90 protein-coding genes and 1 tRNA gene are annotated in these 115,343 nt (G+C 46.6%); 56 read left to right on the forward strand and 35 right to left on the reverse strand.

The genetic code is table 11. From position 1 onward, the window contains the following. Positions 1 to 53: 53 nt before the first annotated feature. Positions 54 to 1,436, reverse strand: a complete 1,383-nt coding sequence (locus GGU45_RS14800; protein ID WP_435225974.1) for a fimbrillin family protein — start codon at positions 1,434 to 1,436, stop codon at positions 54 to 56. A gap of 467 nt (positions 1,437 to 1,903) precedes the next feature. Here GGU45_RS14800 and GGU45_RS14805 point away from each other — a divergent pair, with 467 nt between their 5' ends. The 28 genes from GGU45_RS14805 (at position 1,904) to GGU45_RS14940 (ending at position 46,349) form a co-directional block, all read left to right on the forward strand. Continuing rightward, a complete protein-coding gene (locus tag GGU45_RS14805; protein WP_435225976.1) occupies positions 1,904 to 5,089 on the forward strand; it encodes a SusC/RagA family TonB-linked outer membrane protein in 3,186 nt (1,061 codons plus the stop codon). 32 nt (positions 5,090 to 5,121) lie between these two features. Continuing rightward, the gene (locus GGU45_RS14810; RefSeq protein WP_435225978.1) at positions 5,122 to 7,224 is read left to right on the forward strand and encodes a RagB/SusD family nutrient uptake outer membrane protein; all 2,103 of its coding nucleotides are present in this window, start codon (positions 5,122 to 5,124) and stop codon (positions 7,222 to 7,224) included. Between the two features lie 363 nt (positions 7,225 to 7,587). Continuing rightward, positions 7,588 to 9,015 carry an alpha-L-fucosidase gene (locus GGU45_RS14815; RefSeq protein WP_435225979.1) on the forward strand — a complete coding sequence of 476 codons (1,428 nt, stop codon included), beginning with the start codon at positions 7,588 to 7,590 and terminating at the stop codon, positions 9,013 to 9,015. A 43-nt stretch (positions 9,016 to 9,058) separates the two neighbouring features. Further along, positions 9,059 to 9,409, forward strand: coding sequence for a hypothetical protein (locus GGU45_RS14820; protein WP_435225981.1), 351 nt, complete (start codon positions 9,059 to 9,061; stop codon positions 9,407 to 9,409). Between the two features lie 15 nt (positions 9,410 to 9,424). Continuing rightward, positions 9,425 to 10,933 carry a sulfatase family protein gene (locus GGU45_RS14825; RefSeq protein ID WP_435225983.1) on the forward strand — a complete coding sequence of 503 codons (1,509 nt, stop codon included), beginning with the start codon at positions 9,425 to 9,427 and terminating at the stop codon, positions 10,931 to 10,933. A 310-nt stretch (positions 10,934 to 11,243) separates the two neighbouring features. Further along, complete coding sequence (locus GGU45_RS14830) at positions 11,244 to 12,167, forward strand: ROK family protein (protein ID WP_435225984.1); 924 nt, start codon at positions 11,244 to 11,246, stop codon at positions 12,165 to 12,167. 59 nt (positions 12,168 to 12,226) lie between these two features. After that, on the forward strand, positions 12,227 to 14,533 hold the full coding sequence (gene hepB / locus GGU45_RS14835; RefSeq protein WP_435225986.1) for a heparin/heparin-sulfate lyase HepB: 2,307 nt from the start codon (positions 12,227 to 12,229) through the stop codon (positions 14,531 to 14,533). Positions 14,534 to 14,628: 95 nt separating this feature from the next. Continuing rightward, a complete protein-coding gene (locus GGU45_RS14840) occupies positions 14,629 to 15,897 on the forward strand; it encodes an MFS transporter (protein ID WP_435225988.1) in 1,269 nt (422 codons plus the stop codon). Positions 15,898 to 15,952: 55 nt separating this feature from the next. Next, on the forward strand, positions 15,953 to 18,406 hold the full coding sequence (locus tag GGU45_RS14845) for a DUF4962 domain-containing protein (protein ID WP_435225989.1): 2,454 nt from the start codon (positions 15,953 to 15,955) through the stop codon (positions 18,404 to 18,406). A gap of 169 nt (positions 18,407 to 18,575) precedes the next feature. Next, positions 18,576 to 19,943 (forward strand): sulfatase family protein, encoded by a 1,368-nt coding sequence (locus GGU45_RS14850; protein WP_435225991.1) that lies wholly within the window; start codon positions 18,576 to 18,578, stop codon positions 19,941 to 19,943. 176 nt (positions 19,944 to 20,119) lie between these two features. After that, positions 20,120 to 21,310 (forward strand): glycoside hydrolase family 88 protein, encoded by a 1,191-nt coding sequence (locus GGU45_RS14855; protein ID WP_435225993.1) that lies wholly within the window; start codon positions 20,120 to 20,122, stop codon positions 21,308 to 21,310. 199 nt (positions 21,311 to 21,509) lie between these two features. Further along, the gene (locus GGU45_RS14860; RefSeq protein WP_435225994.1) at positions 21,510 to 24,449 is read left to right on the forward strand and encodes a polysaccharide lyase family 8 super-sandwich domain-containing protein; all 2,940 of its coding nucleotides are present in this window, start codon (positions 21,510 to 21,512) and stop codon (positions 24,447 to 24,449) included. Between the two features lie 192 nt (positions 24,450 to 24,641). After that, positions 24,642 to 27,317, forward strand: coding sequence for a DUF4962 domain-containing protein (locus tag GGU45_RS14865; RefSeq protein WP_435225996.1), 2,676 nt, complete (start codon positions 24,642 to 24,644; stop codon positions 27,315 to 27,317). A gap of 68 nt (positions 27,318 to 27,385) precedes the next feature. After that, complete coding sequence (locus GGU45_RS14870) at positions 27,386 to 31,438, forward strand: two-component regulator propeller domain-containing protein (RefSeq protein ID WP_435225998.1); 4,053 nt, start codon at positions 27,386 to 27,388, stop codon at positions 31,436 to 31,438. Between the two features lie 571 nt (positions 31,439 to 32,009). Beyond that, a complete protein-coding gene (locus GGU45_RS14875; RefSeq protein ID WP_435225999.1) occupies positions 32,010 to 33,887 on the forward strand; it encodes an alpha-1,3-galactosidase-related protein in 1,878 nt (625 codons plus the stop codon). Between the two features lie 202 nt (positions 33,888 to 34,089). Continuing rightward, a complete protein-coding gene (locus GGU45_RS14880; RefSeq protein ID WP_435226001.1) occupies positions 34,090 to 35,325 on the forward strand; it encodes a hypothetical protein in 1,236 nt (411 codons plus the stop codon). Further along, positions 35,316 to 35,525 carry a heavy metal-binding domain-containing protein gene (locus GGU45_RS14885; RefSeq protein ID WP_435226002.1) on the forward strand — a complete coding sequence of 70 codons (210 nt, stop codon included), beginning with the start codon at positions 35,316 to 35,318 and terminating at the stop codon, positions 35,523 to 35,525. Before GGU45_RS14880 ends, GGU45_RS14885 begins: the two co-directional genes overlap by 10 nt. Beyond that, a complete protein-coding gene (locus GGU45_RS14890; RefSeq protein WP_435226004.1) occupies positions 35,513 to 35,863 on the forward strand; it encodes a hypothetical protein in 351 nt (116 codons plus the stop codon). The genes GGU45_RS14885 and GGU45_RS14890 overlap by 13 nt, the downstream gene beginning before the upstream one ends. A 345-nt stretch (positions 35,864 to 36,208) precedes the next feature. Beyond that, the gene (locus tag GGU45_RS14895) at positions 36,209 to 36,562 is read left to right on the forward strand and encodes a type II toxin-antitoxin system RelE/ParE family toxin (RefSeq protein WP_435226006.1); all 354 of its coding nucleotides are present in this window, start codon (positions 36,209 to 36,211) and stop codon (positions 36,560 to 36,562) included. Beyond that, positions 36,543 to 36,851: a helix-turn-helix domain-containing protein gene (locus GGU45_RS14900; RefSeq protein WP_435226008.1), complete on the forward strand. Its 309-nt coding sequence runs from the start codon at positions 36,543 to 36,545 to the stop codon at positions 36,849 to 36,851. Before GGU45_RS14895 ends, GGU45_RS14900 begins: the two co-directional genes overlap by 20 nt. A gap of 244 nt (positions 36,852 to 37,095) precedes the next feature. Next, positions 37,096 to 37,422, forward strand: a complete 327-nt coding sequence (locus GGU45_RS14905) for a hypothetical protein (protein ID WP_435226010.1) — start codon at positions 37,096 to 37,098, stop codon at positions 37,420 to 37,422. Further along, positions 37,419 to 37,922 (forward strand): hypothetical protein, encoded by a 504-nt coding sequence (locus tag GGU45_RS14910; RefSeq protein WP_435226011.1) that lies wholly within the window; start codon positions 37,419 to 37,421, stop codon positions 37,920 to 37,922. The genes GGU45_RS14905 and GGU45_RS14910 overlap by 4 nt, the downstream gene beginning before the upstream one ends. Positions 37,923 to 38,234: 312 nt before the next feature. Further along, the gene (locus tag GGU45_RS14915) at positions 38,235 to 39,038 is read left to right on the forward strand and encodes an SDR family NAD(P)-dependent oxidoreductase (protein ID WP_435226013.1); all 804 of its coding nucleotides are present in this window, start codon (positions 38,235 to 38,237) and stop codon (positions 39,036 to 39,038) included. A gap of 83 nt (positions 39,039 to 39,121) precedes the next feature. Continuing rightward, positions 39,122 to 39,976: an RNA polymerase sigma factor gene (locus GGU45_RS14920; protein WP_435226015.1), complete on the forward strand. Its 855-nt coding sequence runs from the start codon at positions 39,122 to 39,124 to the stop codon at positions 39,974 to 39,976. A gap of 4 nt (positions 39,977 to 39,980) precedes the next feature. Then, the gene (locus GGU45_RS14925; protein WP_435226017.1) at positions 39,981 to 40,193 is read left to right on the forward strand and encodes a DUF4304 domain-containing protein; all 213 of its coding nucleotides are present in this window, start codon (positions 39,981 to 39,983) and stop codon (positions 40,191 to 40,193) included. A 921-nt stretch (positions 40,194 to 41,114) separates the two neighbouring features. Then, on the forward strand, positions 41,115 to 41,678 hold the full coding sequence (locus tag GGU45_RS14930) for a TlpA family protein disulfide reductase (protein WP_435226019.1): 564 nt from the start codon (positions 41,115 to 41,117) through the stop codon (positions 41,676 to 41,678). A gap of 28 nt (positions 41,679 to 41,706) precedes the next feature. Then, complete coding sequence (locus tag GGU45_RS14935) at positions 41,707 to 44,928, forward strand: SusC/RagA family TonB-linked outer membrane protein (RefSeq protein WP_435226021.1); 3,222 nt, start codon at positions 41,707 to 41,709, stop codon at positions 44,926 to 44,928. Positions 44,929 to 44,948: 20 nt separating this feature from the next. Beyond that, complete coding sequence (locus GGU45_RS14940; RefSeq protein WP_435226023.1) at positions 44,949 to 46,349, forward strand: RagB/SusD family nutrient uptake outer membrane protein; 1,401 nt, start codon at positions 44,949 to 44,951, stop codon at positions 46,347 to 46,349. A 47-nt stretch (positions 46,350 to 46,396) separates the two neighbouring features. Here the strand turns inward: GGU45_RS14940 and GGU45_RS14945 are convergent, their stop codons facing one another. Beyond that, positions 46,397 to 46,822: a hypothetical protein gene (locus GGU45_RS14945; RefSeq protein ID WP_435226025.1), complete on the reverse strand. Its 426-nt coding sequence runs from the start codon at positions 46,820 to 46,822 to the stop codon at positions 46,397 to 46,399. Positions 46,823 to 47,625: 803 nt separating this feature from the next. Here GGU45_RS14945 and GGU45_RS14950 point away from each other — a divergent pair. Then, positions 47,626 to 47,904: a hypothetical protein gene (locus GGU45_RS14950; protein ID WP_435226026.1), complete on the forward strand. Its 279-nt coding sequence runs from the start codon at positions 47,626 to 47,628 to the stop codon at positions 47,902 to 47,904. 18 nt (positions 47,905 to 47,922) lie between these two features. On the opposite strand, the gene topA is transcribed toward GGU45_RS14950, so the two are convergent. Both topA and GGU45_RS14960 read right to left on the reverse strand, forming a co-directional pair. Continuing rightward, positions 47,923 to 50,502 (reverse strand): type I DNA topoisomerase, encoded by a 2,580-nt coding sequence (gene topA / locus GGU45_RS14955; protein WP_435226028.1) that lies wholly within the window; start codon positions 50,500 to 50,502, stop codon positions 47,923 to 47,925. Positions 50,503 to 50,607: 105 nt separating this feature from the next. Beyond that, entirely contained in the window at positions 50,608 to 51,450 is an 843-nt protein-coding gene (locus tag GGU45_RS14960) for an alpha/beta hydrolase (protein WP_435226029.1), read from the reverse strand. A gap of 28 nt (positions 51,451 to 51,478) precedes the next feature. Between GGU45_RS14960 and GGU45_RS14965 the strand changes: the two genes are divergently transcribed. From GGU45_RS14965 to GGU45_RS14985, 5 genes are all read left to right on the forward strand, one after another. Then, positions 51,479 to 52,240 (forward strand): Rossmann-like and DUF2520 domain-containing protein, encoded by a 762-nt coding sequence (locus tag GGU45_RS14965; RefSeq protein ID WP_435226031.1) that lies wholly within the window; start codon positions 51,479 to 51,481, stop codon positions 52,238 to 52,240. A 202-nt stretch (positions 52,241 to 52,442) separates the two neighbouring features. Then, positions 52,443 to 52,964, forward strand: a complete 522-nt coding sequence (locus GGU45_RS14970) for a KdsC family phosphatase (protein WP_435226033.1) — start codon at positions 52,443 to 52,445, stop codon at positions 52,962 to 52,964. Between the two features lie 16 nt (positions 52,965 to 52,980). Next, entirely contained in the window at positions 52,981 to 53,895 is a 915-nt protein-coding gene (locus GGU45_RS14975) for a geranylgeranylglycerol-phosphate geranylgeranyltransferase (protein WP_435226035.1), read from the forward strand. Positions 53,896 to 53,899: 4 nt separating this feature from the next. After that, entirely contained in the window at positions 53,900 to 54,490 is a 591-nt protein-coding gene (locus GGU45_RS14980) for a Maf family protein (RefSeq protein WP_435226037.1), read from the forward strand. Positions 54,491 to 54,520: 30 nt separating this feature from the next. Next, the gene (locus tag GGU45_RS14985; RefSeq protein WP_435226038.1) at positions 54,521 to 55,783 is read left to right on the forward strand and encodes a DUF2851 family protein; all 1,263 of its coding nucleotides are present in this window, start codon (positions 54,521 to 54,523) and stop codon (positions 55,781 to 55,783) included. 259 nt (positions 55,784 to 56,042) lie between these two features. On the opposite strand, the gene GGU45_RS14990 is transcribed toward GGU45_RS14985, so the two are convergent. Further along, complete coding sequence (locus GGU45_RS14990; protein WP_435226040.1) at positions 56,043 to 56,525, reverse strand: hypothetical protein; 483 nt, start codon at positions 56,523 to 56,525, stop codon at positions 56,043 to 56,045. 481 nt (positions 56,526 to 57,006) lie between these two features. Continuing rightward, positions 57,007 to 57,642 carry an NUDIX hydrolase gene (locus GGU45_RS14995; protein WP_435226041.1) on the reverse strand — a complete coding sequence of 212 codons (636 nt, stop codon included), beginning with the start codon at positions 57,640 to 57,642 and terminating at the stop codon, positions 57,007 to 57,009. 60 nt (positions 57,643 to 57,702) lie between these two features. Here GGU45_RS14995 and pyrE point away from each other — a divergent pair, with 60 nt between their 5' ends. Further along, positions 57,703 to 58,335 carry an orotate phosphoribosyltransferase gene (gene pyrE / locus GGU45_RS15000; RefSeq protein ID WP_435226043.1) on the forward strand — a complete coding sequence of 211 codons (633 nt, stop codon included), beginning with the start codon at positions 57,703 to 57,705 and terminating at the stop codon, positions 58,333 to 58,335. Here the strand turns inward: pyrE and GGU45_RS15005 are convergent. The 6 genes from GGU45_RS15005 to GGU45_RS15030 form a co-directional block, all read right to left on the reverse strand. Then, positions 58,332 to 58,796 (reverse strand): LEA/WHy family protein, encoded by a 465-nt coding sequence (locus GGU45_RS15005; RefSeq protein WP_435226045.1) that lies wholly within the window; start codon positions 58,794 to 58,796, stop codon positions 58,332 to 58,334. The two genes, pyrE and GGU45_RS15005, sit on opposite strands and share 4 nt — an antisense overlap. Positions 58,797 to 59,284: 488 nt before the next feature. Further along, positions 59,285 to 60,412, reverse strand: a complete 1,128-nt coding sequence (locus tag GGU45_RS15010) for a glycosyltransferase (protein ID WP_435226047.1) — start codon at positions 60,410 to 60,412, stop codon at positions 59,285 to 59,287. A 3-nt stretch (positions 60,413 to 60,415) separates the two neighbouring features. After that, the gene (locus tag GGU45_RS15015; protein WP_435226049.1) at positions 60,416 to 61,507 is read right to left on the reverse strand and encodes a glycosyltransferase; all 1,092 of its coding nucleotides are present in this window, start codon (positions 61,505 to 61,507) and stop codon (positions 60,416 to 60,418) included. A 188-nt stretch (positions 61,508 to 61,695) separates the two neighbouring features. After that, a complete protein-coding gene (locus GGU45_RS15020; RefSeq protein ID WP_435226050.1) occupies positions 61,696 to 64,350 on the reverse strand; it encodes a TonB-dependent receptor domain-containing protein in 2,655 nt (884 codons plus the stop codon). A gap of 82 nt (positions 64,351 to 64,432) precedes the next feature. Continuing rightward, on the reverse strand, positions 64,433 to 64,990 hold the full coding sequence (locus GGU45_RS15025; RefSeq protein WP_435226052.1) for a DUF445 domain-containing protein: 558 nt from the start codon (positions 64,988 to 64,990) through the stop codon (positions 64,433 to 64,435). A 65-nt stretch (positions 64,991 to 65,055) separates the two neighbouring features. Next, positions 65,056 to 65,129 (reverse strand) — tRNA-His (locus GGU45_RS15030). Between the two features lie 203 nt (positions 65,130 to 65,332). Here GGU45_RS15030 and GGU45_RS15035 point away from each other — a divergent pair. Next, the gene (locus GGU45_RS15035; RefSeq protein WP_435226054.1) at positions 65,333 to 67,474 is read left to right on the forward strand and encodes a carboxy terminal-processing peptidase; all 2,142 of its coding nucleotides are present in this window, start codon (positions 65,333 to 65,335) and stop codon (positions 67,472 to 67,474) included. An 875-nt stretch (positions 67,475 to 68,349) separates the two neighbouring features. On the opposite strand, the gene GGU45_RS15040 is transcribed toward GGU45_RS15035, so the two are convergent. From GGU45_RS15040 to GGU45_RS15055, 4 genes are read right to left on the reverse strand one after another with little or no spacing between them, the layout of a single operon-like run. Further along, positions 68,350 to 69,234, reverse strand: a complete 885-nt coding sequence (locus GGU45_RS15040) for a sugar phosphate isomerase/epimerase family protein (protein WP_435226055.1) — start codon at positions 69,232 to 69,234, stop codon at positions 68,350 to 68,352. Positions 69,235 to 69,255: 21 nt separating this feature from the next. Beyond that, positions 69,256 to 70,146: a hydroxypyruvate isomerase family protein gene (locus tag GGU45_RS15045; RefSeq protein WP_435226057.1), complete on the reverse strand. Its 891-nt coding sequence runs from the start codon at positions 70,144 to 70,146 to the stop codon at positions 69,256 to 69,258. A 5-nt stretch (positions 70,147 to 70,151) separates the two neighbouring features. After that, positions 70,152 to 71,384 (reverse strand): nucleoside permease, encoded by a 1,233-nt coding sequence (locus GGU45_RS15050; RefSeq protein WP_435226059.1) that lies wholly within the window; start codon positions 71,382 to 71,384, stop codon positions 70,152 to 70,154. A gap of 53 nt (positions 71,385 to 71,437) precedes the next feature. Continuing rightward, positions 71,438 to 72,688 carry an MFS transporter gene (locus tag GGU45_RS15055; RefSeq protein WP_435226061.1) on the reverse strand — a complete coding sequence of 417 codons (1,251 nt, stop codon included), beginning with the start codon at positions 72,686 to 72,688 and terminating at the stop codon, positions 71,438 to 71,440. 296 nt (positions 72,689 to 72,984) lie between these two features. On the opposite strand from GGU45_RS15055, the gene GGU45_RS15060 reads away from it, so the two are divergent. From GGU45_RS15060 to GGU45_RS15075, 4 genes are read left to right on the forward strand one after another with little or no spacing between them, the layout of a single operon-like run. Then, entirely contained in the window at positions 72,985 to 74,040 is a 1,056-nt protein-coding gene (locus GGU45_RS15060; protein WP_435226062.1) for a sugar phosphate isomerase/epimerase family protein, read from the forward strand. Positions 74,041 to 74,072: 32 nt separating this feature from the next. Further along, the gene (locus GGU45_RS15065) at positions 74,073 to 74,474 is read left to right on the forward strand and encodes a c-type cytochrome (protein ID WP_435226064.1); all 402 of its coding nucleotides are present in this window, start codon (positions 74,073 to 74,075) and stop codon (positions 74,472 to 74,474) included. A gap of 18 nt (positions 74,475 to 74,492) precedes the next feature. Next, complete coding sequence (locus tag GGU45_RS15070) at positions 74,493 to 75,227, forward strand: 3-keto-disaccharide hydrolase (RefSeq protein WP_435226066.1); 735 nt, start codon at positions 74,493 to 74,495, stop codon at positions 75,225 to 75,227. A gap of 19 nt (positions 75,228 to 75,246) precedes the next feature. Then, a complete protein-coding gene (locus tag GGU45_RS15075) occupies positions 75,247 to 77,583 on the forward strand; it encodes a beta-galactosidase (protein WP_435226068.1) in 2,337 nt (778 codons plus the stop codon). 238 nt (positions 77,584 to 77,821) lie between these two features. Here GGU45_RS15075 and GGU45_RS15080 read toward each other — a convergent pair whose 3' ends face one another. From GGU45_RS15080 to GGU45_RS15100, 5 genes are all read right to left on the reverse strand, one after another. After that, positions 77,822 to 78,334: a HEAT-like fold family protein gene (locus GGU45_RS15080; protein WP_435226070.1), complete on the reverse strand. Its 513-nt coding sequence runs from the start codon at positions 78,332 to 78,334 to the stop codon at positions 77,822 to 77,824. A gap of 63 nt (positions 78,335 to 78,397) precedes the next feature. Next, positions 78,398 to 79,135 (reverse strand): Bax inhibitor-1/YccA family protein, encoded by a 738-nt coding sequence (locus GGU45_RS15085; protein WP_435226072.1) that lies wholly within the window; start codon positions 79,133 to 79,135, stop codon positions 78,398 to 78,400. A gap of 551 nt (positions 79,136 to 79,686) precedes the next feature. Then, positions 79,687 to 81,093 carry a cation:proton antiporter gene (locus GGU45_RS15090; protein WP_435226074.1) on the reverse strand — a complete coding sequence of 469 codons (1,407 nt, stop codon included), beginning with the start codon at positions 81,091 to 81,093 and terminating at the stop codon, positions 79,687 to 79,689. 232 nt (positions 81,094 to 81,325) lie between these two features. Next, the gene (locus GGU45_RS15095) at positions 81,326 to 81,763 is read right to left on the reverse strand and encodes a heavy-metal-associated domain-containing protein (RefSeq protein WP_435226076.1); all 438 of its coding nucleotides are present in this window, start codon (positions 81,761 to 81,763) and stop codon (positions 81,326 to 81,328) included. An 84-nt stretch (positions 81,764 to 81,847) separates the two neighbouring features. After that, positions 81,848 to 84,262: a heavy metal translocating P-type ATPase gene (locus tag GGU45_RS15100; protein ID WP_435226078.1), complete on the reverse strand. Its 2,415-nt coding sequence runs from the start codon at positions 84,260 to 84,262 to the stop codon at positions 81,848 to 81,850. Positions 84,263 to 84,633: 371 nt separating this feature from the next. Here GGU45_RS15100 and GGU45_RS15105 point away from each other — a divergent pair, with 371 nt between their 5' ends. The 6 genes from GGU45_RS15105 (at position 84,634) to GGU45_RS15130 (ending at position 92,533) form a co-directional block, all read left to right on the forward strand. Next, on the forward strand, positions 84,634 to 85,302 hold the full coding sequence (locus GGU45_RS15105; protein WP_435226079.1) for a (4Fe-4S)-binding protein: 669 nt from the start codon (positions 84,634 to 84,636) through the stop codon (positions 85,300 to 85,302). A 200-nt stretch (positions 85,303 to 85,502) separates the two neighbouring features. Next, entirely contained in the window at positions 85,503 to 85,874 is a 372-nt protein-coding gene (locus GGU45_RS15110) for a hypothetical protein (RefSeq protein ID WP_435226080.1), read from the forward strand. 198 nt (positions 85,875 to 86,072) lie between these two features. After that, entirely contained in the window at positions 86,073 to 87,158 is a 1,086-nt protein-coding gene (locus tag GGU45_RS15115) for an efflux RND transporter periplasmic adaptor subunit (RefSeq protein ID WP_435226082.1), read from the forward strand. Positions 87,159 to 87,184: 26 nt separating this feature from the next. Then, entirely contained in the window at positions 87,185 to 90,352 is a 3,168-nt protein-coding gene (locus GGU45_RS15120) for an efflux RND transporter permease subunit (RefSeq protein ID WP_435226084.1), read from the forward strand. Continuing rightward, positions 90,339 to 91,775 carry a TolC family protein gene (locus tag GGU45_RS15125; RefSeq protein WP_435226086.1) on the forward strand — a complete coding sequence of 479 codons (1,437 nt, stop codon included), beginning with the start codon at positions 90,339 to 90,341 and terminating at the stop codon, positions 91,773 to 91,775. The genes GGU45_RS15120 and GGU45_RS15125 overlap by 14 nt, the downstream gene beginning before the upstream one ends. Before the next feature lie 59 nt (positions 91,776 to 91,834). After that, the gene (locus tag GGU45_RS15130) at positions 91,835 to 92,533 is read left to right on the forward strand and encodes an outer membrane beta-barrel protein (RefSeq protein ID WP_435226088.1); all 699 of its coding nucleotides are present in this window, start codon (positions 91,835 to 91,837) and stop codon (positions 92,531 to 92,533) included. Here GGU45_RS15130 and GGU45_RS15135 read toward each other — a convergent pair. Then, complete coding sequence (locus tag GGU45_RS15135) at positions 92,530 to 93,135, reverse strand: DNA-3-methyladenine glycosylase family protein (RefSeq protein WP_435226090.1); 606 nt, start codon at positions 93,133 to 93,135, stop codon at positions 92,530 to 92,532. The genes GGU45_RS15130 and GGU45_RS15135 overlap by 4 nt on opposite strands. 514 nt (positions 93,136 to 93,649) lie before the next feature. On the opposite strand from GGU45_RS15135, the gene GGU45_RS15140 reads away from it, so the two are divergent. The 4 genes from GGU45_RS15140 (at position 93,650) to GGU45_RS15155 (ending at position 97,205) form a co-directional block, all read left to right on the forward strand. Further along, on the forward strand, positions 93,650 to 94,039 hold the full coding sequence (locus tag GGU45_RS15140) for a hypothetical protein (RefSeq protein WP_435226092.1): 390 nt from the start codon (positions 93,650 to 93,652) through the stop codon (positions 94,037 to 94,039). Positions 94,040 to 94,356: 317 nt separating this feature from the next. Beyond that, positions 94,357 to 95,178, forward strand: a complete 822-nt coding sequence (locus GGU45_RS15145; protein ID WP_435226094.1) for an MbnP family protein — start codon at positions 94,357 to 94,359, stop codon at positions 95,176 to 95,178. Positions 95,179 to 95,182: 4 nt separating this feature from the next. Further along, positions 95,183 to 96,232 (forward strand): cytochrome-c peroxidase, encoded by a 1,050-nt coding sequence (locus tag GGU45_RS15150; RefSeq protein WP_435226096.1) that lies wholly within the window; start codon positions 95,183 to 95,185, stop codon positions 96,230 to 96,232. A gap of 40 nt (positions 96,233 to 96,272) precedes the next feature. Further along, a complete protein-coding gene (locus tag GGU45_RS15155) occupies positions 96,273 to 97,205 on the forward strand; it encodes a transporter (RefSeq protein WP_435226098.1) in 933 nt (310 codons plus the stop codon). Between the two features lie 95 nt (positions 97,206 to 97,300). On the opposite strand, the gene GGU45_RS15160 is transcribed toward GGU45_RS15155, so the two are convergent. Then, positions 97,301 to 98,458 (reverse strand): homogentisate 1,2-dioxygenase, encoded by a 1,158-nt coding sequence (locus GGU45_RS15160; protein WP_435226100.1) that lies wholly within the window; start codon positions 98,456 to 98,458, stop codon positions 97,301 to 97,303. 21 nt (positions 98,459 to 98,479) lie between these two features. Here GGU45_RS15160 and GGU45_RS15165 point away from each other — a divergent pair, with 21 nt between their 5' ends. The 3 genes from GGU45_RS15165 to GGU45_RS15175 all read left to right on the forward strand — a co-directional run bounded on the left by GGU45_RS15165 (position 98,480) and on the right by GGU45_RS15175 (position 101,359). Beyond that, the gene (locus GGU45_RS15165; RefSeq protein WP_435226102.1) at positions 98,480 to 98,731 is read left to right on the forward strand and encodes a hypothetical protein; all 252 of its coding nucleotides are present in this window, start codon (positions 98,480 to 98,482) and stop codon (positions 98,729 to 98,731) included. A gap of 176 nt (positions 98,732 to 98,907) precedes the next feature. Next, positions 98,908 to 100,047, forward strand: coding sequence for a 4-hydroxyphenylpyruvate dioxygenase (hppD, locus tag GGU45_RS15170; RefSeq protein WP_435226104.1), 1,140 nt, complete (start codon positions 98,908 to 98,910; stop codon positions 100,045 to 100,047). Between the two features lie 79 nt (positions 100,048 to 100,126). Continuing rightward, the gene (locus tag GGU45_RS15175; protein WP_435226106.1) at positions 100,127 to 101,359 is read left to right on the forward strand and encodes a pyridoxal phosphate-dependent aminotransferase; all 1,233 of its coding nucleotides are present in this window, start codon (positions 100,127 to 100,129) and stop codon (positions 101,357 to 101,359) included. Positions 101,360 to 101,420: 61 nt separating this feature from the next. Here the strand turns inward: GGU45_RS15175 and GGU45_RS15180 are convergent, their stop codons facing one another. The 10 genes from GGU45_RS15180 to GGU45_RS15225 all read right to left on the reverse strand — a co-directional run bounded on the left by GGU45_RS15180 (position 101,421) and on the right by GGU45_RS15225 (position 109,371). Next, complete coding sequence (locus tag GGU45_RS15180; protein WP_435226108.1) at positions 101,421 to 101,624, reverse strand: hypothetical protein; 204 nt, start codon at positions 101,622 to 101,624, stop codon at positions 101,421 to 101,423. 148 nt (positions 101,625 to 101,772) lie between these two features. Further along, positions 101,773 to 102,240: an RrF2 family transcriptional regulator gene (locus GGU45_RS15185; protein ID WP_435226109.1), complete on the reverse strand. Its 468-nt coding sequence runs from the start codon at positions 102,238 to 102,240 to the stop codon at positions 101,773 to 101,775. A 44-nt stretch (positions 102,241 to 102,284) separates the two neighbouring features. Beyond that, positions 102,285 to 102,596, reverse strand: coding sequence for an SUF system Fe-S cluster assembly protein (locus GGU45_RS15190; protein WP_435226111.1), 312 nt, complete (start codon positions 102,594 to 102,596; stop codon positions 102,285 to 102,287). A 52-nt stretch (positions 102,597 to 102,648) separates the two neighbouring features. After that, on the reverse strand, positions 102,649 to 103,089 hold the full coding sequence (locus GGU45_RS15195; RefSeq protein WP_435226113.1) for a SufE family protein: 441 nt from the start codon (positions 103,087 to 103,089) through the stop codon (positions 102,649 to 102,651). A 75-nt stretch (positions 103,090 to 103,164) separates the two neighbouring features. Continuing rightward, entirely contained in the window at positions 103,165 to 104,421 is a 1,257-nt protein-coding gene (locus tag GGU45_RS15200; protein WP_435226115.1) for an aminotransferase class V-fold PLP-dependent enzyme, read from the reverse strand. 65 nt (positions 104,422 to 104,486) lie between these two features. Then, complete coding sequence (gene sufD / locus GGU45_RS15205) at positions 104,487 to 105,791, reverse strand: Fe-S cluster assembly protein SufD (protein ID WP_435226117.1); 1,305 nt, start codon at positions 105,789 to 105,791, stop codon at positions 104,487 to 104,489. A gap of 117 nt (positions 105,792 to 105,908) precedes the next feature. Continuing rightward, complete coding sequence (sufC, locus tag GGU45_RS15210) at positions 105,909 to 106,652, reverse strand: Fe-S cluster assembly ATPase SufC (protein WP_435226119.1); 744 nt, start codon at positions 106,650 to 106,652, stop codon at positions 105,909 to 105,911. 83 nt (positions 106,653 to 106,735) lie between these two features. Further along, on the reverse strand, positions 106,736 to 107,131 hold the full coding sequence (locus GGU45_RS15215) for a four helix bundle protein (protein WP_435226121.1): 396 nt from the start codon (positions 107,129 to 107,131) through the stop codon (positions 106,736 to 106,738). Positions 107,132 to 107,238: 107 nt separating this feature from the next. Then, on the reverse strand, positions 107,239 to 108,720 hold the full coding sequence (sufB, locus tag GGU45_RS15220; RefSeq protein WP_435226123.1) for a Fe-S cluster assembly protein SufB: 1,482 nt from the start codon (positions 108,718 to 108,720) through the stop codon (positions 107,239 to 107,241). Positions 108,721 to 108,867: 147 nt separating this feature from the next. Next, positions 108,868 to 109,371, reverse strand: coding sequence for a hypothetical protein (locus GGU45_RS15225; RefSeq protein WP_435226125.1), 504 nt, complete (start codon positions 109,369 to 109,371; stop codon positions 108,868 to 108,870). A 181-nt stretch (positions 109,372 to 109,552) separates the two neighbouring features. Between GGU45_RS15225 and GGU45_RS15230 the strand changes: the two genes are divergently transcribed. From GGU45_RS15230 to GGU45_RS15240, 3 genes are read left to right on the forward strand one after another with little or no spacing between them, the layout of a single operon-like run. Then, on the forward strand, positions 109,553 to 110,119 hold the full coding sequence (locus GGU45_RS15230) for an NfeD family protein (RefSeq protein WP_435226127.1): 567 nt from the start codon (positions 109,553 to 109,555) through the stop codon (positions 110,117 to 110,119). Between the two features lie 16 nt (positions 110,120 to 110,135). Beyond that, positions 110,136 to 111,653: a flotillin family protein gene (locus tag GGU45_RS15235; protein WP_435226129.1), complete on the forward strand. Its 1,518-nt coding sequence runs from the start codon at positions 110,136 to 110,138 to the stop codon at positions 111,651 to 111,653. 57 nt (positions 111,654 to 111,710) lie between these two features. Beyond that, positions 111,711 to 113,000, forward strand: a complete 1,290-nt coding sequence (locus tag GGU45_RS15240) for a Gfo/Idh/MocA family protein (RefSeq protein ID WP_435226131.1) — start codon at positions 111,711 to 111,713, stop codon at positions 112,998 to 113,000. 7 nt (positions 113,001 to 113,007) lie between these two features. Here GGU45_RS15240 and selD read toward each other — a convergent pair whose 3' ends face one another. Together selD and mnmH are read right to left on the reverse strand one after the other, a co-directional pair. Next, the gene (gene selD, locus GGU45_RS15245) at positions 113,008 to 114,048 is read right to left on the reverse strand and encodes a selenide, water dikinase SelD (RefSeq protein WP_435226133.1); all 1,041 of its coding nucleotides are present in this window, start codon (positions 114,046 to 114,048) and stop codon (positions 113,008 to 113,010) included. A 162-nt stretch (positions 114,049 to 114,210) separates the two neighbouring features. Then, positions 114,211 to 115,239, reverse strand: a complete 1,029-nt coding sequence (gene mnmH / locus GGU45_RS15250) for a tRNA 2-selenouridine(34) synthase MnmH (RefSeq protein ID WP_435226135.1) — start codon at positions 115,237 to 115,239, stop codon at positions 114,211 to 114,213. Between the last annotated feature and the right edge of the window lie 104 nt (positions 115,240 to 115,343).

The raw sequence follows: 115,343 nt of genomic DNA on the forward strand, positions 1-115,343 counted from the left end.
GAAAAAAGGGGCTGCCTTTTTTTGACAACCCCCCTTTTTATTGGATTACGTTTTTATTTAGCTCCCAATAGTTTTACATCATCCAAACGGAAGAAGGCATTTGATTTTGGAGCGCTGCTCGTATAGCCCTTGTTCCCGATGATCTCCAATGTGCCTGTGGCGCTGGCCGGCAGCGCGCCCAGGTCAATTTCGAAGGTATAGATACCTGCCGCGTTGCTGCTATAGCTTATGGTGCTGGGGATCTGGCCTTCGAGCCCGGTAACGCCATTATAACTTATAGAAACCAGCTCCTTAAGATCTACCGGAACGGTAGCGCTTGCATTGGTGGAGCCAATTCTGAACTGCAATTTTAAATCTGAATAGCCGTCTGTGTTGATATTTTCGATCTTCAGATTTTGCTCGGTATTGGCAAACCGGGCATTGTTGCTTGTAAAGCCATTGCCGGAAGATCTTACCTGGCCGTTGCCCGTAATGGTTAACCCGGCGCCGTTATCATAACCGGTATAATTATTGAAACTTGGATTGGCGCTTACGCTTGCCGTACCAAAGCCTTCTGCAAAAATCAGCCGTTCAACGGGGTCGCCTACAACGGCATTTGCAGTAACGGTTTTCCCTTTTGCAATGGCTGTGCCCGCCGGGAACGCCCATTCCAGCACCCTGCCGGAATTGAGTTTCACCTCTACTAATTTGCCTTCTATTCTTTCGGGGATCACTAAAAAAGCAACGGTGTAGCTGGTGTCGGGCTGGCCGGCATCCGTGGTTTTATAAACGGGAGTTATGGCCGGTTTGAAGTCGGCATTGACAATATTATCAAAGTTTCCTGTTTTGAGATTAAAATCGGCCGCAGTGGCAATATTTTTAATGGTTATTTCGAGGTCCTTAAAACTGGCCCGCTGGCGCGGCGACCGGGCTATGTTCAACACTACTTTGGCCAATTGATGTTCAAATTTTAAATGCGGAACGGTATGACTCTCCACGTTAAAATTGGTAACGGTTGCAGCATAAATAAGGTCCAGGGCATTGAGATCTTCCTGGCTATTGAGGTCCACTTTATATACGGAATCCGCACCGGCCTGGAATGGGTAATAGGCTACAAAATTGACCAGGGTACCATTTGCGGGATAGCTGATCAGTTCGCCGGGTTGGGACGTTAAGCTGCCATCGGCGGCCGGACTATATTTTTTATTACCCGCTACCACGGCACTATCACTCAATTTAAGCATGGTAATACCCACATTGTTGCCCGGCAGCCAGCCAGCGGTATCTACCCGGCTAATGGCCGTTTTGGCAAATACCGAGGTAAACAATTCCGCTTTTCCGGTTGGCGTTACAGGGGTAGCCGGTTCCCATTTTGTTGGGTCGTCTTTTTTACAGGAAGATGCCAGCGCCATCCACAGGAACAGTACCGGCAATAAAATTTTGGCTTTGAAACTCATTTTTAAAATTTTTGGATCAGTGGCAATAATAGATCGTTACAAACAGCAGCCCATTAGAAAATGCTGCCTCCTGACCCGGTAAAATTAACCCACAGGGGAGGAGCAACCTTTCAATTTTTGATAATTCCCGTTCAATTTTGTTGAAACAAGGTGTTCGGAAGCGGCAATATCCCTTGTTTTTCCTTTTCCCCCCCGAAAGGGCGGCCGCCGCTTACCAGCCGGTACGGCGGATCATTCAGGCGCAGCCACCCCTGACCGGCCCTGACAAAGTCCGGGCTGATTTTCGGTAAAACCGCGCATTTTCATCAAAATTTGAAGCTTTTTAGACGATATTGGAAGTTATTGTTCAGGTTGCCCTATAAATTTGTTACAGATGTTTGCATAAATGAAAACAAACGACTGTCGTGTGAATGAAGGCGATGATTGCGTTATTCCATAATTTATTCTGAAACAATTAAAACCTGGAAATGAGACTATTTCTAACTTTATTGATGTTTTTGGGCGGGCTTGTTCCTGTTTTTGGACAGGGCGCTAAAACGATAAGCGGCAAAGTAACCAATACCGCGGGAGAACCGGTTATTGGCGTAACCGTGTTGCAGGGGAACAAAACCACCCTCACCAAAAATGACGGTACCTATAAAATCAGTGCCGACCCCAGCGGTGAGCTTCATTTTTCCCATGTGGCCTACGAACCCCAAATTGAAAAAATTAATAACCGCAGCCGGGTAGATATCACCCTGATAGATGCCAATAAAAGCCTCGATGATGTGGTGGTTATTGGTTATGGAACGGCTAAGCGCCGCGATCTTACAGGAGCTGTTTCCTCCATTAACGGGGATGAACTGGCCAAGGTGCCGGTGCAAAACATAGCACAGACCTTACAGGGACGCCTGGCGGGGGTACAGGTGAGCATGCCCGATGGAACGCCCGGGGCCGACCCCTCAGTTACCCTGCGCGGGGGGACCTCCATCAGCCAGAGCAATGAGCCCTTGTATGTGGTGGACGGGGTGCCCCAGCCCGATGGGGTTGGATTTTTGGATCCCACCGATATCGAAACCATCGATGTGTTGAAGGATGGCGCCGCTAATATCTACGGCTCCCGGGGGGCAAACGGCGTAATCAATATTACCACAAAGAAAATAAAAGCGGGAAAACTAAAGCTCACCTATGATAATTATGTAGGATTTAAAAAAATTACCCGCACCATACCGATGCTGGATGCTTACCAGTACACCCTGCTGGAGTATGAGAAGGGCTTAGGCGATGCCGTGGATGAAGCGGCATTTGCAAAAAGATATGGCAGTTTTGATTCGCTCGAATACCGGTATGGAGGCAAGGGGGTGAGCTGGCAGGATGTCATTTTTGGCGACCCGGTAATGAGCCAGTACCACAAGGTGGGCCTCAACGGCGGCAGTGACGAAACCCGGTTCAACTTCTTCTTTTCCCGCAACAATGACGAAGGAGTGATGAAGAACAGCGGCTCGGTAAAAAACGTGGCCAAGCTGGGTCTTAACCATAATGCGGGTAAAAAAGTAAAAGTAGCCGCCACGATCAATTATTCCGATCAAACCGTTACCGGCCTGGGTACCCAGGGGCTTACGGGCTCAAACGGCCAGTATAACGGTCTGCAGAATATCTTTCGTTACCGGCCTACACTGGGGCTCCTGAACAACGATGATGATTTTATAAATATGGATGAGGATCCCGAACTGGCGGGAACCGCTCAGGGTAATATTTATCAAAACCCTGTTACCGCTGCCGAAAGCCAGTTAAGGGAACGGCGCAGCAAATTATTCAACGCCAACGCTACCCTCGATTATAATATTATAGAACATCTGAGCTACCGGGGGGTAGTGGCGTATAAAGACGGGAATACCAAAAATAAACGGTTTGAGGGCTCTAAATCGGCCTATGCAAGGCGTGATGGCGGCCCCAGTGGCTCCATTAGTCAGAGCAATGTATCCGGCTGGAACTATAATAATGCACTCACCTATAGCAACCGGTTTCAGACAAAACATAAGCTGGATGTTACCCTGGGGCAGGAACAGCAATATGATTACTCAGAAAATTTTGGAGTAACTGCCCGGCAATTCCCATTTTTAAACCTGGGCTGGGATGCGCTGGATATGGCCAGTTTGTCTGATATCCCTACTTCCTATGTTGAAGACAATATGATGATTTCCTTTTTTGGCAGGGCCAATTACGGGTATGACGACCGCTACCTGCTTACCGCCATTATGCGGGCCGATGGTTCGTCTAAGTTTGCACCCAAAAATAAATGGGGTTATTTTCCCACCTTCCTGGCTTCCTGGAAGATCATCAATGAAAAATTCCTGAAGGGCAATCATACGCTGTCGGATCTCAGGTTAAGAGCCAGCTGGGGCAATAGCGGCAACAACCGCGTACCTAATTACCTGTCGTCCCAGGTATTTGTAAATGGAAATTACCCGCTCAACGATAATAATACCGGTACCGTGTATCAAAACACGCTGCCCAATCCCGATCTGAAATGGGAAACCAATGTAAAAGCCAACGTAGGGCTGGATGTAGGCCTGTTTCGTCAGCGTGTGACGCTTACGGCTGAGTATTACGATAACCGCTCCAAGGATCTGTTGTACAATACGGCCATATCCGGTACATCGGGCTACACCAACCAGCTAAGAAATATTGGAGCTACATCCAGCAAAGGTTTTGAGCTTACGGTGGTTTCCAGCAATATCAAAAACAAAGATTTTACCTGGAACACCAATTTTAATATCACCTTTCCAAAAACCAAAGTGGTTAGCCTAAACGATGGCGTACGTTCCATTTATGCCCGGAGTTTTGCCAGCTCCAACGATTACCTGTTGCAGGTAGGCTTGCCCCTTGGTAATATGTATGGCTGGGTTTATGACGGGTTATACACCGTAGATGATTTTAACTATAACCCCAATACCACCAACGCCAATGCAAGGTATACCCTGAAAAACGGCGTACCGGTAGATGCGAATTTTAGCGTACAGCCCGGGTATTTAAAATTAAAGGATATCAGCGGACCCAATGGTACTCCCGATGGCATTATTAATGATCTGGACAGAACCATCATCGGAAATGCCCAGCCTAAGTTTTTTGGCGGTCTCAACAATACCTTTTCCTACCATGGCTTCGACCTTACTGTTTTTATCAACTGGGTATATGGCAACGATATCTACAATGCCAACAAGCTCTTCATGTCGTCTATTGGGGATGATTATAATAATGCCTTTGCTTACCAGGCCAACAGGTGGACAACGATTAATGCTGCCGGCGAGCGGGTTACTGATCCCGCAGAGCTGACGGCGCTCAACAAAGGCAAAACGATCCCGGTATATAATGGCAGCGGCGCCGGTACCGGCCGTGCAAGGCTTTATGATAAAATGATCGAAGACGGATCTTTCCTCCGTCTTAACAATATCAGCCTGGGCTATAGTTTGCCCAAACAGCTGGTAAAGCGGGCAAAGCTGAGCAATGCGCGCATCTATGTAACAGCCTACAACCTTTATGTAGCCAGCAAATATACCGGATACGATCCCGAAGTGAGTGTGGTAAACAATGGAGGGCTTACACCCGGGGTGGATTTTGGGGCCTACCCCAGAGGGAAATCGTTTTTGGCAGGGGTAAACCTGGCGTTTTAAATAAAATTAAACAGACTACAAAAAGTAAATATATGCAAGCGCAAAATATTGAAATAAAAAAAATCCCACTCCTGGCAAAAGCAACCTGTTGCGGATTGTTTTTGGTACTGATGCTATTTATATCCTGTAAAAAGCAACTGGAAGAGAACAGCTATTCTGTTTTTAGCGGTGAAGCCGTTTTTTCAGATGTAGATGGGGCCAGGGCCGCCACGCTGGGCGTGTACGAAGCAATGACAATCCGTAGTGGTGGGTATGGGCATTATCTTTCCATTATGTCCGATATTGATAATGATATATCAAAAATGGAGGGAGCCGGCTTCTCGGGCGATCAGCGCACCCTGGCACATTACAATTTTGATGCGCAGCACAGTATGGTTACGGGTATGTGGAACGCCCTTTGGAATGGTATTGACCGGGCCAATATTGTGATCAGCCGTATTCCCAAAATGGATTTATTTGCCGGTGGAACGGCCGCTCAAAAAACAGAGCTGAACCGGCTGCTGGGCGAAGCCAAATTTTTACGCGGGTTTTATTATTCAGAACTGGTACGGCTTTGGGGCGATGTGCCCTTGCGGCTGGAACCCTCTACTGCTAAAAACCTGAATGTAACCAGAACGCCGGCAGCCCAGGTATATGATCAGGTTTTTAAAGATATGACCGAGGCGGCTGAATTGCTGCCCACGGCAATGCCCGTTGATGAGCGGGTAAACAAATGGGCGGTCAAGGCCATGCTGGCAAGGGTATATGTTTTTGCCGGCGGCTACGCACTGCGTATGGATGGCACCATTAACCGTCCCGCTAATTACCTCGATTACTATACTAAAGCTAAACAGCTGATCGATGAAGTGATGACGGCAAATGTATATAAGCTGAACCCGGATTATGCCCAGGTGTTTAAAAATCAGTGCCAGCACGTACTGGAGCCTACCGAAAATATCTTCCAGGTGGCTTTGTATGGCACATCCGCGGGCAATTCTGAAATCGGCAACTACAATGCCCCGCTTACCGTAACCGGAAAATATTTCAAAGGGAATACCTTTATTTATACTACGCCGCTGTTTTACCAGTCTTTTGATAGTTTGGACCTGCGGCAGGATTTTGCAGTAGCCACCTACAGGATTGATTCTGCCGGCGAGCGGCAGCCTATATCTGTAACCGGGTCAACCAACCAGCAGATCTATCCCGGAAAATGGAGCCGGGAATGGCAAACCAATGCCGCGAATGAACGGGGCCTGACCGGCATCAACTTCGTTATCATGCGCTACTCCGACCTGTTGCTGCTACGCGCCGAAGTGGAAAATGAACTGAACGGCGGGCCCAATGCCATTGCACTGGATGCCATCAACCAGGTACGCCGGCGGGCTTATGGCCTTGGCCTGGATATTAAAAACAGGGTAAGGGTGTACTTAACCGGCGGCGGTTCAGGCTATACCTCCGGTGCAGCCACCTGGCCGGCTATTGAGATCAGCGGCGGCAGCGGCTCCGGCGCCAAAGCAGCAGTGACCACGGTAGCTACGTCAGGAGGTGTTACCCGTTTGAGCGGCATTCAATCTACCTATACCGGCAGTGGCTATACAACCGAACCTACGGTTACCATCGCTGCGCCCTGGGATACTACAACCGTGCCCCAATGGCAGGCCAATACTAACTATGTGGCCGATGCTTTAGTAGCTTATGGAAATAATCTTTATAAAGTAAAAATAGCAGGTACTTCCACAGCTGTGCCGCCTACCAATATCGCCGGCGACTCTCCAGCTGGCACCGGTGCTATCTTTACTTTTTCAAAAGCAAGAGCTACCGCCATTGCGGTGCTGTTGCCGCAGAAAACAACGGACCAGATCGATATTCATGGCGGCATGAACAAGGATATATTCCTGGACGCCATCAAGCAGGAACGTGCCTGGGAGCTTTGTTTTGAGGGCCTGCGCAAAGCCGATTTAATACGCTGGGGCAACCCGGCCAACGGAACATCGGTAAAGCAGGTGCTGTTAGATACAGAAACCGCACTAAAAGCCATGCGCAGTAATTTTCCCTATATCGCCGGTACCACTTTTATCACGTTTAAGCATGAGCTGTATCCCATTCCCCAAAGCGAAGTGGATGCCAGCGGGATGGCGAAGAATCCGAATTGGTAAGCAGGGGAGTAGTCAATAGTGAATAGTCAATAGTGAATAGTCAATAGTGAATAGTCAATAGTGAATAGTCAATAGTGAATAGTTAATAGTGAATAGTTAATGGTGAATAGTTAATGGTGAATCAATACCGTTTCCTTAAAGCCATCGATGCACAGATTTGGGGGGTATTTAATAGTGACAAAAATAGCTCAGAGACAATGCCGCAGGCGTTATCAGTGGCAACCATAAAAGTGATAACACAAGGACTCAAAATCTCAGTGTTTCAGCGCTTCTGTGGCAAACACCGGACATGAAGGTTTAAAGTAATGGTACGTTATCTATTGTTTTGGTGTAAAAAAATGTATCGATAAAATGATCAACAGGATGAAACGATTTTTTTTATTGTTCTTGTTTGCGGCTGTTACAGCTACCGGCTTTGCACAGGTAAAGGGTGAGGTACACGATATGTCTGCCGGCTATCAATACCCCGCTGAGCCATTGGTGCGTCAAAAGCTGGATCAATGGCAGGATCTGAAAATAGGCGTGTTCCTGCACTGGGGTATTTACAGTGTAGAAGGCATACAGGAAAGCTGGCTACTGTGCAACCGGCCCAACCGTCCGCGGGACACCACCAAAACCTACGATGACTTTAAAAAATGGTACTGGGGCTTGGCTTCTAAATTCAACCCCGTAAAATTCAACCCCGAACGCTGGGCCGAAATATCAAAAAACGCGGGCATGAAATACATCGTATTTACAACCAAACATCACGATGGGTTTAATATGTTTGATACAAAATACAGTGATTATAAAATCACCAACGGACCTTTTAAGAACAATCCCAGGGCCGATGTTACAAAATATATTTTTGATGCTTACCGTAAACAGGGCATGGCGATTGGCGCTTATTTTTCCAAACCCGACTGGCATAACGAAGACTTCTGGTGGCCGGTATATGGCACAACCGACCGGAACATGAACTATGATCCGGTGAAGTATGCCGGCAAATGGAAAAGGTTCCAGGAGTTTACGTTTAACCAGTTGAGCGAGCTGATGCACAACTACGGGAAAATAGATGTGCTTTGGTTTGATGGGGGCTGGGTGCGGCCACTGGAAACACCAAGAAAGCCGGAGGAAGGCTTAATACTTTATCCGAAATTCAGCCAGGATGTAAATATGCCGCGTATTGCTCAAATGGCTCGTAAGGCACAGCCGGATGTGCTGATAGCCGACCGCACCGTGCACGGCCCCTATGAAAATTTCCGCACGCCGGAACAGGCCATTCCAAAAATACAATTAAAGGAACCCTGGGAAACCTGCATTACCCTTACTAAAAGCTGGAGCTACCGTAAGCCGGAAGAAGAAAAAGTAAAGTCTTCCGCATGGGTCATTCACACACTGGCCGAAGTAGTAGCCAAGGGCGGTAACATGTTGCTGGGCTTTGGCCCTACACCCGAAGGCGAATTTCCAAAGGAAGTAACACAGCCGCTGGCAGAATTGGGCGCCTGGCTGAAGGTGAACGGCGAAGCCATTTATGGAACGCGCATTACCGAAAATTATAATGATGGCAGCACCTGGTTTACCCAATCGAAGGATGGAAAAAAGAAATACGCCATTGTATGTATAAAAGAAGGGGAGATGGTACCGGCCATCCTGCAGTGGAAGGGCAATATCCCGGTAAAAAACGGGGTTGTAAGATTATTGGCTACCGGCAAGCCCGTACCCTGGAAATCCGAAGGGGATGCCGTAATGATTACGGTGCCCAAAATGCTGGCCGGTAAAAAAATACCCGCACTGGTATTGGCGTTTTAGCGTGAAGCTAAGTTTAATTCTTTTTTAATCATAAAATCACAAAATGAAAAAAACGATTGTATTATCAGTAGCCTTTTTGCTGACAGCTGCCGGCGTATTTGCACAAGGCAAACCCAAAAAAGGCACGGAACTGCGTGATTCGATATTTACGGTAATGAAATTGAACGATGCAGCCCGTAAAAACATGCACGATCTGATAGCAGAAAGCGGCAAAGGCCAAAATGCCATCAGGAAAGACGCCTCCTTAACCGATGAAGAAAAGGAAACAAAGCTGAAAGCCTACCGCGGCGAAATGAAGAAAAAAGAAAATGCCATTTTAACCCCGGAACAGCAAAAAATGTGGAAAGCGATCAATGCGGAGTTAAAAAAAAGAAAAGAGGCTGAAAATAAGTAAAAAACAAAAGGTCAGATGATACGAGTATTTACTGCAATAGTCGCGTTACTGGGTACGGCGTTTCTTTTTAATGCCTGCCAGTCATCAAAAAAGGAAGCTTCCAAACGCCCCAATATTTTAATTGTGATGTCCGATAACCAGTCGGCAGAACATGTGGGTAGCTATGGCGATAAAACCGTTCGTACACCCAATATGGATAAAGTAGCGGCTGGTGGCGTTCGGTTTACCAATGCCTTTTGCAGTGCTCCTTCCTGTACGCCATCAAGGGCCGGTTTTTTGAGCGGTCAGGATATCTGGCGGTTAAAGGAGGGCGCCGATCTTTGGAGCATCCTGCCTGCTGAGTATGCTTTGTATCCCGATCTGCTGGAAGCATCCGGCTACCAGGTAGGCATGCAGGGCAAAGGGTGGGGACCGGGTAGTTTTGAAGCCAATGGCCGCAAGCGCAACCCCGGCGGCAATATGTTTAACAGCTTTAAAGAGTTCCTGGAAACTAAAAAGAAGGATGTGCCCTGGACCTACTGGATCAGCAGTCACGAGCCGCACCGCCCCTACGTAGAAGGCTCTGGTACCCGCGCGGGTATTGATTCCAATAAAGTAAAAGTACCGGGTTATTTGCCGGATGTACCTGCTGTGCGCGGTGATATTGCCGATTATTATGCCGCAGTAGAACATTTTGACCGTGAGCTGGGGCAGGCACTGGAGGAGCTGAAGCAAAGCGGTGAGCTGGACAATACCATTATTGTGGTATGCAGTGATAACGGCTGGCAGATGCCCCGCGGGCTGGCCAACCTGTACGATTTTGGTACCCATGTGCCCCTTATAATTTCATGGCCGGGAAAGTTTAAAAAAGGAACCGTAACGGATCAGCTGGTAACGCTGAACGACCTGGCGCCTACCTTCCTCGAGCTGGCCGGTTTGCCCATACCTGCGGATATGACGGGTAAAAGCCTGTTACCGGTGGTGGATGAAAAACCCGATGCCGCCGGGCCCAACAGGGATTTTGTAGTACTGGGCCGCGAGCGTCATGCCTTTGTACGCCGGCATGGCATGGGCTACCCGGGCAGGGCCATACGCACCAGGGATTACCTGCTGATACGAAACAATGAACCTGGCCGCTGGCCCGCTGGCGACCCGCCGTTTTATGGCGATATTGACCCCTTTATGCTCAACTGGCCTGGCGAAACAAAGTATTATATCATGGAGCACAAAGACGATCCGCGGGTGAAGCCTTTTTTTGATATGGCCATGGGTATGCGTCCGGCCATTGAATTGTTCGATATAAAAAATGATCCGGATGAACTGCATAACCTGGCCAATGATCCCCAATATGCAGCGGTAAAAGCCGGGCTGATCGGCAAAATGGACGCCTACCTGGTAAAGACAAAAGATCCCCGTGCCATTGGCGGCGATACAAAGATATGGGACACGGCGCCCTATTTTAGCGAGCCGGACAAAACACCGCGTCCCAGCAAAGAAATGCAGCATCGCTTTAAACTGGATTCTGCCTACGATTATTTAAAATGACGTTGATGAGGGATTGTAATGTGGAGAGGCTGAAAAATTTCTATTTTGTCATGCCGTCCCGATGGCGGTCGGGATTGTTTCTGCATCTAAAGATGATGGTTCGTCAATAGATGTTGAAACGAGAATAGATCCCGGGTCAAGCCCGGGATGACATTTTCGGCCCCCGGGATGACATCTTCGGAACGATATCATGCTGTAAAGCGACTTTTGAGACAGCCCCTTGTCGTGTGCCAGCCTCCCGGACTGCGTAAACAAGTTTAATAATGAAAATTTAAGCTGCTTCTATGTGTTTAACAAAAAACGAACTACAATGTCATCAACCTACGCCATAGGAATAGATGTAGGGGGCTCCTCCCTCAAATGCGGTTTGGTAAAACATACCGGGGAAGTAGTGAATAGCTTTTTAAAACCGCTTGATGGAGCCTATACGGAACAAGCCGTTATCAGCCTTATTGCCGAAGTCATACAACAATGTGCCGCTGCAGCCGGTAGCCAGGCGGTAACCGGTGTGGGTATTGGGTTCCCGGGTATTGTAGAAGATCATATAGTAATTGGCGGGGCCGATAACCTGCCCGGTTTTGAAAACCTGCCCCTGGGCGAAATATTGAAACAGCAAACAGGCTTCGATATTGTTATCGATAATGATGCCAATATGATGAGCCTGGGCGAGCTGGCTTTTGGCTCGGGCAAAGGCTGTACGGATATCGTGTTCCTGACCGTAGGCACCGGCATTGGCGGTGCGGTGGTTATTAACGGAAAATTATATGGAGGCTATAGAAACAGAGGCGGTGAACTGGGGCATATCATTTTACAACATAATGGCGAATCCTGCAGCTGTGGAGCCAGCGGTTGTTTTGAGGCTTACGCTTCTGTAACGGCGTTAATCCGTCAGTATAAAAAACTGGATAGTGATTTATCAGGACCCGTAAATGGGAAATTGATAACCGAAAAGTATTTGCAACAGGAAGCGAATGCGGTGCTGGCTATGCACCATCATTTTGACTATATGGCTGCGGGCATTGCCGGATTGGTCAATATTTTTAGTCCGCAAAAAGTAGTGATCGGCGGCGGCATCAGCGAAGCAGGTTCTTTTTATATTGATGAAATTGAGACAAGGGTAAGGAATACCGCCATGCCGGCTGCTTTTGCGCATACAACCATTACAGCCGCAAGCCTGGGCAACCAGGCCGGTTTGCTGGGATGCGCGGCAAAAGTATTTAATGAAGTATCATAGCTTGTAATCAATCCGGGATATAAAAAGACACTAAAAAGTAAATCAATAAATAGTTACGAATGAAAAAAAAGTTATGCCTATTTGCAGTAGTGGTTATTGCTTTTGCAACAGGGGCTTACTCCCAGTCCAAAACGGATGTAGTTTGGAAGAATACAGATGGAGTGTCGATGCCGGTACCGCCGAAGGTACATCCGCGCTTATACATTCGTGAACAACAGGTTCCTGATCTGAAAAACAGGATGAACGATCCGGAACTGAAAAAAGTTTGGGCCGATATGGTTAAGATGCAGGAAGACTGGAAACCGGAGGATACTCCCGAAGTTAAGGACTTCCGATATTATTTTAACCAGAAAGGACTTACCGTAAGAGTTGAGTTAATGGCATTGAAGTACCTGATGACCAAAGACCCAAAAATAGGCCGGGAAGCCATAACTGCCATTATAGACACTCTGGGGACTGCTACTTTTAAGGAGGCCGGAGATATTTCCAGGGGTATTGGTTTGTTTATGGTAACAGGCGCCATTGTGTACGATTGGTGCTACGACCAGTTGAAGCCCGAAGAGAAAACACGTTTTGTAAAAGCGTTTGTGAGGCTGGCCAAAATGCTGGAATGTGGTTATCCGCCGGTAAAGGATAAATCAATTGTAGGGCATGCTTCGGAATGGATGATTATGCGCGACCTGCTTTCTACAGGGATTGCTATTTATGATGAGTTCCCGGAAATGTATAACCTGGCCGCAGGCCGTTTTTTTAAAGAGCACCTGGTTGCCCGCAACTGGTTTTACCCATCGCATAATTATCATCAGGGTATGTCGTACCTGAACGTAAGGTTTACCAATGATCTTTTTGCGCTGTGGATATTAGACCGGATGGGCGCGGGTAACGTATTTCATCCCGGGCAGCAGTTTGTACTTTATGATATGATTTATAAGCGCCGTCCGGACGGACAAATTCTGGCCGGTGGCGATGTGGATTATTCCCGTAAAAAGCCCAAATATTATTCGCTGCCAGCTTTTCTTGCCGGTAGCTATTACAAAGATGAATACCTGAACTACGAATTTTTGAAAGATCCACGCGTTGAGCCACACTGCAAATTGTTTGAATTTTTATGGCGCGATACTAAGCTCGGGAGCCGTAAACCCGATGACCTGCCCCTATCCAGGTACTCAGGCGCTCCATTCGGTTGGATGATTGCCCGTACAGGTTGGGGCCCGGAAAGCGTGATTGCGGAAATGAAGGTTAACGAATATACTTTCCTGAACCACCAGCACCATGATGCGGGGGCCTTTCAGATTTATTATAAAGGCCCGCTGGCCATCGATGCCGGCTCCTACACCGGTTCTTCGGGTGGTTATAATAGTCCGCATAATAAAAACTTTTTTAAACGTACCATTGCCCACAACAGTTTGCTCATCTATGATCCTAACGAAGTTTTTAATATCTCGGGATATGGCGGGCAGGACCAGACAAACTTTGCTGCCAATGATGGCGGACAACGTTTGCCTGGTAAAGGCTGGACCGCCCCGCGCGATCTTAAAGAAATGTTGGCAGGGGATTTCAAAACCGGGGAAATCCTTGCCCAGGGTTTTGGCCCGGATAGCCAGGCTCCGGAGTATACTTATCTGAAAGGGGATATTACGCAAGCCTACTCGTCTAAGGTAAAAGAAGTAAAACGTTCTTTTATGTTCCTGAACCTTAAAGATACAAAAATACCTGCCGCGATGGTTGTTTTTGATAAGATGGTATCGGCCAACCCCGGTTTTAAGAAATTCTGGTTGCTGCATAGCATTGAACAGCCTGAAATAAAAGGCAACCAGGTTACTATAAAGCGTACCAAAAACGGAGACAGCGGTATGCTGGTGAATACAGCTTTGCTACCGGATGCAGCAAATGCCGATATCCGGCCTGTTGGGGGCAAAGGAAAAGATTTTTGGGTGTTTGGTACCAATTATACCAACGATCCCAAACCCGGAACAGATGAGGCCCTGGAACGCGGAGAATGGCGGGTGGAAATCAGCCCTAAAAAAGCAGCTTCAGAAGATTACTATCTGAATGTGATGCAAATTGCCGACAATACCCGGCAACAACTACACGAGGTGAAACGCATTGATGGCGATAAGATCGTTGGCGTGCAACTTGCGGACCGGATCGTTACCTTCAGCAAAACATCGGATATCATAGACCGCCCTTTTAACTTTTCGGTTTCAGGAAAGGGAGCATTCCGGTTTGTAATTACAGATCTTCTGCCAGGTACCTGGCAAATTCTTAAAGATGGAAAAATATTTAAACCGGCCATTGTAGCGGGCGGGGATGATCAGAGCCTGCATTTTACCGGAACAGAAGGGAGTTACCGTTTACTGAGATGATTTTTGTTGTTATAAAGACCGCAGAAATCATCATTAATGATCTTTGGGTTTTGTTTTTCTATCAATTTTAAAGTATCCTGTAAAACTAAAGCACAATGCAAAATCGTAGTAATTTTTTAGTAGGCATAATACTGCTGATATGGTTTGTGATTTCCTTTGTTACGAATATACTGGGCCCCCTGATGCCCATTATTATTGATACGTACAAGCTCAGTCTTACGATGGCCGGTTTTCTGCCGTTCTCATTTTTTTTAGCCTACGGCATAATGTCCATTCCGGCAGGTATCATGATTGAGCGGCTGGGTGAAAAAAAATCAATGCTGATTGCGTTTTCGCTCAACCTGGCGGGTGCATTGCTGTTTGCGTTTAACCCGCAATACGGCATGGCGCTGGCCTCTTTATTTATTATAGGAATTGGCATGGCCATGTTGCAGGTAATTATAAACCCGCTGATGCGTACCGCCGGCGGTGAGGAACATTTTGCCTTTTTTTCCGTAATGGGTCAGCTGGTTTTTGGTCTTGCATCTTTTGTAAGTCCCTTTATGTATGCGTACCTGATGAGGGAACTGGCATTGCCCGTAAGCAACCCCCTGGTAAATGCCCTGGGCGGGCTGGTACGTGGGGGACTGCACTGGACGGCGCTCTATTGGCTCTTTGGTTTTATTTTTATAGGAATGCTTTTGTTGCTGGGATTTTTGAAAATGCCAAGGGTGGAGTTGAAGGAGGATGAAAAGGCCGGTGCCGCCGCCGTGTACCGGCAGCTGCTGCAGAAGCGCGAAGTATGGCTGTTCTTTTTAGGCATTGTTGCGTATGTAGGCACGGAGCAATCCCTGGCCAACTGGATGTCGGAATTTTTAAAACGCTATCACGAAGTAGATCCCAATAAAGGGGGTGCAGGAGCGGTTGCCGCTTTTTGGGGACTGATGACCATTGGCTGCCTGCTGGGACTGGTTGTGTTGAAGCTATGGGATTCGCGGGTGGTGTTAAAGATGGCGGCAATACTGTCGGTTATAGCTGTAAGTCTTGCATTGTTTGGCAGCAGGGACCTGGCGCTATGGGCTTTTCCGGCGGCGGGGTTTACCATTGCGGTGATGTTCTCCATCGTTTTTTCGCTGGCATTAAACTCTGTAAGCATGCACCACGGCTCATTTTCAGGCATCCTTTGCTCCGGCATATTTGGCGGGGCATTAATTCCCTTTGTTGTAGGAGCACTGGGCGATTTGATCGGGCTGCGTTACGCCCTGATGGTTTTATATGTCACACTGGGGTATATTTTTTTTATTGCGGCTTATGCAAAACCGCTGGTGGATAATAAGACCATAACCTTAAAGGAACTTTTTGCGTCCAAACAACAACAACATTAAACTATGAAGAAAATCAGCAATCTAAGGAGTGTGCCTTTTAAAATTATAAGATAGTATGACCATTTTATCCTTCGCCTTTTTGTTTTTGGGTCATGCGGGCCCGGTTACCGATACGCTTCCGGGCGCCGTGATTGAGGAGTTTCGCCAATCGCCATTCCCCAACAATACATCCATAAAAAATAATGCACCTGCGTTGTTGTGGACATCGGAGAAAAAGCGCAATGGTTCCGATGTGTTGTACAAAGTGTACCTCAGCAGGAACCCGGCGTTCCCGGCAGGGCAAACCATCGAAAGTGCGCGTCAACGCTTTTGCTTTTTCAATCCCCATCAAAGCCTGAAGGAGGGAAAATGGTATTGGAAATATGACGTCATCAGCAACAACAAAACAACAACCCGCGGCGCTTATTCTTTTACAATAGAACCCGGCGCTGCCGGCCTTGCCAGTCCCGGTTTTAAAACCCTGTTGAGCCGCATACCTGCTATGCACCCGCGCGTAATGAATATGGGGCGCAGCCTGGAGCAGATACAAAAAGAGGCGCCCGGTCATCCGTTGTATAAAAGAATGATTCAAGCCGGTGAAAAAGCGTTGACGGAACCCATATACCGCGGCCCGGTAGCGGGTAAAACGCCGGCCGAAGAAAGAGCGCTGAACATAAAAGGCAATAAAGAAATTGATATCTATTATCGTCTGCTGGAGGCTTATGTGCTATCGGGCAACCGCCATTTTAAAAATGAACTGCTCAGTCGCACCGATGTGCTGCTTACCTGGCCCACCAACGATCTGCTGGGGTCGCAGGTACTGATGGCTTTGTCAAGAGGTTACGATGTACTGTACGCGGAGCTTTCGGCCGATGCCAAAAAAAATATACTGACCGTTATCGACCGGCAGATAAAGCAGGGGCTAAAACAATGGCCCGGCCTTGCCGAGGCACGGCATGTAGACAACCATTTTTGGCAGATGGAACTACCGGGCAATTTCCTGGCGGCCCTGGCTACGGTAAACGACCTGCCATCGAGCAACGAAATGCTGGAATACACTTACGAATTGTTTATGGCGCGCTTTCCCAACCTGGCTACGCAGGAAGGCGGGTGGGCAGAAGGGATCGGGTATTTTGGTGTAAACAAATCGGCCATTGTGGATATGGCACTGATGCTCAAAAAATCATGTGGCGTGGATGTTTTTCAAATGGGATGGTATAAAAGCCTGGCGGATTATTTTCTGTATTTCGCCCCGGTGGACGGACGTATTTCGGGCTTTGGCGATATGCACGAGCGGGTGAATCTTGGCAATGTGGGCCATCCCATGGTATTGGTGGAAGGTGAAGAAAATAACGATAGCAAAGCGCTGTATCGTTTGTCGGCCTTGCTCAATGCTAAAAATCAAAAAGAAACCGGTTATCAGCAGCAAATGGCAAAGATTGAGCCCTGGTACCAGGTGGTCAACAACATACAGTTTGATCCTGGTAAATACGCAGCTCCCAAAAACATGGAACCTTCCAACCTCTTTAAAGGCGTGGGTTTGACGGCTTTTCATACGGATGTGTTGAATAGCGGTAAAGATATGGCGCTCTATTTCCGGTCATCGCCCTTTGGCGCCAAGGGGCACATGCATGCCAATCAAAACTGTTTTAATATTTCCCGCAGGGGCGAGCCCGTGTTTTATTCTACCGGCTACTATACATCATTTGCCGACCCGCACTCCCTTAGCTCTTACCGCCATACCCGGGCGCACAATGGTATATTGGTAAATGGCAACGGCCAGGCTTTTGGTCATGAAGGTTATGGGTGGATAAAACGGTTCATCAATAACGAAAGCATCGGCTATGTATGCGGCGATGCCACGATGGCTTACCGGCCCACAACGGACAAACAGTTTTTGGAGCTTTGTGCCGAAAATAATATCAAACAGACTCCGGAATTTGGCTTTGGAGATGCGAAGCTGAAGTTATTTGAACGGCATATAGCCTTCGTGAATCCCAATACAGTGATTATCTATGATGTACTGGAATCGGCGCAGCCCTCGGAATGGACGTTTTTACTGCATACCATGGAACAGCCGGAACTGGATGATAATAACCAGTTAGCGGTAAAGACCAGGCAAAACTATGCGCAGGCATTTGTAACCGGGTCCGGCCCGCTAAAGGCAGCGCTTACTGACCAGTTTTTTTCGCCGCCGGTTGATTTTAAGAAGAAATATGGCGCTACCCCCAACCAATACCATGCTTCTTTTACATCGGCCCGGCGATCGAACGGAATGCGGTTTTTGGCCGTGCTTCAGCTAAACGATGATCAAAGCGGCATACAGGCTGTAAAGCAGGCGGCACCCGGTGTGTATAAGGTGGGCAATATCGAAATAAAAGCCGAAATGGATGCTCAAAAGCCGGCCTTGCTGTTGGTGCGGGCCGGTGGCGCTGAGCTTAATGTAAGCAGCAGCGAAACCACTTTAAAAGATAAAAAAGGGAAAATGACCAGCAGTGTCAATATGCCCATACCGGCGGTGGTAGAGTAAGGCTGCTAAAATCCCGGAAAATTTGTTGTACTGGTTCATGAAAAGAGCAACGTAGAAAATACCGGAGGGATCAGAAGAGATCAGAAGAGATCAGAAGAGATCAGAAGAACAAACCTGTGCCTGAATACTTCAACTTTGTGAAAGAAAACGGGTCAAATTAATGATTACTATGATAAGATTATTTCAGTGGGTTGTATGGATGTTTTGTTGCTGCGCCGCCCTGGCACAAAATACGGGGCGCCCCAATATCCTCCTCATCATTACCGATCAGCAAACGGCCGATGCCATGAGCGCCGCTGGCAATGAAGACCTGCGGACCCCAGCCATGGATCAGCTGGCCGCCAACGGTGTGCGCTTTACCAGGGCCTATTGCGCACAGCCGCTTTGTACGCCTTCGCGTACCGCAATTTTTAGTGGTAAAATGCCTTTTGAAACCGGCTTTGTGGGCAATGCTCCTGAAAAAGATGGTCTTTGGCCGGATAGTTTACTGATGATGGGTAAAATTATGGCAGACGGGGGCTATAAAACCGGTTACGTAGGTAAGTGGCATTTACCCGTACCTGCCTCCAAAATCAGCCAGCACGGATTCCGGTATATCCAAAACACCAGTTTCCAGGATTTTAACGATGGCGCCACACCTTCCTTCTGCGCCCGGTTTATAAAAGAAAATGCCCAACAGCCCTTTTTGCTGGTGGCTTCCTTTTTAAACCCTCATGATATCTGCGAGTGGGCAAGGGGTGAGGCACTGAAGATGGACGTTTTGGATAACGCGCCACCCCCGGAGCAATGTCCCGCCCTGCCTGCCAACTGGAAGATTCCGGCAAACGAACCGGAAATGATAAGGAAGCAGCAGCTATCCAATGCACGCACATATCCAAGTATCAACTGGACCGCCAGCCAGTGGCGTCAATACCGCTGGGCCTATAACCGGCTGGTAGAAAAAGTGGATGCGCATATAGCGCAGCTGCTATACGCCCTGAAAAAGTATGGGGTCGAAAAAAATACCATTATTATTTTTACGGCGGATCATGGCGATGGTTATGCCGGCCATAGCTGGAACCAGAAGCAGGTACTGTACGAGGAGGCTGCTAAGGTGCCGTTTATCATTTCAGGACCGGGCCGGTGGAAAGCCCGTACCGATGATATGCTCCTCTGCAACGGTACCGATATCATCCCCACCATCTGTGGCTTTGGCGGTGTAAAAGCTCCGGCTTATTTAAAAGGAGTGGATCTTAGCAAAAGGATCGCCGGCCCCGGCAAATTGTTGCGGGATACACTGGTAATTGAGACCGATTTTGCTGACAACGAAGAACTGCTGGGCATCAGCGGCAGGGCCGTTATCACAAAACAGTTCAAATATATTGTATATAGCAAGGGCAGGATAAAAGAACAGCTCTTTGACCTTACAAAAGATCCCGGCGAAATCATTAACCTGGCGGTGCAGTCCCGCTACAAAAAAGAACTGCAGCGGATGCGCCGGTATTTGAAGGCCTGGTGCCAGGTGAACGGGGACCCGTTTGCAAACGCTGCATTATAGACCAGCAAAAAAATAGCCGCAGAGGCACAGAAACACAGAGATCATGAAGCGCCGCGAAGGCTCAGTGAACCTCAGTGCTTCAGTGGCAACTGGTTCTAAAGTACTCATTCATCAATTTTAAAACTCTTTTCATCAAAACAGAAAGCAAAAACAGGTAATTGGGGTTTAATTCGTTCATGAAACAGATTGTCTTACTTGCCGTCCTGCTTTTTTCAAATTTTTTGCCGCTCATTGCACAGGAGCCGGGATTGAACGACCAGCGAATTGCCCGTATTTTTTCATTGGAAAAAAAATATTTGCAAAATGCCTGGGACCATGTAAAAACTACCGGTGAAATGCCCCGTTCTACCCAAAAAGGTTTTCAGCCCATTGAAGATTGGACATCGGGGTTTTATGCCGGCAACCTCTGGCTTACCTATGAATTTACCGGCGACAAAAAGATCCTTAAAAAAGCAAGGCAGGCCACCGCCCTGCTGGAAGCTGATAAAGACCTTACGCTTAACCACGACATCGGTTTTATCATGTACTGCAGTTATGGCAATGGCTACCGCCTCACCCATGACAAAGTATATAAAGATATTTTAATGCATGCATCCCGCACGGCCCTTACCCGCTACAACCCCCAGGTGCAATCCATCATGTCCTGGGATCCGCAGCCCGAAAGGGACTGGAAGTTCCCGGTGATCATTGACAACCTGATGAATCTCGAAATGCTGTTAAAAACCACGGCCTTAAGCAATGATTCCAGCTTTTACAAAGTAGCCCTGGCCCATGCCAATACCACGCTCAAAAACCAGTACCGGGCCGATTACAGCTGCAGCCACGTGGTAGATTACGATCCCGGTACCGGCGCCTTCCGCAAGCGGGACTGGAACAATGGCAACAGTGACCCCGCCACTGCTGCCTGGAGCAGGGGGCAGGCCTGGGGACTCTATGGCTTTGGCTTCCTGTACCGCGATACCCGCCATAAAAAATACCTGGAACAGGCTGATCATATTGCCGGCTACATCCTCCATCATCCCAATATGCCCAATGACATGGTACCTTACTGGGACTACAGTGCTCCTCAAATATCGACCATGCGTGATGCTTCGGCCGCAGCCATTACTGCATCGGCATTGTTACAGTTAGCACCACTATCGGTACACGGAAAAGAATATTTTGCCGCCGCCGCAAAGATATTAACCAGCCTTGCTTCGCCTGAATATTTGAATGAAACAGGACAGGGGATTTTTTTATTAAAGCATGCCACCGGCAACTACCTTCGGAAATCGGAACTGGATGCCGGCCTTGTTTATGCAGATTACTATTTTTTAGAGGCGCTGTTGCGGTATCGGGCATTAAAGAAAAAAATGGGCAGGCGATAGGATCCAGCTACAGAACATCTGGCAGCTTTGTTACCACAGAGTTGTCGGAGCTTATCGCAGGAGTAAACGGAGGGTTGTTATTGTAATGCTGCTACTTCTTTGAAAGTTCCGGCGCTATCTGTACAGAGTATTCAATAAATATCCCGATAACAAATAAACCATTTAAGTACTACAAAGTCTTAATACATTAAAATAAAAAATGAAAAAACAACTTTTATTTATATTGACAGGGCTTTGCATAGCCGCTTTTAGCCATGCCCAGGAAACAATCTTTGCCGGCTATTTTGATATTGCCGCTGGCAGCCCCAAAGGCACCGGGGTTATGGGCAAAATACATCTTCAACGCAACAAAGATGTGCTTACCCGCTCCATCCCCAAAAGCTATCATTTTGAAATTGTAAATCAAAGAGACAATTTGTTTGAAGTGAAAACAGTTTTTGACCCGGCGGGCCGTATTACGGGCGTACTACAGGTTGCGCAAGAAATAAAAACCACTGGCAAATATCCGCTCACCATGCAGTTAAAAGATGGCGCCAAAACCATCAATGAGTTTCCCATCACCATCAAAGTGGTGAATAAAACCTTGTGGCAAACCCTTTTTGACCGGTACAAGGACGTAACCATTTCCAGCCAAAGAATGTATGGTCGTAAAAAATTAAAAGATGCGGCGGTTGCCGGAATGATGGATGAACTGCGGGCAAATAACAACGAATTTAAAGAATATCCCTTTTATCATGTAAGCCCCCTGAGCTACAAACCCGTGGGTAAAAGCATTGAGTACGATTGGGAAGCAGTGGCCAACAATATTGGCGGGCTGGGCTATGCCTATGCCACCTCAAAAAAATACGGGCCGGGCGGCGATGCTGCTGCACGCGAGCGCCTGAAACGTGCGTTATACAGCGCCCTTATTGCTTATACCGAGGCCGTTCCTGTAGAAGGCAACGATGTAATGATCAATGGTAAACCGATAGGCGACTGTACCGGCGATGGATTTAGCAATCTTAAACTTTATAATAAGGTGGAAGAACAGGTAGTTACCCACCAATGGGTTATTTCGGATGGCCTGTTAACGCCTTTGGTGCAGCTGATGCCCGATATGCTGGCCGACATTAAAAAAGGCGATGAACAGGCGCTGCGGGTATATAATGATGTGGTACGTTTTTACCAAACGGCAATGGCGGTGGCGCCCGGCCGCCGCGCTATAAATGATCCCGCTAATCGCTGGGGCAATATTTCCGATACCCTGCGCTCATCGGGCGCCTGGGGCGATGCCAACCTGGGCCACCGCAGCCGTATGATGCTGGCTCTGCCCATTTTGTGGGCCGACTATAACCGTCCCATGACCTATGTACAATACTGGTATGCCGATTACTATAAAGACAAACCTTTTAAGGGATTTAGTTTTTCGCCGGGCTGGAGCCCGCACGGTGTGGTGTTTGATGTGGCGCGGTGGATGACCAGGTACGATCTGCCGGCCAGGGAGTATGCCCAGTCGGGCTTTCAGCCGGATGGAACCATATCGCACCACGTAGGCGAGGGTACCGATGCGGCCATGGTGGCTTATGGCTTTGAATGGCTTACTGATGGTATTACAGGTTTCAATCAGTTTAAAAATACCGATTTTAAACTGGGCGATAAAGTGTATCAATTTCCGGCAGACCGCCTGTTGCACGTGTACCCCAAAATTATTTATAAAGGAAGATTTGATTTCCTGGTATCGGGCCGTACTTTTTTATCTGACCTGAAAAAATTTGTGTCAAACGATTATTTAACTGCCGTTGAAGATTTAAAAGAAGCACGTAGCGCCGGCACAAGAATTAATAATTTTGAGGAGCTGGAAAGAACTGCAGATGCCATCAAAAAAAATAAATACGAATACTCCGGTACCGATGCTTATTGGATAAACCTGTTTTTGGTGCACAGGCGAGGGGAAAATGAAAAACCCTATTACGCTTCTGTAAAACTAAAATCGAACCTCAATATTGGCGCCGAAGATTTTAGCAAACCCCGTAAATCCTGGTACGCAGGTTATGGCATACTTCCGCTAAAAGTGCGTGGCGATGAATATTCAGAAAACGTGCTTAGCAATATGGATTGGCATGCCCTGCCGGGTCTTACCGAAGAGTGGCGTACCGATGCCCAGCCCCTTGGCCACTCGGCAGCCTCATTGGCCGGAGCCAACGATGCGGCGGGCGTTACAGCCGATGGTACACAGGGCATGGCCACTTACCATCACTTGCCGCAAGAAAAATACAGCGCTGCCACGGCATATAAAACGTATCATTTTACCGATGATAAAATTGTAGCCCTGGGCAGCCATATACGGCGTCATGGACCAGGGCAGGGCAAGGAAATTGTTACCACCATCGATCAGTCGGCGCTATCGGGTGCGCTTACTGTTTTTCATGATGGCAAGGCCGAAACCATCGAGCCTTCCCAATCGGTAAACATCAGTTTTGAAACCGACCAGGCGGTGTGGGCGCATATTGGCCAAAAGGGCTATATTGTTTTTCCACAGGGCAAACAGAAAATGGTTATCAAAACCGGAAAAGAAATTAATATAACCGATACAAGTATTGCCAGCGATGCACCCAATTATATTATTGCCATCGACCATGGCGCCAATCCTGCCAGTGCGGGCTATGCCTATGCATTGGTGCCCAATGTTACGGCCGCCCAAATGCCCGCCACTACTGAACGTTATGCCAAAGAAGTCTTGTACAAAAAAGAAGAAAACGCACATGCTTTTTATGATAGTGCAACAAAAACCTGGCAGGCCGCATTTTTTAAGGCCGGGGAAGTAAACATTGGCGAAATGACTATAAAAGCCGAACAGCCGGCCCAGCTGATGCTGCGCCATACCGGCAATGGCTGGAAGCTGACGGTAAGCAACCCCGTTCCAAATATCAATACACGGCAGTTGATATTTCATATATCTACCCCGTTAAAAGCCGGTAAATACGATTATATGCTGGGCGGTATTTATCCGCGCAAGGGCGAGTATGTAACCATTAGATCCGAAGGCAAGGGGGCTAAAATGGTGGCCGAACTGGCCGATAAAAGAGATGACGCTTTTTATAATTATCAGACAGTGTTGTATAATGCAGCGCCGGTGGGTGTGGAGATACCTGCTCAATAAACAGTCCTGGTTCGCATGCCCTGGTTCGTGTCCTCACGAACCAGCAAGAGATCCTGGTTTGTATTTCCTCAACTTGATTAGTGAGGACACGAACCAGTAATAGGCAGGCTGATAACAGCACTGCAGATGAACGGAGCGTCGCAAGGAAGATGATATATATTCATTTGCTGACATCATAATAAAAATAAAAGAATGAAAAAAATATGGATGCTATTGGTTGTTCTGTTTTCGGCAGCAGCTTTTGCCCAGCAGCCGGGCGTAATAAAACTGACTGCTGAAAAATTACATGCCCGCGTGCGCGAGTGGCCCTATCCTGTAAACGGTATTAGCGTGCCCACCAATGCCCCGGCGCTGATGTGGCCCGCCACCAATGGCAGTGCCAACGTATTTCCTATGGAAAGCGGCAGCGCGGTGCCGGAAGATCCCAATATTGGTAATGTGCGCTACCAGGTGCTGCTGGCTACTGATAAAAATTTTACCAAAAATGTTATCAAAAGCGATGTGCAGGCCTGGGCCGTGTACCCGCTGCATCAGGCGTTGCAGGCCGGGCATTGGTACTGGAAATACGGGTATGTGCTAAAGGGAACCAATCGATGGGCCTGGAGCCCCGCTTACGATTTTGTGGTGGATGCAAAATATGCCGGCAATAAAGTATCGCCGCCGGTTAGCGAAGTGCTGAAACGCAATGAGGGGCCTCATCCGCACCTGTGGAATTTGCACCAGGGAAAGGACGATTTTTATAAAAATAACCTGGACAATCCCGAAGCCAAAAAGTTCATTGCCTATGCAGAAAAATTGATGAAAGAGCCATTGCCGGATGAAAGCCCTGTGCGCCAGATTGATACTTCGGGCAAAACAGGCAAGGTACTGGCGGGCCTGATGGACCGGATGTACCACGGCTTTGGGGATAAGGTAGGCAACCCCGTTCGCAATCTTTGCATTGCTTATTATTTAACCCGCGATAAACGTTTTATCGAAGATGCAAGACGCAGGGCCATTAACCTGGCGCAGATGGATCCCGATAAAAACTGGGCTACCAGGAGCGATTTCAATAATGGCGCGGTACTGGAAGCGCTGGGCTGGTTTTATGATTTAGGATACCATACGATCAGCCCGGAAGAAAAAAGCCTTTTTCAAAAGGTAATGGTAAAGCGGGCAAAGGAAATTTATGACCACCTGCCCAACCGGTTTGAACTGCATGTAAGCGATAACCATGTATGGCAAATTACACTGCGCCAGCTGGCCATTGCCACGGTAGCGCTTATGGGCGATATACCGGAGGCGAGGGAATGGCTTACCTATATGTACGAAGTATGGAGCGCCCGGTTTCCGGTGTTGGGTACCACGGACGGGGGGTGGCATGAGGGCAACGGGTATTTTGTGGTAAATTTCCGTTCAACGATTTACCTGTCGCAGTTATTCAGCGATTTTTCCGGCGTCAACTATTTTGAGCTGCCCTGGATGCAAAACCTGGCGTATTATCTGCTGTATTCTTATCCGCCCACAGGTACCTCCACTGCCTATGGTGATCAATGGGAAAATTTACGGGGAGGCATCAATGCCGGGTATGCCCTGTTTGCCGATGCGCTAACGTTTAAAATAGATAATCCTTATCTGAATTGGTATGTGCAGCAAATAAGAACGGACCATCCCGATTTTTTCAAAGGTACCGATGACTATCTGTTTTTCCGCCTGCTCAATTATGATCCTAATCGCAACCTGAAAAAGGCATCGCCGGAAAACCTGCCCCATTCCAGGACCTTTGCCGATATTGGCCTGGTTGCCATGACGGATAACCTGGCAAGGGCCGGGGAAAACCGGTGCAGCTACCTCATCAGCAACCCGTTTGGTTCATCAGGCCACGGACATGCCGGGCAAAATGCGTTTACCATTAACTATAAAGGCAGGACCCTGTTTGGCGCCACGGGTTACTACAGCAATTTCAGCGACCGGCATAATTTGCTCGACTATCGCAATACCCGCGCCTACAATACCATATTAGCCGATAGCCTGAGCCAAAGGATCGGGGAGGAAGGATATGGATGGGTGCCGCGTTCCATCAGCGGCGCACGCATACAATATGCCCTGGGTGATGCCAGCAATGCTTATGGGAGCATTAAAAGCGAATTCTGGCTGGACCGGTTTAAACAGATGGGCGTAAAGCCTGATGCATCCAATGGTTTTGGCGATCCCGGAGTAACGCTTTACCGCAGGCATATACTGCAGCTGGAGGGCGGTTACATTGTATTATATGACGAACTGGAAGCAAAAAGACCCATAAAATGGACCACGCAGTTTCACACACCTTTTTACAAAATGATTGCGGATAAAACAGATAAAAATACGCGGCAGAATTTTGAAGTAGCCACTGATTCAGGGAACGTGAGTGCCGCCGTTTTTGCCAATGCACCGCTGCAGATGACGATCCATGATCAATTTGCCGAGCCTGCAGTAAATTGGATGAAACTGACCGATGGGGACAAGCTGCGCGAATATACCAGCCAGTGGCACGCCGGCATCACATCGCCTGCTGCCCAAAAGTTTCGGTTTCTGACCATCATTCAAATAAAAGAAGGCCGGCCCGAACTGCTTAAGACCATTGGTAACAATGACGGCCTGCTGCAGCTGCATGCAGGCGGCTGGAACATTACCGCACAACTGGATGGCGGTAAGACGGCTTTGCTACAGGTTGCCGACAGCAGTTCCTTGTTTGATTACGGAAGCAGCAACCTCAGTTTATCCGGTGAAAAATACCGGCGCCAGCAAGCCGGAAGTTCCCTCCTGCTGGAGCTGCAGAACGGCCGGCTTAGCCGGCAGGAAGTCATCGACCAGCTTCCGGAAGTGGCCCGGTATGATCGTCAGAAATGATCCGATGGCTCTTGCTTTTGAGTAAATATTCGGCCCAATAGTGCTAAATTTGGTCCTCTCAAGAGCTTATGAACGTGGGTAAAAAAAAATATGTCTGTTGTCTTGAATTATTACTGCTGCTGTTTTTATGCAGAACGGGCAACGCGCAAAATAGTTTCCGGCATTTTTCAACCATATCGGTAGAAAAAGGGTTATCGCAAAGCACTGTCTGGACCGTGACCCAGGACCATCTTGGGTTTATATGGCTGGGTACCCGGGATGGACTCAACCGGTATGACGGTCGCAGCTTTACCGTATACCGGCCTGCAAAGGATCGTAAAAAGCAAGTCAGTTCCTATTACGTCCGGTACCTGTTTACCGATAAAGGAGGTACCGTATGGATAGGGGGTAACGGTGGTGTTAATAGTTATAATTACCTCACGAATACGTTTGAAAGTTTTAACATTATACCCGGGCCGGGTGAGTGGTTTATTTCTTCGATTATACAGGATCCGGAAGGGGGAATATGGGCAGCCAGCAATGCCGGGGAACTTTACAGGCTGGATGCTTCAGGAAAAAAGTTTGTACAAAAAGTAACCGGGACTTTATCGGGCATTAAAGAAATATACAGCCTTTCATTTTGGGGTGGCGATATACTATTAGGCTCCGACAGGGGCTTATCCCTTTATAGCCCCAGTTCTAATAAAATAACCCCGGTGCTGGCTGCAGCAGTTACTACCCGGGTCAACTGTCTTTTTAAGGATGGCAGCTATATTTGGGCGGGAACCGAGGGTGATGGACTGATACAGCTGAACACAGCATCGGGCTCGTTTATAAAATATATGCACCAGGCCGGCAATCCCTCCAGCATCGCCAACAACAATGTAAGAGGCATTGCAAAAGATGAGGAGGGCGTTTTATGGGTGGGTACGTTCACCGGTTTAGCCATTATGAAAGTTCCGGGACTTTTTCAGAATTACTATCACGATCCCAAAAATGAATTTTCCATTGGACAAAATTCGGTGAGGTCTATTTACCGCGACCGGCAAAACGGTATGTGGCTGGGGACCTATTATGGCGGGGTTAGCTATTTTCATAGCCAGGGGGTTACCTTTAATAGCCTGAACCAAAATTCGGAACAGGCCGCATTAAACGATAATGTAGTCAATGTTATCCGGCAGGATGGCGATGGCAATTTTTGGATTGGCACAGAAGGCGGTGGGCTCAATTATTGGGTGCCTGGTGAAAACAAAATACGTTACTTTATCAGCCGGGAAAACGCCCCCGGTCTTAGTTCTAATAATATAAAATCGATTGAGTTTGCCGGGGATGGCACACTGCTGGTAGGTACCCATAATAAAGGACTGAATATTTTTAACCCGGTTACCGGTGCTAACAAAAACTTCCGGTACAATGCGGCCGACCCCAAAGGGATTGCGGGCGACATGGTATACGCGTTGTTAAAAGATCATGCGGGACGCCTCTTCATAGGCACACGTACCGGCCTGAACCTGTTTGACAGAACAGCGGAAACGTTTGCCCTGGTGGAAAAAGACAGCAGGGGAAAAAACATTAGCTCCACCGGGATTACCTACCTGATGGAAGATCGTAAAAACAGGGTTTGGATCGGTACCATCAATGGCATCAATATTTTGGACGCCGGCAAAATGGTTTTTGAGCAGCTGGACAACCGGTCGCTAAGCAATGCCATTATCAATTTTATTTATGAAGATAGCCGGGGCAGGGTATGGGTGGGCACCCGGGATGGATTGAACCTGTATGATGAAAACAAAAAATCTTTTGTCAGCTATAAAGAAAAAGAAGGGCTGTTAAGAGGCAATATCAATAGTATTCTTTCAGACAATGAAGGTAATTTGTGGATTACGACCAATACCAGTATTGTAAAATACAATCCCGATAAAAATCAATCGGCTCAATTTGATTCGAAAGATGGCTTGCAGAATAACCAGTTTAATATATATGCTTCCTGCAAGGCGTATGACGGGCAATTGTTCTTTGGAGGGCTTAATGGCATTACTTATTTTTCCCCGCAGATGTTCAATCAAAAACCCCTGTCTTTACAAATTGCGTTTACGGGGCTCGAAGTGTTTGGCCAGCTGGTAACGCCTAACGACAGTACGGGTATTTTAAAAAAATATATTAATGATGCGGAATCATTAAGGTTTGCTAATGAGTACCGGCAGTTTACCATTCTTTTCAACACCTTTAATTATATTTCCGATAGCCGCACCCGCTACCTGTACAAGCTGGACGGGTTTGATAAAGACTGGCAGCAGGCAGAGGGGCTGCCCCGGGCATCCTATACCAATCTGCAGCCCGGTTCTTACACCTTTCATGTAAAGGCCCTTGGGCCCCAGGGAGAGGAAAGCCCGGAACGAACGCTTTCAATAACCGTAAAACCTGTTTGGTATAAAAGTAGCTTGTTTTATGCCCTGATTTTGGTACTTACCGTTGGTGTCGTCATTTTTTTATACCGTATACTTACGGAAAGAATGCGAGCCCTTCATCAGTTGAAGCTGGAGCGCGTAAACAGAGAAAAAATAAATTATATCAATAAGGTAAAACTGGATTTCTTTACCAACGTATCGCATGAGCTCAGAACGCCGCTCACGCTGATCATGGCGCCCCTGGAGGAAATTCTGAAACAGCCCGATACCGATAAAAAACGGCATCAGCGGCATGAGCTGATGATGCGCAATACCCGCCGGCTCTACAATATCGTGAACCAGCTGTTTGAGTTCAGGAAAACGGAAATGGGAACCCGGAGGCTTCGGGTGGCAAGAAATGATATGCCCCGCTTTTTGCAGGATATTTATCAGTCCTTTAAACCGCTTGCGGAAAAAAACCATATCGACTATCAAAACCGGTCAGCAATGGGGTCGCTGCCGTTTTTATTTGATAAAGATGCGGTGGAAAATATGGTATTCAACCTCCTCTCCAATGCATTTAAGTACACACCGGATGGCGGAACGATTGTGCTGAGTCTTGATGCGGATGCAACGCATGCCATCATCGTGGTATCGGATACCGGCAAAGGGATCGAAAAAGAGCACCTGCATAAAGTATTTGACCGGTTTTACCAGGTAAACGGGGAGGAGATGAACCTGGGCTCGGGGATCGGCCTGGCCTTTACCCGCCGGCTGGCAGAACTGCACCATGGGGATATTGATGTTAAAAGCGAGCCGGGAAAGGGAAGCTGGTTTACCATTCGCCTGCCGTTAAGTGATGCCGCTTACCAGCTGGATATGCGGGTTGATGATATTGACACATCTGCCGGCAGCAAATTGGAAACGGAAACCGAAGCGCCGCCGCAGCAAAGACCTGGTGAAGCATTGCCTGAAGCAGCCCCGGCAAATGAGGAATTGATTTTGATCGTGGATGATAACCGTGAAATTGTGGATTACATCCGGGAATATTTTATAAACGACTATGCGGTAGCGGTTGCCTATAACGGCAGGGAAGCATTGGGAAAAATAGAAGAACAGCAGCCGGACATCATCATCAGCGATGTAATGATGCCGGAAATGGACGGTCTTAATTTTTGTAAAAGAGTAAAACAGAATATTCAGACAAGTCATATACCGCTACTGCTGGTAACGGCCAAAACGGAAACGGCCCATCAGCTAAAGGGGCTGGGTATTGGGGCCGATGACTATATTACCAAACCCTTTTCCATATCCCTGCTGGCAGCCAAAGTACAGGCCATCCTGCGTTTGAGAAAGCGGTTAAGGGCCTATTATGCAGCGGCAAAAGAAGTAGAACCGGAGAAGCTTACATTTAATCAGATTGACCAGGAGTTTTTAGAAAAAGCCATATCCGTTATTGAAACCAACCTCGATGAGTATGATTTTTCTGTAGAAAAGCTCAGCCGGGAATTGGGTATGAGCCGCTCGAACCTGTACCTGAAAGTGAAAGCCATTACCGGCGAATCGGCCACCGCGCTCATCAAGCGCATCCGCCTTCAGAAAGCGGCCGAATTGATCCGGCAGCAAAAATATGCGGTGTCCGAAATTGCCTATATGTGCGGGTTCAATACACCATCCTATTTTTCCACGGCCTTTAAACAGTTTTATGGCTGTATGCCCACGGAGTATCTTGAAAGGTCCGATCCGGATGGATAAATGCACCCAAATGAGCCTGAAGTAATCAGGAAATGCTGAAAAACAGGTCGCAACATAGGATCAATTTCCCCAAACTGTCTATTGTATCCCATATAGCCAGTTTGGCCTTTGCGCAGCTTTCTGTCGTATGTTTTCGCATGTACTATTGGCATAGGCCTGGTGAAAGAGCAGTCCCTCCCGGGCCAGGCGTTCCATATTGGGCTTTTTGTTTCCTGGCCCAGCAACCCGGCAGGCTTCCCCGCAATACAAAGGAGGGTGATAAAAATTTTGACATAAAAAATTAACAAACCTGACGTTCATAAGACGGACAACAATGTCATAAAATTTTAAAAAGATCGTATCCGGACTCCCTGAATTCGGGTACATTCCAAATTGTTGCATTCCCATGGTGGAATCCTGTATATTTGAAGTTGTTTGCTTAAATGCTATTATGAGTGATCATCGTAATTTTCTCAGAACCGTTTCCGCAACCCGCAACGGGGTCAATAACCCTGCATTGCTGCCCCTTTTTGAAAACAAACCGGCGCCTTTGTTCCCTCAGTGTCGAATCCTAAATATAGATCTTTCTGATATGAAGCATAGTATGGCTGTTCCCCGCCCGTTTACCCCGCATCATTTGTACCTGCTACGCATCACGCTGGGGTTGTTTTTTGTTCTTTTGTCGCAGGTCTCCGGTGCATCAAACGATACAAGCTATTACCATCTTGCATCAATGGGTATCAAACCCAACACAGGTCTGGATGTTACTGCTGCCTTGAACCGGCTCATAGTCAAAATTAAGACCGAACGCCGACCCGGCCGGCCCGTGGCGATTATTTTTGAACCGGGGCGGTATGATTTCTTTCCTGAAAAAGCGATCCGGAAGCCGCTGTATATTTCAAACCACGATCAGACCAATCCGAAAACCATTGGCCTGTTGTTCGAAAATATGGATCATCTGCTGATAAACGGAAATGGAGCCGATTGGATGTTTCACGGCCGGATGTTACCCCTGGCCGTTGAAAACTGCAGACGCTTCTCCGTTAAAAATGTACATATCGATTTTGATAAACCACAGATCTGTCAGGTAGAAATTATCAGCAATGATACGATCAATAAAGCGATAACTTTTAAAACAGCGCCCTGGGTGCAGTATGAAATACGCGACAGTGTTTTTTACAACAAAGGAGAAGATTGGGAGCTTAATCCCACCTCCGGCATAGCTTTTGAAAAAAACACCCGTCATATTGTTTACAATACCGGCGATCTTCGTGTTCCTTTGCGGAATGTAGCCGAAATTTCACCCGGAGTTGTTAAGGCAGGGGGATGGGATAACAAAAAGCTGCTTCCGGGAGTGATCCTTGCGATGCGTTCCTGGCAGCGGCCTGCGCCCGGTATCTTCCTGGATCAGTGCAAGGATGTGGCATTTGAAAATGTAGCGGTGCACTACGCGGAGGGTATGGGCTTACTGGCACAGGTATCGGAAAATATCACATTGGATCATTTCAATGTGGCCTTAAGAGGAACTGAGGATCTGCGCTATTTTACAACCCAGGCAGATGCCACCCATTTTTCAGGATGCAAGGGGGAAATAAAATCGGTCGGCGGATTGTACGAAGGCATGATGGATGACGCCATCAATATACACGGCACCTACCTGAAAGTTATTGGCCGTAAGGGTCCCAATACGCTTATTGCGCAATATATGCATTCCCAGTCCTATGGTTTTAAATGGGGCGATCCCGGCGACCAGGTGCAGTTCATTGCCAGCAAAACGATGGAGGTTACGGGGGAAAAGAATAGCATCCGTTCGATTGCTGCCGTTGATAAGCCGGGCTTTTTTGGTGCGAAGCAATTCGAAATTGTGTTTACCCAACAACTGGATGCAGCGGTGCTGAACGAAGAACAGCTGGGGATCGAGAATCTTACCTGGACGCCCGAAGTGTATTTTGCTCATAACACGATCCGGAATAACAGGGCCAGGGGGGCACTGTTCAGTACACCGAAGAAGACGGTGATCGAACATAATTTTTTTGACCATACTTCCGGTTCGGCAATCCTGCTCTGCGGCGATTGTAATGGCTGGTTTGAAACCGGGGCCTGCCGTTCCGTGCTCATCCGGAATAACCGTTTTGTTAATTCGCTAACGAATATGTTCCAGTTTACCAATGCCATTATTTCCATTTATCCCGAGATACCGGAACTAAGCCGGCAGCGAAAATATTTTCATTCCGGTATCAGGATAGAAAATAATGTGTTTGAAACCTTTGACAAACCATTGGTATATGCAAAATCGGTAGATGGATTGGTCTTTCGTAACAATAAAATCAAAACCAACAGGGAGTATCCCGGTTTTCATTGGAATCGTTATCCGTTCCTGTTTGAACGGGTGATTAATTACAAGTTTTTACGAAACCATTTTGATGGTTCTTTTGACCGGGAAAAAGACGTGAAGGTGAAAAATCTCTGACAACAACAGGAGCGAACGCTGACCATTGACCGCTTTTTAACCCGGGAAGAACAGGGAGACACCTGGCCCGAATTTTTCAATGTGCCCGCATAACGGCATGGGTTTTATACTGCGCCGCAGGTACACCCCACAAAAAAATTTTGACGCCGGGGTTTTATTAAACTTTTTAGTAAAATAAGAATCCAAAGGTGAAAAGCGGAATATGAAAAATAGAACACCCTTCTTTTTCATTCTTGTTATGGCCTTGACTACGATATTGTCCTGCAGCAAGAATGATTCCCCGGCGCCCCCCGCCGGTTCAGAAGACAGTTTTACGGTTATTGTAAATAATGGGTATGGCAGCGGCTCCTACAAAATCGGTGACACGGTGCACCTGTTTTCCAATCATTATGCTGATAACCAGCTTTTTGATAAATGGACCGGTGATGTAGCCTTATTAAAGGCTCCAGATGAATGGCATACCTGGTTTATAATGCCCAACAGGAAGGTGTCGGTAACCGGCAGTGTCAAAAACAGCGTTGCCTATACTTTACAGTATGAGCAAATAATGGGGCGGGATCGGTTAAAGCCGGTATACTATTATTTTCCCGCGGGCCATAAGGGTGTTGTGTATTTACTGCACGGCACCAATGGCAGTGCGGCCTCCGTTGTTGGCGGATATGAATTTCAGCTTTTGATAAGGGATTTGATAAATGATAATTTTGGCGTGGTGATAACCGAAGCAGAAGAAGCTACAACAGGTATTGATGCCAATGGTGACGGAAAGCTGCGTTGGGCCATTTTGCCGGCCGATATAAACACAAATGTTGATTTTGCCAACATCCGGATACTCACAGAGTCGTTATACAACAAGGGGGTAACCAACAGTTCCAAGCCTAAATACGCAATAGGAATGAGTGACGGAGGCTTTTTTTCTTCGGCCCTTTCCTTCATGTATCATTATAGAGCCGGCGTAAATTACTGCTCCCAGGGAAGCCCTGTTGTTATAGCAACCACTTTGGTTCCTACGCTGTTTTGTATGGAAAGAAATGATGATAACCCCTCTGTGGGTCAGGCTGGGAATGCAGCGGCCTTGTCCAATTCAAATTCCTTAAATGCGCGGGGAGTTTGCAGTAATTACTTCGTAAATGAAAGGAGCCCCGTTTATACCGCGCGTTTTGCAAGACAAGGTGATATTACCGTAGCTCAATCGGTTTCCATTTTCAATGAATTAAAGAATAAAGGCTTTATTGATGATAATAATTATTTTGTTGGATATTCCGATGCCTTTTTAAATGCCTATCAAAATAGCCCGGGAAGTTTTCCGGTAATCAATGGGTTGTCCTTCTCTCAAAAAACAACGGTACTGGGAGAAATTAATTTATCCGTGGCCGACCACCACATGTACAGCGATTTTAACAGGAAAACGTTACGGTTTTTAAATACCCTTTGCCAATAGTTTTAGTAATCACAACTTCATCAGGTGATGGACTTAAGATAAAGCGATATTTAAAACCAATTTCCGCCCACATTGTTGCGGGGACAAACTTATTTAGCGACTTTTTAGGCGGTCTAACTGACGTATTCGGAGGGCGTTCACAGAGTTATCAAAAACAATTGACTTCACTTTTGATTTCAACCGAAGCATGGAGTTGCTAAAGAGCGGCAATTTCCAAGCCCAGAAACGAGGTGTTCGTGTTGTTACATATGACAAGCCATTTTATAAAAAACAAGACATGCAAGATTTGCAGAACATAAGGGAGTACATTCAGGAAACTTTTGTTGAACGTGGTACACGGACGACAAAAAAACAATTATTGTCTTCTAAGGAGAAAGAAGTTTGGACTTGTGAGTGTGGCAAGACTAATGACATTGGGGTTTATTGCAGCGGTTGCGGACAAGACATTTATGGTTTCAAACAGAACGAAATGAAACCAGCGGATGTTGACAATTACGTGGGGCAAAAAATCGGTTTAATTTCCGAGTACGTAGAATAACGAACGCTCAACGAGCCGGGTTTACACGGTAGCTGCCACAACTTTCACTACAAGCGCAAAGGTCAACCCGTGGCAACCTTCACTCAACCTAGTGTTTGCTAAATGCCAGCTCCCTTGTGTATTGCTCCCGTGCCAGGATGAAAAAAGCCATATCTTTATAGCCGACAAAAACTTAAACAAACACAAAACAAAATAAACGGGCTTTTTTCATTTGCCACTTCGCAAACACCCGGCTCGTAAGCGGTCATGCCACAAGACCAACATTCCTCTAAAGTTGAATTTCCGGGGTTAGAAAAACATTCAATTTTATTTTGGCAGAGTTCACTATTTAGCTAACTTTGTTTTGTGGAACAAAAATTTATGCGACACGTCTTTTACTACAAAAGCTATTTTCTGGAATTTTATAGAGAGCAGACAAAGGACGTTCAGAAAAAGTTCAACTGGACTTTGGAGCTCATTTCGGTTATTGATAAAGTCCCCAAAAAATATTTTGACCACATGACAGGAACCGATGGAATTTGGGAAATTAGAGTTGAAGTGGGAAGTAATATTTTTAGGGCTTTTTCTTTTTTTGACGAAGGAAGATTAATTGTGATTGCTAACGCTTTCCAGAAAAAATCTCAAAAGACACCGAAAAATGAACTTGAATTAGCCAAGAAAATTAAAAATGAATATTTTGATGAAAAAGGAAACAAATAAAAATCTGACATCGTTTGCTGACCATCTTGACCGGGAATATGGCAAGCGTGGGACAAAAAAAAGAGAAGCTTACGAACGAGAGTTTGAAGCTTTCAAAATCGGCGTTTTAATTCAGGAAATGCGGGAAAAACAAAACATGACGCAAGAACAACTTGCCGACAAAGTTGGCACCACAAAATCCTACATTTCACGAATCGAAAACAATGCAAGTGACATAAGACTCTCAACATTAATGCGTATCATTCAAGACGGACTTGGTGGACATCTAAAATTATCTTTAACAGCATAACGAAACGGCACGAACCGCTTACATCGGTTTTACACAAGCGGGGCCGAAGGAATAAACATCGGCTTTTGTACTACTATCATCAGCAGTTCCGGCTGACGGAATTCTATCAGCAAACGAATAAATAATCAGCTTTTTCATCTATATTCGGCTGAAGGTTCGAGCAGAAGGAATTCTATTTCCTGCCATCGCAAAGCCGCCGGCTTGTTATGCGGCAGCTTAAAGGACGACACAACAACAGAAAGTAATGGGACATAAAAAAGTTTGTTTAGAATGTAGATTGACACTTAACAGACCATTTGACAGTGGTTCTGAACAAACATATCCTTGCCCTGAATGTGGAAAATCAATGACACTTTTGCCTCACCGATTTAAACCACCTAAAAAGACAGAAGACAAAAAATGGGAAACAGTTAAGTTTCTAATTGAGAATGGATTTTATTATCAGCACATATACGAAATAGTTGAAACCAAAAATGGAGTGACGAACTATCAGAATTATGCAAAATATCCAGACAACCTTCGTGACGCTAAGAAATTTGTTGAACATTATAGAGATCGAGCTCTAAAATGACTGACAATCAACTAAATAAAGACGAAAAACAGGCAGAGCTTCAAAAGTACCGAGACTTAGTTTTGGGGACACTTGATTATTATATAGACTATACGGAACTGCATATCAAAACCCCTGACTATGACTCAATAGAGCATTATAAAGGACTTAAAACACAGACTGAGGAACACTACCGAAAAGGACGATTAACAAGACTGAAACAATGGTTTCGCGACTTAACAGAAATGCAGGTAGAAACTGGTGATTTGAAATTCAACAAGTATCTGCAAGACAAAACCAAGTATGACATTGACATTTTTAAATCCTATTTCCAACGTGCTGACCAGATAATTGGAAAAGGAAAAATCACGACAGATAATCAATTTTACGAGATCAACATAATGGTGAACCAACTTTGCCAAACCGTACCTGTTGACAATAATAAAATAAAAACATTAAACAGACTTTTAAGCGAATACGAGCAACGAAAATCACGGCAGACAAGAAAGCCGACCGCATAACAAGCTGTTTTGCAATAGTGCGGCTTGAAGTTATAGGCTCAACTTTAGGATTTCTATTTAACTTTACTACAAAACTCAACTGACAGTTCGCTATTGCCGCACCATCGCAAAGCCATCGGACGTTAGCTGCGATATTACGAAACCTTCAGCATTGTCTCAAACACCTGACAACTTCGAGTTAACACAAACAAAAACTTGCCAATAAGCTTTTGAATAATTAAGACGCAACAAAAGAAAATTATTTTTAAGAATTTCCGACCGTTTTGAATCGTTCATTCGTCAAAATGATACAAACAAGAAAATTGTATTAAAATGACAAATTTAAAAAACAAAGTTGCCGTAGTATTTGCGGCTTCGGGAGAAATTGCAGGAGCAGTTGCCCGCTCATTTTCAGAACACGGAACAAAGCTTTACCTCACAGCACGAAACTTTGATGCCGTAAAATTATTGGCAAAGGAACTTAACGAAAGCGGTGGTAATGTAGCAGCTGCCCAGGTTGATGCCTTGAACGAAACGGAGATTGACGATTTCCTAAGAAAGGTAATTGCTGACAATGGAAAATTAGACATTGTATTCAATGGTATTGGTGCAAACTATGAGGAAATGGGCGGACGTCCACCAACAACTATTGCTACTTTTGAGCAGTTTATGGCGCCGATAGAAAAAATTTGCGGTTCACAATTTCTTACTTCAAGAATTGCAGCAAGGTATATGATAGAAACAAAATCTGAAGGAGCTATTTTATTACTTACGGCTCAATTATCCAAATGCAAATTTCCAAATGTCGCAGGTATCACGGCGGCAAGTGCCGCCATTGAAGGGTTGACAAGAGTTATGGCCGCAGAATGGGGCGTAAACGGAATAAAAGTAACTTGTATTTGTGCCGGTGCTTTAATGGAAACGGAGAGAATATCGGGATTTATTTCAGACACAGCCAAAAAATATGGCATACCTGAGGAGCAGATTATTGCCCAATACAAATCATTTGATATAATAAAAACTGATTTGACATTAAAGCAGGTTGGCGAAACCGCAGCGTTTCTTGCTTCAGAAAATGGAATTGTATTCAATAGTCATATTGTTGATGTGGATTGCGGCAAGATGAATGTTTTGTAGAAGAATATTGTTGTACATTAGTGGTTGCAGTCTTTAAATCATCAAGACTGCAACATTTGTCTGTATTTACTAATAACTAACAAATGGAAAAAGAGGAAATAATTCAGTCGGCAATAAATGGCGATATAAACGCTTTCCAGAATTTGTTTGCTGAATTTCAAAGCCAATTGAAATCATATTTGTATCGCCTGTTAACAGATCGGGACGATGTTGAAGATTTAACTCATGACACATTCATTAGAGCATTCACTAAGATTTCAACTTTTAATCAGGATGCCAGTCTGAAAACCTGGGTTTTTAAAATAGCTACAAATCTTGCGTACGACCATTTAAGAAAGAAAAAAAGATGGCTTCCTGACGCTCAGGACAAAGCCGCAGACCTGGCTATCAGTTCGGAAGAAATCAGGCAGGTTTTTTGGATGGTTCATGACACATCCCCGACTGGCGCTTACGAAATGCGTGAGCATATTGATTATTGTTTTACCTGCATTTCAAAAACATTGCCCATTGAAAATCAAATTGCGCTGATATTAAAAAATATGTATGATTTTAAAGTAAAAGAAATTGCTGATATTCTTGAAAAAGCCGAAGGTGTTGTAAAGAATTTACTCAATGATGCAAGAAATACGATGACAGATATTTTTGAACACAGATGTGCATTAATTAACCAGGAAGGAATTTGTTATCAGTGCAGTCATATAAACGAAATATTCAACCCAAAACAAAATCAACAGGAAGAATTGATGAAATTGGAATTAGTAAAAGCATCAAAAAAATACAACAGGGAACAACTTTTTGAATTAAGAGAGCTTTTGGTAAAATCTATTGACCCTTTGCACGCATCAGGAACAGATTTTCACGAGGAAATAATGCGATGCCTTAGAACAGCAATAGGGGAAATTGACGATTTCTTTGACAGGGACAAACTGTTAACATAGAAGTATGACAGCGAAAGACATTCAGACTGATTTCATAAAGACGTATTTAAAACCGACATTGAAGGAGCATGGTTATAAAACGAGCGGACAAACCTGGCGGAAAAGTATGGGTGACTTTTTTATTGTTATCAACCTTCAAAATTCGCGATGGAATAGTAAAGAAGAACTTAGTTTTTGTTTAAACATTGGTGTAGCATGCGGACTGAAAATAAATTGACAAAAATGCCTGCCTATAACGGGCAGGTTGGCATAAATTGTTATTGATTTTCTGCGTGGTTGTCAAAGACCAAAGGTAATCCGAAAATTGAAAGCAATTCACAACAGTTAAAGCGCCTTTAATTCGTTCTTTAAAGTTGTCATGTCCTAACCATCAATAAACCCGACTGATTTTTCAATGCCGGATGGGTGGGGTTTGTTTGAAGGCAATCATGACTTTCTGCGGGGCAAGAGCAAACTAAAACAGGAGCCCATTCTATTTTTTGTATACACTTTTAGTAAAGTATGATGATATGATTTTTAAAAAAATATGGCCTATTATAGTAGGTCTTTTTAGTTTTTTATTATATTTGTATTAGAGTATTAGTTTTGCGATTACTTCATAATAATATTTGAAGCATTCGCTTTGAGTCTCGCTTTTGAAACCTGAGAAATTTCTGTGGCAACGAGATGAAGAGTAGAATGAGGCTGTCAAAAGTCTTCTATTTGTAATGCCAAACTTGTTTCGGCATTCAAAGAAGATTAATGATTGATAGATTCTGAAACAAGTTCAGAATAAAGTAGGTAGTTAAGGACTTTTGAGACAGCCACCTCTTATTCGTTGCCAGACTTTCCGGGGCCTCAAAACCGGCAAATTGCGTGTCACGTTCTCTTATTGCTTGTGACGTAAAAGAGCTTGCCGGGAGACTCATCCAACCCAAAACGGATGAGCGCTAAAACATTATATGAAACCTTTGTTCCCAATGCCGTAGCATTTATGGTATTATTTGCTTGTAAACCCAAAATTCCCGTCTAAAGTACTGCCGAACGATGGGCTGCTTTTCTCATGTGCAACGGCTCCGGCATTCCCGGGGTGCAAACACCTGTTAAGCTATACCCAACATTTTTCCAAAAATTATTGCTTCATTTTTAATACTTAAGTATGAAAAGATTTACGCTGGCATGCGTGCTGGCTGGCCTATGCCTGTACACAGCAGCCCAGGAAAACACTGTACCACAGCCGGCAACCCGGTTATATATTGGTGATCAACTGTCCAATATTACCATTATAGATATGCTCAACTACCCACCGGGCAGGGCCTCCATTAACCAACTGCAGGCAGGCAATACCAAAGTGCTGCTATTGGATTTTTGGTTTACCACCTGTGGCGCCTGTGTACAGCAAATACCAAAGCTGCTGGCCTTGCAGCACCGGTTTAAAGCACAGCTGCAAATTGTAATGGTAACTTTTGAGCCGGATAGTATTGTGCGGCCATTTATAGCCCGGTGGGAGCAAAAGAATCATAAAAAATTAAGCTTGCCCATAGCCACGGCAGATACACTGCTGCAGCACTATTTTGACCAGGGCCCGCGGCCCAATTACGCCATACTGGGGCCTAACCGGGTATATATGGCGCATGGATCCCCGGCGCTGGTAACCCCGGCTATAATAGAAAGCATGCTGAGCACCGTGGCTGCAACGCGCCCCCCGCATAGGAAACGCTAACCTTTTTTATCACATAAAAACAAAGCTTATGAACAGGAAATTTTTTACGTGCCTGTGTTGCTTGCTGTTTTTTAACGCAGCCGTAACCGCACAGGACCAGCCAACCATTAGTGGTTACATAATCAATGCGGCTACTAAGGAGCCACTGCAGGCCGCTACTATTAAAAGTATGAACACTGCCCGTGTCGCGCTATCGGTAAAAAACGGCAATTACCGGCTGCAGCTGCCGGCGCTGCCGGATACCCTGCTGGTAACCCACACGGGCTATGTGCCGCAAAAGGTTGTTGTTAATAAACCCGGGCTGTACAATGTGCTATTGGAGCCCGAAGGAACTGCGCTGGCAGAAGTTACCATTAATACCGGCTACCAGCGGCTAAGCCCAAACGAGGTAAACGGCTCATTTACCGTAATTGATAACAAAACCCTGAACGAGCAAACGGGAACCAATATACTGGAGCGGTTGCAGGGCGTAACTAACGGGCTGCTGTTTAATACAGGGAAAATGAACCCGGGAAGTGAAATTTCTATAAGAGGCCTAAGCACCATTAACGGGCCGCTGGCGCCTTTAATTGTACTGGACAATTTTCCGTATGAAGGAAGTATAGCGGATATTAACCCCAACGATGTGGAAAGTATAACCATTTTAAAGGATGCCGCGGCTGCCAGCATTTGGGGCGCCAGGGCTGCCAATGGGGTTATTGTAATTACAACAAAAAAGGGGCGGTTTAACCAAAAACTAAAGGTGGCCGTCAATGCCAGTACACTGTTTTTACAACCGGCAAACCTGTTTTCCTTGCCGCAAATGTCCGTTGCCGATTATGTTGATATAGAAACGGAACTGTTTAAAAAAGGGCAGTTTAATGCGGACATAAACAATACCCGAGCGCGCCTTCCGTTAACCCCGCTGGTGGAAATATTGCTACAACGCAGGGGCGGCCTTATCTCTGCTGAGGACTCCGCAATGCTGATTAGTCGGCTAAAAAAGCAGGATGGCAGAACACGGTATGCCAACTATTTTCAACGCCAGGGCATAACGCAGCAATATGCCGTAAATATAACGGGTGGCAATCAGCAAATTTCATGGACTTTTGGTGGCGATTATAACCGGATGCTGGCTACTAACCGGGCAACTTCAGAAAAAATAAACATTCATCTGGACAATAGTTTCCGGCTTCTCCAAAACTTTACCATCAACCTGGGCGGCTATTATGCGGCCACGGCTGCCAAAAGCGGCATGCCGGACTTTGCAGCTATTACAAGGGTAGGCAACCGGTATGTACCATATCTTGAATTTGTAGATGAAGTTGGAAATGCCTTGCCAGCTGATAAATACAGGAGGGGGTATATTGATACGCTTGGGCAGGGGCGCCTGCTGGACTGGCATTATTACCCGTACACAGATTACCGGCATGATGTTACTTCTTCAAAAAACCAGAACCTGCTGGCCCGGGTAAACCTTAGCTATACCCTCTTTAAAGGCCTGGAGTTAACAGCCAATTATCAATATCAAAATTCATGGGGAACAGTTTCCCGCTTTGCAGATATCAACAGCTTTTATCTGCGGGATCTGATCAACCGGTTTACCCAATTGAATTATTCAAATGCCCCGGATGTATTTCCCGTTCCAAAAGGAGATATGCTGAGCCAGTCCGGCAGCGGGCTTATTACTCATAATTTTAGGGGCCTGGCCTCATTTAAACAGCAGTGGAAGGGCCATGCGGTAAATGTTATTGCCGGGGCTGATGTCCGCGATTCAAAAACAAGCCTTGGCACCGGCTCCTTTACCCTGTACGGCTACCAGGAGGATCCGCTGTCAAAAGCAACGGTAGATCATTACAACCGATATCGCAATATAATTAGCGGCTATTTTGAAAACATTCCCGGTGCCCCGGGCATTGAGGCTTACAAAAACCTCCGCTATGTAAGTGTTTACTCCAATGCCTCATATACGTATCAGCATCGGTACAGTATTAGCGGAAGCTTTCGTAAGGATGCATCCAACGTATTTGGAGCCACTACCAACGATCGATGGAACCCTCTGTGGTCTGCCGGTGGCAGCTGGCAGGTTTCAGATGAACCTTTTTACCATTGGGCTGTTTTCCGGCGCTTAAAATTGCGTGCAAGCTTCGGTTTTAGTGGTAATGTGGACCCCGGTAAAACGCCTTTGCCCATAAGCGGGGTATATACTAACCCTGTTACTAACTTTCCTGTGCAGATCATTAGCAACCTGAATAATCCTTCGTTGAAATGGGAGATATCCAGGCAAATAAATATGGGAGTTGAATTTACAGGCAAAAACGATGTTTTTTCCGGCACTGTGGAGTTCTACAGCAAAAAAGGAACGGATCTTTATGGTGAAACGCCTTACGATTACACAGCCTGGGGCATGTATGATGTTATTACGAATAATGTGGCCAATATGACGGGGCACGGGTGGGATATAAATATTACTACCAACAATATAAACCGGACGGTTAAATGGCAAACAAACCTGATCTCTAATTATAACGTAAGCAAAACCTCTAAATATTTTACAGATGCATCCAAAGATATGTATGGCCCCAATAATGGTACTTACATAACGCCCGTTGTGGGCAAGCCTTTGTATGCAATATCTGCATTTAAATGGGAGGGGTTAAATGCAGAAGGAGATCCGCAGGGTAGTTTGGAAGGGGAGAAGAGTACGGATTATCAAAGCATTATCAATAAGATACAGGAGGAGGGCTCAAAGAGCAACAGCCTGGTATTTGCAGGCCCATCGGTACCGGTGCATTTTGGCTCGCTCATTAATTATGTTAGCTGGAAGGGGCTTAGTCTTTCCATCAATATTATGTATAAAATGGGTTACTATTTTAGAAAAACTTCTTTTACGTCAAGCGGGGTAATTGATAACGGGTACGGGCATGGCGATTATTATCTCCGATGGCAGCAGCCAGGGGATGAATATAAAACCCAGGTGCCAAAATTTGTTTACTCTGATTATAAACTGTATGCCTACAGAGATTTTTTTTACCAGAACGCATCAGTAAATATTTTGAAGGCGGACCATGTACGGCTGCATTATGTAAATCTTTCTTACACTTTTTTGCTTAACCAGCACACTACAACTCCCGTAAGCTTGCAGGTATATAGCAATGCGGCTAACCTGGGTATTTTATGGCGGGCAAATAAACAGCGGCTTGATCCTGACTACCCCAATACATATGCCCCACCAAAACAATATACCATTGGGCTGCGGGCAAATTTTTAATACCTAAAAATTAAAGAATCATGTTTGAAAAGACTTATAGTACAATAAGCCTGTATATACTGTGTATTTGTATGGCAGGCTTCTTTTCCTGCAATAAATTTTTGGATAAGAAAATAACAAATGGCATTACTTCTCCACAAAAGCTGGAGGACCTGCAGGCCCTGCTGGATAATGCCTCCGGTTTAAATGACAATATTACCCCGGTTTTTGGAGAGGCTTCCTCTGATGATTACTTTTTAAACCCCGATTACAGAAAAGTAATTGATCGCACGCCGCTTTTAAAAATGGTGTACATCCGGCAGCCGTATGAATATTCTTTTGAGAACGACTGGTCAAAAGGATACCTGCCGGTTTATAATGCTAATTATTGTTTGGAAATGCTCCGCAAAATTGATGCAGAAACTTCAAACGCTGATAAATGGAATAACGTTTATGGCAGTGCCCTGTTTTTAAGAGCCTACCACTTTTTAATGCTTACCTGGAACTATGCAAAAGCATACGATCCGGAAACCGCCGATAAAGATTTGGGTATTGTTTTGCGCCTGACATCCGATTTTAACGTACCCTCAAAGAGAGCGTCTGTAAGGGAAAGTTATGAGCAGATATTGGCGGATGCAAAAGAGAGCGTCCGGTACCTTCCGGATCTGCCCCTGCACGTTTACCGCCCCTCCCGGTGGGCGGCCTATGGCTTGTTGGCCCGTGCATACCTTTCTATGCGCCGGTATGACAGTGCTTACAGGTATGCGGATCTGTGCCTGCAGATAAAAAGTGACTTAATGGACTACAATGGGGATGATGATATTGCAGATTGGGAGAATATTTATCCATTTAAACAATTTAATAAAGAAACAATTTATTACACTGCAAGTAATCCCTGGCAGGTTACTATACTTTGCTCATTTCCCTATGCGTTGATCGATTCTGTACTAACCGGGTACTATGAAGAAAATGACCTTCGGCTAAAAGGATACTTTTTCAACATTAAAGGACACTATGGCTTTACGGGAAGCTATTCACAAACCCCAAACAATTTTACCGGTATAGCAACTGATGAGGTTTATTTAATTCGTGCAGAGTGTGCAGCAAGACTGAACAGTACGGCTATAGGGTTAAAAGAAGCCGTTATGGATTTAAATGCACTATTAGCAAAGAGATATGAAGCCGAAACATTTGTACCGCTGAGCAACTCGGAACAGGATCCATTACTAGACAGGATTCTTTTGGAGCGGAGAAAGGAACTGGTTTGCCGGGGGCTTAGGTGGATGGATATTAAAAGGCTCAATAAGGAGGGCCGGAATATTGTATTAAAGAGGGAGTTGGATAATGTAGCCTACACGGTGCTGCCCAATGCCAATTACTATGCACTGCCACTGCCTTCAGATATCATCAAAATTGCGGGGTTGGAACAAAATGATCAATAGTTAGTAAAAAGAGGCTGTAAATATTACAGCCTCTTTTTATTGTCCAATCAGGGTTTAGGCTGATTATTGATGGCGGAGGAAATGTTCTGAGGGGTGGCCAGGGTGCTATCAACCAGATTGGTTACATACGCGTCAGAAGACGAGCCCGCTGTTTGAATAGAAACCCGGGTGCTTGGGTTACTGCCACTTAAGTAGGTACTTTCATCAGCTTCCGGAACGGTGATAGAGAAAGAACAGGCATCCTGGTTAATATTTCCCAGGCATTTCTGGCTTGGACTTACTTCAGTCCAATTTGACCGGTCCATAACTGCTGCAGGAGAATAGTCCCCTGACGGTGCTGTATATTTAAAATGCAGGGTTGTATTGGCCAGCTTCGATGTTGTGGGGAAGGGCTTGGCCTTAAAGGCAAAAACAGTAATTGCCAGGCAAACGAGTGCCACCATTGGTACCACCAGTTTTATATTTCTTTTCATTTTTTGTAATTTTAGAATTGTATTAATATATGTTTTTACTTTGGGGGTATGCCGTTAACGCAATAAGAGCATACCCTTTCTTCGTAAGCGGCCCGCAAGGCCGGTATGGTCCTTATGGCGGCCTTGTGGGCAATAAACGCTATTTGCATATATATACTGCATATACTTTTATAGTTAAAGGCAAACGGGGCTTGTTTGATCCTATTTAGTTTGGAGCTTTTTGGTTCTGATCCCTTATGGTTTGCTTTAGTACAAAGTTGTGGTTTAAAAAAGGCGAAGTCAAGGGGGAAAACCCTACGTTTTGCGGGCTATTGAAAATATAGGGTTTTCCCTATGGCCCGGAAGTAGCTGTTTCTCAGGAGTGCTAAAACCCATGCTCAGCTCAATAGCATTAAGCGAATGCAGATTCTCTGTGATAGGTGGGTGCTGTCCAAAGGTTTTTAAAAGCAGGTTGGTAATCGCTGTGCCAGAGCCCGTCAATAGTAATTTTTGCCGTGTAATACCGCTTCAATGCCGTCCATTACGGGCATTGAAGATCCATAATGATTATGGGGCAGGGCAGGGGCGGACCTGAAATTTTTCGATGGAACACGAGTTCATCACCGACCTTGAAAGTTTTTCCAGGAAATCGAGGGCTGCTTCATCCATTGCCGCCCTTGAATCTACCAACTGTATGGTAATTATCTGTACCGATCTGGTAACGGCTCCCGCAATCGCTGAATTTTTCAGGGTGGTAGTGGAAAATGTGGCCGCGTACCAAAGCATTGCTATCGCTTTCGCCGGAAAAACAATGGCCGCAGATCATGAGCAACGTAATTGCGGCCAGTGTGCAGCATCACTGCAAACTGGTGTTTTTCGACAACGTGTACAGCTATGTCCCAACGGAAATTCCTTTTATAAATTTTGTTCTGTCATCCTGGTTACTGGCACAGGGTGGACTGTTCTCCCGTACTATAAATGAATTTAGGAAAATGCAATACCAGAACCGCCAGGATTATTATTTTGACAGTTCAAAATTTCTGAAACTAAAAGGCCATGACGCTGGCAAAGGCCTCCTGTGTACTGGCGCCTCCGTGTACTAGCGGCAACTTTGAGGCTACTTACTTTTTGGCAGTTTTTTTTGCAGCTGCTTTCTTTTTGGCGGGAGCTTTTTTTGCAGCAGTTTTCTTTGCCGGTTTACTGAAGGCTCCGGGAAGTTCCGCCTCAATCATTTTTTTTACGGTTTCTACTTCCAGTTCTGCTACTTCTTCCGGTGTATATTTTGAGCCGTCTTCCTTTCTTCCCAGCTTTACCATTTTTTTTCCAAAACGGATAAAAGCCCCCCAGCGCCCGTTTTCAAGGGCAATCTTCTCTTCGGGCCATTGCCGGATATAGCGGTTGGATTCCTTTTCTACCTTGGCGCTGATCAGCTCATTTATATCGCTTTGCGAGAGGTTGTCAAAATTGTAACGGCGGGGAACATTAATGAACAAATCGTTCCACTTAATATAGGGACCAAAGCGGCCCTTGCCTTTTGTCACAGGCTTTTCTTCAAAATGGGCAATAGGAGCATCCGCCGCCTGCTTTTCGGTAATAAGCGCAACGGCACGTTCCATATCCACCGATAAAGGGTCTTCCGTGCGCGGAATGGAAATAAAATCTTCACCCCATTTAACATAGGGGCCAAAACGTCCTACATTTACGGATACTTCTTTGTCCCCGTAGGTTCCCAGGGTTACCGGCAGCTTAAAGAGGTCCATCGCTTCATCGAAGGTGATCGTTTCGATGCTTTGCCCCTTGCGCAGTGTTGCAAACCGGGGTTTTTCCTCATCATCGGCATTCCCGATCTGGATCATAGGGCCAAAGCGGCCCATACGCGCCATTACCGGCTTGCCGGTACCGGGCTCGGCCCCCAGTTCCCGCTCTCCTTTAATACGCTCGGCCTTTTCAATCGTATTGTCTACATCCTCTTTAAACGGGTGGTAAAAATTGTCGATGAGCTGGTTCCAGGGAAGCTTCCCATTGGCGATCTCATCAAACTCTTCTTCAATTTTGGCGGTAAAGCCATAGTCCATAATATCCTCGAAGTGCTGCTTCAGAAAATCGGTTACCACCAGTCCCAGATCGGTGGGGAAGAGCTTTGATTTCTCAGCCCCGGTGATCTCTGTATTTTCTTTTTTTGTAAGCTGGTTGTCTTTTAACGTTATGGTACGGAATTTACGCTCAATGCCCTCTTTGTCGCGCTTTTCCACATATTCCCGTTTGAGAATGGTTGAAATGGTAGGCGCATAGGTAGAGGGGCGCCCGATGCCCAGTTCCTCCAGCTTTTTTACCAGGGATGCCTCCGTATACCGCGGGGAGGGGCGGGTAAACCGTTCGGTGCCCGTCATTTCCACCAGGGGCAGGTTTTGCCCCGTAGTTAACGGGGGCAGCATGCCTTCCTGTACCTCATCTTCCTGCATATCTTCATCATCACGGTCTTCACGATACAGTTTCAAAAATCCATCAAACTTTACCACTTCACCGGTGGCGGTCAATGATTCCTTATTGGTTGATATTTCAATTTTGGCGGTTGTTTTCTCCAGCTGCGCATCGGCCATCTGGCAAGCCATGGTACGCTTCCATATCAGGTCATATAACCGTTTCCAATCGGCATTTTCAACAGTGGTATTGCTCATATAGGTTGGGCGGATGGCTTCGTGCGCTTCCTGTGCACTCTCGTTCCTGTTCTTAAAACGGCGAAACTGGTGATAGGGCTCGCCGTACATATTTTTTATGGTATTGGTAAGATCGCCCAGTGCCGTATTGCTAAGGTTTACACTGTCTGTACGCATATAAGTAATATGCCCGTTCTCATAAAGCTGCTGGGCTATCTGCATGGTACGGCTTACGCTGTATCCAAATTTGCGGCTGGCCTCCTGCTGCAGGGTAGAGGTGGTAAAGGGCGGGGCCGGGCTGCGTTTGCCCGGTTTTACCTGTATATCGCTAACGGTGTAATTGGCGTTGAGACAGGATTGCAGAAATTTTTCCGCATCTGTAGCGGTATTAAATTTTGCGCCCTCCGCCTTAAACGATATTTTTTTACCATTGCTATCCGTAGCGGTAAAAACGGCTACAATTTTAAAGCTGCTTTGTGTTTCAAAAGCATTGATTTCCCGTTCTCTTTCTGCAATCAGGCGCACGGCAACACTCTGAACCCTGCCGGCGCTCAGGTTATTTTTTGTGCTTATTTTTCTCCAGAGAACCGGGCTTAACTCAAATCCTACAATACGGTCCAGTATCCTCCGGGCCTGCTGGGCATCAACCAGGTGCATATCTACATGGCGGGGCGCTGCCACGGCCTGTTGGATGGCCGGTTTGGTAATTTCATTAAAAACGATGCGCTTAGTGGTTCTGGGATCCAGGCCCAACACCTCGCATAAATGCCAGCTGATGGCTTCGCCCTCGCGGTCCTCATCCGTTGCCAGCCACACTTCTTCACTTTTTGAGGCCAGGTTTTTAAGGTCGCGCACCACTTTTTCTTTCCCCTCCGACACCACATAACGGGGATGAAACTGCTTATCGATATCGATCCCCATTCCTGCTTTTTCAAGATCACGAATGTGGCCAAAACTGCTTTTTACCTGAAAGTCCTTGCCTAAAAATTTCTCAATAGTTTTTGCTTTTGCAGGGCTCTCAACGATCAATAAATTCTTCGCCATAATCTTATCTGAACAACGCTTTTATTACTAAATTTTGAACAAGATTAGAATTTTTTTTTTAAATCACGCTGATTTTTACCTCACGGCGACTATCATTTTACAGATTTAAAGAAAATCGATTACCTTCTTTAAAACAGTTGCGTCCCGGTAAATTTTACTATGCCCGAGCCCTTTGGTAAAAATAAACCGGATATTTGGCGGAGCCAGCTCCTGTATTTCCAGGGCTTCTTTTACAGGAGTGATGGGGTCCTCCTGGTCATGGATCCACAGAATTTCACTCTTAAGGGCCGGCAAACATCTTTTGATGGTAAACCAGCTCAGTTCTTTCCCCGAAAGCCGGATCACATTATTATAAAAGTGCCGCTGTATTTCCCGATCACCAATAGCCATTTGTTTAAAAAAAACAGTGGCCAGGCCGCCGGTGTCGGCGGCCGGGGCAAACAATACCATTTTAACAGCTGCGGGTTGCGGCAGTTCAGAAACGGCCAGGGCCACGGCCAAACCACCAAATGAATGGCCGATATAGGCGCTGAAGGGGCCATATTCGCGGGTAAGTACCGCTACTAATTGCGTATAATCTACCGCGTTGATCTGTTTGCCGCTGCTATGCCCGTGGGCCGGGGCATCAAAAGCTACCACCTCATATCCTTTTTCAATCAGGCCGGGCACCAGGTGCTCGAACCGTTGGGTATGCGAGCGAAAGCCATGGGCAATCAGGAGCTTTTGTTTTGCCCCCTCGTTCCAGCAATAGCCCTTTAAACGATATTGCCCAAACTGCAGGGTCAATTGTACGGCCGATTGTAAAAGGGGGCTAAGCGCGTAATTTCCTTTGCCAATCGGGGTACAAAAGATCCGGAAAGCCGCATCGCCCGCCCGCTTTTTGGAAACGAGCGCCAGCAACCTGATCCGGGCTTTGTAAAGTTCCTTTATAAAATTTTGTAATTTCATCCGTAATTTTTCTAAAGGTATCTATATTATGAATATTGTTATACTTGGATCGGGGAATGTGGCGGCGGTATTAGGGCGGAAACTGCGCAATGCGGGTCATGAGATCCTGCAGGTTTACGGACGCAATGCCAGCGCGGCATCTGAGCTGGCTTATGAGTTGGATACAGAGTCTGCAAATTATACAAGCCTTATATCCGGGGCGGGGGATGTATACCTGGTAGCGGTAAGTGATACGGCTATTGCGCCGCTGGCGGCCGACCTGCGGTTGAAGGGGAAAATAGTTGTGCATACGGCTGCTGCGGTGCCCATGGAGGTTTTAAGGGGGGTTACTGATAATTATGGGGTCTTTTACCCACTGCAAAGTATGCGGAAACAGCAGGAAAAGATTCCTGAGCTAACGATATATACGGAGGCTTCCAATGACAAAACAAAAAAAGTGCTGGATCAGCTGGCGGGCTCCATTACCGCCAATCCGGTACATACCGCCAACCTGGACAAGCGCTCAAAGCTTCATGTAGCCGCGGTTTTTGTTAATAATTTTACGAACTATTTATTTGACCTGGCGGAATCATTTTGCAACCGGGAAGGGGTTGCTTTTAAGGAATTGCTGCCCCTGCTGCAAAATACCGTAGAGCGGTTAAAGGACGAATCGCCCTCCCGGATGCAGACCGGGCCGGCCGCCCGAGGAGATCAGGATACCATCAGGCGGCACCAGGAAATTTTAAAAGACTATCCGGAGCAACTTTCCGTTTATAATTTCCTGACGGAGGCACTGATGAAGCATTGCTGAAGGCGTGTTTGTTTCAAGTTTAAGGTTTAAAGTTTCACGTTAACGCTTTTGCACTGGTAGAAATGTCTCAATTCTCAACGCCAACGCCTGAATACTAAAATACAGGTACTAAATACTGAATGCTCAAATCTGAATATTTCCGGTTTCAGCGAACGGGTTGAATCCTATACATTTGCATCAGCTTTAATAAAATTACAATAGCATGAATCTGTTGCAGCGGTTCCAGAAAATAAGAACGTTTATTTTTGATGTGGATGGAGTGCTTACCGATGGCGACCTGCTGGTGTTGGAAAGCGGCGAAATGGCCCGCGTTATGAATGTGAAAGACGGATATGCACTACAACTGCTGATTAAACTGAATTATGAGGTTATTATTGTTTCGGGATCGGCGCCGTCTGCCGTGCAACAGCGCCTTGGCAAACTGGGCATCCGTGAAATGTATTTTGAAGTAAAGGATAAGAAAATCTTTATCCAGGGGCTTATGGAGCAAAAAAAATGGGCGCCGGAGGCCATTTTGTTTATGGGAGATGATCTGCCGGACCTGCCTGTTTTTGATATTGTAGGCTTGCCGGCCTGCCCGGCGGATGCGGTGGGAGAGATCCAGCAAAAAGCGCGGTTTATTTCCGGCTTTAACGGCGGACGCGGCTGTGTGCGCGAAGTGATTGAAAAAGTATTGCGCAGCAATGGCCAGTGGGGAAACGAACCGCTGGTTGCTTCTACTTAAATTTAAAAAGACCCGGATGAAAATAGCGGCATTTTTCAGATTGGTGCGTTACCCAAACCTGATCTTTATTGCTTTAACTCAGGTAATGTTCCAGTATTGCATTTACGCTCCAATTTACGGGGAGGGAAAAGAGCCCCCTTCCCGGTTTATAATGCTGGTGCTGGCTTCCGTGTTTATTGCAGCTGCCGGAAATATCATCAACGATTATTTTGATATGAACATTGACCGGATCAACAAACCGCAGAAAATGATCATTGGCAAATATATCAATCGCAGGTGGGCCCTGGTATGGCACCTGGTGTTAAGTATACTGGGTATTTTGCTTACGGCGGCGGCAGTATCCCGCTGGTACCTGGTGGCGGCCAATATGTTGTGTGTATTGCTCTTGTGGTTCTATTCGGCAAAATTCAAAAAAGAAATCCTGATCGGAAATATTGTTATTTCGTTGCTGACGGCCTGGACGATCATGATCATTTTTCTTTCCAAATTCTCTTTTTCAGACGCCTTTGGCAACGGGCAGGAAAACCAGCTCAAGCTTTTTCGTTTTGCCGTACTTTATGCCGGATTTGCCTTTATGATTTCACTGGTGCGGGAGGCTATAAAAGATATGGAGGACATCGCAGGCGACCGGAAATATGGTTGCAACACCATGCCGATTGCATGGGGGGTAAACGCTACTAAAGTATATATTGCCGTATGGCTTACGCTGCTGATGGCGCTGCTGCTGGTGGTTCAGTTTTACATTCTTCAGCTGGGCTGGTGGCCCGGGGTGGTTTATTGTGTACTGCTGGTCATTATCCCGGCGGCCTGGCTGCTCCGGAAACTGCTGCCCGCAAATACCCCGCAGGCATATCATTACCTGAGCATGGTTACCAAGGGTATTATGCTGACGGGCATTTTGTCGATGGGCATTTTTTATTTTTATCTCTGATTTTATGAGCAACAACCGGATCGTTCTTGCATCTTCCTCCCCGCGCCGCAAACAGATACTGGAATGGGCCGATGTTCCGTTCGATATCCTTACCCGGGAAATTGACGAACGTTTTGATCCGGCCCGGGATCTGTGTGCTGCCATTGCCGATGTAGCACTGAAAAAAGCACAGGCCGTAATGGGTGAGGTAGAAAGCGGGAGAATCATTCTTGCTGCGGATACCGTGGTGGCGCTGAACGACTGGGTGATTGGCAAACCCAAAAGCAGGGAAGAAGCTATTGATATGCTTACCCGGCTGCAGGATGCCACCCACCAGGTTATTACCGGGGTGGCCCTGGTAAAAGATCAGCAGGAAATCCTCTTTTCCGATGTAACAGAGGTAACGTTCTATCCGCTAACGAACCGGCAGATTGTTTACTACATCGACCGGTATCAACCTTTTGATAAGGCCGGATCCTATGCCATACAGGAATGGATCGGGGTTACGGGTATCAAAAAAATTAACGGGGATTTTTATAATGTAATGGGACTGCCGGTGAGCCGGGTTTTGCAGGAAATTCGTAAATTGCAGTATCAGCCCGCAGGAAGTGACTGATTTTTTGCTTAACCTGAAAAATAAAAACCTATGAACGAACAGCTTCTCCAATACATTTGGCAGTTTCAGTATTTTAATGCCCGGTCATTGGCAACAACCGATGGCATACCCGTGCAGGTAGTGAATACAGGAATGCTGAACCGCAACCAGGGGCCCGATTTTGAGCATGCCCGCATCCGCATCGGTAACACGTTGTGGGCGGGATCTGTGGAGCTGCATCTTAAAACCTCAGACTGGAACCGGCATTTGCATCAATACGACCGTAATTACCAGAAAGTGATTCTTCATGTGGTCTATGAGGATGACCGTAAAGATGAGGAAACGCTACCGGTTGTGGAGCTCAAAACCCTGATTTCCCGAAGCCTGTTAAGCCGGTATGAGGAGTTTTGCAATGCCCGGTCTTTTATACCCTGTGAGCAACTGATTGCTGCTGTTCCGGAGATAACGCTTAGTGTTTGGAAAAGTCGCCTTGTGGCGGAGCGCCTGATTCGTAAAGGCGGATTGGTGGAAGACTATCTTGAAGCCAATCACCGGCATTGGGAAGAAAGCTTTTGGTGGCTGCTGGCCAGGAATTTTGGTTTGCCCGTTAATGGAGATGCGTTTGAAGCGATCGCAAAAAGTATCCCGCTCCGGTTGCTGGCAAAACATAAACAACAGGTGCAACAGCTGGAGGCATTATTGCTGGGGCAGGGAGGATTGTTAAATGGCCGCTTCGATGATCCTTACCCACAGATGCTGCAGCGGGAATACCGGTTTCTTAAAAAGAAATACAGCCTGCAGCCGGTGCCCCATCCGGTTCACTTTTTACGTATGCGCCCGGGCAATTTTCCTACCGTGCGGCTGGCGCAGCTTGCAGCGGTTATCGCATCTTCAACTCACTTGTTTTCGAAAATCATGCAGGAAGCATCGCTGAGCCAGGTGCGGCAGTGGTTTAAAGCAGATGCTAATGATTTTTGGCATTATCACTATACGCTATCCGTACAAAGCGCTCTCCGGATAAAATCGGTAGGCGCTTCAATGGTGGATAATATTGTGATCAACACCATCACGCCGCTGCTTTTTGCCTACGGAAATATATACGGGCGCTACGACCTGAAGGAAAAAGCCATCCGTTGGCTGGAAGAAACAAAGCCCGAGAAAAATACGATTACAAAAGGGTTCGAATGTCTGGGGCTCAGGAGCCGGTCGGCATTGGATTCGCAGGCTTTTATCGAATTAAAGACCCGGTATTGCGATAAACGTAAATGCCTGTCCTGCTCCGCGGGGAATTACCTGCTGAAACGCGAAAAATAAGAGAAGTTGTCTCCGTATCAACGCAAAACCCGCCCGTATCGGATTGGGCGGGCGCCAAATAAAGCATGTAAAACGAAAAAGAAGCATTCGTTTAGCAAAAGTGGCCTGTCGGTTTTGACCGGGCCACTTTTGCATCTGCCTGAATGACCGGGCAGGCGGGTTTTATATTGGGTATTTGTTTTTTTACATTTCCTGAAGCCTTTTTGAAGGAACGGTCTTTTATAACGAATCGATTCACTTTTTTTATTCCCTGACCGGTTTAATGACGTCCGCGGTCGTTACGATCCCGTGCATAATCGCGATTGCGGTGGTCATCCCTGTAGCCGTTTTTATCCCGCTGGTTGTTGCTGTTACGATAAGCGTAGTCTCTTATCGAAACCTGGCTGTGATCATTCCGGTAGCGGTTATAACGGTTTTGATGCATGGCATTGTAGCGCCATGGGTTGCGGTCATTGATCACCACTTTATACGTGTTATAAAGATTGACGTTTCTATATTGCAGGGGCAGGGTACGGGTTGTAACCCAACTTCTGCGGTTCTGGTAAATATAGGTTCCATTACGCACATCATAGTAGGCATTGATCTCCGGAAGGTAATAATAGCGGGCCCGTTCATAACTATAACCATGAGGACCCCATTGCGGCTGATTGCCGATATTTACATTGATGTGCACCTGTGCACTGGTAGATTGAGTGGCGGCCACTGCGCCTGCCAGCATCATTAAAATAAATAACTTTTTCATACTGACCTCCTTTGTTTTTTGATGAATGTTGTTCTATTATATAGACGAGGCTCTTAAGAAAAGGCCAACAATGAAGGCGTTAATAAATTACTAAGGTTTTAGTTTGAAGTGGATGGCTGATGGTCAATAGTCAATGGTTAATGGTCGATAGGCTTCGGGCGTGAAAATGGGGTCCCGGGTGGAGCTATAAGCGGGTGGGAGAAGGGCCGCTATTAACAGGGAAACCACCAGCTACACCCGTGATGGATAACAAAAATACAAATAGAAGGAAGAGCCGGTTAGGGTGCATAACATTCTTTCAAACTTCTTTTAGAGTCAGGTTTTAACCGCAAAGTGCGCCAGGAATTCGCGAGGTTCGCAAGGATATTTAATAGTAACCGCCGTTGCGGGCACGCGTATTCGCTGCGTCCTTTGCCCGCCCGTACCGGAATTAAAAAAGAATCCCCAAAAATATTATGCACCCTCCGGTTAGTACCAAACATCAATCCCAATTACCCTGTTCCCAGGTTTCGAGTACGTCTACAATAGAGGCATAAGCAAGCTGCTTATGAATGGACACCTGGGGGGGCGGCATCCATCCGATTTCGGTAATGTCTTCTTCCGTTTGCGGTACCAGCGCTTCCCTAAAACTTCCTTTCATCAGGAACCAGTGTGATTCTTTAAGGATATGGTGGGTGCCCTGCTCATAAGTGTGATAGGTGATCTGCAGTGGCTTTTGCAGCTCAATTTGCGATAGCCCGGTTTCCTCTCTTACTTCTCTCAGGGCACATGCTTCAATCGTTTCGCCTTCGTCCAGTTTTCCCTTTGGCAGATCCCAAAAGCCCCTGCGATGAATCATCAGCACATCGACCCGCTCATTTATAACAAGGCCTCCGCCGGCCTGTATAACCTCAAATTTTTTGAAGAATGTATTTTTAAGCAGGTCGAAATCGGGGTGCATAAAAATCCCTGTTTTAATTTCGGGGAGCGTTAACTCCCGCAGCATGGCCTTTATAGAATGCGTGTCCAGCTCATCGATCAGCACCGTTTCGGGATGATGCAGCAACTCCTTTAGCCGGTCATCAGGCTGATCGCAGAGATAGAGGGTTTTATTATTGATGTGTATTTTAATTTGCATATAATTTCAGATTTATAAAAAGATGCGCTTAATTTCGCAGCCTAAATTTAGGGAGCTATTATGAACGATGCAAAAGTAGTTGCAGAAAAATTACTGCAGGTTAATGCAGTTAAATTGAGGCCGGAAGCGCCTTTTACCTGGGCCAGCGGCTGGAAGAGCCCGATTTATTGCGATAACCGGAGCATTTTGTCGTTTCCGTTTGTACGTGATTTTATCAAAAGTGAAATGTGCAACCTGCTGTTTGAAGAATTTGGTGAAGCCGACTGTATAGCCGGGGTGGCCACCGGGGCCATTGCCTGGGGGGCTCTTGCTGCCGATCAGCTGAAATTGCCGTTTATTTATGTGCGCCCCAAACCCAAGGAGCACGGACTGGGCAACCAGGTAGAGGGATTGTTTGAAAAAGGGCAGAAGATTGCTGTGGTGGAGGACCTGGTAAGTACCGGCAAAAGCAGTCTGCAGGCTGTTGATGCCCTGGAGGCCGCGGGGTTAAATGTGGTGGGAATGGTGTCTATTTTTACCTATGATTTCCCTGTGGCACAAGCTGCTTTTGCCGCGCGCAATATAAAATACCGCCCGCTGACCAGCTACCCGGTACTGCTGGAGCTGGCGCTTGAAAAAGGGATTATTAAAGAAGATGAAGCCGCATTGTTGCTGCAATGGCGCGAGGACCCGGCCAACTGGCAGGGCATTTAAAATTTAAACTGGCTTAACAAATCATTAGATGCTTTTTTCCCGTTGTACCGCAACGGGAAATTTTTTATAAGCGAGCCCTTGCTTAACCGGGCATTGCCGTCCAGTTTGATCGATACCGAATCCCGGGTGATCAGGTTGAGCGAGTTACTCAACAGGTCCTTCAGGTTTACTTTTAATCGTACGGGAACCGAAAAATCGCTCCGGGCTGGGATCTTTACGCTCTCATTCAGCAGGAAGTCCCCAATATAAATATCCTGGATCCAGGCCTTGCCACCGGCACTATTGAGCAGGGCGCCCAGTTTATTGGGGTTGTTGAACACGAGGTTCATTTCCATGGTGGTTTCGTTCATGCCAATTTTGCCCATTTTTACATTTTCCACTCCTACAAATTTTATGTCCTGGTACCGCATACAGGAAGAGAATAGAAGTAGCGCAGCGGCTATAATAAAAACTTGTTTCATTCAGATATGGTATTTGACGGCAAATTAACGGCTTTTCAAAAAGCAATGAAAAATTCATTGTTAAAAACCCCAAAAAGATGCAGAAGCGATGCGTTATTTTTTAGTATTTCTCTGTAAAGACGGGTCAAAAATTAAACTAAGTTTATGAGTTGTTTTAAATTTTCATTACTTATTGATTATGAATAAGTAATATTATTTTATATTTAAAAAAAGTAAAAGCAAAATAAACCATTTTAAGAGGGGCGAAATGTAGAATTCATGAATGTTTGAATCTGTTTTTTCAATTGCTCTAAAATATTGATAAAAATAATATTATGAATTAGATATGAAATTTAAATTTATTTGTATATCAAATAGTTAAAAACTTCAATTTATTAACCCCATGCGTACTGTAAACACCAGGGGACATCTGCTATTAAATGGGTAACTGAATGGTTCCCTGTAAAAATCTGAGGAAGGGTTGGCGGGAAAAATATAAAGGGCTGCGGTTACCATAGCCGCCGGAGCAACTTACCGGTATTGCGGTCGTTATTAAACGATGGTTCTACCAGGGTCTTTCTGAACCGGATTTCGTCTTCATCAAAAGGTTTATAATAAAGCTGGGAGATGATGGAGGCAATGGCGCTGGAATTGTTGCCGATATGGCATGCCGCTTCCAGCCCCGTTCCGGATACCATTGCGGGTGTTGTTACACAATGTCTGCCAGAAAATAATGAATGTAAAAGCTTTAGTCTTATTCCTGTAATATTTTTATTGAAGTTGGGCAGCACATTAATATGCGCTTTTTGCACCAGGTCATTGATCTCGGAATCGCTGGGGTTACGGATCAGGCAGGTATGCTGACAAAGGGAGGCCGCTTTTTGTAAGGGGCGGCCGGGATCTTTTCCTGCAATGATAAATGGCACTCTTACCTTATTAAAAACCTTGTTTAGCAGCCATAATGCCGCTTCCTCGTTTTCGGCTACCGAGAGATTGCCATGAAAAAGACAATGGGTGCCCATACCTTCAAGACTGTTTACCTCCTGCCAGGAGGGATAAGTGGGCAGCAGGAAAGCGTTGGTAAATCCCTGCGCCTCAAAAAAACGGATATCGGCGTCCGAAACACAGGCCAGCATCAGGTCTTTGGGCAGCGTGGGCAGGTACTTTCTTATTAAGCGGCTTTCTGTGGTATAATAGATCTTTTTAAAAAGATCAGAACTGGCGCGGGCCAGTTCCTTATAATAGATTTCTTCGTTGTTGTGCATGCGCACACAAATCTTTCGGTCCTTATGCTTCAAAAAGGGCAGGATACCGGTGCAATGCAATCCTTCCAGCAACAAAGGATGATTGTCCTTGTTGAGCTGCTCCGTCAGCTCCCTGTTTATCCGTGAAGAAACAATATAGGGAAGCGAGAGGCTCAGGCATTCGGTTTTTTTTCTGCGTTTATAAACGTTTACCGATTCGCAAAAAATATGGAGTTCTTTTGGAATGCCCCGGTCATTATAGCTGAAATAATGAAGGTGTACTTTTACACCCTGGCGGTTAAGCGCCCGGATGCGGTTCATCATATCAATAACACCACCGTAATCGGCCGGCCACGGCACGTCCAAACAAACAATATGTAAATGATTGCTCAAGTTCTATACCAACGAGTTATAAAAATCCAATACTTTATGCTGCTCCTGCTCCCAATTTAGGTCTTTTTTTGCTGACCTGCAATTGCGTTGCAGTGTTTGATATAGAACAACATCTTCCATTAAAAGGTTGAGTTGGTCTGAAATGATGCCTGCAGACAGTTCGTCAATCAGTACGGCAATATGGTATTGATCATTGATCTTTTTTATTTCGGGGTAACTCATGGTTAGCTGGGGAATTTCTGCCTGTATGTAATCAAAGAGTTTGTTGGGGAGTGCCCAGTATTGGTTCATGCCTGTGGCTTCAATAAGCCCCACAGCCACTTTGGCCCGGCGGATGGCATTCCATAATTCACCGGGCGGCGTCATCCCTTTGAGGAGCACTTTTTTTTCAAGGTTATTATCTTTTATCAGTTGTACCAGCTGCACCATAAAGTTTCCGTCTCCGTAAATATGCAGGGGATAAGGAACCTGCTTCATGGCCGGAATGAGGGCTTCAAATCCGCGACCTTCATTGACGGCCCCGGCATAAATGATATATTCCTGCTGCTGAACAGGGCTTTCCAAAGGCTGGGCTACGGCTATGTTGCGTATGGTTGGGTAGGTTACCCCGTAGCGCCTTTCAAATTCAAGCGCAATGCTGTCGCATACAGTATACCCATATTTAAATTCCGGTACCGCAAATCTTTCGATTGCCGTCCATATTTTAAATGAAAGGGGATTTGTTTTTACTTCCTTTAGCTCGGTAAAGAATTCGTGCGCGTCATAAACCCGCTTACTCCCCTGTAGTTTGGAGGCAAAGAAGCAGGGGAGGATGGTATCCAGATCAATGGCGCAAATAACAGGAGCTTTATGAAACAGCAGCCAAAAAAATAAGCGGATATTATATTCCGCATAGAAGCCTTTCCCTTTTGAAAAAAAACAGCGCAATCTTTTTTGCCCGAAGATTTTAGGCTCCAGCGGCCGGGAGTTCTTTAGCCTCCGGCCGATGAGCGTAACCTGCCAGCCGTTTGCAGCCAGTGTTGAACAGATACGGTTCATCCGCTGGTCGAACGACAGATCATTTGTTACAGTAAAAAAAACTTGCCTTTGCTTCAATTTTTCCGCGGGTTATTGAACGTTGCCAGTACAGGAAGTATGGATAGGCGCGAATATCCTAATTTTTGCGGGAAATTAGAGAATGTGTGAATGTGGAAATATGGAAATGTGAGAATTTCTAATGTCTGAACATTGAGTAAAAGAACAGCACCCAACGTTAAATCTCAAACCTGGAACTTCAAACCTTCCTACTGTCCGCCCATGCCCTGCATGCCGCCCTGTATGCTTTCCTGCTCCCCTTTCATATTCTTGCGTTTGAACAGGGATGCGTCAAATTTCCCAAAGCGGTAGGCAAAGTTTAAGCGGAAAAACTGCTGGTCGCGGGTGCGTACCTGGTGCTGATTAAAGAAAGTGGAGGCGGTATAAATATCGCTTTTTCTCGTTTTAAAGATATCGTTTACACTCAGGGTTACGGAAGCGGCTTTTGCTTTGAGAAACTCGTATTTGAGTGCCGCATCAACGCCATAATGGGGCATGGTATACCCCTGTGCATTACCACTTACCGTACCGCCCATAAATCCGCGTCCGCCGCCGGAGTTGTTGCTGCTGCTGCCTCCGGGGGCCAGTACCGTTTTAGAATTATAATCGCCGGACAATTGCAGGGTAAAGTTGGCCGGCAGCTTAAAATCATTATTGATTTTTCCAAACCAGCTGTAGATCTGGTTGGCAGTAGGGATGGCAGGATCATCGATGTTGATCTTCGAAGTATAGATATTCAGGTTGCTGGTAAGATCCCACCAGGGGGTGAGTTTATTTTTCCCAACGGCTTCAAACCCTCCCACAAAGCTGGAGTTGGCGTTGATGTATGTATTTACCAGCACCGGCCGGCCGTTAATGGGATTTACATCGGGAGATTGGTAACGGGTTATAAGACCCAACGTGTGTTTATAATATACCGAAAGGATGAGGTTATTGTTCTTGTTAAAGTTATTGGAATAGGACAGCTCAAAGGAGTTGGTAAACTCAGGCTTCAGGTCGGGGTTACCGCGGCTCAGGTTAAGGGAATCCGAATAATCCGTAAAAGGAAACAGCTGGAAGAAGCCGGGGCGGTTGATCCGGCGGCTATAGTTAAGCTGCAGATCCTGTTGGTCGTTTAATTTCTGGCTCAGGAACACGCTTGGAAACAGGCTTACGGGGTACTTGATGTTAAAATGATTGCTGGATGATTCGTAATTGCCTGTATTGTTCCTGGTACTTGTATAAACCGTACCGTCATAGTTGGAGCTTTCCAGTCTTACCCCAACCTGGTAACCGAATTTTTCGCCTATTTTACTGGAGAAGTTTCCATAAGCGGCCAGCACCTGGTCCTTATAATCGAACCGTGAAGATAAAGGCGGCTGCAGCTGAAGGGCGCCGTTGGAAAGTACGTAGTACATATTGTTCTCACTGGAAACGCTGGTCTGGTTCATGCGCACACCGGCTTCCAGCTTGGAATTATCGGACAGGGGATTGGTATAATCCGCCTGGGCGGTAATGCGTTCTGTAGTTCCATTACCTTTCTGCAGCTGATTAAAGCTCCGGGTTTGGGGGCCGGCAGCATTATCGAAAATGCTGTTGCTCACAGCTGTCTGATTGTTATTTTTACTTTTATTATAGTTGGCATCTGCAGTAAGCTGGTGCCCGTTCTTTGGAAAATTATGAACATATCCGAGGCTGCCGCCCAGGTTACGGAAACTGAACGTACCATCGGATTCCCGGATGGTTTTTGAATGCGCCGCATAGGCTCCGGCTCCGGCGAGGGTATCTACAAAAAGATCGCTTTCTGTATTGTTATTGAATTTGCCCTTAACTCCAATACCGGAAAGCGTAAGGGTGTTCCGGTTGTCCAGGAAATAATCAAAGCCGGCTCTCCCAAACATGAAAGTTCCTTCACCGGTGTTATGGTCGGTTTGCAACAGGGTGGTTGTGGTATCATTTAAAGTGGTTGTTCGCTCCGTTGTTCCGTTTGAAACCGATTTGCGCTGGCCATAGTTGGCATTGGCAAAGATGTTGAACTTGCCCTGGCGTATGTTAACATTGCCTCCGGCGTTGAACTTGCCCCGCTGGTCGATCCCCGCTCTCACATTGCCGCTGTAGCCTACCCGTTTTGTTTTTTTCAGTACAATATTGAGGATACCGGCTGTTCCGCCGGATGCATCATACTTAGCCGATGGGTTCGTAATCACTTCAATGGTCTCGATCTGATCCGATGGAATCTGATCAAGAGTAAGGGTAGTGGGCCTTCCATCTACAAATATCTGCGGACTGCTGTTGCGGATGCTGATATTACCATCGATATCCACGTTTACCGAAGGGATATTTTTTAAAAGATCGGTTGCGGTACCTCCGGCGGCCATGAGGTTGTTGGCTACATTATATACTTTGCGGTCAATGCCCAGGCTTACGGAAGGCCTGGTACCGGAAACTGTCACATTGGAAAGGGTTTGGTTATCGATACCCAGCCGGATATTGCCCAGGTCCTTATCCAGGTTGCCCAGCAGCGATGCCATATCCCGGCTGCCCTGTTTCAACTTTGACAGGTCAATAAAAGAGAAGGGTTTCTGATAGGCTTTGTAGCCGATACCCGTAATTTCCAGCTGGTACCGTCCTATTGCGGGTACACCCTCCAGCCGGAATTCACCGTTTGCCCTGGTGAGCATCCCGGTAACAACAGTTGTTTTGTTTTGCCCCGAAGCACTATCCTTTTTTATCTGCACCAATTGTATGGAGGCGGCATCGATCCCTTTGCCGGTGGCGGAGTCGATCACCCTTCCGTAGAGCGACCCTGTGGGCATCTGGCCATTTTGTGCATACATAGCGGCCGATAATAGTAGGGTCAACCCCAGGAATAACAGTTTTTTCATCAAAAAATTATTTTAGTGCGTTAGACGCTTAATTAATGGAGTTCTTGTTACAGGCCTTCAAAAAATTCTGAAACCGGGTGCTCTAAAGAATAAAATAAAGCAATACCAGGTTTACCAGTCCAATAATGAATCCGTAGAGAAGTCCTGCATTCCGGTATTTTCGGAGTTTTGCCGCTATATCATCTTTTACCAGAGATGACAGGGGCGTTTGGGTAAGTTGCCGGATCACGATCTGCTCCGGATTCAATTCATTTTTAAGCTGGCCGGCAAGCTGCAGCATCACCTGCGGAAACAGAACCTTTAGCTGGTTGATAAAAACCTCCCGGATCTTATCGGTGGTTTTATTACCAATGAACATACCCAGCATCGGGATCTCTTCTTTCAACTTGACGTTCAAAAAATCATCAATATGTTTTTCGATGGAGGGCATTGCTTTTTCGATCAATGCGGGATCACTGATCTTTTCTTCCATATTGAAGGTCTGTTCCATCAGCCGGCCGGTCAGTTGTCCTGCTTTTGCCGCAAGCGGCGCGTCCTGCCGGGGAAGATACCGGTTCAGAAAATAATTGCCGGCGATCCAGTGAATCAACCAGCCGGTAAGGGCCGAAGCAGGAAGAATAAGAAACAACCAGCAGCACATGAAAACTTTTTTTAGCTATAAATACCTACAAAAAAACCCCGAATCGCAATTCGGGGTTGAATCAGGGTGGCTAACCGGGTTCGAACCGGCGACCCTCAGAACCACAATCTGATGCTCTAACCAACTGAGCTATAGCCACCATTTACAGGGCTGCAAATGTATATAAAAAAACGAAATAAACCATAGGAAAATATATATTTCGACATCAAATATTTTTATTGGTGTAATTTTAGGACGGAATTTTATCAATTTATTGTCTTAAAAAAGATCCTGAAATACGTAAAGCATCGTTTTAAACAGTATTTTTGGTAAATGCGTGGTTTGTTAAAGTATATATTGAACATGAAAAGATTACCTTTTATATTACTGATTGTTTTATTGGTTGGCTCGTTCTTCGCATTTAAGTCTTCGGTAGCCCGTACTCCTCCGGGTAAATATGAACAGATTATGGGCCTTGTGGGGCAGTTGCTCGTTCAGGGGCATTTTAGTCCGCAGAATATTGATGACGGCTTCTCTAAAAAGGTTTTTGATAAATTCATGGATGATCTTGATTTTGAAAAAAATGTCTTTTTGAAATCGGATTATGATTCACTGGCGGCACTTTATGCCACACGTATCGATGATGAGATGAAGGGAGCGCCCGTCCAGAGTTTTCTGGCGATCTCCACAGTTTTTGACAGAAGGATCCGGGAAACGGATGGCTGGAGCAAGGCGATCCTGGCAAAGCCCTTCAACTTTGAAGAGAAGGAGTCTATTGCCCTGGATTTTGATAAATTACAGTATCCGGGCAGCGCAGCGGAACGCAGGGATCGCTGGAGAAAGAAATTAAAGTACCTGGCGCTGGAGAAATATGTAGACCTGCTGGATGAAAAAAAAGCCAATAAGAACCAGAAAGGCTACGTCATCAAAAGCGACAAAGAACTGGAGCAGCAGGCACGCAGCAGAACGGATACGGTTATCGGGCGTTTGTTTGAACGGTATAAGGCAAAGTATACGGCAGACGATAAGTTTGATATGTTTATGAATGCCATTGCCAATACCATGGATCCGCATACAAGTTTTATGGCGCCGGTAGACAAACGGTATTTTGATGAAGAGATGAGCGGTACGTTCTTTGGCATCGGCGCTGCGCTGCAGCAGGTGGATGGTAAAATCAAAATATCGTCCCTGAATGTGGGAAGCCCCGCCGAAAAATCGGGGCAGCTGCAAAACGGCGATATCATTACAAAGGTAGCCCAGGGCGATGGCCCGGCAGAAGACCTGATGGGGTACAACGTTCAGGATGCCGTAAAACTGATCAGGGGTAAGGAAGGTACCATCGTTAAACTGACCATAAGAAAAACGGACGGAACGGTAAAAGTGGTGGCATTGAAGCGGGAAAAGGTGGAGACCGATTTTGATACTTATGCCCGGAGCGCTGTGATCAATGACCCGGTAAAGCACACAAAATTAGGAATCATTTGCCTGCCGGAATTCTATGCGGCATTTGACGATCCTAACGGCCGCCGGAGTTATCTTGATGTAGCAAAAGAAGTACAGAAATTAAAAGATGCTCAGGTTAATGGTATTATTATTGACCTCCGGTACAATGGCGGCGGATCTTTGTATGATGTGGTGCAGATGGTAGGGCTTTTTGTAGGCAAGGGGCCCGTGGTTCAGGTAAAAGACCGGATCAACCGGGCCAATGTGCTGGATGTAAAAGACTCATCGGTACTTTATAGCGGTCCGCTGGCAGTGATGGTCAACGAATTCAGCGCATCAGCTTCTGAAATATTTGCTGCAGCCATACAGGATTATGGAAGAGGGGTAATTATTGGAAGTACCTCAACTTTTGGAAAGGGTACCGTACAACGCAACTTTGGACTGGATGCCAAGAACGGCATTACCTACGGAGAGTCTGACCTTGGAACGGTTAAGCTGACCCTGCAAAAGTTTTACCGGGTGAGCGGAGGCTCTACCCAGCTCAAAGGTGTGGAGTCTGATATTGTGCTGCCCAGCTATATGGACGTGCTTAAATTAAAGGAAAAGGATAATAAAGATGCATTGCCGTATGATGAAATTGCAAAAGCATCCTACAGCCCCTGGAAGAATAGCTGGAACCTGGGCGAAATAAAAAGCCTGAGCGACCAGCGTTTGAAAACAGACAGTGCTTTTAAGGTAATTAAAGCCAACAGCCAATGGCTGGTGCGGGAAAATAATGAAAGCTCACTGAACATTGATACCTATCGCGAAGAACGGAAAGCGGTAAAAGCAAAATCGGACCAGTTGAATGCGGCGCAGAAGCTGAAATCTAAAATGGATGTAACCATGCTGCCTTCAGAGGCTAATAAATTTGCAGACGATAAGAACAAAGCAGAGCGGGTGAAGCAGTGGTTGAAGGGGATGAGCGAAGATATTTATCTCAACCAGGCGGCCAACGTTGTGGACGATATGGTAGACATTGACCGGCTGGCGAAGAATGCTACGCCGGCGGTGACGCAATAGAATTGGGTGTCCGGCACGGGGCGGCAAAGCGGGAAAGGTGAAACGATAGGTTTCATCTTTCCCGCTCTTGTTTTACAAACAGAAGAGCCATTCGTATATCGAAATAGGGTTTGCTGTTTAAGTAAGACCGGCACCCTGATTTTTTTCCACTTTTGCCCCGATCAATCGCATGCGCGTGAAGTTAATTTTTGCCCTGGGAGCTGCAGCGCTGCGCTGATCCTGTTAGTAAACGACAATACAGGTAATAAAGGTGCAGCGCTACATTTCATGGCAACATGATCTGTTCTTAACTTGACGCGCGCCATCGCTGGGCGTGCGACCGTTTAACAGCGGATATCATTGAAGTAGTATGAAGTTGAAGGAGCTATAATATCCCCCGCTGCCGGGGGAACAGAAAACAATAACAAGAGACCGCCGTTATCTGAAGGGGGTGGACAAAAATCCTTTGCTTATTATCCACCCCCTTGCGTTAGTGGCTAATTGTTGAAATAACAGTTCTTCCCCCGCCAGCGGGGGATATGTTACAGGCTACCCATCGTAATCTTTATTCGTGATAACCGTTCAATCTCCAGAAATGTGTCCACACGATAGGATGGCGATCGGGATTTTTGGGCAAACAAAAAGACTACAAGGAAATTAACTGCAACGATTTTGCTGGGTTGGCTGCATTTTGCTTGCACCACCTTCGCTCCTCAACAACCAGAACTTATTGTCTTACCGTCTAATTTGCCTGAATACCGGTTAAACAGCAGGCCCGGAATAGATGCATGGCAATTCAGGATTCCCTATGAATGACAAAACCTGAGGGCCGGGCTGCCTGGATAAAAAAAACCGGCTGTTATGCCGGTTTGTTGAGATATGGTGATTGGTTTACGTTAAAAGACAAGCTTATTTAAATAAGCAGCCCCTTCTTTTACACATTCGATTGGCGATTTTTCATACGCTTCCTGCTCCAGTATGTAGTGTTGCATTCCTTCCCTGCGCGCCTCGGCAAGAATCGTTTTAAAATCAATAGAGCCCGTACCCACAATAACGCTCAGGTTGGGTTCATCAGGTTTGGGAGCAGCGCCCTTTTTCCGATCTTTAACATGGCAAAGGCGAAAGCGCCCATTGTATTTTTTTAACCAGGCAATGGGATCCTGTCCGGCTGTTACCACCCAATAAATATCCATCTCAAAATCCACCAGGGATTTATCTGCATGCTGCATAAAAATATCCTGCGGATATTGTCCGTCCTGCAGCCTGAAACTATAGTCATGATTGTGGTAGGCAAAACGGATCCCATTCTTTTTGCAGATTTCTCCGGCCGTATTAAAAGTGCCCGCCAGTCGCTTATAATCATCCAGCGTTTTTTGTTTACCCAGGTAAGGGCATATCAGGTAGCTCATCCCGATTTCGGCGGCTTCGGCAGCCTTGCGTTCAAAATCATTGGTATAATCACAGTGGCTGCTTACAATTTTCATACCCAGCTCATCCATGTATTGTTTAAAGCCTTTATGGCCCATGCCCCAGAACATGCCCTGCGCCCCTTCATAACTTTCTATTTCTTTATAACCAAAAGCCGCCACCTGTTTCAGAATGCCTTTGGGATCCCCGGGAAGATCATCCCGGAGGCTGTAGAGTTGAAGGCCTACTGCGGAAATGCTGCCGGTAGCTTTTGAGCGGGAAGAAGCGCTGCACCCCGCGTAAAGCGATGGACCCAGCATCAGGCCCAGCGCCGCACCACCGGATCGTTTTAAAAAATCTTTTCTATTATACATAATCTGTTGTTTTATGATTTGTTAAACATCGCAAACTTTTATCGCATCTTCCAATGCCTTTAATTTGTCTTCAGGTTTTTTTCCGGTGGGAATAAATTCCTGTGCCACATGTCCCTTAAAGCCGGTTGCCACAATAGCATTCATAATTGCGGGGTAATAAAGTTCCTGCTGCTCATTGAGCTCATGTCTACCCGGAACGCCGGCCGTATGATAGTGCGCGATGTAGGGGTGATGTTGCCGGATGTTGGCAATCACGTTGCCCTCATCTACCTGCATGTGATAAATATCATAGAGAAGTTTAAAATGATCAGACCCCAGCCTTTTGCAGAGTTCAACGCCCCATGCGGTATGGTCGCACATATAGTCATGGTGATCTACCTTACTATTGAGCAATTCCATTACGAGGGTTACGTTGTTTTTTTCGGCAAGCGGAAGGATCTTTTTGAGGCCTTCCACACAATTCTTTAAACCCGTTTCATCATCCATTCCCCGGCGATTACCGCTGAAGCAGATCAGGTTTTTATAACCGGCCTTTGCCACAAGGGGAATGCCCTCCTCATAATCCCTGATAAGGGAGGCATGAAACGTACTGCCTGCAAACCCGTCAGTAAGGCTAACCTTCCCCGGAATATAACACATGGAGCAGGTGATGCCGTGTTTTTGTATTACCGGCCAGTCTTTTGGCCCCAGCAGGTCGATGGCGGTAAGCCCCATTTTCTTTACGCTGATGCACAACTCCTCCAGGGGCATTCCGCCAAATGTCCACTGACAAACGCTGTGGTTAATATTTCCTTTTAATGTCATTTTTGTGTTGTTGTCTGTTAATAGTGGCGCCCAGCCGGAGGGGGTTCCCGCTATGGCGGCTGTCACGGCTATTGTTTTAATCGCTTCTCTCCGGCTGGTTTTTTTCATGGACATTATTTTGAAAGGTCTGCTGATTTTGATTGATCACGGAAGAGCAGTGCAAACAAGACCATTACCACTGCTGCAATACCTGCGGGTATCAGCCATACCATTTTCCAGTCGGGTGTTCCTGCGGCTGTTTTATATTGCTCGGAGATAAAGCCGGCAATCCAAAAACCAATCAGCATGCCCACACCATAGGTGGCCAGGGTGATGAGGCCCTGCGCGGAACTTTTATATTTTTCTCCCGCCTTGGCATCGGTATAGATTTGTCCCGAAACAAAGAAAAAATCGTAACAAACGCCGTGCAGCACTATTCCGGTAATAAGCATAAATGCCAACGCTCCTGCATTTCCGTATGCAAACAATATATAGCGGATTACCCAGGCCAGCATGCCCACAAGGATGGTCTTTTTAAACCCAAAGCGCTTAAAGAATACGGGAAGCAGCAGGATGAACAGCGCCTCCGAAACCTGGCCCAGGGCCATTTTTGCCGTTGCGTTTTCCAGTCCGATGCCGGTAAGAAAAGGGTTGGCATTCTGGTAATAGAAGGCCAGGGGAATGCAGATGGCAACGGAAGCAATAAAGAAGAGCAAAAAGTTAGGATCCTTTAACAGCTTTAAAGCGTCCAGTCCCAGGATCTGCGAAATGCTGGCGTTCTGTTCTGTTTTTTGCGGTGGTGTTTTGGGGAGCGTAAAGCTGAAGATTCCCAAAACGGCTGCGGCTATGGAAGCCATCAGGAAGGTATTTCTTAAAGTACCGTCGGCCGCATTGTTTTGCACGTTATCCCATTTGAGCCAGCTGATCAGCAAACCCGCCACAATCCATCCAACAGTGCCAAATACCCGGATATTGGAAAACTGCTTTTCCGGGTTGCTCATCTGGCGAAACGAAACTGAATTGACCAATGCCAATGTGGGCATATAGGCAATCATGTAGCCAAACGTATAAGGATAAAAAGCACTTACATTTTCGGCTTTATACATCATGTACATCAGGATGGCGCCTGCAATATGCAGCAAGCCCAGGATCCGCTCTGCATTAAAAAAACGATCGGCAATTAACCCGATAATAAAGGGTGCAATGATAGCCCCGTAAGACTGGGTAGAGAATACCTTGGCTCTTTCAAAACCATCGGCTCCCAAATTTGTTTCGAGGTAAGTGCCCAGCGTCACAAACCAGGCTCCCCACAAAAAAAATTCCAGAAACATCATTGTGGACAACTGGATTTTGATAGACGATTTCATTTTACAACTTCGGTTTATTGAACAATCGGGTGGAGGAACAGATGCCCGCCTGATTAAACAGCGGGAACTCCTTTGTTTTTATTGCGCATATAGATGTTCAGACCAATAAAAGCAACGATCAGTATGGCCGGAATGATGAGGGTGGTATTGATGATCTCGGGGCCGGCTGCCTTATTGGCTTCAGCAAGGGCCGTTTTCATTTCAACCGTGGCTTCTGCCGCGCTGTATGCTTTCAGGTTGGCGCCTGCCGGTAATTTTTCTGCAATCAGCCGGTCGTATACGCCACCCATCGCCATCATATAAACAGATACCGCAAACATGCCGGCGCCGCCCATAAGGTTGAGCCCGATAGCTCCGGTTTTGGGCAGGTACTCCGATACAAAGCCCAGCATGGTTGGCCAGAAATAACAAACACCGGCGCCAAAGATCAGCGCGCCGGCAAAGATCATATTGCCGGAGGTATTGCCCAGCAGGTAAAGCCCGATAGTAGCCACAATGGCCGACATCAGCAATACGCCCTGCGGCGCCAGACGTTCCACAATGGGCCCTGCCAGCGCACGGCCAATCACCATTACCCCCGTAGATACCGTTAATACCAGCAAGGCATTGTCGGTAATATTCCGCAGCAGCACATCAATCCACTGACCGGTAAACAGCTCTGTAATGGCTGTTCCAAACATGCAAACGAGCATAAAGATGAACAGGGGATTGGCAAGGGAACGGTACATTTCGCCGGTAGAAACGCCACTTGCTACCCGTTCTGTAACCGGGAACTTAAGTTTGGAAAAGAGATAACCGTAAATCAGTGTCGGGATCAGCATAATACCTACCTGTATCTGCCAGCTCAGCGCCACCTTGTCGAAGAAATAAACAATCAGGGTGCCCAATACGATACCCCCGGGAAACCATAAATGAAAATGATTCAACTTGGTGGTTTTATTTTCAGGAAACAATGCTGTAACCAGCGGATTGCAGGCGGCTTCTACCGTGCCGTTGGCAATGCCTATAAATAAGGTAGAGAAGAATAAGGCCCAGAAGGGGCTTCCGAACTTACCGGCAAAAATAGTTAAGATGATTCCCAAAAGATGGAATACGAAAGCAAACACAAGGAGCCGCTTCATACCAATAATGTCTACCACAAAACCGCCGATAACCACTGCCAGGGGAAATCCCCAGAAAGCGGTGGCAGCAATAGTACCCAGTTCGGCCTTGTCGAGGCCAAAGTCTACGCCCAGCTTATTTAATATGCCGGCCCTGATTCCAAAGGACAGCGAGGTTACCAGTAATGCCAAACAGCTTGCCACAAATAAAGGGGATCTTTGAATTGATTTCATATCAATGCTTTCGTTAGTGATTTACTTAAAAAATATTTAAAGGCTAAATGTACTATTTTTTCGTTCCTGAAAAGAATAAAGGTCTTTTTTTTTACTCCTGAAATTACCGGTTGCTTCCCCTGCGATTTTTATAAAGCAACCGCCGCTGCAACTGAAACCAGGAAAAGCGTCTGCCAGACACGAAAATCCGGAGGATTCGTTGAAAGTTTTGTACATTTAGCCGGTATATTGCTTTGATATAATGATAAAAAATAACGATAAATAATATGACAACGCTGAAAGGCCCTGGTATTTTTCTGGCACAGTTTGCCGGTGACAAAGCTCCGTTCAATACATTAGAGTCCATCTGCACCTGGGCCGCATCATTGGGGTTTAAAGGAGTGCAGATCCCAACCAACAATAACCAATTCATCGATCTTCAGAAAGCTGCTGAAAGCAAGACCTATGCCGATGAAGTTAAAGGGATCGTAAATGCGTCCGGTATGGAGATCACTGAACTTTCCACGCATTTGCAGGGGCAGCTGGTGGCGGTGCACCCGGCCTATGATCTCCTGTTCGATTCTTTTGCACCGAAGCAGGTGCATAACAATCCGAAGGCCCGCACGGAATGGGCCATACAACAAATGAAATATGCCGCAAAAGCATCGCAAAATCTTGGACTGAATGCGCATGCTACTTTTAGCGGTTCTCTGATGTGGCATGTTTTTCATCCCTGGCCGCAGCGGCCGGCCGGATTGGTAGAGGAAGGATTTTCGGAACTGGCCCGGCGGTGGACGCCCATATTAAACGCATTTGATGAAAGCGGGGTAGATGTGTGTTACGAGATTCACCCGGGAGAAGACCTGTTTGACGGGGATACCTACGAAATGTTCCTGGAAAAAGTCAACAACCACCCCAGGGCCTGCCTGTTGTATGACCCTTCGCATTTTGTATTACAGTGCCTTGATTATATTGAATACATTGATATTTTTCATGAACGCATCAGGGCTTTCCACGTAAAGGACTCTGAATTTAATCCTACCGGAAGAAAGGGCGCCTTTGGCGGATACCAGCCCTGGCTGAAACGGGCGGGCCGTTACAGGAGCCCGGGCGATGGACAGGTAGATTTTAAAACCATCTTCTCAAAACTGGCAGAGTATGACTTTAAAGGCTGGGCGGTGATGGAATGGGAATGTTGTCTTAAGCATCCGGAAGACGGTGCAAGGGAGGGTGCGCAATTTATAAAAGACCATATTATCCGTGTTACGGATAAAGCCTTTGATGATTTTGCTGCAACGGTGAAAGATGATGCATTAAATAAAAAAGTTTTAGGAACCAATTAATATCTTTATAAAAAATTTCAAACAAACAGAGCATGAAGAAGATTATTTTATCTGCGGTAATACTGGCAACAGTTGCGGCTGCATGTGGCGGCGGAGAAGAAAAAAAGGCGGAAGGAACAGGATCTGAAACTACCACCACCGAAAAGAAAACCGATGCCTCCTCCAACCCCGATTACCAGGCAGGTTTGGCTTTAGTGGGCCAGTACCAGTGTATAACCTGTCATAAAATTGATGAAAAGCTGACGGGTCCGGCTTATAGAGATGTGGCCAACAAATATGCGGGAGCCGATGATGCAACAATTACCAAGCTGGCGCAAAAAGTGATTTCGGGCGGAAGCGGTGTTTGGGGAGAAGTGCCGATGACCCCGCATCCGAATGTGTCTGAAGCCGATGCAAAAACCATGGTAAAATATGTGCTGGCGTTAAAAAAATAATCCTGTTAAACTTTCAATATGACAAAAACCCTTTTAATTGCAGCAGCTCTGGGCCTTACAGCCTATTCCTGTTCGGGCCAGAAACATGGCCAAGCCAACAATACTCCCGAAAACACGTTGAGCAAAAAAGAAAAAGCGGCGGGGTGGAAACTGCTGTTTGATGGTAAAACGACTGCCGGGTGGCATACTTATGGTACCACGGCTCCGGGAACTGCCTGGCAGGCCGCAGACGGCACTTTGCACCTGGATGGAAATGCGCGGGAGGGCAGGGGCGACCTGATCAGTGACGAGGAGTATGGCAATTTTGAATTGCAGCTCGACTGGAAAATTTCGGAAAAAGGGAACAGCGGTATTTGTCTGTATGTGATCGACAATAAAGACAAGTACAAATACATGTGGTACACCGGGCTTGAAATGCAGATCCTTGACAATGACGGCCATCCCGATGGTAAGATTACCAAACACCGGGCGGGCGATCTGTATGATCTTATAAAAAGCAGCAGTGAGCCCGTAAAGGCTGTAGGAGAATGGAACCATGTAGCCATCAAAAGCCTGAATGGTAAATTGGATTTCTATCTGAATGGCGTTCATATTGTTGATACCCATCTGTGGGATGACAACTGGCGTAACCTGGTGGCTGGAAGCAAATTTAAAGGCCTTCCGGACTTTACCGCTTTCAAATCGGGTCATATCGGCTTGCAGGACCATGGTAATACCGTTTGGTTCCGCAATATCAAAGTAAGAAAATTATAATTCAACACATACCGGGTTCATGTACACTCTCAGAAGTTTCAGCCGTGTACTGATTCTTGTGTTCTGCCTTTTGTTTTTACGGGAGAAGACTTCGGCACAGGATGCAGTTGCAACATTTGCTATTGGCGATACCAGTTTTTTACTCAACAATAAGCCTTTTGTTGTCCGATGTGGGGAGATGCATTATACCCGTATGCCCCGGGAGGACTGGAGGCACCGGCTGAAGATGGCAAAGGCCATGGGCCTGAACACGGTGTGTGCGTATCTTTTTTGGAATTTTACGGAACGAAAACCAGGTTCTTTCAACTGGAGCGGTCAGGCTGATGCAGCGGAATTTTGTCGTATGGCGCAGCAGGAAGGTCTTTTTGTAATCCTGCGACCAGGCCCTTATTCCTGTGCAGAATGGGAGTTTGGAGGGTTTCCCTGGTGGTTGCTTAAAGATAAAAGCATGCGGGTGCGCACGCAAAATGCGCACTATCTCGAAGCCTGCAAACGCTACCTGACGGAAGTAGGAAAACAACTGGCACCCCTTCAGATTGACAAAGGGGGAAACATCCTGATGGTGCAGGTGGAGAATGAATATGGTAGTTTTGGCACCGACAGGGAATATATCGGCAAGATACGGGACTTCCTGAAAGAGGCCGGTTTTACGGTTCCTTTCTTTACCTGTGACGGACCCGTACAGTTAAAAAATGATGTACGCCCGGATATTTTTGCGGCCGTTAATTTTGGCAGTAATCCCGAGGCAGGTTTTAAAGCATTACGGTCTGTGCAGGCGCATGGGCCGTTAATGTGCGCGGAGTATTACCCGGGCTGGTTCGACAGCTGGGGACGTCCGCACCATACGGGCTCCAGCCAGCGGGTGATTGACGAGCTCAAATGGATGCTGGATCATAACGCATCCTTTAGCATTTATATGGCACATGGCGGCACTACTTTTAGCACTTTTTCGGGTGCAAACGCGCCGCCCTACCTGCCACAGACCAGCAGCTATGATTATGATGCCCCCATTAACGAAGCGGGCAACGCCACCCCCAAGTTTTATGCTATACGGGAACTGCTGGGCAAGTACCTGCAGCCCGGCGAGACGCTGCCGGATGTACCCGTGGCTGCGGAAGCCCAGATGTTAAATAACATCCGTTTTACGGCTTCTGCTTCTTTATGGAACAATCTTCCGCGGGCCGTTGTGGCAGATACCGCAATGCTGATGGAGGATCTTGACCAGGGATATGGCGCTGTGTTGTATGAAACAACGCTTGCCGCCGGGGGGGCAGCTACCATCCGGTTTGAAGATGTGCATGACTATGCCATCGTGTATCTTGATAAAAAGCAGGTGGGGACGATTGACCGGCGCAAGGGAAATTTTTTGCTTAATATTCCTGCGCGCGCAAAATCAACTACATTGCAAATTCTTGTGGAAGCCACCGGTCGGGTCAATTACGGCTCCCTGATGCATGACCGTAAGGGCATTCACGGAGCAGTGGTTCTTGACGATGGCAAAAGCAAAAAAGAATTGAAACAATGGAAGAATTATTCCATTGACCTCGGCGATAAGACGATCCCCGTACATTATGGTCCAATTTCAAAAACACCCTCAGGCGCTGCTTTTTACAAAGGCAGCTTCCAGGTTAGTGAGTTGAAGGATACCTACCTTGATCTTCGTAAATGGAATAAAGGACTGGTATGGGTAAATGGGATCTGCCTGGGCCGGTACTGGAATATCGGCCCTACCCAAACCATGTACCTGCCGGGGTGTTGGTTAAAGAAAGGGGCCAATGAAGTGATCGTTTTTGATCTGCTGGGGAACCATCGCCCGGAATTAAGCGGGCTTGCTAAACCCATCCTGGATTCGGTAACCGAAAAGCGCGCTCAGGCGCACAAAAAAGTATCACAAAATTGGACCCTTCCCTCTTCGAAAGCCTGGTACAGCGGCAGCTTTGAGAATAGTAAAGAGTGGCAAACGGCTTCTTTTAAACCGGCAACTGCCAGATATTTCTGCCTGGAGGCTTTGAGTGAATTTAAGAACCAGCCTTATACTTCGGCAGCCGAAATCCAGTTGCTGGATGCCGGGGGAAACGAGATCCCGCGCAGCGCCTGGAAGGTTTTGTATGCCGACAGCGAGGAGCTGAGCGGCGATGATGGAAATGCGGCGAATCTTTTTGACCTGCAGTTTACCAGTATCTGGCATACCGAGTGGCAGGACCGGAGCCCCAAACTTCCGCACCAGGTGGTGATTGATTTAGGGAAGACCTATAAGATCAGCGGACTGAAACTGCTGCCCCGCCAGGATAATCCCAACGGCCGTATTAAAGATTACCGGTTGTATTTTTCAGCTACGCCTTTCAAAGGTTTGTGAATTGATACTGCCACAGATGCACTGAGACTCTGAAACACAAAAGCTTTCAGTGCTTCAGTGGCAAACATAAGAGACTTTTTGTGTCTGGCAGCCCTGGTTACACGAAACAACGCAAAGAAACAGAGAGGCAAGGAATATAACAAAGATGGCCAGGTCAGTGTTTCAACGGCATTACTCCCTCAAGGATTGTAGGCAATACAATACTACTTCTGTGTTTCTGAGCCTCTGTGGCATTTCCTCATTTTTTCTTTAGCACTTTCAACGCCCGGCTGCGTACGCCCGGTGATGCATAGGGCAATATAAATTCCACTGCAGCTTTCAGTTCTGGTAATATTTCCGGATAATGGCCGGTCATGCGGGAAAGAATGCCAATGGCAAAGGCCCGCGCCGCAATCGTCTCATCCGGGTCTTCAAGAATACGAAAACAGCTGTCCATGACCGGGCCATGAAACTTTTCAGGCAACTCCGGCCCCTGATCCATTAAACGGAGGATATTTCTTTTTACGGCAGCCGGGGGTGCAGGGTCGTTCAACAGCTGGATGATCTTTCCATAGTGTGCGGTGATCAGCCCCGGGTAGCGGATTGCACAATAGCTCAGGGGCCAGGCCGCCCGTTGTGCCACTCCTGGTTCGCTTTTGACAAAAAGACTGAAGAGGCAGTCAAACCGCTCCTGATTGGCCCCGATCCATTGAACGATGGCCCCCACATCTTCCTTACGTATAGTTTTCGATAACAACACAGGGAGGTTCATGGTCAATTGCTTAAATAAAAAAAACCGGGAGTACCGGCCTTTTAAAAAATGATTTTGTTATGATTAATTTCTTCTTCCAAACAAACGCAGCAGCATCAGGAAGAGGTTAATAAAGTCGAGGTAAAGGCTCAATGCACCCATGATGGCCAGCTTCTTTACATCACCAGCAATAACATTCCCTTCCTGGTCAATACCTTCACCGATCCTTTTCAGCTTTTGTACATCGTAGGCGGTTAAACCGGTAAATACGATCACGCCAATAAAGCTGATAATATAGCTCATAGAATCACTATTCAGGAAAAAATTCACAATAGAAGCAATGATGATGCCGATAAGCCCCATCATCATAATACGACCCATAGACGTCAGATCCTGCTTTGTAGTGTAGCCCATAACCGCCATAATGCCAAACATCAGGGCTGCGGTAAGAAAACAGCCAAATACCGAAGTGCCGGTATACCCCAGTAAAATAAAACTAAAACTGATGCCGTTTATAGCAGCATAAACCAGTAGCAATGCCATTAAAACAGCTGCGGAAAGCCGGTTGAAAGCAAAGGACATCAATAACACAAAGCCCAGGGGGGCAAAAATGATTGCGTATAACAATAATTTATTGGACATGATGGGGATAAGCAGCGCATCCTTATTTTCTGCAAAAAGATAGGCCACAACCGCTGTAATGCCCAACGCTACAAACATATAGGTAAATACATTGGCCAGGAAGGAGCGTGATCCTGAACCTACGGCTTCCTTCTGTGAAAAAATGCGTTCCGGTGTACTTCTCGAATAATTGTCTTCCATAATTTAATATCAATTTAAAGATGAAAGTAGTTCAAAAAATTAAGTTTACAAAGCAATAGTTTTGGGGCTGCCTGGTAGTGGTTTAATGTTTAAACTCATTTGTTGAATGTTGTTGAAGATAGTTTATAATAAACCGGAGTCAATTTTACTAAAACGTGTAATCGAAAGTGGTTTGTGAGGACACAAACCATGGCTGGCCTCGGTCAGTGTCCTCACTGACCGAAAATAGAAATAATTTTGATGTCGGTTCGTTATTAAAGTCTGAACCGTTTCATACCCGAAGGTTCACTTCAATACCGTTCTTTTAGGTCTGAGTTCAGGCCGGAAAAACATAAATCCGGAAAGGGGGTTAAGTTAAGCACATCGGGGTTGTATCAAAAGTCGCTTACAGCCTGGTGTTGTTCTGAAGATGTCATCCCGGGCTTGACCCGGTTTCTATTCTTGTTTCAGGGTCTGTTGAACGACAATATGCAGCGATGCTGAAATAAATTCAGCATGACAGCGAAAACTTGAATTGCACCCCGCCATTTTCAAATTTCCACATTCTCAAATTATCCAACGGAAGATTTGAACAGTTTCTGAATCCTGTTCAGCAAAGGCCCCGTCATCAGCGTGGTAGAAAGGGCCATGATCACCAGTACGGTAAAAATCTCCCTTGAAATAACGCCAAGATCGTATCCAATGTTGAGCACTACCAGCTCGGTGAGTCCGCGGGTATTCATCAGCGCTCCCAGCTGAAGACTTTCGCTCCAGGACTGACCGGAGAAGCGGGCGGCCACTGCGCTGGCGCCAAATTTTGCGATGACTGCAATGATAAAAATTGTAATGCAAACACCCCAGAGCGCCGCATTGTTCAGCAGGGCGATTTCTGTTTTTAAACCCGTTGAAACAAAAAATAAAGGCAATAAAAGGAGTAGGGCAACACTGTCGATTTTATCGATCAGCTGTTCGCGAAATTTCATGTCTGCAGGCATAATCATCCCCGCCACAAAAGCGCCAAATAAGGCATGGATACCGATGGCATCTGTAAGATAGGACGAAGCGATCAAAATGATCATACAAACGGCAATAAAGGGTGTTGTCAGTTTTCCGCCATTGCTTTTTTTATAATATTTTTCCATCAGGGGGCGCAGCACTTTCAGCATTAAGAGGATATAAGCAACCGCCAGCAGGATGGTATATAAAGCACTCCAGGCCGACCCGGCTTTTACCACCGCAATCACCAGCGCCAGGATGCACCAGGCGGTTACATCATCGGCTGCTGCACAGGTAATAGCCAGCACGCCCAGGTTGGTTTTTGAAAGATTTCGCTCCTGTATGATCCGCGCGAGCACCGGAAAGGCCGTAATACTTAAGGAGATACCAATAAACAAAGCATAGGAGATGAACTGTACTCCGGCCGGCGCAAACTGCTGGTACGTAAAATAAGCAGTAGCTACCCCCAGTGTAAAGGGCACCACAATGCTGGTATGACTGATCATTACGGCGGCATTGGTCTTTCCCCGCAGCATCGACAGGTCCAGCTCCAGGCCTACGATAAACATAAAAAGTACCAGGCCAATCTGGCTTAACAGGTTGAGGTTATCCAATGACTGCGGGGGAAATACAAAGGCCGACACATCAGGAAAATAGTAGCCCAGAAAGGAGGCTCCTAATAAAATACCCGCAGCCATTTCGCCGATCACGCGGGGCTGCCGGATCTTCCCAAACAGAAAGCCCATTAAAGAACCCGCTAACAGGATCACAAAGATCTGCAGCAGCAATATTGCAAGTGGCTCGCGGATATTGTGCCGTAGTATGGCGGTAAATGGAATACCAAGCGCCGGTTTGCTTTCAATGATGGATTTGATGTTTTTTTGCGACTGCAACTGGTCTCCCATCGTAATGATCCACCAGATGATCGCAATAGCAGCGGCTACCGTTAACACATAAAAAAGAAGATTCCTGTATCGTTGCATGCCGGTATATTTCCCCCGCAAGATATTCTGTTTATCTTTAATGGACCGATTATTTTTATGTTAGGATAGGGGTATAGCCACTGAGATTCTGAATGGCATATTCTACATCCAATGTGAAATCCGCCGTATGCTCAATATTTAAGTAAACCATTAAGAATTAAGATTCATTAAGAGCTGCGGCTACTAAACGATTCTTAATTCTTAATGGTTTTTTTAAAATCTGCTGTAAAACTTACAGGACGGGCTCAATTTTAAAGCCGGCGTTCTTAACGGTGTTGATCACATCTTCGGGTGTAGCCCCCGCCGTTTTAACAGTAAGGATCTTGTCTTTACCGGCAGTATCTACCTGCCATTCTGCAATGCCGGTGTTGCCATCCAACGCCGGTTTTACAGACGCCACGCATCCACCGCAATTAATATTGGTTTTGAAGCTCAGAATAGTGTCTTCCTGCTGATCGTTCTCCGTTGCAATGCCTGCCACGGTATAACCGGCCTTTTCAATGGCTGCGGTAACGGCAGACTGCTGTTGTGCATCGTTCAGGGCTACAGTGGCCTGGCCGGCCTGGACGTCATTTACCAGAATGCCTTCCACGTTATTGAGTGCGTTTTGAACGCGTGCCTGGCAGTGAGCGCTCTGCATATCAGGAATAGAAATGTGAATTGTTTTCATGTGTATTCTTTTAAAATGTTTTTACAAATTTCGCTTTTACTGTTGGGGAGATCGTTACAGGATTCCCCTTAAGTCTTACATTTTTTACCGTTTCCATTTCAGCCGCAAACTGTTGGTTACAACGCTTACGCTGCTTAACGCCATAGCGGCCCCGGCGATCATTGGGTTGAGCAGGAACCCGTTTACGGGGTATAGAATGCCTGCGGCCACCGGGATGCCGATCACATTATAGATAAAGGCCCAGAACAGGTTCTGACGGATGGTGGCCACCGTTTGGCGGGATAATTGAATGGCTTCGGGGATCTTGTTCAGATCCGACGAAATAATGGTCATCTTGGCCACGTCCATGGCGATATCACTGCCTTTACCCATTGCAATGCTCACATCTGCCTGCGCCAGTGCAGTACTGTCGTTGATACCGTCACCAACCATTGCAACGGTCTTTCCCTGCTGCTGCAACTGCTTTACAAACTCCGCTTTCTGTTCGGGCAATACCTCTGCCTGGTAGGCCGTGATGCCTGTTTGGCGGGCAATGGCGGCTGCTGTGGCTTCATTATCTCCAGTGAGCATATATACCTCTATACCGGCCTGCTTTAAGGTTTGTATGGCCTCCAGGGACGTGCCTTTGATCTGGTCGGCAATGGCAAATACGGCCAGGGCCTGCTGTTCATCTGCAAACCAGATCACCGTTTTGGAGGCATCGCTCCATTGCCGGGCTTTTTCCAAAAAGCCCCCCCCGATCCGGACCCCCTTTTCATCCAGTAACCTGCGGTTGCCGGCATAATAGATCGTTGCTCCGGCCCGGGCACTTGCGCCACGCCCTGTTAAACTTTCGAATGCGGTGACAGTGGTAGCGGATATGTCGCCAAAATGTTTGACCACTGCTTCGGCCAGGGGATGTTCTGACTGTTTTTCGATACTGAAAAAGATCTGTTTTAAATGAAGATCTTCATTTTCCCAGTAACTGTCGGTTACAACGGGTTTCCCTTCGGTGATCGTACCGGTTTTGTCCAGCACTACGGCATTTACTTTTTTGGCCAGTTCAAGGCTTACTGCATCCTTGATCAGGATACCTTTTTCTGCGCCTTTACCGATCCCTACCATAATAGCGGTAGGTGTGGCCAGACCCAGCGCACAGGGACAGGCGATGACCAGTACAGTTGCAAAAGCGATTAATCCCTGAGTAAAACCGTTATCGCCGCCCAGCAGGATCCAGCTGGCAAAGGCCAGGATGGCAATGACAATAACCACCGGCACAAAGATTCCGGCAATTTTGTCTACCAGTTTTTGTACGGGGGCCTTACTGCCCTGCGCCTCCTGTACCATGCGGATGATTTGTGCCAGCATGGTTTCCGATCCAACTTTCTCTGCCCTGAACCGGAAACTACCCTTTTGGTTTATAGTACCGGCAAATACGGCCTCATTTTCCTTTTTAAGAACCGGCACCGGCTCACCGCTCAGCATACTTTCATCTACATAGGAGCTGCCAGTTGTTACCATGCCGTCCACAGCGATCTTTTCACCGGGTTTTACAAGAATGATATCATTTTTATTGACATTTTCAATAGACAGCACCTCCTCACCGCCATCCGCTGTAATAACAGTAACGGTTTGCGGTTGCAGTCCCATCAGCTTTTTAATAGCTGATGATGTATTGCCCTTGGCCTTTTCTTCCAGTAATTTCCCCAAAAGAATAAAGGTGACGATCACGGCTGCTGCTTCAAAGTATACATGTCCGTGCAGCCCGCGGCTATGCCAGAAGGAGGGAAACAGAGTATTGAATACGCTGAACAAATAAGCCGTTCCCGAGCCCAGGGCTACCAGCGTATCCATATTGGCGGAGGGGTGGCGTGCCTGTTTCCAGGCATTGATAAAGAAATCCTTTCCAAAATAAAGTACGACCGGTGTGGATAATACCCACATAATTTCATTTGCGTATGGCATATCCATAAAGAACATCCCGATGATCACCAGCGGAACCGTGATAAGGGCAGCCCAAAGGGTTTTCTTTTTCAGAGCGCTGAATTTCTGCTGATGGATGGCTTCCAGTGTTTCGGCTTCCTTTTCCGCGCTTTCGATCAGCAGGTCGTACCCGATGGATTGTACTGCCTTTTGCATTCCGGCAGTGTCAATAATATTGGGTAAATATTCCACTACCACAGATGTGGTCGCAAAATTAACCGCGGCCGCTACGACCCCCGGCTGGCTTTTGAGCATACTTTCCACACTGATGGCACAGGAGGCACAGGTCATATCCAGCACCGGTATGTTCTTTTTTACCGTGGGTACATCGTAGCCGAGGTCGCGGATGGCCGATACGGCATTGGACACTACCTGGTTTTCATCAGTGGTGATCAGCGCGCGCCGATTGTTCAGTTCCACTTTATGTGAAGCAATGCCAGCTATCTTTCCCAGACCTTTGTCTACGATGAGCGCACAATGTTCGCTTTCTACACCCTCCAGCGGTATGGCTATTTCATTGAATGATTCTGTTGTCATAAATAGATCGTTTGATAATTCCATACAAAGTTCGCTCAGGCGCCTGGTAAGACTATTACACAATTATGGGTTTGGTTTATATAATTGCCGGTGTTTCGCGCAGCGATGCGGAGGAGCTGCGGGCGCCGCGTTTATTTATTACCGGAATTTCCAGATCTCACCGACATCTCACCAAAAACATTTTACTACAAACCCTCACTTAAGATATCTCCGGATAAACGTCTCACTAAAACATCTCACTAATAACATTTCACTAAAACATTTCACTAATAACATCTCACTAACAACATTTCACTAAAAATCCCCGCCTTAACCTGGATTAACCCTGGAACAAAATAAATGGTGTAGCTTGCCGTATATATAAAATGCATATGAAATATAAATTTGAAAAGCCCGTAGACGCCGCGATCGGCATCGATAAATACCAATGTACTATTAGCTGGCGCAATGGCAGTTTTGTTGCTGATGAGCCGGCAAGCCAGGGTGGAAAGGACAGCGGACCGGATCCTTATACCTTATTGCTTTCCTCGCTGGCATCCTGCACCCTTATTACCCTCCGGATGTACATCGATCGCAAGGGATGGGAGGTTCCGGAGATCCGGGTGAACACCAATTTATACAGTGAGATTAAGGAAGGGAAGATCGTGACGGTTATTGACCGGGATATTTATTTTCCGCAACCGGTGCCGGATGAGCAGCAACTGCGCCTGCAGGATAGTGCTAAAGCCTGCCCAATATCAAAAATCCTCGAAAACCAGGTAACCGTACGTACGTTTATGCAACGGGATCCGGAGACGGCCAAAAAAATCGTGTATCAGAATGAAAAGATAGCCGTCATATGGAAGCCTGAATTGTGTCAGCATGCCACCCGCTGCTGGAAGGAGTTGCCCCAGGTGTTCCGGCCCAGGGAAAAAAAGTGGGTGGATGTGGAGGGCGCTCCGGCTGTACAAATTATTGAGCAGGTGCATCGCTGCCCCAGCGGTGCGCTGTCCGTTGAGTTCATTATGAAGGAGGATAGAGAGGCGAAAACGGAGGGATAACTCCCTGCGCTTTTGTTGGAGCGGTACCGTGTTAACCGCTAAATGCGCTAAGAAATCCGCGGTTATTAAACAACTGGCGTCCCTTGCGGATCCATGGCGTTCTTTGCGTTTAAGTCAGAACACCCTATTGCTGTTATAAAATATTTAAAATGAAAAGTATTTTTCAGGAAAACAACCGGAAGAATTAATTTTACGCCCTTATGAAGGGGGATCGCGTATGGATATGGATTTACATCCTGTTTTTTGCCGGGGGATTTTTACTATTGAATCCAACGCAAAAAGCGGCAGCACCCGCTGCTTCCTCTTTGATACAAAAAACAACCAGCTACACCGCAACAGCGGACCTGCCTGTTTTCCCGGGGGATCTTTATTGGGACCGTTTGGATGATACGGAAGAAGACTTTGCGCCGGCCATATATGAAAACTCCTTTGCTCTTTTTCCTCACTGGGTGTTTAATGATGTCGTTAACCGGCATAACGGACACCTGGATACAGCATTACCTTATTACCCGCCTTATCTTAACGGTACATCCCGGGAAAAATATATTTTTTTCCGCTCCATACGCATATAAACAACCGGTGCGTTGAAACCCGTTAATAAAAAACGGCTTCCGTATTTTACAACAACATAAATCAAAATTACCAGCCCAGCTGCCCCAGAGCTTCCGGGAAGGATTTCATTTATGGATGCGGGCTTAATACTGCCGCTCCTGTAATGATTTACCCAATGCAGCAGCCCCGGCTGCTACTTTAAAATTTCCATTTCAACAATGAACAAAATCACATTGCTGATCAGCTTTTGCATGATCGCATACGGGGTTACCGGCTGTAAGCCAGACAGGAAAGAAAAAGCGGTGATCGAATCTTTTTCCGTAACCAGCCCGTTAAAAACAGATACCACCTATATAAAAGAATACGTGTCGCAACTGCAATCCCTTCGCAATGTAGAAATACGTGCACAGGAAAAAGGATATCTTGAGAAGAGCTATGTAGATGAAGGCCAGTATGTAAAAGCAGGCCAGCTATTGTTTCGCATCATGCCTAGGATATACGAGGCCGAGTATCAGAAAACAAAAGCAGAAGCACATTCTGCCGAACTGGAAATGCAAAACACAAAGCTGCTGGCCGATAAAGAGATTGTTTCTCAAAATGAACTGGCACTATCCAAAGCCAAGTACGATGTGGCAAAGGCAGAGATGACGCTGGCCGGCACACACCTCTCATTTACAGATATTCGCGCTCCTTTTAGCGGCGTCATCGACCGCATCCGCTTCAAACAGGGAAGCCTGATCGATGAGGGTACACTCCTTACTACTTTATCCGACAACAGCGATATTTATGCTTATTTCAATGTATCCGAAAGTGAATACCTGAATTTTAAGACCGACACCAGCGGCAGCACAAAGATCCCGCTCGCCCTCACGCTGGCCAATGCCGACCGTTATAAATATCCCGGCAGGATAGAAACCATTGAGGGTGAGTTTGACAATACAACAGGCAATATTGCTTTCAGGGCAAAATTTCCTAACCCGGACGGGCTTCTAAAGCATGGCGAAACCGGAAAAGTACTCATGCAGATACCGCTAAAGAATGCGCTGGTGATTCCTCAGAAAGCTACCTATGAACTTCAGGACAAGATTTATGTGTATGTAGTGGATAAAGACCATAAAGCCCGGTCCAGGAATATTACGGTAAAATACGAGCTGCCCAATCTTTATGTGATCGACAGCGGTCTTTCAGAAAATGATCACATCCTCCTGGAAGGATTACAGACCATTAAAGAAGATCAAAAGATAAAACCGGTATATACTGATCCCCGCGAAGTGGGCCGTAAACTGCAATTACTGAACCCATAAAATGATCGTATCCCAAAACAGTTTTTATGTTTCATAAATTTATTAACAGGCCCATCCTGTCGATTGTAATATCCCTTATTATTCTTTTCCTGGGAGTACTGGCGCTTACCCAATTGCCGGTAACCCAGTTTCCATCGGTATCTCCGCCCAAGGTAAATGTAACGGCCGATTACCCGGGCGCCAATAGTGAATTGATGATCAAAGCCGTGGTTATTCCCCTGGAACAAGCCATTAATGGCATCCCGGGTATGAAATACATGGCTTCTGATGCCGGCAATGATGGTGAAGCCAGTATCCAGGTGGTTTTTGACCTGGGCACCGATCCTAACCTGGCTTCTGTAAATGTACAGAACAGGGTAGCCGCGGTGGTTAACAAGCTACCGCCGCTTGTGGTGCGCGAGGGTGTAAAAATCACCCGGGAAGAGTCGAACATGCTCATGTATGTAAATCTTTACAGTGATGACCCCAAAACGGATGGCAGCTTTATTTACAACTTTGCTGATCTGAACGTGCTGGCAGAATTGAAGCGTGTGAACGGAGTAGGATTTGCAGATATCCTTGGCGACAAGGAGTATTCTATGCGCGTATGGCTGAAGCCGGACCGGATGCTGGCTTATAAGATCACCGCCAATGAAGTGATGGAGGCGCTGAGCGATCAAAGCCTGGAAGCCTCCCCGGGGCGCCTGGGCGAAAGCTCCGGTAAAAAATCACAGGCTTTCGAATATGTATTAAAATATACCGGCCGGTACAATAAAAAGGAGGATTATGAAAACATTGTGCTCAAAGCTGGGCCCGATGGACAACTCCTCCACCTGAAAGACATTGCAGATGTGGAGCTGGGAAGCGCTTTTTATGATATCTATTCAAAACTGAATGGACGAACTTCGGCGGCTATCGTGATCAAACAATCCTACGGCAGCAATGCCAGCGAGGTGATCAGAAATATAAAAGAAAAGCTCAAAGAGATTGAAGCGTCTTCTTTCCCCAAAGGCATGCATTATGAACTGAGTTATGATGTGTCGCGGTTTTTGGATGCTTCTATGGAAAAAGTGGTGCATACACTGGTAGAAGCGTTTATCCTGGTGGGTTTTGTGGTGTTCCTGTTCCTGGGTGATGCACGGTCTACACTGATCCCCATTCTTGCAGTGCCCATTTCGCTGATCGGCACCTTCTTTTTTATGCAGTTCCTGGGCATTACCTTAAACCTGATTACATTATTTGCCCTGGTGCTGGCCATCGGTATCGTAGTAGATGACGCCATTGTGGTGGTGGAGGCTGTGCATGCAAAAATGGAAAACGGGTTGAGGCCCAAAGCGGCAACCATCGCCGCTATGAAGGAGATAGGCGGGGCCATTATTGCCATCACACTCATTATGGCCGCGGTGTTTATTCCCATCGCCTTTATGTCGGGCCCCGTAGGTGTATTTTACCGCCAGTTTTCTGTTACGATGGCAACGGCCATTATTCTTTCTGGCATAGTAGCGCTTACGTTTACACCGGCTATGTGCGCTATGATCTTAAAAAATACACATGGTAAAAAGAAGCAAACTGTTGTAAACCGTGCCATCAGCGGGTTTAATGCCGGGTTTAATAATTTACAGGGCTGGTATAAAAAACTGGTGATGATGATCGTAAACCGGAGGGTATTTACCTTCCTGGTGCTGGCGGTCTTTATTGCCGGTACCTGGGGGCTCAGCACATCGGTACCTTCGGGCTTTATTCCCGGTGAGGACCAGGGCATGTTTTATGCCATTATTGTTACCCCTCCGGGTGCAACGCTGGAACGTACGGATGCCGTGGCGGCCCAGCTGCAGCAGATCGCTTCGGGTATGGAGGATATCCAGTCCGTATCTTCCACGGCTGGCTACGAGGTTTTGTCGGAGGGCACGGGTTCCAACTCCGGAACTGTTTTGGTGAATCTGAAAGACTGGAGTGAGCGCAAACATTCCATGCAGGAGATCATGGATGAGCTGGAGGAAAAAGCAAAGGGCATCAAGGGCGCCACTTTAGAATTCTTTCCGCCACCCGCGGTACCGGGTTATGGAGCTGCCGGTGGATTTGAGTTACGGCTTTTGGATAAGGCCGGCACCGGCGATTACAAGCTGATGGAAACCGTGAGTCGTAACTTTGTAAAAGAGCTGAACAAACGGCCTGAGCTGCGTTCCGTATTTAGCTTCTATAGCGCCAGCTTTCCGCAATACCAGCTGGCAGTGGATAACGACAAAGCAAAACAAAAAGGCGTTTCTGTAGAAAACGCACTGGACAATCTTTCCACACTGGTGGGCAGCAATTATGAAACCGGATTTATTAAATTTGACCGGCCATATAAAGTAATGGTGCAGGCCCTGCCGCAATACCGCCAGCTGCCGGACGATGTTTTCGGCTACTATGTAAAAAATGATCATGATGACATGGTGCCGTATTCCGCCTTTATGACCATGAAGAAGACTTATGGCCTGTCCGAGATCACGCGGCACAATATGTACAACGCATCAGAAATAAGCGGGGAATCGGCGCCGGGTATCAGTAGCGGCACCGCAATTGACGTCATCAACCAGGTAGCCAAAGAAAAATTACCAAAAGGCTTTGGCATCGATTGGGCGGGCATCTCCAAAGACCAGACCCGCCGGGGCAACCAGGCCATTTACATCTTCCTGATCTCGCTGGTATTTGTATACCTGGTTTTATCCGCTCAATACGAAAGTTTTGTATTGCCGCTACCCATTCTGCTTTCATTACCCATCGGCATCTTTGGCGCCTTTTGTTTTTTAAAAATCTTTGGACTGGAAAACAATATTTATGCGCAGATCGCAATGGTCATGCTCATCGGCATCCTGGGCAAGAATGCGGTCCTGATTGTGGAATATGCTGTACAACGGCACCGCGATGGACATTCACCGGCACAAGCCGCTATAGAAGGCGCTGCGGCACGTTTGCGGCCCATCCTGATGACTTCCTTTGCTTTTATTGCCGGCGTTATTCCGCTGATGGTAGCCACCGGTCCCGGGGCAATCGCCAACCATACCATCGGGTCTGCGGCCGTAGGAGGAATGCTTTTTGGCACGGTCTTCGGCGTGCTCATCATTCCCGGGCTGTATTACATTTTTGCCCGGATATCGGAACGGCATATCCTCGTGGAAGATGAAGAAGAAAATCCATTAACAGAAGAAATTGATCAGGATGAACAACATTAAGATATACCTGGCGGGTATTACCGCCCTTATTTTTAGCGTTATTGAAGGCTGTAAAGTGCCGGCTATCGTAAACCATGAGGTAAACACGCGGCCGCCTGCCGCTTTTGAAGCTGCGATGGCGGATACACAGAGCAGTGCTGTTATAAAATGGCAGGATTTTTTTGAAGATCCTTTCCTGTTGAAGCTGGTGGATACAGCACTCCGCAATAACCGGGAGCTGCTGAGCACCCTTCAGGAGATCGAGATCGCCCGGAATGATATCCGGGTAAAAAAAGGAGCGCTGTTGCCCGGCGTGATGGCAAAGGTTGGGAGCGGGATCGAAAAAGTAGGAAGGTATACCAGCCAGGGCGCGGGCGATGCTTCTACGGATATAGCTCCGGGAAAAGAAGTGCCGGATATTTTGGCCGATCATGAACTGGGGCTTTATGCCAGCTGGGAGGCTGATATCTGGAAAAAGCTGCGCAATGACAAACAGGCTGCTGTAGACCGGTACCTGGCTACAGTGGAGGGAAAGAATTTTGTGGTAACCAATCTTATAGCGGAGATCGCAGATACCTATTATGAACTGCTGGGGCTGGACAACCAGCTGGCCATTGTAAAGGAAAGTATCCGGCTGCAAAAAAACGGATTGGAGATTGTAAAAGTGCAAAAGGAAGCGGCAAGGGCAACGGAGCTTGCGGTTAAAAAGTTTGAAGCGGAAGTGCTCAATTCCCAGGCCCGGGAGTATGAGATTTTCCAGCAAATAAAGGAAGGGGAAAACAAAATCAACTTCCTGCTGGGGCGCAATCCCCAACCAATAGAACGATCCTCGGGGGAATTTCTGACGGCATTGCCGCGACAGGTAAGTTCCGGTATCCCATCGCAATTGCTGGCCAACCGCCCGGATATCCGACAGGCAGAGCTGGTACTGGCTGCGGCAAAGCTGGATGTAAAAGTAGCCCGGGCTGCTTTTTACCCAACCCTGGATATTTCTGCTTCACTGGGACTACAGGCTTTTAAACCTTCATACCTTGCCAAATTGCCGGAGTCCGTTTTGTTTTCCCTGGCCGGCGAGCTGGCAGGGCCTCTGATCAATAAGAATGCGATCAAAGCGGAATTTGCCAGCGCAGATGCCCGCCAGCAACAGGCCCTTTATGAATACGAGAAAACCATTTTAAATGCGGTAAGAGAAGTATCCAATGAATTATCCAATATCAGTAACCTGGAGCAAAAATACCAGCTCAAAAACAATGAGGTAAATGCATTGGCCCGGTCCATTACGGTATCCAATGAGCTGTATAAGGCAGCCAGGGCCGATTACCTGGAGGTATTGATGACCCAGCGGGATGCACTGGAATCGCAACTGGAACTGGTAGAAACCCGCGAGCAACAATTCAGCGCAGTTACTCATATTTACCGGGCCCTGGGCGGGGGGTGGAAGTAGAAAAAAGCAAACTGTTGCGTAGTTGACGTTTATTACGTATACATAATAAACTCCGGTGTATGCAAACAAAAAAAATCAAAACGGTAAAACTGCTTCTTTGTCTCATTTTATTGCCGGGTATGGCGGCACATTCTCAGACAAGGCTGGGAATCCGGGCCGAATTGAATGCTGCCTATGTGCATGTAGCAAATGAGGCATCGTCCGGGAGGGGAAGCATTTGTAGGCCGGGGATCGGGTTGGTTGCCGATATTCCGCTTGCTTCAAAGATTTACTTACAACCCGTGCTGGCCTACTCCGGTAAAGGATTCAGCCAGGATGATAGTTGGTTTGCTCACATGGGCAATCATTTAAAAGTGTCCGCCTCCTATATTGAAATGCCCGTTTCTTTGGTTTATAAGCAAGAGTTGGGTGCCGGAAAGCTGCTGGTAGGTGCGGGACCCTATATTGCTTATGGAACGGGAGGGAGATGGAAAACGAAATATGATATAACAAGCGATGATATTGTGCTGAGTGAAAACCATGGAAGCGTTATCTTTAAAAAAGACATTACGGACGGAGGCTTTAATAATTATTTGTATGGCCAGCCCTGGGACTACGGAGCATCTTTTTTGCTGGGATATGAATTTTTAAAGCGCTTTACGCTTCAGGCAGGTTTCCGGCTGGGTGCTGCTGATCTTAAACGGATGTACTTCGGCAAAGAGCGTGATGGAACACTGCAAAACCGGGGGGTGGGCATTGGTGCCGGCATTTACTTTTAATCTGGTGTTGCATCCAGGTACCGCCAAAGGTGCAAACAGGCATAAGTGCGGTAAGGCTTCCAGTTTTCTGTAATGGAAAGGATGCGGGCCTCAAATTCTTTTTTATTGGTTTTGGTAATCTGGTAAAGCTCACTAACGGCTTTTTGCAGTCCCAGGTCGCCCAGCGAAAATATATCTTCACGCCCCAGTGTGAACATCAGCAGCATTTCCGCAGTCCATTGCCCAACTCCTTTTATTTGGGTGATGAGGCTAATGAATGCCGCATCGGTCAAACGATGGATCCGCGCATCCGTTAGTTTGTGCTCCAGGAAAAAAGTGCATACATTTTTGATATAAATGGCTTTTGCATTGGAGAGGCCAATAGCACGCAGGGTGTCATGAGGTAGCTCAAGGATTCGCTGCGCCGTTGGTTTTTTACCATCAAACAGATCCATAAACCGGTTGCGTAAAACCGCTGCAACTTTGGTGCTCAGTTGCTGCCCCATAATGGAACCACATAAACGGAGCAATACGTTTTGCTGCAATTGCAGGGTGTACAGGCCCTGTTCTTTGATCAGTTTCTTCAGGACCTTGTCTTTTGACAGATGTTTATGATAAGCCATGGTATAAAATTAGTCAAATGTGAGAATTTGAGAATGTGAAAATGTGAAAAGGTTGCATTCCAAATTGTCGTACTCCTGTAAACGTAATGTCACCCTGAAGATGTCATCCCGGGCTTGACCTGGGATCTATTCTTGTTTAGGGCCTATTGAACGTATGCATAGATGCTGAAATAAATTCAGCATGACAGCGACAATTTAGAATGCACCCGATAGTTGAGACACACTTTTGGAGCATTTTGAAAATTTGAAGATGTGGAAATCCCGCAGAGCGGGACAGGTTGTGAGAATGAGGTTCCATTATGTGTTCCTGTTTCTCCTTCTCAGCACCTGGTATTATTGTTGCCGGTCATTGTGCGCAAAGGGTGGTGCTCTTTCTGATTAAATGGAAACCTATTTGTGATGTCGGATCATTTAAAACGGCCGGCCCCGCAAACTGATCGTCATCATCTATTTTAATGACGATTTTTCTTTTCTCTTTAAGGAGGAATCAATAGCTTCGCGAAAAATTTCTTCCTTGTTTAAAAAGATCATGGCCTTGTTTTTCCTGGTGGCGTTTGCAATGCAAACGTTCAGTCAAACCATCATGATGATCGATTACAGGGTAAACCGGCAGGCCTACGCAAAGAATTGTGTTAATAAATTCCGGCCTAAAATGCATTGTAACGGGCATTGCCAGTTGATGAAGAAACTACAGGAGGAGGAAAAGAAGAACCAGCAGAACCCGGAGCGGAAACCGGAGTTTAAAAACGACATCACGCTGTCTTCCAAATCTTTTTTCCCCGAACTTACTTTTATTATACTAACGCTACAACCTGGGTACCATAGCAACGCTATTGGTGTGGAGATCAAAATGCCACGGTCGGTCTTTCATCCTCCTGCTGCTTTCCTTAATAGTATTGCCTGATACGGAAAGTGATTACCGCCTCTTCTATGATAACTGTCGCATATCCTTATGCGCGATAGCAGGATGTGCCGGTGTTTGTGACGCAGGTGTTTCAAGGCAATTTTCTTGATAAAATCCCGTTCTGTTTATTCCGCTTAAAGATGTCGCTGCAATGCATTAAGGTGCGTTGCAGGGCTATCCCCGGCGATTATTTAACCCCTGCCGGAGATGCATTTTCAATGCATGGAGCGCCTGTTAATGCTGCGGCAATATCAGCATAACAAGCACTGAATGGCTTTGCAGATGCGGTCTTCAGGCATACCATTATCTTTTTCAAAATGAAATTTTTATACGCTTTTTTTAATGCAATCCTGTTTATAGTAATCCTGTTGCTGGCTTCCTGCTCCAAAGATCCCGTAGAGCCCGGTTACAATCAAAATGAGCTGGCACCGTTGTCTATAGAGTTTGATAATATCGTAGGCGGACAAAAACTGGTGCTGAATACCGGCACCTATACCAATGCCCTGGGCCAGTCCTACAACATACAGTTACTGGAGTATTTTATCAGCAATATCCAGGTAAAGAAGGCAGATGGAACCGTCTATACGGTAAACCCCGATAGCAGCTATTTTCTCATCCGCCAGGATGCTCCCGAAACAAAGTATGCCCGCGTAAAAGTGCCGGAAGGCAACTACACCTCGCTCACCTTCACCCTGGGTGTTGACAGTCTGCGAAGCACCATGGATATTAGCAAACGCACAGGCGTACTGGACCCCGGTGCCGGCAGTCATGATGGAATGTATTGGGGATGGAACAGCGGGTATATCTTCTTTAAAATGGAAGGGATCGCGGCCGATGCACCTTCAGACCCTACCGGTCAGCATAAATTCCGCTATCATATCGGGGGCTTTGGGGGATACAGCGCACCAACGATCAATAACATCAAAGTTATTACGATCGACCTCACGGCCAGGGGCATTGTCCAGGTACGTAAAGACCGCTCGGCCAATATTCATCTGATGGCCGACCTATCAAAAGTATTGAGTGGAACAACAAATGTGAGCTTTGCAGCCAACCCCCAGGTTATGTTCAGCGATTACAGCGTCAACATCGCCAACAATTACGCAAAGATGTTTGTACACGATCACACCGAAAATTAAGCGCATGAACCGGAAACATATTGCAGTGATCGTAACATTGATGGCGCTCGTATTTGCCTGTTCACGCGGGCTTCCGGATGAAGGCAGGGGAAAGGAGCTGTTTGCGGGGTTTCAGCAGCCCGCCAATTTTCCTGCTCCGGTATACCATTTTGAAACCAACCCGGTAACAAAGGATGGTTTTGAGCTGGGCAGGAAACTGTTTTATGAGCCGCGTCTTTCGCGTAATAACACCATCAGTTGCGGAAGCTGCCACATCCAATCATCCGCCTTCACCCAGCACGGGCACGATGTAAGTCATGGCATTGATGACCGGCTGGGAAAACGGAATGCCCCCCCCATCATGAACCTGGCATGGGCTCCGCTATTAATGTGGGACGGGGGGATCTTTGATCTGGACCTGCAGCCGATAGCACCCATAACCACCCATGAGGAAATGGATGAAACGATAGCCAATGTAGTGGTAAAACTACAGGCGGTTCCTGAATACCGGGGGCTCTTTAAAAAAGCGTTTGGAACCGAACAGGTCAGTACCGGTAATTTAATGAAGGCGCTTTCCCAGTTTATGCTGCTTTGTATCAGCAGCCGTTCAAAATACGACAGTGTTATGCGGCATGAAGGATCCGCCGTCTTTACGGGAGAGGAAGCTGCCGGGCGCACGCTGGTGATTCAGAAATGCGGCGGCTGTCACAAAGAGCCTCTTTTTACAGATGGAAGCTTCCGCAACAATGGCATCGGTGCCGGTGCCAACGATGATCAGGGAAGGTTTGCAGTAACCCTGCGTCCGGAGGATCAGTATAAATTTAAAGTGCCGGGACTGCGGAACCTGTCCTATACCGCACCCTATATGCATGATGGCCGCTTTTATACATTAGATGCCGTGCTGGATCATTATACAACCGGGATGAAACCGGGGCCCGGATTGGATCCGCTGCTTTCGGAAAACGGGCAGCCGGGGATTCCCCTCAAACCGGCACAACGGAAACAGATCCTTGCGTTCCTGGCCACATTGAACGACCGGGCATTTATTACAGACCGCTCCCTGGCAGAACGGTAACAGGAGCGGTCGTTTTCCTTTAACAGCAAAAACAGCAACAATGCAAAAATTATGTATAAAAGTCGTATTGTCTTTTTTAATTTCAGGATTGATCCCGCGGTCTTCAATGGCCTGCGATATCTGTGGTTGTGGTGTGGGCAATGACTATATCGGTATCCTGCCGGATTTTCACAAACATATATTCGGCATCCGCTACCGGCATAATGCACTTTGGAGCCACCTGGGCGTGGGCGGACAAAAAACTTACCTGACCAGTTCGGAGTACTATAATACCGCCGAAGCCTGGGGTGGCTGGAATATTACCCAAAAGTTTCGTGTAATGGCTGCCGTACCCTACAGTATGAACCGGCGCAGCAATGAGGACGGAACCCGCACCAAAAGCGGTATGGGGGACGTGAGCCTTTCTGCATTTTATCAGGTGATCAATAAACGGCAGCCGGCGGGCAATAAACTACTGGTACAAAGCCTCTGGCTGGGCGGTGGTGTAAAGCTGGCTACAGGAGCCTATAATCCGTCGGACAGAAATACAGCGGGCGAAAGCGCCAACCTTTTTCAGCTGGGCTCCGGGAGCACCGATTTTTCATTAAACGGCATGTATGACCTGCGGGTACAGGACGCCGGCATCAACCTTGGCGCTTATTACAAAATAAATACCGCCAACCGGTATCAATACCGCTATGGGGATAAGCTGAACCTGAACGCACAGGCTTATTATAAATTCCGGATCGCCGGTCAGCTGATGCTGGCCCCCAATGCCGGTGTGCAGTACGAATATGCAAAGACGGATATTGATAATGATGTACTGGTAACCGTATCTGGCGGAAACCTGCTGATGGGAACAGCGGGAGTTGAAACAGCTTATAAGAAAATAGCGATCGGCGCTAACTTTCAAACGCCGTTCTCTCAAAACCTGGCTAATGGTATTGTAAGGGCCAACGACCGGGTAATGCTGCACCTGTCGGTGGCGCTTTAGGAGCGCGGGTAAAATACCCACGGCTCATAATATAATCCGTTGCCTTGATTCGTGTCCTCACGAATCAAAATGTATCCCCATTGATCTGTTGATCATCATTCTGCCCAGCTCATAATATATTCCCGATTTTCCATTTCCAGCGCCTGTTGGGTAATCATCAGCGGATGAAAGGTATCTACCATTACTGCCAATTCCTTTGTTTCCCGGGCGCCGATGCTTTTTTCCACGGCGCCGGGATGCGGCCCATGGGGTATGCCAGCCGGGTGCAGGGTGATCATCCCCCGGGTAACATTTTTACGGCTCATAAAATCCCCGTCTACATAATAGATCACTTCGTCACTATCGATATTGCTATGGTTATAGGGTGCGGGAATCGCCTGCGGGTGATAATCGAACAACCGGGGTACAAAAGAACAAACCACAAAGGCATTGGTCTCAAAGGTCTGATGTACGGGTGGTGGCTGATGCACCCTCCCGGTGATGGGCTCAAAATCGTGGATCGAAAAGATAAAGGGATAACAGCAGCCGTCCCAGCCGATCACATCAAAAGGATGTGTGCCATAGTGAAGGCCGTAAAGCATTCCTTTCTTTTTGGCCCGGATCAGGTAATCGCCTTTTTCATCGATCGTTTCCAGCCTGCCGGGGGGGCGTATATCCCGGTCGCAGTACGGCGCATGTTCCATCAGCTGGCCATACTGGCTCAGGTAGCGCCCGGGGAACCGGAGGGGGGTAAAAGACTCAACGATGAACAACCGGTTATGCGCATCATTAAAGTGGATCTGGTAAATGGTACCCCGGGGCAGCACAATATAATCGCCATAACCAAAAGCAAGCTCGCCGTATTGTGTTTTTACCACCCCCGAACCTTCGTGTACAAAAAGCAGCTCATCGCCATCCGTATTCTTATAAAAATAACCGGTCATGCTTTGCTGCGGTGCGGCCAGCACAAGATGACAGTCGTTATTAACCAGCACCGGGATACGGCTTTCGAGGAAATCGGCAGCCGGCCTTATCTGAAAACCCTCAAAACACCGGTGTTGCAGCATTTTTTCTTCGGCTATAAGCGGACTCACATCCCGCTGCGGCTCTGTTTTAATGATCTGGGTAGGAGGATGGCAGTGATACAACAGCGCGTAGTCATTACTAAAACCTTCGGTAGAAAAAAGCTGTTCGCTATAAAGCCCTCCATTGGGTTTACGAAACTGGGTGTGACGCTTATGGGGAATGGTTCCCAATGTATGATAGTGTGGCATTGAAATTTAAAGTTTAGAACAATGAATATTGAAGGAGAAATGGCAAAATACCAGCTGCAGAATATAGGGCATCAGTCTTGCGTCGCAATCACTTTATCAATAGTGCAGGGCTGGTCGTTGCCGGTGGTATATCATGATCCGTTACGCTCGCATGGCAAGCGCAACCAGCAGGAAATAAAATTTCCATCGACGTTTATCGATCGGGTATATGAAATTCCTGAAATAAGGCATGTGAAAATTTCTGATGCAAAGTTACCGCATTCAATAAAATAACGTACATTTGTTATTATTAAAAAGTGCGACCAGATTATCCATATAAAATTTTTTCAGACAAACGCATCAACTATGTGTTGCTGATTGAAGCGCTGGCCACTGACCGAAGCTAACAAGGTTTCCTGATCCATTCTGTTTCCCGGTTACGGGATCATTTTTACGTTAAAATTATTATTATGTCTGATACAAATATTATTGCATCAGCGGCCGCTACGGTAGCCGCGGTTACCGATTTTTTGCCATTGGAAGGCACGGATTATGTTGAATTTTATGTAGGGAATGCCAAACAGGCGGCCCATTTTTATAAAACGGCATTCGGGTTCCAATCCCTGGCTTATGCCGGACCAGAAACGGGTGTAAAGGAAAAAGCCAGCTATGTGCTGCGGCAAAACGAACTCACTTTTGTATTTACCACGCCCATAAAAAATTGTCCGGAAATTGAAGCCCATCTTGCCCTGCATGGAGATGGTGTACGGATGCTGGCCCTCCGGGTACAGGATGCTGCCGATGCCTGGGAGCAAACTACCAGGCGCGGTGGCAAAAGCTATATGAAGCCGTTGAAAATGGAAGATGCGCAGGGTGCAGTGATCATGAGCGGCATCCACACTTATGGCGATACCATTCATCTCTTTATTGAACGGAAAAATTACAGCGGCGTCTTTTTACCGGGATATCAGAAATGGGAAAGTGCCTATAATCCTCTGCCTGCGGGCTTGTTATATGTAGATCATTGCGTAGGCAACGTAGGCTGGAACCAGATGAACAAATGGGTGCGGTTTTATGAAGGGGTAATGGGCTTCCGGAATATTTTATCCTTTGATGATACCGATATCTCTACTGAATATTCGGCACTCATGAGTAAGGTAATGAGCAATGGAAATGGCTTTGTAAAATTCCCAATCAATGAACCGGCGGAAGGAAAAAAGAAATCGCAGGTGGAAGAATACCTGGAGTTTTATAAAGGCGAAGGCGTACAGCATGTGGCGCTGGCCACCCACAATATCATTGAGACGGTGAGCATCCTCCGAAGCCGGGGTGTGGAGTTTTTAAAGATACCAGCCAGCTATTATGATTCCGTTCTGGAGCGGGTAGGCGCAATTGATGAAGACCTGCTGCCGTTGAAAGAGCTGGGGATCCTCATCGATCGTGATGAAGAGGGATATTTACTACAGATATTTTCAAAGCCCGTGGAGGACCGCCCTACATTGTTCTTTGAGATCATCCAACGCAAAGGCGCCAAAAGTTTTGGAAAAGGAAATTTTAAAGCCTTGTTTGAAGCGTTGGAACGCGAGCAGGAGGCAAGGGGCAATTTGTAGTCAATTGTGAACGGTCAATAGTCATAGGATCCGTCTTGTTTTACATTTTATATTCATCATTTAATATATTACATTTCTAATGAAGCTCTCTCAATTAGCGGAATCCATACCGGGGTCGGCCATACTGGCTTTCGGAAATGCTGTTAAAGAACGCATCCGGCAGGGCCAAAAGATCTATAACCTTACCATTGGTGATTTTGATCCATCGGTATTTCCAATCCCTGAGTTACTGGAAGAAGCCATTATCGATGCTTACCGGAACAGGCAAACGAATTACCCGCTGGCCGAGGGAAATATCGATTTGAGGGAAGCGCTTTCGTCATTTATAAAGGAGGGGCAGGGGCTGTATTACCCGCCGGCCGATATACTGGTGGCAGCCGGGGGGCGGCCGCTGATTTATGCCGCCTACCAGGTGATAGTAGATCCCGGCGATAAAGTGATTTACCCCGTGCCCTCCTGGAATAACAATTACTATGTGCAGCTTACAAAGGGAAATCATTGCCGGATCGAAACCCGGCCGGAGGATCATTTTATGCCGGTAGCGGAAGCCATAGCTCCGCATATAAAGGATGCGGTATTATTAGCCCTTTGCTCTCCACAGAATCCAACGGGCACCTGCTACACCGCCGGCCAGCTACAAGAAGTCTGCCGGCTGGTGGTGGACGAAAATGAGCGGCGTGCGCCCATGCAAAAAAAATTATACATCCTGTATGACCAGATCTATCACCTGCTCACTCATGAGGGTTCGGTACACGCGGATCCGGTTTCGGTTTGCCCGGAAGTACGGCCCTATTGTATTTATGCAGATGCGGTGAGCAAGGCTTTTGCTGCTACCGGGGTACGTGTGGGATGGGGATATGGGCCTGCACCTGTTATAGCAAAAATGAAAGCTGTTTTAAGCCATGTAGGAGCCTGGGCGCCGATGGCGGAACAAAAAGCCGTGACCCGTTTTCTGCAAAACCCCGAAGCGGTAAAAACATTTCTTATTGGGTTTAAAAGCGAAATTTATCAGCGCCTGCAACAGGTTTACAATGCCATCCGTGATTTTAAGCAGGAGGGATTTCCGGTAGATGCCATTCCGCCGCAGGCATCTATTTACTTAAGCATAAAAATTGATATCCCGGGCGATGTTGCGGCGTTATTACTCGATGAAGCGGGTATTGCAATCCTCCCATTTTCGGTATTTGGCGCGGCGCAATGCGAAAAATGGTACCGGTTGAGTGTAGGCACCTGCCGGAAGGAGTTGATTGGGCTCATGCTCCGGGCGCTTAAAAACGTATTACAAAGCCACCGCAAACCGGAACATGCATAAAAAAACCGCCCCGATTGAATCGGGGCGGCGGTTAATAACCTTTTGCTAAAGTATAACTAAATTATTTTTTAGTTGTATCTGCAGCAGGAGCTTTAGCAGCTGTATCTTGACCGGCAGGAGCTACTGTAGTATCAGGAGCAGGAGTCGGAGCAGGAGCTACATTCAGAGAAGTATCAGCACCTGGAGTTTCTTCAGTTTTTGTTTCAGAACTGTTACAAGCTGCGAAAGAAACTGCGATCAGAGCAATTGCAAATAATTTTTTCATTGTTTGTTTTTTTAATTTAAAATTATAATTTGATATTAATACCGGTTTTGAAAAAAGGTAACCGGTTTTAATAAAAAAATATTTTTAAAATAAAATACTGTTTTTCATTTGTTTATAAGTTATTTTAAAATAAATATATAAAACAGGGTTACAAAACCGGGTTCTGACGCACCAGTCCATTGAATTTTACAGAGGATTCTTCCTCTTTCCCGATCAAATCACTTAGGGTGATCTGCACCAGTAATTTGTCGATGGTCAGTTGCAGTATTTGCCATAAGGAGCGGGCAGAACAATCGACCGAATTGGTACAAAACCGCATATTGCCCTTATGTGCACCGCAAAAACTGGTATCAAATAATACGCCTCCCAGCGCCTCCAGTACATCTTTTATAACGATTTCGCCCGCGGGGCGGGCAAGAATATAGCCCCCCTTATTACCCGGAGTGCTGCGTATAAAATTGGCCATACGCAGGGTGCGGGCCAATTTTGCCGCGTAATGCGTGGTGAGCCCCTCGGCTTCACTGAGCTGGGGAATGCTCAATCCTTCTTCATCTTTGCAGGACGCCAGCCGGATGAGGATCCTTAAGCCATATTCTTCCTGTGCGGTAATTTTCATCGTGATAATTTTTCGTGGATTCCCTGTTTCTTTCTTGTGTTGTTTTATAAGAAGCCTAATTCCAATTGGGCAATTTCGCTCATCATACTTTTATTCCATGCCGGATCCCAGGTGATGGTTACCTCTACATCGCTTACCCCCTCTATGGCCCTTACCTTTTGATCTACCTCTACCGGGAGCGACTGCGCCGCGGGGCAGGAGGGGGCCGTAAGTGTCATGAGTATTTTTATATAATTATGATCCAGAACCTCTATCTTGTAAATAAGGCCCAGTTCATAAATATTTACCGGTAATTCCGGATCAAATATGGTTTGCAACTCCTTGATGACCTTTTCTTCCATTGTATCCTGTTCCATATTTTTTTAGTTTGATGTTTATTGTTTAAGGTTTGACGTTTGACGTTGAACCTTAAACTTTAAACCTTGAACTTTTAAATGCCAGTGCGTAATGCTTCATTTGTTTTACCATGGCCCGCAACCCGTTAGAGCGGGTCTGCGCCAGGTGACTCGTCATGCCGATCTTATTGATAAAATCCATATCGGTACTTAAGATTTCATCGGGCGTATGGTTGGAAAGTACCCGGATGAGCATACTGATCAATCCTTTTACGATAATGGCATCGCTTTCTGCTTTATAAAGTACCTTACCATCCTGATAGTCGGCTACCAGCCATACGGTAGACTGACAGCCCTTTACCTTATTCTCTTCTTTTTTAAATACATCTTCCAGCGGGGGCAATTTCTTGCCCAGGTCGATGATGTATTCATATTTATCATCCCAGGAGTCGAAGAGAGAGAAATCCTCTACAATCTCCTGTTCTATTTCGGGTATGCTTTTACTGTTTGCCATCTTTAAATTTATTTACAGGCCGGGTTTATAAGCCATTTACCCTTCATCATACTTTAATACGGTTACCGTGGCATTTTATCTCAATACCTTAATAGCTTTTTTTAAGCCCTCCGCCAGTTTATCAACTTCCTCCAGTGTATTATAAACTGCAAAAGATGCCCGAATGGTTCCGGGTATGCAAAAGCGGTTCATCAGCGGTTCGGCACAATGATGGCCGGTGCGTACTGCAATTCCTTTATTATCCAACAAAATACCTATATCCTGCGGATGTACGCCATCGATCACAAAGGAAAGTACGCTGGCCTTCTCATCTGCTTCTCCAATGATTTTTAAGCCATCAATTTCTTTTACCCTTTCTGTAGCATAGGAGAGGAGCGCATCTTCATGCCTGCGGATGCTTTCCTTCCCCAGTGTATTTATATATTCAATGGCTGGTTTAAACGCCACAAAATCGGCAATATTGGGCGTGCCGGCTTCAAATTTATAGGGAAGTTCATTATAGGTCGTTTTTTCAAACCTAACCTCTTTAATCATTTCCCCTCCGCCATTGAATACGGGCATGGCTTCAAGAATATGCTTTTTACCATATAAAGCACCGGAACCCGTGGGGCCGAACATCTTGTGAGCAGATAACGCAAAAAAATCACAATCCAGTGCCTGCACATCAATATCGAGGTGCATGGAGGATTGGGCGCCGTCTACCAGCACCAGGGCGCCGTTGCGGTGTGCTGCGTCAATGATCGTTTTAATGGGGTTGATAGTGCCCAGGGCATTGGATATATGCACGATGGCAACAAGCTTTGTTTTTTCTGAAATCAGGGCTTCAAAAGCTTCCATATCCAACTCGCCCTTATCCGTAACTGGTATTACTTTAAGCAGGGCTTTCTTTTCTTCACACACAATCTGCCAGGGAACAATATTGGAATGATGCTCCATACCGGATATGATGATTTCATCACCTTCCTGCAGGTTTTGCCGGCCCCAGGTATAGGCTACCAGGTTAATGCCTTCCGTGGTCCCTTTGGTATAGATGATCTCTTCCCGGTGTGCGGCATTGATAAAGCCACGGATAGCATCGCGGGTGGCTTCAAAATCCGCAGTGGCTTCTTCCGCAAGGGTATGAATGCCGCGGTGTACATTGGCGTTTAAGTGTGTATAATAATGTACCAGTGCATCAATAACGGCGGCCGGCTTTTGGGAAGTGGCCGCGTTATCGAAATAGACCAGCGGATGTCCTTTAACCATCCGGTTGAGGATGGGGAAATCATTCCTTATTTTTTCGATATCCAACACCTTATTTTTTCCGGCTGCTATCATAGTTTCATTACTCATCACCTGTATTTTTAGTGTAATTGGATCTTTAATAACTCTTATTCCGCAATCTGTTTGCAACTGTCTTAGTCCAGTTGCAGATTGGAGGTTACCAGTGCATTTACATAGGCCCGTACATCTTCTGAGCCGATCTTTTCCAGCACATCCAGTGCAAACCCGTGCAGGAGCAAAGCGCGTGCAGTGGCATCAGAAATACCACGGGTTTTCAGATAAAACAGGGCCTCATCATCCAGCCGGCCCACCGTACAACCATGCGAACATTTTACATCATCCGCAAAGATCTCCAGCTGTGGTTTGGTATTTACCGTGGCATCGCCGGAGAGTAAAATGTTTTTATTGGTTTGGTAGGCATTTGTTTTCTGGGCTATCTGGCGCACAAATATCTTTCCGTTAAACACGCCGGTGGAGTGGCCATTCATAATGCCTTTGTACAGTTCATTGCTAAGGCAGTTGGGTTGGCGGTTATCCACCACGGTATGATTGTCTACATGGGTATACCCGTTTTGCAGGTACAACCCGGAGAGGTTGGCTTCGCAGTAGGGGGCCGACATGACCATGTTGAGGTTATTGCGTACCAGTCCTCCGCTTAAAGAGATGGTTACCACATTGGCAACGCTTTTGCCTACCTGGTGCACATGCGTGGTGCTTACAATAGTAGAATTGGGCGCATCATTCTGGATCTTGCATAAATTCAGCACCGCGTTTTCTTCTACCGCAATTTCAAAAACCTGGTTGGTAAAACTTTCATCCAAGCCGATGGTTGCAAAAGTTTCCAGGATCTCTACCTGTGCGTTTTCCGCCAGGTGCACCAGCGCCCTTGGCTGCGCAAAAATATTGCCTGCACGGGCATCGGTCACATTATAAATATAAACGGGATGGTTAACCGTTTTGCCTTTTTGTATATGAATAAAAACGCCCTCCTGTATAAATGCCGTGTTCAATGCATTTACTCCATCATTGTGGTAATCCGCGCTATGCCCCAGATGTTTTTCCACCACGGGTGCATACTGGTTATGGGCGGCCGCTTCCAGTGATATTACTTCCAGTTCCTCCGAACGGAGGACCGAGTGTTCGGCATGATAATGTCCATTTATAAAAACGATGCTGTTGGCGTTCTCATGCCCCGGTAATAAAAAAGGCTGCAGTTCCTGAGCACGAAACTGCTGTTCCTTCAGGTCTGTTGTAAAATGATAATCCTTGTTAAAGAAATCATTGATCCTCGTGTATTTCCACTCTTCGTGTTTTACCGTAGGAATACCCGTTTGTTCAAATGCGCTAAAAGCATCATCGCGCAGGGACTTCAGGCGGGAATCCAGCTGTTGTTCCTGCAGCTTTTCAAAACGATCTTTAAAATATGTTATTGTATCCATTGTTTAATTTAAGAAAATGTGTAAGTATGATAATGTGAAAATTAGTATCCCGGTTTTGAAATGTGTTTACGGTGTTACAAGCCTACGGCATTTCCCCATTCTCATATTTTCATATTCTCACATTGTTTTAATAAAATCATATCCTCTTTCTTCCAGTTCGTAAGCCAGCTCTTTGGTACCGGATTTTACGATGCGGCCATTATACAATACATGCACAAAGTCGGGGATGATATAATCCAGCAGACGCTGATAGTGGGTAATAACAAGGATGCCGTTTTCTGCGGTGCGCAGTTTGTTAACGCCGTTGGCCACGATGCGGATGGCATCAATATCCAGACCGGAATCGGTTTCATCCAGGATGGCCAGTTTGGGTTCCAGCATAGCCATCTGAAAGATTTCATTGCGCTTTTTTTCACCGCCGGAAAACCCTTCGTTCAGTGAGCGGCTCAGCATGGACTGGTCAATTTCCACCAGCGCCATTTTCTCTTTCATTTTCTTTAAAAATGAAACAGCGTCCAGCTCTTCCTGTCCCCGGTATTTGCGGATCTCGTTCACCGCTGTTTTCATAAAGTTGGTGGTGCTTAGCCCGGGTATTTCAACCGGATACTGAAAACTCAGGAAAATACCTTCCCCGGCTCTTTCTTCAGGAGCCAGCTCCAGCAGGTCCTTTCCTTCAAAGGTTACAGAGCCACCGGTAACTTCATAATCCTGTTTGCCGGCTAATACAGAGGCCAGGGTGCTTTTCCCCGAACCGTTGGGCCCCATTATGGCATGTACTTCCCCGGCCTTAATGTCCAGGTTAATTCCCTTTAAAATTTCCCGTTCTTCAATACCTGCACGGAGGTCTTTAATGCTTAACATTTCTTATTTGTGATTTTTCGTTTTTTATTTCAAGTTTCGAGCTACAAAGTTTAAGTTCCAGGTCTCAGGTCTGAAGTTTCAGGTTAAATCCCGGACTTGAATTTGTTGCCCTGGAAGTTGCTTTTATTCAAGTAGGTAATAAAATTCTTGATCTTACCACTTAATTGTTCCAGTTCATTTTTAATATTCAGGAATCGCAATTCATCAATATAACCACAATCAAGAATGCGGTGTAGTTGCGATCTTGTTTCTCCGGCAGAACCTTTCGCAATAGAAAGAAACTGCCGAAATTCTGTATTGCCATCTCTTTCAAACCCTTCAGCAATATTGTCCATAATTGAACCCGAAGATCCTTTGATTTGTCCCAACAATTTGAAATCGTTCCTTAGATTGGTTTCAATTGATATAATATGGATCTTTTTGCAAATTGCTCTTGCATCTTTCCAGATATCCAGGTCTTCAAAACGTTTTATGGTCATAGGTGTAGCATTTACTTTGGATGCGATTACTTCCGGCGCTGTATTATGCAACTTTCAGGAAGTCATGTTTCGGCAGAACTTGAAACATGAAACTTTAAACCTGGAACTTACCCCACAGATCCCTCTAAACTAATCGCCAGCAGCTTTTGCGCTTCTACTGCAAACTCCATGGGTAACTGGTTCATTACTTCTTTGGCGAACCCGTTGATGATAAGGGCTACCGCTTTTTCGGTATCAATCCCGCGCTGGTTGCAATAAAAGATCTGGTCTTCGCCGATCTTGGAGGTAGTGGCTTCATGCTCTACCACCCCCGTATTATTCCTTACTTCGATATAGGGAAACGTATGCGCTCCGCATTTATCTCCCAAGAGTAGTGAATCGCATTGCGAAAAGTTCCGGGCGTTGGCGGCGTTTTTACCCACGCGCACCAGCCCACGATAACTGTTCTGGCTTTGTCCGGCGGAGATGCCTTTGGACACAATGCGGCTGCGGGTGTTTTTGCCAATATGCAGCATCTTGGTGCCTGTATCGGCCTGCTGAAAATTATTGGTTACAGCTACGGAATAAAATTCACCGGTAGAGTAGTCGCCCTGTAGAATCACACTGGGGTATTTCCAGGTAATTGCCGAACCCGTTTCTACCTGCGTCCAGGAAATTTTTGAATGCGCACCTTTACAGATGCCGCGTTTGGTAACAAAATTATAAATACCGCCCCTGCCTTCTTTATCGCCGGGATACCAGTTCTGAACGGTAGAGTATTTTACTTCCGCATTGTCCATGGCAACAATTTCCACAATGGCTGCGTGCAGCTGGTTCTCGTCCCGCATGGGGGCGGTGCAGCCCTCAAGATAGCTTACATAAGACCCGGCTTCAGCTACAATGAGCGTACGCTCAAACTGACCGGTATTTTCTGCATTGATCCGGAAATAGGTCGAAAGCTCCATGGGGCAGCGTACACCTTTGGGAATATAGCAAAAAGAACCATCGCTGAATACAGCGGAGTTGAGTGCCGCGTAAAAATTATCGGTAACCGGCACCACCGATGCCAGGTACTTACGCACCAGCTCGGGGTGCTCCTGTATGGCTTCGCTGATGGAGCAGAAGATAATGCCCAGTTCTCCCAGCTGTTCTTTAAACGAGGTGCCAATTGATACGCTGTCAATCACAGCGTCTACCGCAACACCTGTAAGCCGTTTTTGCTCATCCAGCGAGATCCCCAGTTTTTCAAAAGTTTTAATAAGCTCCGGGTCTACCTCATCCAGGTTCCTGGGCTTTACCTTTTGTTTGGGTGCTGCATAATAAATAATATCCTGGAAGTCGATGGTGGGGTAGGTTAAATTAGCCCAATGAGGCGGTTTCATTTTTTGCCATTGCTCAAAGGCTTTTAAGCGCCACTCCAGCATCCACTCGGGTTCATTTTTCTTAGCGGAAATAAACCGAATGGTATGCTCATCCAGCCCCTTGGGCGCAGATTCCATCTCAATGTCTGTAACAAAACCATACTTATATTCGCTATTTACATGATTTTCAATAATATCTGATTCTTCGGATACACTGCTCTGCAATAATTGATCGGTTTCCATACTCATGCTGCAAAGGTAGGTTTTTATCTGTACAAAAAAGTATAAATGACGGTAAATATCTGTTTTGCAAGGACTGCAGTGGTCAAAATTGCTTAATAAAAGAGGCCACCCGGTATGGGCAGCCTCCTTCAGTATAGCTAAATAATGACGTTATTAAAAGGTATACCGTGCAGATATCCCCGCATTGGGATAAAAGCTGTTGTAGTAGTCATACGCTTCAACCACATTGATGGTTGGGCGTACATCGGCGGAAACAGCCAGGGGTATATTTTTAAATTTATAATCAGCCCCGGCCGTAGGATACACTCCAAGGTTAAATCCTTTACGATCATCATAGTTTGAAAAGGAGTTGGATGCTACCAGACCACCGCCGATAAACCATTTCAAACCTTCTACGGGCTTAATGTCGAAATGATACTGGTAGGTAGCTGCGGCTGATGCATTAAACCACTTGTAGCCTGCAACACCGTAGGGACGAAACCCAACGTTTATTTCCAGTGCAGAAGCATCATTAAAAAAGGTTTTGTAAGCCGCAGAAGCTACATCATAGTACCCGCTGCCCAATCGCAGGCCAATAGATTGTTTGTAGTTGCTTTGCGCAAATAAGGCTGTGGCCGCCAAAGCAAATGCCACACAAAAGGTCATTTTCAATTTCATAACGTTAAAAATTTTAGCAAAAGTAAGGGACTGTTCTGTAAGAAAAATACCCGCTTTCAGGTAGTTTTTAAAACAAAAACCTACATTATGGGAAAAGAAGCTACTTTCTGTTATATTTGTTAGAGATAGTTTACTGCTGGAGACAACATTTAAAAAACGCTGTATCTAATCTATTTAGAATATGAATGCATTTTTTGAGGGCATGCCCTCATTACTTCAGGGATTTTGGTGGGTGGCCATTATTGCCAGTATTATTTTTTTAATTCAAACGGTGCTGACCTTTGCCGGAGGACATGGTGCTGATGGAATCAATGCCGACTTTGATGGAGACCTTACCGGGGCTGATGCACCCTTCCAGATGTTTTCATTGCGCAATATGGTCAACTTTCTGATGGGATTTGGATGGACGGGGATTGCATTTTTCCATTCCATGGAAAATAAAGCGCTCCTGGTGGCGCTGGCGGTTGTGGTTGGAATCTTTTTTGTGCTGCTTTTTTTTGTAGTGATCCGGCAAATTATGAAGCTCACCGAAGACAATACTTTTAATGCTGAAAAGCTGGTTGGAAAATCGGGAGAAGTTTACTTAACCATCCCCGAAAAAAGAAGCGGCCTGGGAAAGATCCAGATCAGCTATAACAACACCAGTCATGAACTGGCTGCTGTTACAGAAGGAGAGCGCCTGCTTTCCGGAACCCCGGTAAAAGTGCTGGGCATCGAAGACCGGATATTAATTGTAACTAAAATCTGATAAAAACAAACCACTCATGAATTTTGACGGACCCTTTATCCTGATCATTGTTGGGGCATTGATCTTATTTGTGACCATTGTGTCGCTGATCTCCCGCTATAAGCGTTGCCCTTCGGACAAGATCCTTGTTATTTATGGTAAAACAGGAGGCAGCTCCGCCCGTTGTGTACACGGCGGCGGTGCGTTTATCTGGCCGGTAATTCAGGACTTTGCATACCTGGATCTGAAGCCCATTTCCATTGAAGCCAACCTTACTAATGCCCTTTCCCGCCAGAACATCCGGGTAGATGTGCCCTGCCGGTTTACCATTGCCATTTCCACCGAGCCTGAAAGCATGGGAAATGCGGCAGAACGCTTGCTGGGATTGAGCCCCGACCAGATACAGGAGCTTTCCAAAGATATTTTATTCGGGCAGCTACGCCTGGTGATTGCCACTATGACCATTGAAGAAATCAATTCCGACCGGGATAAATTCCTGGATAATATCTCTAAAAACGTGGATACCGAGTTAAAGAAGATTGGTCTGAAACTCATCAACGTAAACGTTACGGATATCCGGGACGAATCGGGCTATATTGAAGCATTGGGTAAGGAAGCTGCGGCCAAAGCCATCAACGAAGCCATTGTGAGCGTAGCCGAGCAAACAAAGATCGGGGAAACCGGGAAAGCTATTGCCGACCGGGAAAAAGATACACAAATTGCGGAAACCACCCGTGACAGGGATGTAAAGATCGCCATTACCCAAAAGGATAAGGAGATCAGCATTGCGGCTGCGGGCAAGGACGAATCGATCGGTAAAGCCGAGGCCGAACGGGATGCGCGGATTGCCACCTCTATGGCCAACTCATTAGCCGTTAAAGGGGAGAATGATGCCAAGATCACCATTGCCAACTCGGACGCCCTGCGGCGCGAAAAAGAGGCGGAGGCGCTTAAAATTGCGGTAACAGCGGAGAAAGTACAGTCGGCAAAAGCCCTGGAGGAATCCTATCTTGCCGAACAGAAGGCGGAACAGGCGCGTGCCGAAAGAGAGCGCTCTACCCAAAATGCAAACGTGGTGGTGCCGGCCCAGATCGCCAAGCAAAAAGTGATCATTGATGCAGAAGCCGAAGCCGAGCGGATCCGTTTGAGAGCGAAAGGGGAGGCGGATGCCATTTTTGCAAAAATGGAAGCGGAGGCAAAGGGGTTGTTTGAGATCCTTACCAAACAGGCCGATGGGTATGATAAAGTGGTGAAAGCCGCGGGTGGCGATTCTACCAATGCCTTCCAGTTACTGTTGCTGGAAAAACTGCCGGACCTGGTGCGCACACAGGTAGAAGCCGTTAAAAATATCAAGATTGACAAGGTTACCGTTTGGGATGGCGGAGCCGGCGAAAACGGTAATGGTTCTACTGCAAACTTTGTACAGGGATTGATGAAATCGGTACCCCCGCTCAACGACTTGTTTAATATGGCAGGCCTGAATCTTCCCAGCTACCTCAAGGGCGCCGATACGAAAAATAAGGAGGTTCCGGCTGAAGGTCAATCTGAGGCCTAGGCTGCGGGCTTCAATAAACAATATTGAACTGACATTATCTATTATCTTCCCATTCTGATGTATACACGAAAAAAATTTATCGGTAATGTATTGATGGGAGCCGTAGCTGCTTCGGCATTTCCAAAACTTTCAGGTGCGGCGCCCATAAAAAATTACCCTTTCAAAAAAGATCTTGTTCGCCTGGCAGTAATCGGCAAGGGCCGCATGGGATCCAGCGACCTGCGTACCGCGCTGTCTACCGGCATGGCAACCCTTTCCGGGGTTTGCGATGTATTTGATAAGAACCTGGACGCATTGCGGCAGCAAGAGAAAAAAGGAGTGGTATTTACAAAAGATTATCACGAAATCCTGGATCGTAAGGATATAGATGCGGTCATTATTGGTACCCCGGACCACTGGCATCAGAAAATTGCCATCGAAGCTATGAAGGCCGGAAAGGATGTCTATTGCGAAAAACCGGTGATCCATTCATTACAGGAAGCCCGTGCCCTGGTAGACGCACAGGAAAAGACAGGGCGTATTTTCCAGATGGGGAGCCAGGGCATGTCGTCCTGGGGAAACCGGTTGGCAAAACAGATGGTGGAAGAGGGGTTGATTGGCCAGGTAACCCAGGTTGAAGGGCAGTTTACCTCCGGCCCTGCTGCTTTAAGGCCTTTTATGGCACCACCGGAAGCCAATGAAAAAACCATTTGGTGGAGCCGTTTCCAGGGCAGTGCGCCCAAACATGCTTTTGATGCGCAGCGTTTTTTGCAATGGAGAAGCTGGAGCGATTATGGAACGGGGGTTGCGGGTGATCTTTTTGTGCATGTGATCGCAAGCACGCATTTTATCATGAATGCAGCCGGTCCGCAAAAAGTTTATGGTACGGGCGGAATCCGGTATTATACCAATAACTCAAGAGATACGCCGGACCTGCTGCTGGGATACCTCGATTACCCGGGACGGGACAAAAAGGGAGCATTTACCCTTTCCCTTTCGGCCAATCTTGCAGATGGGGTTTCAAATAAATGGGGGAGTACCGATTTTACGATTAAAGGCGTGGAGGGCTTGTTGATAGTGGGGTGGGATAAGGTAGTGCTGAAAACAAACGGAAAGGCTGATACTGCAAAATTTGCCCGGCTGATGACAAAGGATCCGGTTAAGGTGTCCGGTAATGAGTATGAATTCAATGTTGCTACCGGAAGTAAAGGTGCGCATCATGATCATTTTGTCAACTTCTTTTCTGCCATCCGTGATGGCGGCAAAACCGTTGCAGACACCCGGTTTGGTGTGCAGGCTTCAGCGGCATCGCTGCTGTGTTATGAAAGCTACCGGAAACAAAAGGCGCTAATTTGGGATCCCCGTTAGCAGCTTATTAGATTACCGTAATAAGCGGCTGGCCATGCTGTGGCTCCAACCATCCGATGGAAGTTAGGTGATAGCCCTGTTCCTGCATCAGGTCCTCAAAGTCATGGATGCCGTCTGCTTCAACGGCTGCCAGTAAACCGCCGCTGGTTTGCGGATCGGCCAGTATTTGTTGCCGGCGTTCCGTAACCGGACCAATTTTTGTACCATAGCTGTTCCAGTTGCGCTGCGTTCCACCCGGAATACAACCCTGGTCGAGGTAGGAGTGAACGGCCGGGATCACCGGTACTTTGTCAAACTCTATTACGGCGGCAAGCCCGCTGCCGGCGCACATTTCGGCCAGGTGCCCCAACAGCCCAAAACCGGTAACATCTGTTAATGCCTTAACGGCGCTCAGTTGCCCCAGCAATGCGCCCGGCTTGTTGAGGGTGGTCATTGTTTTTAATGCAGTGGCAGCATCCTCCGGTTGCAGCAGTCCGCGTTTTTGCGCCGTAGATAAGACGCCCACGCCAAGGGGTTTGGTAAGATACAACCGGCAGCCGGCAGTAGCCGTAGCATTTTGTTTCAAATGGGGAATGTTGACCAGCCCGTTTACCGCCAGCCCAAAAACGGGCTCGGGGCAGTCGATACTGTGGCCCCCTGCCAATTTAATACCGGCATCTGCACATACGGCCCGGGCGCCTTCCAGTACCTGGCCGGCAACCTCTGGTGGAAGTTTGTTAATGGGCCATCCGAGAATGGCAATGGCCAAAACCGGATTCCCCCCCATGGCATATACATCGCTGATGGCGTTGGTAGCGGCAATGCGCCCAAAATCGTATGCATCATCCACTATCGGCATAAAGAAATCGGTAGTGGAAATGAGGGCGGTGCCATTACCCAAATCCAGTACTGCGGCGTCATCGCGCTTATCATTGCCCACCAGCAAACGCGGATCGGCCCCGAACCCCGGGGTTGTGGTGTGTAGTATTTTATCCAGGAGGGCCGGACTGATCTTGCATCCGCAACCGGCGCCGTGGGAGTATTGAGTAAGTTTGAATGTTGTTTCCATTATCTACCTTTCTTGTTTGACGTTTGATGTTTAAGGTTGGTCCATTAACGGATTCTTCGTATTAATTTGAAAATTTGAAGATAAGGAAATTTGAAAATGAAAGCCGGGTATTGACGGAGTTTTCGTATCTTATCAGAAATCAGAAATTTTCACATTTTCAAATTAACACAGTGTCGCTGCAAATGCGGTCAGCTGTTCGCTATCGGTTGCCATATCAACCCCGGAGAGGTCCAGTTCAAATACATTTTCCGCCGGGCGCAGGCTCAATGCCTTGCGGTAAGCCTTATCATAATAAACCAGTACAATTCTGATAAAATCAGCCATGCGTCCCTCATGAATGGCCTCGATGGCCTGTTTGGTTTGTACCGGTCCCAGGCGTTTATGAATGCGCTCGGTGGCTTCTGCCAGGAAACCGGGGTCCAGGTGGCCATAATCCTGCAGGAGCGTAGCCACCCGCTGTACTGCCGGAACCTGAAGATCAATGAGCAACGCCGCCCGCATCCGGAGCCAAAGGGGCTGAGGTATGCTGCGCCTGCCGATCATCTGGCATTCATCTTCCAGCCATAAAAGGTTTTCAGAATTTACGTCTTTCAGTTGCCAGGCCAGGTCATTTTCAAATTGTTCCTGTGTAGGCTGTATCATCCGGTTCATAGTTCCGTAGGCCGATCCCTGGTGCTGCGCCAGGTGCTCCAGGTCAACCACCTGCTGGCCCTGCAACTGCATGTATTGAAGCAGGCGCGTCTTCCCGGAGCCGGTCATTCCCCCCAGGATCCGCAGGTTATATGGTTGTTCAAACCGCCCATGTGCCCAGCGGCGGTAGGCTTTATAGCCGCCTGTTATCGCGTACACTTCAAAACCATACAACGCCAGCGCCCAGGCCATGGCGCCGCTGCGCATACCGCCTCTCCAGCAATGAACGGCTATCCGTTTGCCGGGCGCTATTTGCAGGCACTGCCGTATAAAGCCGGCCCATTTGGTACCGGTAAGCTCAAAGCCCAGCAGGATGGCCTCCTCGCGGCTCACTTGCTTGTAAGTGGTACCTACCTGTACCCGTTCCTCATTGCTAAACAGGGGCACATTAAGCGCACCGGGAATGTGGCCCTGTGCAAATTCCGCGGGGGTACGCACATCTACCAGTGGTAGTGTTGGCGCCTGCTGTATCCAATTGTTTATGGTGATGCTTTGGGTCATATTTGCCGCGCGCAAAGGTAGTGTATTTTTGTGGCGCGGCTGTTTGCTGCACAAATAATGTATCGCCCCAGGCCGGCCACGAGTGCGCGGCAAGCCCCAATGCC

Origin of the sequence: Niabella hirudinis (genome assembly GCF_051201075.1) — a bacterium.
Taxonomy (GTDB): Bacteria; Bacteroidota; Bacteroidia; order Chitinophagales; family Chitinophagaceae; genus Niabella; species Niabella hirudinis.

Bases quoted from the DNA above. Each gene is read 5' to 3' on its own strand.
- GGU45_RS14800 (WP_435225974.1), bottom strand. From the start codon at position 1,436: ATGAGTTTCAAAGCCAAAATTTTATTGCCGGTACTGTTCCTGTGGATG.
- GGU45_RS14805 (WP_435225976.1), top strand. From the start codon at position 1,904: ATGAGACTATTTCTAACTTTATTGATGTTTTTGGGCGGGCTTGTTCCT.
- GGU45_RS14810 (WP_435225978.1), top strand. From the start codon at position 5,122: ATGCAAGCGCAAAATATTGAAATAAAAAAAATCCCACTCCTGGCAAAA.
- GGU45_RS14815 (WP_435225979.1), top strand. From the start codon at position 7,588: ATGAAACGATTTTTTTTATTGTTCTTGTTTGCGGCTGTTACAGCTACC.
- GGU45_RS14820 (WP_435225981.1), top strand. From the start codon at position 9,059: ATGAAAAAAACGATTGTATTATCAGTAGCCTTTTTGCTGACAGCTGCC.
- GGU45_RS14825 (WP_435225983.1), top strand. From the start codon at position 9,425: ATGATACGAGTATTTACTGCAATAGTCGCGTTACTGGGTACGGCGTTT.
- GGU45_RS14830 (WP_435225984.1), top strand. From the start codon at position 11,244: ATGTCATCAACCTACGCCATAGGAATAGATGTAGGGGGCTCCTCCCTC.
- hepB (WP_435225986.1), top strand. From the start codon at position 12,227: ATGAAAAAAAAGTTATGCCTATTTGCAGTAGTGGTTATTGCTTTTGCA.
- GGU45_RS14840 (WP_435225988.1), top strand. From the start codon at position 14,629: ATGCAAAATCGTAGTAATTTTTTAGTAGGCATAATACTGCTGATATGG.
- GGU45_RS14845 (WP_435225989.1), top strand. From the start codon at position 15,953: ATGACCATTTTATCCTTCGCCTTTTTGTTTTTGGGTCATGCGGGCCCG.
- GGU45_RS14850 (WP_435225991.1), top strand. From the start codon at position 18,576: ATGATAAGATTATTTCAGTGGGTTGTATGGATGTTTTGTTGCTGCGCC.
- GGU45_RS14855 (WP_435225993.1), top strand. From the start codon at position 20,120: ATGAAACAGATTGTCTTACTTGCCGTCCTGCTTTTTTCAAATTTTTTG.
- GGU45_RS14860 (WP_435225994.1), top strand. From the start codon at position 21,510: ATGAAAAAACAACTTTTATTTATATTGACAGGGCTTTGCATAGCCGCT.
- GGU45_RS14865 (WP_435225996.1), top strand. From the start codon at position 24,642: ATGAAAAAAATATGGATGCTATTGGTTGTTCTGTTTTCGGCAGCAGCT.
- GGU45_RS14870 (WP_435225998.1), top strand. From the start codon at position 27,386: ATGAACGTGGGTAAAAAAAAATATGTCTGTTGTCTTGAATTATTACTG.
- GGU45_RS14875 (WP_435225999.1), top strand. From the start codon at position 32,010: ATGAAGCATAGTATGGCTGTTCCCCGCCCGTTTACCCCGCATCATTTG.
- GGU45_RS14880 (WP_435226001.1), top strand. From the start codon at position 34,090: ATGAAAAATAGAACACCCTTCTTTTTCATTCTTGTTATGGCCTTGACT.
- GGU45_RS14890 (WP_435226004.1), top strand. From the start codon at position 35,513: ATGGAGTTGCTAAAGAGCGGCAATTTCCAAGCCCAGAAACGAGGTGTT.
- GGU45_RS14900 (WP_435226008.1), top strand. From the start codon at position 36,543: ATGAAAAAGGAAACAAATAAAAATCTGACATCGTTTGCTGACCATCTT.
- GGU45_RS14905 (WP_435226010.1), top strand. From the start codon at position 37,096: ATGGGACATAAAAAAGTTTGTTTAGAATGTAGATTGACACTTAACAGA.
- GGU45_RS14910 (WP_435226011.1), top strand. From the start codon at position 37,419: ATGACTGACAATCAACTAAATAAAGACGAAAAACAGGCAGAGCTTCAA.
- GGU45_RS14915 (WP_435226013.1), top strand. From the start codon at position 38,235: ATGACAAATTTAAAAAACAAAGTTGCCGTAGTATTTGCGGCTTCGGGA.
- GGU45_RS14920 (WP_435226015.1), top strand. From the start codon at position 39,122: ATGGAAAAAGAGGAAATAATTCAGTCGGCAATAAATGGCGATATAAAC.
- GGU45_RS14925 (WP_435226017.1), top strand. From the start codon at position 39,981: ATGACAGCGAAAGACATTCAGACTGATTTCATAAAGACGTATTTAAAA.
- GGU45_RS14930 (WP_435226019.1), top strand. From the start codon at position 41,115: ATGAAAAGATTTACGCTGGCATGCGTGCTGGCTGGCCTATGCCTGTAC.
- GGU45_RS14935 (WP_435226021.1), top strand. From the start codon at position 41,707: ATGAACAGGAAATTTTTTACGTGCCTGTGTTGCTTGCTGTTTTTTAAC.
- GGU45_RS14940 (WP_435226023.1), top strand. From the start codon at position 44,949: ATGTTTGAAAAGACTTATAGTACAATAAGCCTGTATATACTGTGTATT.
- GGU45_RS14945 (WP_435226025.1), bottom strand. From the start codon at position 46,822: ATGAAAAGAAATATAAAACTGGTGGTACCAATGGTGGCACTCGTTTGC.
- GGU45_RS14950 (WP_435226026.1), top strand. From the start codon at position 47,626: ATGAGCAACGTAATTGCGGCCAGTGTGCAGCATCACTGCAAACTGGTG.
- topA (WP_435226028.1), bottom strand. From the start codon at position 50,502: ATGGCGAAGAATTTATTGATCGTTGAGAGCCCTGCAAAAGCAAAAACT.
- GGU45_RS14960 (WP_435226029.1), bottom strand. From the start codon at position 51,450: ATGAAATTACAAAATTTTATAAAGGAACTTTACAAAGCCCGGATCAGG.
- GGU45_RS14965 (WP_435226031.1), top strand. From the start codon at position 51,479: ATGAATATTGTTATACTTGGATCGGGGAATGTGGCGGCGGTATTAGGG.
- GGU45_RS14970 (WP_435226033.1), top strand. From the start codon at position 52,443: ATGAATCTGTTGCAGCGGTTCCAGAAAATAAGAACGTTTATTTTTGAT.
- GGU45_RS14975 (WP_435226035.1), top strand. From the start codon at position 52,981: ATGAAAATAGCGGCATTTTTCAGATTGGTGCGTTACCCAAACCTGATC.
- GGU45_RS14980 (WP_435226037.1), top strand. From the start codon at position 53,900: ATGAGCAACAACCGGATCGTTCTTGCATCTTCCTCCCCGCGCCGCAAA.
- GGU45_RS14985 (WP_435226038.1), top strand. From the start codon at position 54,521: ATGAACGAACAGCTTCTCCAATACATTTGGCAGTTTCAGTATTTTAAT.
- GGU45_RS14990 (WP_435226040.1), bottom strand. From the start codon at position 56,525: ATGAAAAAGTTATTTATTTTAATGATGCTGGCAGGCGCAGTGGCCGCC.
- GGU45_RS14995 (WP_435226041.1), bottom strand. From the start codon at position 57,642: ATGCAAATTAAAATACACATCAATAATAAAACCCTCTATCTCTGCGAT.
- pyrE (WP_435226043.1), top strand. From the start codon at position 57,703: ATGAACGATGCAAAAGTAGTTGCAGAAAAATTACTGCAGGTTAATGCA.
- GGU45_RS15005 (WP_435226045.1), bottom strand. From the start codon at position 58,796: ATGAAACAAGTTTTTATTATAGCCGCTGCGCTACTTCTATTCTCTTCC.
- GGU45_RS15020 (WP_435226050.1), bottom strand. From the start codon at position 64,350: ATGAAAAAACTGTTATTCCTGGGGTTGACCCTACTATTATCGGCCGCT.
- GGU45_RS15025 (WP_435226052.1), bottom strand. From the start codon at position 64,990: ATGTGCTGCTGGTTGTTTCTTATTCTTCCTGCTTCGGCCCTTACCGGC.
- GGU45_RS15035 (WP_435226054.1), top strand. From the start codon at position 65,333: ATGAAAAGATTACCTTTTATATTACTGATTGTTTTATTGGTTGGCTCG.
- GGU45_RS15040 (WP_435226055.1), bottom strand. From the start codon at position 69,234: ATGTATAATAGAAAAGATTTTTTAAAACGATCCGGTGGTGCGGCGCTG.
- GGU45_RS15045 (WP_435226057.1), bottom strand. From the start codon at position 70,146: ATGAAAAAAACCAGCCGGAGAGAAGCGATTAAAACAATAGCCGTGACA.
- GGU45_RS15050 (WP_435226059.1), bottom strand. From the start codon at position 71,384: ATGAAATCGTCTATCAAAATCCAGTTGTCCACAATGATGTTTCTGGAA.
- GGU45_RS15060 (WP_435226062.1), top strand. From the start codon at position 72,985: ATGACAACGCTGAAAGGCCCTGGTATTTTTCTGGCACAGTTTGCCGGT.
- GGU45_RS15065 (WP_435226064.1), top strand. From the start codon at position 74,073: ATGAAGAAGATTATTTTATCTGCGGTAATACTGGCAACAGTTGCGGCT.
- GGU45_RS15070 (WP_435226066.1), top strand. From the start codon at position 74,493: ATGACAAAAACCCTTTTAATTGCAGCAGCTCTGGGCCTTACAGCCTAT.
- GGU45_RS15075 (WP_435226068.1), top strand. From the start codon at position 75,247: ATGTACACTCTCAGAAGTTTCAGCCGTGTACTGATTCTTGTGTTCTGC.
- GGU45_RS15080 (WP_435226070.1), bottom strand. From the start codon at position 78,334: ATGAACCTCCCTGTGTTGTTATCGAAAACTATACGTAAGGAAGATGTG.
- GGU45_RS15085 (WP_435226072.1), bottom strand. From the start codon at position 79,135: ATGGAAGACAATTATTCGAGAAGTACACCGGAACGCATTTTTTCACAG.
- GGU45_RS15090 (WP_435226074.1), bottom strand. From the start codon at position 81,093: ATGCAACGATACAGGAATCTTCTTTTTTATGTGTTAACGGTAGCCGCT.
- GGU45_RS15095 (WP_435226076.1), bottom strand. From the start codon at position 81,763: ATGAAAACAATTCACATTTCTATTCCTGATATGCAGAGCGCTCACTGC.
- GGU45_RS15100 (WP_435226078.1), bottom strand. From the start codon at position 84,262: ATGACAACAGAATCATTCAATGAAATAGCCATACCGCTGGAGGGTGTA.
- GGU45_RS15105 (WP_435226079.1), top strand. From the start codon at position 84,634: ATGAAATATAAATTTGAAAAGCCCGTAGACGCCGCGATCGGCATCGAT.
- GGU45_RS15110 (WP_435226080.1), top strand. From the start codon at position 85,503: ATGAAGGGGGATCGCGTATGGATATGGATTTACATCCTGTTTTTTGCC.
- GGU45_RS15115 (WP_435226082.1), top strand. From the start codon at position 86,073: ATGAACAAAATCACATTGCTGATCAGCTTTTGCATGATCGCATACGGG.
- GGU45_RS15120 (WP_435226084.1), top strand. From the start codon at position 87,185: ATGTTTCATAAATTTATTAACAGGCCCATCCTGTCGATTGTAATATCC.
- GGU45_RS15125 (WP_435226086.1), top strand. From the start codon at position 90,339: ATGAACAACATTAAGATATACCTGGCGGGTATTACCGCCCTTATTTTT.
- GGU45_RS15130 (WP_435226088.1), top strand. From the start codon at position 91,835: ATGCAAACAAAAAAAATCAAAACGGTAAAACTGCTTCTTTGTCTCATT.
- GGU45_RS15135 (WP_435226090.1), bottom strand. From the start codon at position 93,135: ATGGCTTATCATAAACATCTGTCAAAAGACAAGGTCCTGAAGAAACTG.
- GGU45_RS15145 (WP_435226094.1), top strand. From the start codon at position 94,357: ATGAAATTTTTATACGCTTTTTTTAATGCAATCCTGTTTATAGTAATC.
- GGU45_RS15150 (WP_435226096.1), top strand. From the start codon at position 95,183: ATGAACCGGAAACATATTGCAGTGATCGTAACATTGATGGCGCTCGTA.
- GGU45_RS15155 (WP_435226098.1), top strand. From the start codon at position 96,273: ATGCAAAAATTATGTATAAAAGTCGTATTGTCTTTTTTAATTTCAGGA.
- GGU45_RS15160 (WP_435226100.1), bottom strand. From the start codon at position 98,458: ATGCCACACTATCATACATTGGGAACCATTCCCCATAAGCGTCACACC.
- GGU45_RS15165 (WP_435226102.1), top strand. From the start codon at position 98,480: ATGAATATTGAAGGAGAAATGGCAAAATACCAGCTGCAGAATATAGGG.
- hppD (WP_435226104.1), top strand. From the start codon at position 98,908: ATGTCTGATACAAATATTATTGCATCAGCGGCCGCTACGGTAGCCGCG.
- GGU45_RS15175 (WP_435226106.1), top strand. From the start codon at position 100,127: ATGAAGCTCTCTCAATTAGCGGAATCCATACCGGGGTCGGCCATACTG.
- GGU45_RS15180 (WP_435226108.1), bottom strand. From the start codon at position 101,624: ATGAAAAAATTATTTGCAATTGCTCTGATCGCAGTTTCTTTCGCAGCT.
- GGU45_RS15185 (WP_435226109.1), bottom strand. From the start codon at position 102,240: ATGAAAATTACCGCACAGGAAGAATATGGCTTAAGGATCCTCATCCGG.
- GGU45_RS15190 (WP_435226111.1), bottom strand. From the start codon at position 102,596: ATGGAACAGGATACAATGGAAGAAAAGGTCATCAAGGAGTTGCAAACC.
- GGU45_RS15195 (WP_435226113.1), bottom strand. From the start codon at position 103,089: ATGGCAAACAGTAAAAGCATACCCGAAATAGAACAGGAGATTGTAGAG.
- GGU45_RS15200 (WP_435226115.1), bottom strand. From the start codon at position 104,421: ATGAGTAATGAAACTATGATAGCAGCCGGAAAAAATAAGGTGTTGGAT.
- sufD (WP_435226117.1), bottom strand. From the start codon at position 105,791: ATGGATACAATAACATATTTTAAAGATCGTTTTGAAAAGCTGCAGGAA.
- sufC (WP_435226119.1), bottom strand. From the start codon at position 106,652: ATGTTAAGCATTAAAGACCTCCGTGCAGGTATTGAAGAACGGGAAATT.
- GGU45_RS15215 (WP_435226121.1), bottom strand. From the start codon at position 107,131: ATGACCATAAAACGTTTTGAAGACCTGGATATCTGGAAAGATGCAAGA.
- sufB (WP_435226123.1), bottom strand. From the start codon at position 108,720: ATGAGTATGGAAACCGATCAATTATTGCAGAGCAGTGTATCCGAAGAA.
- GGU45_RS15225 (WP_435226125.1), bottom strand. From the start codon at position 109,371: ATGAAATTGAAAATGACCTTTTGTGTGGCATTTGCTTTGGCGGCCACA.
- GGU45_RS15230 (WP_435226127.1), top strand. From the start codon at position 109,553: ATGAATGCATTTTTTGAGGGCATGCCCTCATTACTTCAGGGATTTTGG.
- GGU45_RS15235 (WP_435226129.1), top strand. From the start codon at position 110,136: ATGAATTTTGACGGACCCTTTATCCTGATCATTGTTGGGGCATTGATC.
- GGU45_RS15240 (WP_435226131.1), top strand. From the start codon at position 111,711: ATGTATACACGAAAAAAATTTATCGGTAATGTATTGATGGGAGCCGTA.
- selD (WP_435226133.1), bottom strand. From the start codon at position 114,048: ATGGAAACAACATTCAAACTTACTCAATACTCCCACGGCGCCGGTTGC.
- mnmH (WP_435226135.1), bottom strand. From the start codon at position 115,239: ATGACCCAAAGCATCACCATAAACAATTGGATACAGCAGGCGCCAACA.